Annotated in this window: 105 protein-coding genes and 2 pseudogenes (1 of these 107 running past the window's edge); 53 read left to right on the forward strand and 54 right to left on the reverse strand. The window is 72.3% G+C overall.

Annotation, left to right across the window (positions count from 1 at the left end; all coding sequences use genetic code 11):
• Window positions 1-219: 219 nt before the first annotated feature.
• The 4 genes from ACZ7GZ_RS13215 to ACZ7GZ_RS13230 all read right to left on the reverse strand — a co-directional run bounded on the left by ACZ7GZ_RS13215 (window position 220) and on the right by ACZ7GZ_RS13230 (window position 3385).
• Window positions 220-894: a response regulator gene (locus tag ACZ7GZ_RS13215; RefSeq protein WP_471023664.1), complete on the reverse strand. Its 675-nt coding sequence runs from the start codon at window positions 892-894 to the stop codon at window positions 220-222.
• Window positions 891-2111 (reverse strand): sensor histidine kinase, encoded by a 1221-nt coding sequence (locus tag ACZ7GZ_RS13220; protein WP_471023666.1) that lies wholly within the window; start codon window positions 2109-2111, stop codon window positions 891-893. Before ACZ7GZ_RS13220 ends, ACZ7GZ_RS13215 begins: the two co-directional genes overlap by 4 nt.
• A 170-nt stretch (window positions 2112-2281) precedes the next feature.
• Window positions 2282-2560: a PspA-associated protein PspAA gene (gene pspAA / locus ACZ7GZ_RS13225; protein ID WP_471023667.1), complete on the reverse strand. Its 279-nt coding sequence runs from the start codon at window positions 2558-2560 to the stop codon at window positions 2282-2284.
• Window positions 2561-2593: 33 nt separating this feature from the next.
• Window positions 2594-3385, reverse strand: coding sequence for a PspA/IM30 family protein (locus ACZ7GZ_RS13230; protein WP_471023670.1), 792 nt, complete (start codon window positions 3383-3385; stop codon window positions 2594-2596).
• 246 nt (window positions 3386-3631) lie between these two features.
• Here ACZ7GZ_RS13230 and ACZ7GZ_RS13235 point away from each other — a divergent pair, with 246 nt between their 5' ends.
• From ACZ7GZ_RS13235 to ACZ7GZ_RS13245, 3 genes are all read left to right on the forward strand, one after another.
• A complete protein-coding gene (locus ACZ7GZ_RS13235; RefSeq protein ID WP_471023672.1) occupies window positions 3632-4258 on the forward strand; it encodes a DUF3043 domain-containing protein in 627 nt (208 codons plus the stop codon).
• Window positions 4259-4341: 83 nt separating this feature from the next.
• Entirely contained in the window at window positions 4342-5043 is a 702-nt protein-coding gene (locus ACZ7GZ_RS13240; protein WP_471023675.1) for a class I SAM-dependent methyltransferase, read from the forward strand.
• A gap of 56 nt (window positions 5044-5099) precedes the next feature.
• A complete protein-coding gene (locus ACZ7GZ_RS13245; protein ID WP_471023677.1) occupies window positions 5100-6173 on the forward strand; it encodes a S1C family serine protease in 1074 nt (357 codons plus the stop codon).
• Between the two features lie 42 nt (window positions 6174-6215).
• Here ACZ7GZ_RS13245 and ACZ7GZ_RS13250 read toward each other — a convergent pair whose 3' ends face one another.
• On the reverse strand, window positions 6216-6431 hold the full coding sequence (locus ACZ7GZ_RS13250) for a hypothetical protein (RefSeq protein WP_471023679.1): 216 nt from the start codon (window positions 6429-6431) through the stop codon (window positions 6216-6218).
• A gap of 80 nt (window positions 6432-6511) precedes the next feature.
• Here ACZ7GZ_RS13250 and ACZ7GZ_RS13255 point away from each other — a divergent pair, with 80 nt between their 5' ends.
• On the forward strand, window positions 6512-7714 hold the full coding sequence (locus ACZ7GZ_RS13255; protein ID WP_471023681.1) for a bifunctional adenosylcobinamide kinase/adenosylcobinamide-phosphate guanylyltransferase: 1203 nt from the start codon (window positions 6512-6514) through the stop codon (window positions 7712-7714).
• Window positions 7715-7753: 39 nt separating this feature from the next.
• Here ACZ7GZ_RS13255 and ACZ7GZ_RS13260 read toward each other — a convergent pair whose 3' ends face one another.
• Complete coding sequence (locus ACZ7GZ_RS13260; RefSeq protein ID WP_471023683.1) at window positions 7754-8737, reverse strand: class I SAM-dependent methyltransferase; 984 nt, start codon at window positions 8735-8737, stop codon at window positions 7754-7756.
• 133 nt (window positions 8738-8870) lie between these two features.
• On the opposite strand from ACZ7GZ_RS13260, the gene cobT reads away from it, so the two are divergent.
• The 3 genes from cobT to ACZ7GZ_RS13275 all read left to right on the forward strand — a co-directional run bounded on the left by cobT (window position 8871) and on the right by ACZ7GZ_RS13275 (window position 12696).
• Window positions 8871-9959, forward strand: coding sequence for a nicotinate-nucleotide--dimethylbenzimidazole phosphoribosyltransferase (gene cobT / locus ACZ7GZ_RS13265; protein ID WP_471023685.1), 1089 nt, complete (start codon window positions 8871-8873; stop codon window positions 9957-9959).
• 162 nt (window positions 9960-10121) lie between these two features.
• Window positions 10122-11918, forward strand: a complete 1797-nt coding sequence (locus tag ACZ7GZ_RS13270) for a phosphatidylglycerol lysyltransferase domain-containing protein (protein ID WP_471023686.1) — start codon at window positions 10122-10124, stop codon at window positions 11916-11918.
• 25 nt (window positions 11919-11943) lie between these two features.
• On the forward strand, window positions 11944-12696 hold the full coding sequence (locus ACZ7GZ_RS13275) for a hypothetical protein (RefSeq protein ID WP_471023689.1): 753 nt from the start codon (window positions 11944-11946) through the stop codon (window positions 12694-12696).
• On the opposite strand, the gene ACZ7GZ_RS13280 is transcribed toward ACZ7GZ_RS13275, so the two are convergent.
• Complete coding sequence (locus ACZ7GZ_RS13280; protein ID WP_471023690.1) at window positions 12636-13400, reverse strand: hypothetical protein; 765 nt, start codon at window positions 13398-13400, stop codon at window positions 12636-12638. The two genes, ACZ7GZ_RS13275 and ACZ7GZ_RS13280, sit on opposite strands and share 61 nt — an antisense overlap.
• Before the next feature lie 60 nt (window positions 13401-13460).
• Here ACZ7GZ_RS13280 and ACZ7GZ_RS13285 point away from each other — a divergent pair, with 60 nt between their 5' ends.
• The 9 genes from ACZ7GZ_RS13285 to ACZ7GZ_RS13325 all read left to right on the forward strand — a co-directional run bounded on the left by ACZ7GZ_RS13285 (window position 13461) and on the right by ACZ7GZ_RS13325 (window position 25711).
• Window positions 13461-14246: an adenosylcobinamide-GDP ribazoletransferase gene (locus ACZ7GZ_RS13285; protein WP_471023692.1), complete on the forward strand. Its 786-nt coding sequence runs from the start codon at window positions 13461-13463 to the stop codon at window positions 14244-14246.
• A gap of 101 nt (window positions 14247-14347) precedes the next feature.
• Window positions 14348-14971 (forward strand): RDD family protein, encoded by a 624-nt coding sequence (locus ACZ7GZ_RS13290; protein ID WP_471023693.1) that lies wholly within the window; start codon window positions 14348-14350, stop codon window positions 14969-14971.
• Between the two features lie 203 nt (window positions 14972-15174).
• Window positions 15175-16731 (forward strand): leucyl aminopeptidase, encoded by a 1557-nt coding sequence (locus ACZ7GZ_RS13295; RefSeq protein WP_471023696.1) that lies wholly within the window; start codon window positions 15175-15177, stop codon window positions 16729-16731.
• A 290-nt stretch (window positions 16732-17021) separates the two neighbouring features.
• Entirely contained in the window at window positions 17022-18410 is a 1389-nt protein-coding gene (gene lpdA / locus ACZ7GZ_RS13300) for a dihydrolipoyl dehydrogenase (RefSeq protein ID WP_471023698.1), read from the forward strand.
• A 61-nt stretch (window positions 18411-18471) separates the two neighbouring features.
• Window positions 18472-20262 carry a 2-oxoglutarate dehydrogenase, E2 component, dihydrolipoamide succinyltransferase gene (gene sucB, locus ACZ7GZ_RS13305; RefSeq protein WP_471023699.1) on the forward strand — a complete coding sequence of 597 codons (1791 nt, stop codon included), beginning with the start codon at window positions 18472-18474 and terminating at the stop codon, window positions 20260-20262.
• 179 nt (window positions 20263-20441) lie between these two features.
• On the forward strand, window positions 20442-21065 hold the full coding sequence (locus tag ACZ7GZ_RS13310) for a GntR family transcriptional regulator (RefSeq protein WP_471023701.1): 624 nt from the start codon (window positions 20442-20444) through the stop codon (window positions 21063-21065).
• Window positions 21066-21322: 257 nt separating this feature from the next.
• Window positions 21323-24025 (forward strand): pyruvate dehydrogenase (acetyl-transferring), homodimeric type, encoded by a 2703-nt coding sequence (gene aceE, locus ACZ7GZ_RS13315; RefSeq protein WP_471023704.1) that lies wholly within the window; start codon window positions 21323-21325, stop codon window positions 24023-24025.
• A 90-nt stretch (window positions 24026-24115) separates the two neighbouring features.
• A complete protein-coding gene (locus tag ACZ7GZ_RS13320) occupies window positions 24116-25126 on the forward strand; it encodes a helix-turn-helix transcriptional regulator (RefSeq protein ID WP_471023705.1) in 1011 nt (336 codons plus the stop codon).
• Between the two features lie 66 nt (window positions 25127-25192).
• Window positions 25193-25711, forward strand: a complete 519-nt coding sequence (locus ACZ7GZ_RS13325; RefSeq protein ID WP_471024080.1) for a DUF4240 domain-containing protein — start codon at window positions 25193-25195, stop codon at window positions 25709-25711.
• Between the two features lie 10 nt (window positions 25712-25721).
• On the opposite strand, the gene ACZ7GZ_RS13330 is transcribed toward ACZ7GZ_RS13325, so the two are convergent.
• Complete coding sequence (locus tag ACZ7GZ_RS13330; protein WP_471023707.1) at window positions 25722-25955, reverse strand: hypothetical protein; 234 nt, start codon at window positions 25953-25955, stop codon at window positions 25722-25724.
• Between the two features lie 72 nt (window positions 25956-26027).
• Window positions 26028-26831 carry a peptidoglycan recognition protein family protein gene (locus ACZ7GZ_RS13335; RefSeq protein WP_471024081.1) on the reverse strand — a complete coding sequence of 268 codons (804 nt, stop codon included), beginning with the start codon at window positions 26829-26831 and terminating at the stop codon, window positions 26028-26030.
• Between the two features lie 698 nt (window positions 26832-27529).
• On the opposite strand from ACZ7GZ_RS13335, the gene ACZ7GZ_RS13340 reads away from it, so the two are divergent.
• Window positions 27530-28714, forward strand: a complete 1185-nt coding sequence (locus ACZ7GZ_RS13340; protein WP_471023709.1) for a MarP family serine protease — start codon at window positions 27530-27532, stop codon at window positions 28712-28714.
• Between the two features lie 12 nt (window positions 28715-28726).
• Here the strand turns inward: ACZ7GZ_RS13340 and ACZ7GZ_RS13345 are convergent, their stop codons facing one another.
• Window positions 28727-29215, reverse strand: coding sequence for a GNAT family N-acetyltransferase (locus ACZ7GZ_RS13345; protein WP_471023710.1), 489 nt, complete (start codon window positions 29213-29215; stop codon window positions 28727-28729).
• A 98-nt stretch (window positions 29216-29313) separates the two neighbouring features.
• Here ACZ7GZ_RS13345 and ACZ7GZ_RS13350 point away from each other — a divergent pair, with 98 nt between their 5' ends.
• Both ACZ7GZ_RS13350 and ACZ7GZ_RS13355 read left to right on the forward strand, forming a co-directional pair.
• Window positions 29314-30213 (forward strand): TIGR01777 family oxidoreductase, encoded by a 900-nt coding sequence (locus ACZ7GZ_RS13350; protein ID WP_471023712.1) that lies wholly within the window; start codon window positions 29314-29316, stop codon window positions 30211-30213.
• Window positions 30214-30415: 202 nt separating this feature from the next.
• Window positions 30416-31780, forward strand: coding sequence for an NAD(P)/FAD-dependent oxidoreductase (locus ACZ7GZ_RS13355; RefSeq protein ID WP_471023714.1), 1365 nt, complete (start codon window positions 30416-30418; stop codon window positions 31778-31780).
• 88 nt (window positions 31781-31868) lie between these two features.
• Here the strand turns inward: ACZ7GZ_RS13355 and ACZ7GZ_RS13360 are convergent, their stop codons facing one another.
• Window positions 31869-33338, reverse strand: a complete 1470-nt coding sequence (locus ACZ7GZ_RS13360) for a regulator (protein ID WP_471023715.1) — start codon at window positions 33336-33338, stop codon at window positions 31869-31871.
• Between the two features lie 238 nt (window positions 33339-33576).
• Here ACZ7GZ_RS13360 and lipB point away from each other — a divergent pair, with 238 nt between their 5' ends.
• The 4 genes from lipB to ACZ7GZ_RS13380 all read left to right on the forward strand — a co-directional run bounded on the left by lipB (window position 33577) and on the right by ACZ7GZ_RS13380 (window position 36594).
• Window positions 33577-34374: a lipoyl(octanoyl) transferase LipB gene (lipB, locus tag ACZ7GZ_RS13365; RefSeq protein ID WP_471023716.1), complete on the forward strand. Its 798-nt coding sequence runs from the start codon at window positions 33577-33579 to the stop codon at window positions 34372-34374.
• A gap of 89 nt (window positions 34375-34463) precedes the next feature.
• The gene (gene lipA, locus ACZ7GZ_RS13370; protein ID WP_471023719.1) at window positions 34464-35429 is read left to right on the forward strand and encodes a lipoyl synthase; all 966 of its coding nucleotides are present in this window, start codon (window positions 34464-34466) and stop codon (window positions 35427-35429) included.
• A 217-nt stretch (window positions 35430-35646) separates the two neighbouring features.
• On the forward strand, window positions 35647-35844 hold the full coding sequence (locus ACZ7GZ_RS13375; protein ID WP_471023721.1) for an SCO2195 family GlnR-regulated protein: 198 nt from the start codon (window positions 35647-35649) through the stop codon (window positions 35842-35844).
• 60 nt (window positions 35845-35904) lie between these two features.
• On the forward strand, window positions 35905-36594 hold the full coding sequence (locus ACZ7GZ_RS13380) for a DUF4191 domain-containing protein (protein ID WP_471023723.1): 690 nt from the start codon (window positions 35905-35907) through the stop codon (window positions 36592-36594).
• A gap of 103 nt (window positions 36595-36697) precedes the next feature.
• Here the strand turns inward: ACZ7GZ_RS13380 and ACZ7GZ_RS13385 are convergent, their stop codons facing one another.
• Window positions 36698-37903 (reverse strand): ferritin-like domain-containing protein, encoded by a 1206-nt coding sequence (locus ACZ7GZ_RS13385; RefSeq protein WP_471023725.1) that lies wholly within the window; start codon window positions 37901-37903, stop codon window positions 36698-36700.
• 193 nt (window positions 37904-38096) lie between these two features.
• Here ACZ7GZ_RS13385 and ACZ7GZ_RS13390 point away from each other — a divergent pair, with 193 nt between their 5' ends.
• Entirely contained in the window at window positions 38097-39176 is a 1080-nt protein-coding gene (locus ACZ7GZ_RS13390) for a right-handed parallel beta-helix repeat-containing protein (protein WP_471023726.1), read from the forward strand.
• Between the two features lie 61 nt (window positions 39177-39237).
• The gene (locus tag ACZ7GZ_RS13395) at window positions 39238-40302 is read left to right on the forward strand and encodes a methyltransferase (protein WP_471023727.1); all 1065 of its coding nucleotides are present in this window, start codon (window positions 39238-39240) and stop codon (window positions 40300-40302) included.
• Between the two features lie 75 nt (window positions 40303-40377).
• On the opposite strand, the gene ACZ7GZ_RS13400 is transcribed toward ACZ7GZ_RS13395, so the two are convergent.
• From ACZ7GZ_RS13400 to ACZ7GZ_RS13430, 7 genes are read right to left on the reverse strand one after another with little or no spacing between them, the layout of a single operon-like run.
• Entirely contained in the window at window positions 40378-40710 is a 333-nt protein-coding gene (locus ACZ7GZ_RS13400; protein WP_351244744.1) for a TcmI family type II polyketide cyclase, read from the reverse strand.
• A 19-nt stretch (window positions 40711-40729) separates the two neighbouring features.
• Entirely contained in the window at window positions 40730-41209 is a 480-nt protein-coding gene (locus ACZ7GZ_RS13405; protein WP_471023728.1) for an SRPBCC family protein, read from the reverse strand.
• Between the two features lies 1 nt (window position 41210).
• The gene (locus ACZ7GZ_RS13410; RefSeq protein WP_351244748.1) at window positions 41211-41465 is read right to left on the reverse strand and encodes an acyl carrier protein; all 255 of its coding nucleotides are present in this window, start codon (window positions 41463-41465) and stop codon (window positions 41211-41213) included.
• Between the two features lie 22 nt (window positions 41466-41487).
• Window positions 41488-42732 (reverse strand): ketosynthase chain-length factor, encoded by a 1245-nt coding sequence (locus ACZ7GZ_RS13415; RefSeq protein WP_471023730.1) that lies wholly within the window; start codon window positions 42730-42732, stop codon window positions 41488-41490.
• A 7-nt stretch (window positions 42733-42739) separates the two neighbouring features.
• Window positions 42740-43999 (reverse strand): beta-ketoacyl-[acyl-carrier-protein] synthase family protein, encoded by a 1260-nt coding sequence (locus tag ACZ7GZ_RS13420; RefSeq protein ID WP_471023732.1) that lies wholly within the window; start codon window positions 43997-43999, stop codon window positions 42740-42742.
• On the reverse strand, window positions 43996-44424 hold the full coding sequence (locus ACZ7GZ_RS13425) for a cupin domain-containing protein (RefSeq protein ID WP_471023735.1): 429 nt from the start codon (window positions 44422-44424) through the stop codon (window positions 43996-43998). The genes ACZ7GZ_RS13420 and ACZ7GZ_RS13425 overlap by 4 nt, the downstream gene beginning before the upstream one ends.
• A gap of 35 nt (window positions 44425-44459) precedes the next feature.
• Complete coding sequence (locus ACZ7GZ_RS13430) at window positions 44460-45530, reverse strand: SchA/CurD-like domain-containing protein (RefSeq protein WP_471023738.1); 1071 nt, start codon at window positions 45528-45530, stop codon at window positions 44460-44462.
• Between the two features lie 200 nt (window positions 45531-45730).
• Between ACZ7GZ_RS13430 and ACZ7GZ_RS13435 the strand changes: the two genes are divergently transcribed.
• Both ACZ7GZ_RS13435 and ACZ7GZ_RS13440 read left to right on the forward strand, forming a co-directional pair.
• Window positions 45731-47377 (forward strand): FAD-dependent oxidoreductase, encoded by a 1647-nt coding sequence (locus ACZ7GZ_RS13435; protein ID WP_471023741.1) that lies wholly within the window; start codon window positions 45731-45733, stop codon window positions 47375-47377.
• 31 nt (window positions 47378-47408) lie between these two features.
• A pseudogene (locus tag ACZ7GZ_RS13440) lies at window positions 47409-47669 on the forward strand (RNA polymerase subunit sigma-24); the annotation flags it as partial.
• A gap of 106 nt (window positions 47670-47775) precedes the next feature.
• On the opposite strand, the gene ACZ7GZ_RS13445 reads toward ACZ7GZ_RS13440, so the two are convergent.
• Complete coding sequence (locus tag ACZ7GZ_RS13445) at window positions 47776-48243, reverse strand: RDD family protein (RefSeq protein ID WP_471023742.1); 468 nt, start codon at window positions 48241-48243, stop codon at window positions 47776-47778.
• A gap of 209 nt (window positions 48244-48452) precedes the next feature.
• Between ACZ7GZ_RS13445 and glnA the strand changes: the two genes are divergently transcribed.
• Window positions 48453-49862, forward strand: a complete 1410-nt coding sequence (glnA, locus tag ACZ7GZ_RS13450) for a type I glutamate--ammonia ligase (protein ID WP_471023744.1) — start codon at window positions 48453-48455, stop codon at window positions 49860-49862.
• A gap of 114 nt (window positions 49863-49976) precedes the next feature.
• On the opposite strand, the gene ACZ7GZ_RS13455 is transcribed toward glnA, so the two are convergent.
• The 12 genes from ACZ7GZ_RS13455 to ACZ7GZ_RS13510 form a co-directional block, all read right to left on the reverse strand.
• On the reverse strand, window positions 49977-51242 hold the full coding sequence (locus ACZ7GZ_RS13455) for a tyrosine-type recombinase/integrase (RefSeq protein WP_471023746.1): 1266 nt from the start codon (window positions 51240-51242) through the stop codon (window positions 49977-49979).
• 64 nt (window positions 51243-51306) lie between these two features.
• Entirely contained in the window at window positions 51307-51516 is a 210-nt protein-coding gene (locus ACZ7GZ_RS13460; RefSeq protein WP_471023748.1) for a helix-turn-helix domain-containing protein, read from the reverse strand.
• Between the two features lie 502 nt (window positions 51517-52018).
• Entirely contained in the window at window positions 52019-53497 is a 1479-nt protein-coding gene (locus tag ACZ7GZ_RS13465; protein WP_471024083.1) for an ATP-binding protein, read from the reverse strand.
• Window positions 53498-53499: 2 nt separating this feature from the next.
• Window positions 53500-54369, reverse strand: coding sequence for a bifunctional DNA primase/polymerase (locus tag ACZ7GZ_RS13470; RefSeq protein WP_471023749.1), 870 nt, complete (start codon window positions 54367-54369; stop codon window positions 53500-53502).
• An 87-nt stretch (window positions 54370-54456) separates the two neighbouring features.
• Complete coding sequence (locus tag ACZ7GZ_RS13475) at window positions 54457-54915, reverse strand: hypothetical protein (RefSeq protein WP_471023751.1); 459 nt, start codon at window positions 54913-54915, stop codon at window positions 54457-54459.
• 19 nt (window positions 54916-54934) lie between these two features.
• On the reverse strand, window positions 54935-55399 hold the full coding sequence (locus ACZ7GZ_RS13480) for a hypothetical protein (RefSeq protein ID WP_471023754.1): 465 nt from the start codon (window positions 55397-55399) through the stop codon (window positions 54935-54937).
• A gap of 207 nt (window positions 55400-55606) precedes the next feature.
• Window positions 55607-57730 (reverse strand): FtsK/SpoIIIE domain-containing protein, encoded by a 2124-nt coding sequence (locus tag ACZ7GZ_RS13485; RefSeq protein WP_471023756.1) that lies wholly within the window; start codon window positions 57728-57730, stop codon window positions 55607-55609.
• A gap of 125 nt (window positions 57731-57855) precedes the next feature.
• The gene (locus ACZ7GZ_RS13490) at window positions 57856-58032 is read right to left on the reverse strand and encodes a pRL2-8 (protein WP_471024085.1); all 177 of its coding nucleotides are present in this window, start codon (window positions 58030-58032) and stop codon (window positions 57856-57858) included.
• Window positions 58029-58346: a hypothetical protein gene (locus ACZ7GZ_RS13495; RefSeq protein ID WP_471023759.1), complete on the reverse strand. Its 318-nt coding sequence runs from the start codon at window positions 58344-58346 to the stop codon at window positions 58029-58031. Before ACZ7GZ_RS13495 ends, ACZ7GZ_RS13490 begins: the two co-directional genes overlap by 4 nt.
• A gap of 1 nt (window position 58347) precedes the next feature.
• Complete coding sequence (locus ACZ7GZ_RS13500) at window positions 58348-58689, reverse strand: RRQRL motif-containing zinc-binding protein (RefSeq protein ID WP_471023762.1); 342 nt, start codon at window positions 58687-58689, stop codon at window positions 58348-58350.
• Window positions 58689-59816 (reverse strand): conjugal transfer protein, encoded by a 1128-nt coding sequence (locus ACZ7GZ_RS13505; RefSeq protein WP_471023764.1) that lies wholly within the window; start codon window positions 59814-59816, stop codon window positions 58689-58691. Before ACZ7GZ_RS13505 ends, ACZ7GZ_RS13500 begins: the two co-directional genes overlap by 1 nt.
• Window positions 59813-60082, reverse strand: a complete 270-nt coding sequence (locus ACZ7GZ_RS13510) for a DUF6284 family protein (protein WP_471023767.1) — start codon at window positions 60080-60082, stop codon at window positions 59813-59815. The genes ACZ7GZ_RS13505 and ACZ7GZ_RS13510 overlap by 4 nt, the downstream gene beginning before the upstream one ends.
• A 439-nt stretch (window positions 60083-60521) precedes the next feature.
• Between ACZ7GZ_RS13510 and ACZ7GZ_RS13515 the strand changes: the two genes are divergently transcribed.
• Complete coding sequence (locus ACZ7GZ_RS13515; RefSeq protein WP_471023770.1) at window positions 60522-61367, forward strand: sigma factor-like helix-turn-helix DNA-binding protein; 846 nt, start codon at window positions 60522-60524, stop codon at window positions 61365-61367.
• A 2-nt stretch (window positions 61368-61369) separates the two neighbouring features.
• The gene (locus ACZ7GZ_RS13520) at window positions 61370-62179 is read left to right on the forward strand and encodes a protein phosphatase 2C domain-containing protein (protein WP_471023772.1); all 810 of its coding nucleotides are present in this window, start codon (window positions 61370-61372) and stop codon (window positions 62177-62179) included.
• Window positions 62180-62505: 326 nt separating this feature from the next.
• On the opposite strand, the gene ACZ7GZ_RS13525 is transcribed toward ACZ7GZ_RS13520, so the two are convergent.
• Window positions 62506-62754, reverse strand: coding sequence for a hypothetical protein (locus ACZ7GZ_RS13525; protein ID WP_471023774.1), 249 nt, complete (start codon window positions 62752-62754; stop codon window positions 62506-62508).
• Window positions 62755-63027: 273 nt separating this feature from the next.
• Between ACZ7GZ_RS13525 and ACZ7GZ_RS13530 the strand changes: the two genes are divergently transcribed.
• The 3 genes from ACZ7GZ_RS13530 to pspAB all read left to right on the forward strand — a co-directional run bounded on the left by ACZ7GZ_RS13530 (window position 63028) and on the right by pspAB (window position 64906).
• Window positions 63028-63282: an SCO2583/SCO2584 N-terminal domain-containing protein gene (locus ACZ7GZ_RS13530; RefSeq protein ID WP_471023777.1), complete on the forward strand. Its 255-nt coding sequence runs from the start codon at window positions 63028-63030 to the stop codon at window positions 63280-63282.
• Window positions 63283-63397: 115 nt separating this feature from the next.
• Window positions 63398-64318: a zinc metalloprotease HtpX gene (htpX, locus tag ACZ7GZ_RS13535; RefSeq protein WP_471023780.1), complete on the forward strand. Its 921-nt coding sequence runs from the start codon at window positions 63398-63400 to the stop codon at window positions 64316-64318.
• Between the two features lie 3 nt (window positions 64319-64321).
• Window positions 64322-64906: a PspA-associated protein PspAB gene (pspAB, locus tag ACZ7GZ_RS13540; RefSeq protein WP_471023783.1), complete on the forward strand. Its 585-nt coding sequence runs from the start codon at window positions 64322-64324 to the stop codon at window positions 64904-64906.
• A gap of 25 nt (window positions 64907-64931) precedes the next feature.
• Here pspAB and ACZ7GZ_RS13545 read toward each other — a convergent pair whose 3' ends face one another.
• Window positions 64932-65213, reverse strand: a complete 282-nt coding sequence (locus ACZ7GZ_RS13545) for a hypothetical protein (protein WP_471023785.1) — start codon at window positions 65211-65213, stop codon at window positions 64932-64934.
• Between the two features lie 136 nt (window positions 65214-65349).
• On the opposite strand from ACZ7GZ_RS13545, the gene ACZ7GZ_RS13550 reads away from it, so the two are divergent.
• Together ACZ7GZ_RS13550 and ACZ7GZ_RS13555 are read left to right on the forward strand one after the other, a co-directional pair.
• Entirely contained in the window at window positions 65350-66105 is a 756-nt protein-coding gene (locus tag ACZ7GZ_RS13550; protein WP_471023788.1) for an alpha/beta hydrolase, read from the forward strand.
• Window positions 66102-66251 carry a hypothetical protein gene (locus ACZ7GZ_RS13555; RefSeq protein WP_471023790.1) on the forward strand — a complete coding sequence of 50 codons (150 nt, stop codon included), beginning with the start codon at window positions 66102-66104 and terminating at the stop codon, window positions 66249-66251. The genes ACZ7GZ_RS13550 and ACZ7GZ_RS13555 overlap by 4 nt, the downstream gene beginning before the upstream one ends.
• Window positions 66252-66369: 118 nt before the next feature.
• Here the strand turns inward: ACZ7GZ_RS13555 and ACZ7GZ_RS13560 are convergent, their stop codons facing one another.
• Together ACZ7GZ_RS13560 and ACZ7GZ_RS13565 are read right to left on the reverse strand one after the other, a co-directional pair.
• Window positions 66370-67353: a DMT family protein gene (locus tag ACZ7GZ_RS13560; RefSeq protein WP_471023793.1), complete on the reverse strand. Its 984-nt coding sequence runs from the start codon at window positions 67351-67353 to the stop codon at window positions 66370-66372.
• Entirely contained in the window at window positions 67350-68150 is an 801-nt protein-coding gene (locus ACZ7GZ_RS13565) for a phosphatase PAP2 family protein (protein ID WP_471023795.1), read from the reverse strand. The genes ACZ7GZ_RS13560 and ACZ7GZ_RS13565 overlap by 4 nt, the downstream gene beginning before the upstream one ends.
• 219 nt (window positions 68151-68369) lie before the next feature.
• Here ACZ7GZ_RS13565 and ACZ7GZ_RS13570 point away from each other — a divergent pair, with 219 nt between their 5' ends.
• On the forward strand, window positions 68370-68984 hold the full coding sequence (locus tag ACZ7GZ_RS13570) for a TetR/AcrR family transcriptional regulator (RefSeq protein ID WP_471023797.1): 615 nt from the start codon (window positions 68370-68372) through the stop codon (window positions 68982-68984).
• Window positions 68985-69131: 147 nt separating this feature from the next.
• On the opposite strand, the gene ACZ7GZ_RS13575 is transcribed toward ACZ7GZ_RS13570, so the two are convergent.
• The 3 genes from ACZ7GZ_RS13575 to ACZ7GZ_RS13585 form a co-directional block, all read right to left on the reverse strand.
• Window positions 69132-70175 (reverse strand): DUF2510 domain-containing protein, encoded by a 1044-nt coding sequence (locus ACZ7GZ_RS13575; RefSeq protein WP_471023799.1) that lies wholly within the window; start codon window positions 70173-70175, stop codon window positions 69132-69134.
• A gap of 127 nt (window positions 70176-70302) precedes the next feature.
• A complete protein-coding gene (locus ACZ7GZ_RS13580) occupies window positions 70303-71472 on the reverse strand; it encodes an anhydro-N-acetylmuramic acid kinase (RefSeq protein ID WP_471023801.1) in 1170 nt (389 codons plus the stop codon).
• Window positions 71473-71475: 3 nt separating this feature from the next.
• The gene (locus tag ACZ7GZ_RS13585) at window positions 71476-72765 is read right to left on the reverse strand and encodes an MFS transporter (RefSeq protein WP_471023803.1); all 1290 of its coding nucleotides are present in this window, start codon (window positions 72763-72765) and stop codon (window positions 71476-71478) included.
• 172 nt (window positions 72766-72937) lie between these two features.
• Here ACZ7GZ_RS13585 and ACZ7GZ_RS13590 point away from each other — a divergent pair, with 172 nt between their 5' ends.
• Window positions 72938-75634 (forward strand): ATP-binding protein, encoded by a 2697-nt coding sequence (locus ACZ7GZ_RS13590; RefSeq protein ID WP_471023806.1) that lies wholly within the window; start codon window positions 72938-72940, stop codon window positions 75632-75634.
• A gap of 24 nt (window positions 75635-75658) precedes the next feature.
• Here the strand turns inward: ACZ7GZ_RS13590 and ACZ7GZ_RS13595 are convergent.
• Window positions 75659-76122, reverse strand: a pseudogene (locus tag ACZ7GZ_RS13595) (carboxymuconolactone decarboxylase family protein); the annotation flags it as partial.
• Window positions 76110-76475: a DUF3048 domain-containing protein gene (locus ACZ7GZ_RS13600; protein ID WP_471023807.1), complete on the reverse strand. Its 366-nt coding sequence runs from the start codon at window positions 76473-76475 to the stop codon at window positions 76110-76112. The gene ACZ7GZ_RS13600 and the pseudogene ACZ7GZ_RS13595, both read right to left, overlap by 13 nt.
• A 135-nt stretch (window positions 76476-76610) precedes the next feature.
• On the opposite strand from ACZ7GZ_RS13600, the gene ACZ7GZ_RS13605 reads away from it, so the two are divergent.
• Window positions 76611-77801 (forward strand): zinc-dependent alcohol dehydrogenase, encoded by a 1191-nt coding sequence (locus ACZ7GZ_RS13605; protein WP_471023810.1) that lies wholly within the window; start codon window positions 76611-76613, stop codon window positions 77799-77801.
• Window positions 77802-77861: 60 nt separating this feature from the next.
• On the opposite strand, the gene ACZ7GZ_RS13610 is transcribed toward ACZ7GZ_RS13605, so the two are convergent.
• Window positions 77862-78938 (reverse strand): ATP-dependent DNA ligase, encoded by a 1077-nt coding sequence (locus tag ACZ7GZ_RS13610; protein WP_471023812.1) that lies wholly within the window; start codon window positions 78936-78938, stop codon window positions 77862-77864.
• A 74-nt stretch (window positions 78939-79012) separates the two neighbouring features.
• Between ACZ7GZ_RS13610 and ligD the strand changes: the two genes are divergently transcribed.
• Entirely contained in the window at window positions 79013-80032 is a 1020-nt protein-coding gene (gene ligD, locus ACZ7GZ_RS13615; RefSeq protein ID WP_471023814.1) for a non-homologous end-joining DNA ligase, read from the forward strand.
• Between the two features lie 157 nt (window positions 80033-80189).
• Window positions 80190-81296, forward strand: coding sequence for a LacI family DNA-binding transcriptional regulator (locus ACZ7GZ_RS13620; RefSeq protein ID WP_471023816.1), 1107 nt, complete (start codon window positions 80190-80192; stop codon window positions 81294-81296).
• Window positions 81297-81608: 312 nt separating this feature from the next.
• Here the strand turns inward: ACZ7GZ_RS13620 and ACZ7GZ_RS13625 are convergent, their stop codons facing one another.
• Window positions 81609-82400 carry a VOC family protein gene (locus ACZ7GZ_RS13625; RefSeq protein WP_471023818.1) on the reverse strand — a complete coding sequence of 264 codons (792 nt, stop codon included), beginning with the start codon at window positions 82398-82400 and terminating at the stop codon, window positions 81609-81611.
• A gap of 276 nt (window positions 82401-82676) precedes the next feature.
• On the opposite strand from ACZ7GZ_RS13625, the gene ACZ7GZ_RS13630 reads away from it, so the two are divergent.
• Window positions 82677-82922 (forward strand): WhiB family transcriptional regulator, encoded by a 246-nt coding sequence (locus ACZ7GZ_RS13630; protein ID WP_153536132.1) that lies wholly within the window; start codon window positions 82677-82679, stop codon window positions 82920-82922.
• Window positions 82923-83103: 181 nt separating this feature from the next.
• On the opposite strand, the gene ACZ7GZ_RS13635 is transcribed toward ACZ7GZ_RS13630, so the two are convergent.
• From ACZ7GZ_RS13635 to ssgD, 5 genes are all read right to left on the reverse strand, one after another.
• Entirely contained in the window at window positions 83104-84078 is a 975-nt protein-coding gene (locus tag ACZ7GZ_RS13635; RefSeq protein WP_471023821.1) for an acyl-ACP desaturase, read from the reverse strand.
• 245 nt (window positions 84079-84323) lie between these two features.
• Window positions 84324-85100, reverse strand: coding sequence for a dimethylargininase (gene ddaH / locus ACZ7GZ_RS13640; protein ID WP_471023822.1), 777 nt, complete (start codon window positions 85098-85100; stop codon window positions 84324-84326).
• A gap of 133 nt (window positions 85101-85233) precedes the next feature.
• The gene (locus ACZ7GZ_RS13645) at window positions 85234-87501 is read right to left on the reverse strand and encodes an ATP-binding cassette domain-containing protein (RefSeq protein WP_471023825.1); all 2268 of its coding nucleotides are present in this window, start codon (window positions 87499-87501) and stop codon (window positions 85234-85236) included.
• A 10-nt stretch (window positions 87502-87511) separates the two neighbouring features.
• Window positions 87512-89137, reverse strand: coding sequence for an ABC-F family ATP-binding cassette domain-containing protein (locus tag ACZ7GZ_RS13650; protein ID WP_471023828.1), 1626 nt, complete (start codon window positions 89135-89137; stop codon window positions 87512-87514).
• 288 nt (window positions 89138-89425) lie between these two features.
• Complete coding sequence (gene ssgD / locus ACZ7GZ_RS13655; RefSeq protein ID WP_471023831.1) at window positions 89426-89842, reverse strand: spore wall synthesis regulator SsgD; 417 nt, start codon at window positions 89840-89842, stop codon at window positions 89426-89428.
• A gap of 270 nt (window positions 89843-90112) precedes the next feature.
• Here ssgD and ACZ7GZ_RS13660 point away from each other — a divergent pair, with 270 nt between their 5' ends.
• Window positions 90113-91156 carry a WD40/YVTN/BNR-like repeat-containing protein gene (locus ACZ7GZ_RS13660; protein ID WP_471024087.1) on the forward strand — a complete coding sequence of 348 codons (1044 nt, stop codon included), beginning with the start codon at window positions 90113-90115 and terminating at the stop codon, window positions 91154-91156.
• Between the two features lie 60 nt (window positions 91157-91216).
• Complete coding sequence (locus ACZ7GZ_RS13665) at window positions 91217-91555, forward strand: plasmid stabilization protein (RefSeq protein WP_471023834.1); 339 nt, start codon at window positions 91217-91219, stop codon at window positions 91553-91555.
• Window positions 91556-91565: 10 nt separating this feature from the next.
• Here the strand turns inward: ACZ7GZ_RS13665 and ACZ7GZ_RS13670 are convergent, their stop codons facing one another.
• Window positions 91566-91862: a YciI family protein gene (locus ACZ7GZ_RS13670; protein WP_471023836.1), complete on the reverse strand. Its 297-nt coding sequence runs from the start codon at window positions 91860-91862 to the stop codon at window positions 91566-91568.
• A gap of 60 nt (window positions 91863-91922) precedes the next feature.
• On the opposite strand from ACZ7GZ_RS13670, the gene ACZ7GZ_RS13675 reads away from it, so the two are divergent.
• Window positions 91923-92663: an endonuclease V gene (locus tag ACZ7GZ_RS13675; protein WP_471023839.1), complete on the forward strand. Its 741-nt coding sequence runs from the start codon at window positions 91923-91925 to the stop codon at window positions 92661-92663.
• On the opposite strand, the gene ACZ7GZ_RS13680 is transcribed toward ACZ7GZ_RS13675, so the two are convergent.
• A complete protein-coding gene (locus tag ACZ7GZ_RS13680; protein WP_471023842.1) occupies window positions 92627-92815 on the reverse strand; it encodes a hypothetical protein in 189 nt (62 codons plus the stop codon). The genes ACZ7GZ_RS13675 and ACZ7GZ_RS13680 overlap by 37 nt on opposite strands.
• Window positions 92816-92931: 116 nt before the next feature.
• Window positions 92932-94131 carry a saccharopine dehydrogenase family protein gene (locus ACZ7GZ_RS13685; RefSeq protein ID WP_471023844.1) on the reverse strand — a complete coding sequence of 400 codons (1200 nt, stop codon included), beginning with the start codon at window positions 94129-94131 and terminating at the stop codon, window positions 92932-92934.
• Window positions 94132-94419: 288 nt separating this feature from the next.
• Between ACZ7GZ_RS13685 and ACZ7GZ_RS13690 the strand changes: the two genes are divergently transcribed.
• From ACZ7GZ_RS13690 to ACZ7GZ_RS13700, 3 genes are read left to right on the forward strand one after another with little or no spacing between them, the layout of a single operon-like run.
• The gene (locus ACZ7GZ_RS13690; RefSeq protein WP_471023847.1) at window positions 94420-95580 is read left to right on the forward strand and encodes a CaiB/BaiF CoA transferase family protein; all 1161 of its coding nucleotides are present in this window, start codon (window positions 94420-94422) and stop codon (window positions 95578-95580) included.
• 43 nt (window positions 95581-95623) lie between these two features.
• Window positions 95624-96838, forward strand: a complete 1215-nt coding sequence (locus tag ACZ7GZ_RS13695) for an acetyl-CoA C-acetyltransferase (protein WP_471023850.1) — start codon at window positions 95624-95626, stop codon at window positions 96836-96838.
• 41 nt (window positions 96839-96879) lie between these two features.
• The gene (locus ACZ7GZ_RS13700) at window positions 96880-99072 is read left to right on the forward strand and encodes a 3-hydroxyacyl-CoA dehydrogenase NAD-binding domain-containing protein (RefSeq protein WP_471023854.1); all 2193 of its coding nucleotides are present in this window, start codon (window positions 96880-96882) and stop codon (window positions 99070-99072) included.
• On the opposite strand, the gene ACZ7GZ_RS13705 is transcribed toward ACZ7GZ_RS13700, so the two are convergent.
• Window positions 99058-99765: a MerR family transcriptional regulator gene (locus tag ACZ7GZ_RS13705; RefSeq protein WP_471023856.1), complete on the reverse strand. Its 708-nt coding sequence runs from the start codon at window positions 99763-99765 to the stop codon at window positions 99058-99060. The genes ACZ7GZ_RS13700 and ACZ7GZ_RS13705 overlap by 15 nt on opposite strands.
• Window positions 99766-100002: 237 nt before the next feature.
• Between ACZ7GZ_RS13705 and ACZ7GZ_RS13710 the strand changes: the two genes are divergently transcribed.
• From ACZ7GZ_RS13710 to ACZ7GZ_RS13720, 3 genes are read left to right on the forward strand one after another with little or no spacing between them, the layout of a single operon-like run.
• On the forward strand, window positions 100003-101469 hold the full coding sequence (locus ACZ7GZ_RS13710; RefSeq protein WP_471023859.1) for an amino acid permease: 1467 nt from the start codon (window positions 100003-100005) through the stop codon (window positions 101467-101469).
• 51 nt (window positions 101470-101520) lie between these two features.
• Window positions 101521-102009: a macro domain-containing protein gene (locus ACZ7GZ_RS13715; RefSeq protein ID WP_471023862.1), complete on the forward strand. Its 489-nt coding sequence runs from the start codon at window positions 101521-101523 to the stop codon at window positions 102007-102009.
• Window positions 102006-102923 carry a PfkB family carbohydrate kinase gene (locus ACZ7GZ_RS13720; RefSeq protein WP_471023864.1) on the forward strand — a complete coding sequence of 306 codons (918 nt, stop codon included), beginning with the start codon at window positions 102006-102008 and terminating at the stop codon, window positions 102921-102923. The genes ACZ7GZ_RS13715 and ACZ7GZ_RS13720 overlap by 4 nt, the downstream gene beginning before the upstream one ends.
• Before the next feature lie 9 nt (window positions 102924-102932).
• Here the strand turns inward: ACZ7GZ_RS13720 and ACZ7GZ_RS13725 are convergent, their stop codons facing one another.
• Window positions 102933-104429: a M1 family metallopeptidase gene (locus tag ACZ7GZ_RS13725; protein WP_471023866.1), complete on the reverse strand. Its 1497-nt coding sequence runs from the start codon at window positions 104427-104429 to the stop codon at window positions 102933-102935.
• Between the two features lie 187 nt (window positions 104430-104616).
• On the opposite strand from ACZ7GZ_RS13725, the gene ACZ7GZ_RS13730 reads away from it, so the two are divergent.
• Entirely contained in the window at window positions 104617-106593 is a 1977-nt protein-coding gene (locus ACZ7GZ_RS13730) for a Xaa-Pro dipeptidyl-peptidase (RefSeq protein WP_471023869.1), read from the forward strand.
• 258 nt (window positions 106594-106851) lie between these two features.
• On the opposite strand, the gene ACZ7GZ_RS13735 is transcribed toward ACZ7GZ_RS13730, so the two are convergent.
• Window positions 106852-107766 carry an FAD-dependent oxidoreductase gene (locus ACZ7GZ_RS13735; protein WP_471024089.1) on the reverse strand — a complete coding sequence of 305 codons (915 nt, stop codon included), beginning with the start codon at window positions 107764-107766 and terminating at the stop codon, window positions 106852-106854.
• 101 nt (window positions 107767-107867) lie between these two features.
• Here ACZ7GZ_RS13735 and ACZ7GZ_RS13740 point away from each other — a divergent pair, with 101 nt between their 5' ends.
• Window positions 107868-108899, forward strand: a complete 1032-nt coding sequence (locus ACZ7GZ_RS13740; RefSeq protein ID WP_471023872.1) for an oxidoreductase — start codon at window positions 107868-107870, stop codon at window positions 108897-108899.
• A gap of 582 nt (window positions 108900-109481) precedes the next feature.
• Window positions 109482-111014, forward strand: the 5' portion of a protein-coding gene (locus ACZ7GZ_RS13745) for an ABC-F family ATP-binding cassette domain-containing protein (RefSeq protein WP_471023874.1). It continues 108 nt past the right edge of the window; only the first 1533 of its 1641 coding nucleotides appear in the window; the start codon lies at window positions 109482-109484; its stop codon lies off the right edge, out of view.

Genomic DNA, 111014 nt, shown 5'->3' on the forward strand with positions numbered 1-111014 from the left:
CCCCTCCCCCCCCCCCCCCCCCCCCCCCCCCCCCCCCCCCCCCCCCCCCCCCCCCCCCCCCCCCCCCCCCCCCCCCCCCCCCCCCCCCCCCGGCCCCGGTGTCCGCAGGAGCACTCAGACGCCGGCGGGCTCCAGGACCTTCTCCCGCCCGGCCTTATCCGGGCCTTACTCCGTCCGCAGTACGCCCGGGTGGAGATCCGCAGGAGGCCGGGGTGGAGATCACTCCATCCTCGGACGTACCAGCCCCGACTCGTACGCGATCACCACGAGCTGCGCCCGGTCGCGCGCGCCCAGCTTGGCCATGGCCCGGTTGACGTGCGTCTTCACCGTCAGCGGGCTCACCTCCAGGCGCTCGGCGATCTCGTCGTTGGAGTGGCCGCCGGCGACCTGGACGAGCACCTGCCGCTCCCGGCCGGTGAGCGCGCCGAGCCGCTCGGAGCGGGCGGGGTCGCGGTCGTCGTCGCCCTGGGCGAGGAAGCGGGCGATCAGGCCCTTGGTGGCGGTGGGAGACAGCAGGGCCTCACCGCCCGCCGCGACCCGGATGGCGTTGAGCAGTTCCTCCGGCTCGCTGCCCTTGCCGAGGAAGCCGGAGGCGCCCGCGCGCAGGGCCTGGACCACGTAGTCGTCCACCTCGAAGGTGGTCAGGATGACCACACGGACGTGCACCAGGGACGGATCGGCGCTGATCAGACGGGTCGCGGCGAGCCCGTCCGTGCCGGGCATCCGGATGTCCATGAGGACCACGTCGGCGGCCTGCTCCCTGGCCAGCCGGACGGCCTCGGCACCGTCGGAGGCCTCCCCCACCACCTCCATGTCGGGCTCGGAGTCGACCAGTACCCGGAACGCGCTGCGCAGCAGTGCCTGGTCGTCGGCGAGCAGGACACGGATCGTCATACGGGCTCCCCCGGGGCCGTCGTACGGGTCTTGAGGGGCAGGATCGCATGGACGCGGTAGCCGCCGCCGTAGCGGGGTCCGGTGGTGAGGGTGCCACCGACGGCGGTGACCCGCTCGCGCATGCCGAGCAGCCCGTGCCCGCCGCCGGCCCCCGGCTCCCCGTCCGCGCCCGCCCCGTCGTCCAGCACGGTCACCTCGATGTCCGTCCCCACCCGTACGACGCTGACCTCGGCCTCGGCCTCGGGCCCGGCGTGCTTCTGCACATTGGTCAGAGCCTCCTGGACGATCCGGTAGGCGGCCAGGTCGACGGCGGCGGGCAGTTCGGTGCCCTGGTCGGCGCGGGCCACCTGTACCGGCAGGCCCGCGTTGCGGAAGGTGGCGGCCAGCTCCTCCAGACGGCTGAGGCCGGGTGCGGGTTCGGTCGGTGCCTCCGGGTCGCCGGACTGCCGCAGCAGCCCGACGGTGGCGCGCAGTTCGTCGAGCGCGGACCGGCTGGCCTCGCGGACGTGGGCGAGGGCCTCCTTGGCCTGGTCGGGCCGCTTGTCCATGACGTGCGCGGCGACCCCGGCCTGCACGTTCACGAGGGCGATGTGGTGGGCGACGACGTCGTGCAGATCGCGGGCGATGCGCAGCCGCTCCTCGGCGACGCGGCGGCGGGCCTCCTCCTCACGGGTGCGTTCGGCCCTCTCGGCGCGCTCCCGGATGGCCTGGACGACCGCGCGCCGGCTGCGTACGGCGTCCCCCGCGGTGGCGCCGATGCCGGTCCAGGCGAGCACACCCAGGTTCTCCTGCGCGTACCAGGGCAAGGGGCCGCCGAGCATGGCGGCGGCCGTCAGCACGGTCGTGGTGAGCAGGCCGACGCGCCAGGTGGTGGTGCGGTCGGTGGTCGCGGCGACGGTGTACAGGGCGATGACGGCGGACATCGCGACCGGGGCGCGCGGGTCGCCGGTGACGCACTCGACCACGGAGAGCGCGCCGGTGGTGGCGAGGACCGTCTTGGGGGCGCGGCGGCGGAAGACGAGCGCGGCCGCGGTGAGGACCATGAGGACGAGGCTGAGGGGGTCGGGCGTACGGACGCCCCAGGTGACGCCGTGCGCTCCGTGGGGGACGACGAAGGAGCCGGCGACCATGCACACGAGTACGCTTGCCGCGATGGAGGCGTCCAGCGCGAGGGGGTGTGCCTTCACGCTGCACCGGGCGCGGTCGAGAGTGCTCACGGGTGAACAGTACGGGTGCTGCGCGGTGCCTGTACCGGTGCCGGCCCAGGGTCGGGTCGCTCGCCCGCGCCGGCCGGGCGCCTCCCCCGAAGGGGGTACCCCGAGCGGGGAACTGCGTGATCAGCCCCCACCGGCCCGCGGTCGGCGCACGGCCCGATCCGCCGGGGCTCTCACCCGGGAATCAACCCGTCGTCGCTCAGCATCTCCCGGACCTCCGCCAGCGACGCGTCCGGCGACGGAAGGATCAGCTGCGAGGGTTCCAGCGCGTCGTCCGGAAGCGGGGTGCCGAGACGGCGGACGGCGTCCAGGAGGGCGGCGAAGGTGCGGCGGAACGCCGCCTCGTCACCGCCCTCCATCTCCGCCAGCAGCTCGTCGTCCAGCTTGTTCAGCTCGACGAAGTGGGAGTCGTCCAGCTGCACCTGGCCCTCCCCCATGATCCGTACGATCACGTCGGCCTCCTCGGCTCGGGTCCCGGCGCCGGGCTACTGCTTGTCGAAGCGCGGGGTGTCCTGCGGGTGCTGCTGGGTCTGCCCCTGGCCCGTGCCGCCCTCGATCGCCTGCTGCGGGGAGCCTCCGGCCAGCTCGGCCTTCATGCGCTGCAGTTCCAGCTCTACATCACTACCACCGGAGAGCCGGTCCAGCTCGGCCGCGATGTCGTCCTTGGCCATTCCGGTCGGGTCGTCCAGGGCACCGGAGGCGAGCAGTTCGTCGATGGCGCCGGCGCGGGCCTGGAGCTGCTGCGTCTTGTCCTCGGCGCGCTGGATGGCCAGGCCGACGTCGCCCATCTCCTCGGAGATGCCGGAGAAGGCCTCGCCGATGCGGGTCTGGGCCTGGGCCGCGGTGTAGGTGGCCTTGATGGTCTCCTTCTTCGTGCGGAAGGCGTCGACCTTGGCCTGCAGGCGCTGGGCCGCGAGCGTGAGCTTCTCCTCCTCGCCCTGGAGGGTGGCGTGCTGTGTCTCGAGGTCGGTGACCTGCTGCTGGAGGGCGGCGCGCCGGGACAGCGCCTCGCGGGCCAGGTCCTCGCGGCCGAGGGCGAGCGCCTTGCGGCCCTGGTCCTCGAGCTTGCCGGACTGCTGCTGCAGCTGGTTGAGCTGGAGTTCCAGGCGCTTGCGGCTGGTGGCCACGTCGGCGACGCCGCGGCGCACCTTCTGCAGCAGCTCCAGCTGCTTCTGGTACGAGTAATCGAGGGTCTCGCGCGGGTCCTCGGCCCGGTCAAGGGCCTTGTTCGCCTTCGCGCGGAAGATCATCCCCATACGCTTCATGACACCGCTCATGGGCTTCGCGCGCCCCCTTCTGACGGACTCCAGCTCACAGATCCTGCGACAGGACCCACAGTACGGGCCCTGACTCCATTACCGCACTGTTCGGGGAGTGATGCGCTCATCCCCGAGGACGACTGCGGACGCTATCGCTCCGGCGTGAGGAGTAGGTGATCCCCCACCTGCCCGCACCGGAACGTCCCCTCTGTCCCCCTACAGACGTCCGGTGTTGCCGGATCGTTCCCCGCCCGGCTGGGGTCCATGCCGGTGCAGCCCGTACCCTTGGGTTTTGTGTTCCGTAGCCGTGCCAAGGACGAGAAGGCTCCCGCCGACAAGACGGCGGTAGACCTCTCCAAGCAGCCCCGTGACCCGCAGGCCCCGAAGGGCAGGCCCACGCCCAAGCGCAGTGAGGCCCAGTCCCAGCGGCGCAGCGTGGCCCACACGCCGACCAACCGCAAGGAGGCCGCGAAGCGCCAGCGCGAGGAGCGGCGCCAGGCCCTGACGCGGCAGCGCCAGGCGCTGGCCAGTGGCGACGAGCGCTATCTGCCCGCCCGGGACAAGGGCCCGGTGCGCAAGTTCGCCCGCGCCTGGGTGGACTCGCGGTTCAACGTGGCGGAGTTCTTCCTGCCGCTCGCCGTGGTGATCCTCGTGCTGAGCGTGGTGCGGGTGCCGGCGATCCAGTCGGTCGCGCTGCTGCTGTGGCTGGTCGTGATCGTGCTGATCGTGGTGGACGCGGCGATCAGCGGGTTCCGGCTGAAGAAGCGGCTCAAGGAGCGCTTCCCGGACGAGAACACGCGCGGCGCGGTCGCCTACGCCCTGATGCGCTCCCTGCAGATGCGCCGGCTCCGGCTGCCGAAGCCGCAGGTCAAGCGCGGAGAGCGGCCCTGAGCGCAGACGCTTTCACCGGGGGCGCGGCCGAGGCCTGGCTGAACGGGCTGGGCGGGCTGCGTGACGTCGTACGGCAGGAGCTGGTGGCCCGGCAGCTGGACGAGCAGATAGCCGGGCGGTTCCCGGTCGGGCAGCGGCTGCGGGTGCTCGACGTGGGGATGGGCCAGGGCACGCAGGCCCTGCGGCTGGCCCGGCTCGGCCATCAGGTGACCGGGGTCGAGCAGGACGCGACGATGGTCGCCGCCGCGCACGAGGTGCTGGCCGCCGAGCCGGAGGGCATCCGTGAGCGGGTCCGGCTGGTGCAGGGTGACGGGCGGGACACCGGTGTCCACTTCCTGCCGGGCAGCTTCGACGTGGTGCTGTGCCACGGGGTGCTGATGTACGTGGAGGAGCCCGACCCGCTGGTGGCGGGGCTGGCCCGGATGCTCGCGCCCGGCGGACTGCTGTCCCTGTTGGTCCGCAACGGCGACGCGCTCGCCATGCGGCCGGGCCTCGCCGGTGACTGGGCGGGGGCGCTGGCCGCCTTCGACACCACCGCCTACCGCAACCGGCTGGGCCTGGACGTCCGCGCCGACCGGCTGTCGGCGCTCACCGCGACGCTCGCCGGGATCGCGGCACCGCTGCACGCCTGGTACGGCGTCCGGGTCTTCACGGACACCGCGGCGGACGACGCGCCGATCCCGGACGACCTGCAAGCACTGCTCGCGGTCGAGGAGCGGGCCGGGCGCACGGACCCCTACCGCAGGGTGGCGGCGCTGCTGCACCTGTGCGGCGTACGCGGCTGAGACCGTTCGGGGGAACAGCGCGGGCCGGGTGATCACCGCCTGGTGAGACTCGGGGCATGGACGCTTCCCTCACCCGTGCCCTCCGGAAGGCCGTCTCCGCCGTCGCGCTGGCGTGCTGCGCGGTCCTCGCCGCCGGCTGCACCGGCTCCGCCGCTCCGGCCGGTCAGGACACCGCCGCACCCGCGCCGGCCGCCGGGCCGCCGGCCGCGAGTGATCTGCAGGCGCAGTACCAGAAGGTCATCAAGGAGGTCCTGCCGTCGGTCGTGCAGATCCGGGCGAGCCACGACCTGGGCTCCGGAGTGGTGTACGACGGCCGGGGGCACATCGTCACCAACGCGCACGTGGTCCAGTCGGAGAAGAGCTTCCAGGTGACCACGGCCAACAGCGAGGAGCCGCTCACCGCGCGCCTGGTGTACTCCTACCCCGAGCAGGACCTGGCCGTGATCAAGCTGGACAAGGTGCCGGCCGGGCTGAAGGCGGCCGAGTTCGGCGACTACGAGAAGGTGGAGGTCGGCCAGATCGTGCTGGCCATGGGCTCGCCGCTCGGGCTGTCCTCCAGCGTGACCCAGGGCATCGTCTCGGCGACCGGGCGGACCGTCAGCGAGGGCAGCGCGGGCGGCGGGACGGGCGCGACGATCGCGAACATGGTGCAGACCTCGGCCGCCATCAACCCCGGCAACAGCGGCGGCGCGCTGGTGAACCTCGCCGGGCAGGTCATCGGCATCCCCACGCTCGCCGCCGCCGACCCCGACCTCGGCGGCAGCGCGGCACCCGGCATCGGGTTCGCCATCCCGGCGTCCATGGTGAAGACGGTCGCCGGTCAGATCATCAAGAACGGCAAGGTCGTCGACTCCGGGCGGGCCGCGCTCGGCATCACCGCACGGACCGTCGTCGACGACCGCTACCAGCCCGCCGGGGTGGCGGTGGTCACCGTCAGGAGCGGCGGCGCGGCCGACAAGGCGGGCCTGCGGCCGGGTGACATCATCACGAGACTGGGTGACGAGCCCCTCACCACCATCACCTCTCTCTCGGAGGCGCTGGCGGCGGACAGTCCGGGCCAGCGGACGAGGGTGACCTTCCAGCGGGACGGCGCCGAGCGGACGGCGGAGGTGCTGCTGGGCGGGCGGTGAGAAGCGGGGGTACGGCCCCGAGCCGTACCCCCGGGCCCACTCCTACGCCTCCATGGCGGCGTGCAGGCTCATCGGCCCGTAGATCTCGGTGGTCTCCTCGAACAGCCGCACCTGGTCGGCCCCGCCCTCCAGCAGCGCCTTCCAGTGCTCCCCGACCCAGGACTCGGCATCTCCCTGGGTGGTGAACTCCTCGGGCTGCACCGCGGGCTGGACCTCCGTCCCGTCGGCCTTCTCGAACCGCCACGTCCATGCCGTCATGTGGGCCTCCTTGTGATCCAACACCTGCCGGAAGACTAGCCGGAAGCGCAAGACCTGATCAGACAGGCGAAAATCGATCCGTGGAAGTGACTCTGCTCGGTACCGGCGCCCCGGCCGGACTGCCCCGGCCCGACTGCCCCTGCGCCGCCTGCGCGACCGCGCTGGGGCCCGACGCACGGGCGGCCACGGCCGTGTTGGTGGACGGGGCGCTGCTGCTCGATCTGACACCGGGCGCGGCGTTCGCGGCGGCGCGGGCCGGGCGTTCGCTGGGCGGGGTGCGGCAGGCGCTGCTGTCCCATCCGCACAACGGGCCGGTGGTGGAGGTACCGGCCGGGCTGCCGCAGCCCGGCCGGGTGCCGGACGGGCGCGAGCTGGCGCTGCTGACGGGGCATCGGGTGCGGGCGCTGGCGATGGACGCGGGCGGCACCGGATACGACGTGACCGGCCCGGACGGCCGGCGGCTGCTCTACCTGCCGCCCGGCGGGGCCCCGGCCGGTCTGGAGGAGACGGGGACCGAGCCGTACGACATGGTCCTCGCGGACGTCGTGGACCGCCCGGACGCGCTGGCCCGGCTGCGGGCGGTCGGCTCCGTCGGTCCGACCACGGACGTGATCGCCGTCCACCTCGACCACGACGTGCCGCCCGGCCCGGAGCTGCGGCGCCGGCTGGCGGCGGCCGGGGCGCGGGCGGTCGCCGACGGTACGACGCTGGTCGTCGGCGCGTACGAGGACGTACCGGACGTGCCGCGCCGGACGCTGGTGCTGGGCGGGGCGCGCTCGGGCAAGTCGGTGGAGGCCGAGCGGCGCCTGGAGACCTTCCCGGACGTGCTGTACGTGGCGACCGGCGGGACGCGGGGCGGGGACGGCGAGTGGGCGCAGCGGGTGGCCGCGCACCGGGAGCGGCGGCCGGGGTCGTGGCGCACGACGGAGACGACGGACCTGGTGCCGTTGCTCCGCGAGGACGGGCCGCCGCTGCTCATCGACTGTCTGTCGCTGTGGCTGACGGACGTCATGGACTCGGTGGGGGCGTGGGACGACGCGGAGTGGGCGGGCGGCGGTGAGAAGTCCCTGCGGGAGCGGGTGCGGGAGCTGGCGGACGCGGTGCGCCGTACCCGGCGGACCGTTGTCGCCGTGTCCAACGAGGTGGGGTCGGGGATCGTGCCGGCGACTGCGTCGGGGCGGCGGTACCGGGATGAACTCGGGCGGCTGAACGCGGCGTTCGGGGCGGAGTGCGAGCAGGTGCTGCTGGTCGTGGCGGGGCAGGCTGTGGTGCTCCGGGGCTGAGCGGGTGCCTGGGCGCGAGCCGCCCCCACGCACCCGAAGTCAGCCACGGTCCTTGCGGGCCACGATCCTGTACGCGTTGGAGAACGGGGTGCGGCGCAGCAAGGGCGCCAGGAGGTGGTCCATGGCCGACGCCAGGTCCAGCAAGGGCGCTGCGGCGATCCTCAGCAGGGGATGCGCGGCCGAGGCCAGGGCGACGGCCCCGGCGAGGTCGTAGGGGATGTGCGGCGCGCGGCGGTCCGTGACGAGGATCGTGCAGCCCGAGGACTCCAACTCCGCGCACAGATTCGCCAACGGCATCAGGTGCAGGTGGCGGGGCTGCCCGTACGGGAGCCACCATCTGCCGAGCAGCGCGGCGAACCCGCAGCGCGGGTCGGCGACTTCCACGACGAGGTGGCCGCCGGGGCGGAGGACCGTCAGGGCGGCGCGGAGTTCGGCGCGCGGGTCGGGCGCGTGCTCCACGTGCCGGAACATGCTGACCACGTCGTAGCGGGCGCGCAGCCGGGCCGCCATCCCGGGGGTGGAGAGGTAGCCGCGGTGGGCCTCCTCGACCCGCTCCTCCAGCTGGGCCTGCTGCACCCGGACCGTCGGGTCCAGGCCGTCGAAGCTCGTGTACGGGAAGAACTCCTTCGCCGCCTCGGGGAAGCGGGCGTGTCCCGTGCCCACGTCCAGCCAGCTCTCGGCCTCGGCCAGCGCCGACAGCTTGCGGGCGGTGGCGCGGTGCCGGCGGCGGACCGCGCCGGCGGTCAGGATCCGGGCGGTGAACTCCTCCAGGTGCCGTTCGTAGAAGTCCCGGTGGAAGAAGGTGAACCCTTCCGCCGTGAGCCGGGGGTTCTGGAAGACGTGGGCACAGTCACGGCACTGGTCGACGGCGAACCGGCCCGGCCGGTGCCGTAGGGGGTCACCCGCGCGCACCCGGGTGCGCAGCTTCCCGGAGCCGCACCAGGGGCAGTTGTCGCGGCGCGGTTCGAGGAACGGGTCGGACGACCGCGGGTGGGTCGTCGGTGTGAAGGGCGAGGTCGGCATGGGCGGCTCCCTGTGCGACATTCCGCTGCAAACCGGAACGTATGGGATCCCGATCTTGGGTGCAATGACGTCGTGGGTGTGTGGTGGCGATGTGGCACCGAAGCGTTCGTTCTCTGGCGGTACTGTTCGGCGAATGAGCAGGCTTAATCTGGACGACTTCACCGATCTGATCGAGCGCCCGGACGGGGGCGTGCGCCGTGACGCCGAGACGCGGCGTGAGCGCCAGATCGTGCCGCCCGGGGCGCTGGGACGCCTCGACGAGCTGGGCGAGTGGCTGTCCGCCGCGCAGAGCGCCGTACCGGTACGCACCGTGGAGCGACCGCGGGTGATCCTCTTCGCCGGGGACCACGGAGTCGCCGGGCTGGGCGTCTCGGCGCGTCCCGCGGGCAGTGCGGAGCAGCTGGTGCGGGCGGTGCTGGAGGGCGTGAGCCCGGTGTCCGTGCTCGCGCGGCGGCAGGAGGTGCCCGTGCGGATCGTGGACATGGCCCTGGACTGCGCGCCCGGCACCTTCCCGGAGGACGTCGTACGGCACCGGGTGCGGCGCGGCAGCGGCCGTATCGACATCGAGGACGCGCTCACCCTCGACGAGGCCGAGGCGGCGCTGCGCGCGGGCGTCGCCGTCGCCGACGAGGAGGCCGACTCGGGTACGGACCTGGTGGTGCTCGGCGACATCAGCGTGGGCGGGACCACGGCCGCGGCGGTGCTGATCGCCGCCCTGTGCGGGACCGACGCGTCGGTGGTGACCGGGCGGGGCGGGCTCGCGATCGACGACCTGGCGTGGATGCGCAAGTGTGCGGCGATCCGGGACGCGCTCAGGCGGGCGCGGCCGGTGCTCGGGGACCAGCTGCAGCTGCTGGCGACGGTGGGCGGGGCGGACCTCGCGGCGATGACCGGGTTCCTGCTGCAGTGCGCGGTGCGGAAGCTGCCGGTGATCCTGGACGGCGTCGTGGCCGCCGCGTGTGCGCTGGTCGCCCAGCGGGTCGCCTTCCGGGCGCCGGACTGGTGGCTGGCCGGGCACGACAGCGGGGAGCCGGGGCAGGCGAAGGCACTGGACCGGATGGCCCTGGAACCGCTGCTGGAGCAGGGCGTGAAGGTCGGCGAGGGCGCGGGAGCGCTGCTGGCGCTGCCGTTGGTCCGGGCTGCTGCGGCGCTGGCCGCCGAGCTGCCCGAGAAGGAACCGCAAGAGCCTTCCGGGAAGGAACCGGAAGAGACGAAGGAGTAGTCGGGTTTCGGCCGGTTGGGCACCGCCGGATCTGACGGCCGCGGGCTGAGCTCCGTTGCGGCGGAATGGAGTTGCCGGCCGAGTCGGCCGTGAAACCGTACGCACGCCACAGAGACCGAAAAGGTACGGTTGGCCAGGGCGGCGCCCATATCATCCTGCCCCATGGGAGATGCCCGAATTGCCGTGCAGCAGCAGGCCGAGCCGGGGCGCCCGGGTGAGAAGGGGCGGCGGTCCACCGGGGCCTCCCGACGGGCCGCCGCCTTCGCCGTCTGGTATCTGCGGACCGTCGCCTTCATCAACTTCCTCAGCGCCGTCTGGGTCTCGCTCGGCCAGGACGTGCGCCGGCACAACCAGGACGACTTCTTCACGCCGTACCTGCTGACGGCCGGTTTCGCCTCGGGCGTCTTCACCGCGTTCCTCGCCATCACCATGCGGCGCAGAAAGCGGGCCGCCTGGATCCTCAACCTCGTGCTCAGCGGGTCCTTCCTCGCCCTGTTCGCGCTGGCCATGGCGTTCCCGGAGATCCGGCGGTACGCGCAGAACTGGATCTCGCTGGGCCTCACGGCCGCGTTCGTCGCCGCGCTGCTGGCGGGCCGCCCGGAGTTCTACGCCAAGGGCGACCGGTCCAACCCCCGGCTGGCGGCGACGGTCGCCGTCGGCGGCGGACTCGTGGCCAGTCTCCTCGCCGGACTGCTGGTGACCGCCACCAACCAGGCACCCGACGCGGCCCGTTCGACCTTCCTGGAGCGCTGGCACTACGGCGTCCTGCGCCTGGTGTCGGTGGCCGCCGACGAGTCCCGCTTCCAGGGGATCGACCCGCCGAACTGGGCCAACGTCGCCGTGAACGTGCTGAGTACGGCCCTCGTCCTCGCCGTGCTCTACGCCGCCTTCCGCTCCCGGCGCGCCGTCGACCCGCTCACCGACGACGACGAGAAACAGCTGCGGGCCCTGCTGGAGCGGCACGGCGAGCGGGACTCGCTGGGCTACTTCGCGCTGCGCCGGGAGAAGAGCGTGGTGTGGTCGCCGACCGGGAAGGCGGCCGTCGCCTACCGGGTGGTCGGCGGGGTGAGCCTGGCCTCCGGTGATCCGCTCGGGGACCCCGAGGCCTGGCCCGGCGCGATCGCGCCGTGGCTGGCCGAGGCGCGGGCGCACGGGTGGATCCCGGCGGTGATGGGCGCGAGCCAGGAGGCGGGGACCGTGTACGCCCGGCACGGGCTGGACGCGCTGGAACTCGGCGACGAGGCGATCGTGGAGGTCGCCGACTTCACGCTGGAGGGCCGGGCGATGCGGACGGTCCGGCAGGCGTACAACCGGGTCGGGCGGGCCGGGTACGAGGTGCGGATCCGGCGGCACGAGGACATCCCGGCGGACGAGATGACATATCTCGTGACCTGCGCGGACGACTGGCGGGACGGGGCGACCGAGCGCGGGTTCAGCATGGCGCTCGGCCGGCTCGGGGACCCCGGGGACGGGCGGTGCGTGCTGCTGGAGTGCACGGACGCCGAGGGCCGGCTGCGCGCGCTGCTGTCCTTCGTGCCGTGGGGGCCGCACGGGTTGTCCCTGGACCTGATGCGCCGTGACCGGCACGCCGAGAACGGGCTGATGGAGTTCATGGTCATCGAGCTGCTGCGGCGGGCCGGCGAGATCGAGATCACGCAGGTGTCACTCAACTTCGCGATGTTCCGTTCGGTCTTCGAACGTGGCGCGCGCCTCGGTGCCGGACCGGTGCTGAGGTGGTGGCGGTCGCTGCTCAGCTTCTTCTCGCGCTGGTGGCAGATCGAGTCGCTGTACCGCGCCAACGCCAAGTACCGGCCCATCTGGGAGCCGCGGTTCCTGCTCTTCGAGAAGAGCGCGGACCTGCTGCGCATCGGCCTCGCCTCGGCCCGCGCGGAAGGCTTCCTGGAAGCGCCGGGGCTGCCGAAGTGGCTGCACCGCCGGCACCTCGGCGCGCACAGATGACCGTACGGGGGATGAGGAACGCTTGATGGGAAGGCTCGCCCGCTGGGCGCGTGAGGAATGGGGCCTGCTGTACGTCACCGTACGGGAGGCCCTGCCGAAGCGGCGCCTGCGGGCGGTCCCGATGACGCTCGGGGCGGTGTGCCTGACGGCCCTGCTGCAGTACGTGCAGAACCAGTCGTGGGGCTACCAGTTGGTGCAGAACGCGGGCGGTGTACGGGCCGAGGACCCGCTGTGGCTGGCCCTGCTGCGCACCCCCCTGTCGCTGTTCGTGCCGGCGCTGGATCTGCCGGTGTGGGGCGCGCTGGCGCAGATCCTGCTGGTGTTCGGGATCGCCGAGGTGTGCATCGGCTGGTGGCGGACGCTGGCCATCGCCTCCGTCGCCACGCTCGCCGGGACGCTGTACGCACGCATCGGCATCACGCTCGGCACGCACGCCCCGTTCGGGCTGCCGTGGACGGACGCGCAGGTGGTGGACACCGGTCCGTCGGCGGCGGTGGTGGGGCTCGCCGTGTTCGTGAGCTGGCGGTACGGCGCCTACCTCACCTCGGGTGCGGTGACCCTGGCGATGGTCGTCGAGGTGCTGCTCAAGGAGAACCTGGCGGGCAAGGAGCATCTGGCCGCGCTGATGGCCGTGGGGACACTGTGCCTCGCGGTGGCGCTGCGGCACCGCCGCGGGCACGGACTGCGGCGCGCCTACGGCCATCTGCTGCGGCGCGGTCAGCGACGGCCGGTCAGCCGGGCCGGGCGCGGGTCGGGCTTGCCGCCGATCCAGTCCTGAACGGCGCGGCTCGGCCGGGCCCAGCGGCGGTCGTGGCGGTAGGCGCGCAGGGCCGCCTTGGCGCGGGCGCGGGGGCGGCGGCCGTAGAAGCGGCGGGCCCACGGGGAGCCGGGGCGGGCGAGCCGGATCGCGCCGACGAGCGCGACCAGCGGCACGATCACACCGAACACCGCGGTGCGGGCCTTGCCCTTGCTCAGGGCCACGAGGGAGAGCAGGAAGTTCCCGGCGATGTTGGAGATGACCGTGCCCCGGTCGGCCAGTTCCTGCTGGGACAGGTCGTTCACGCCGAACGGTGCGAAACCGGCCAGCAGCAGCCCGACGAGCGCGGCGGTGAGCACGACGACCTCGACGCTCTTGCGGCCCTCCTCGGTCCAGTAGACGTCGTCCAGGTGCAGGATCAGCGCGAACTCGTCCAGGACCAGACCGGTACCCGTCCCGAACAGGACGGCGGCGACGGCCCCGCCCGTACCGTGCCGGTCGCTGGCCACCGCGCCGAATCCGCCGACGACGATGAGGACGACCCCGGGGACGACGTGGTGGATGTGCAGCCCGCCGGCCTTGACGTTGCCGAACGGGCCCTTGCCGGCCCGGATCAGCCGGGTGATCACCCGGGTGATCACGAAGGTCAGCAGGAAGGCGGCGAGGGCGAGCAGCAGCGGGAGTTTGCCCGGTTCCACGACGTTCCGCACCCACCAGTGCCCCATATGCGCACCTTATCCCTGGGCGGGGACGGCGGCTCCGCGCCCGCCGGATAACCTTCGCCGGTGCTCAAGTCCAGCCCTCTCGACGGCCTCCGCTTCGCCTTCGGCACCCTCACCGTGCTCCCCGTCCGGGTGCACCGCTGGGACCGGCGGGCCGCGCGCGGCGGCATGCTCGGCGCCCCGGTCGCCGGGCTGGTCGTGGGCGCCTGCGCGGCCGGACCGGGGCTGCTCCTGCTCCTCCTGGGCGCCGGCCCGCTGCTCGCCGCGGTCGCCTCGGTCGCCGTACCCGCCGCGCTGACCCGGGGTCTGCACCTCGACGGACTCGCCGACACCGCCGACGGCCTGGGCAGCGGCAAGCCCGCGGAGGACGCGCTCAGGATCATGAAGCAGTCGGACATCGGCCCGTTCGGGGTCATCACCCTCATCTTGACGCTCCTGGCCCAGGTCGCGGTCCTGGCGCAGCTGTACGGCGACTCCTGGGCGAGGGGCGTGCTGGCCGCCGTGGTCTCGGCCGTCACGGCTCGGCTGGCGCTCACCCTTGCCGCCCGGGCAGGGGTACCGGCCGCCCGGCCGGAGGGACTGGGGGCGGCGGTGGCCGGGGTGGTGCCGGTGGCCGGGGCGGTGGCGGTTGCGGCACTGGTCACGCTCGTCTCAGCCGCGGGAGGTTGGTCCTTCGGCCCGTACGGCGCCTTGCGCGCGGCGGCAGCGGTCCCGCTGGCTCTCGCCGCCGCCGAACTCCTCCTCCGCCGCTGCGTCCGCCGCTTCGGCGGGATGACGGGCGACGTCTTCGGGGCCTTGGCGGAGACGGCGGCGACGACTGCCCTCGTGGTCCTGGCGCTGGGTGGCTGAGGCGCGCCCCGGACGCGCCAACGACACGACGCCCCTGTCCCGACCGGCGCTAAGATCTTCGCCCGTACACGGACAAGAGAGTCGTCATCGGGGGGAATGCCGTGCTGAAACTGCGCCGCACCGCGGCCTGGTTCATAGACTTCGCACTCATCGCGACCGCAGCCACGCTGCTGGCGATCCTCACCTTCCACAGAATCACCGCGCTGGTGACGGACGTGCCCGAGCTGGCGACGAAGGGCGGCCTCGACCTCGTCACCTCGCGCGGGGACGTCGTCGGCGCCTCCGAGCACCTCGGCCTGTCCCTGTGGGACAAGGTGGTGCTGGACGTCGAGGAGGCCTTCGGCGCACTCGTCGTCGTCACCTTCCTCTACCAGTGGGTCTGCCTCACCTGGCTGGGCCGCACCCTCGGCAAGGGCCTGCTCGGCCTGCGGGTCACCCCGCGGCTGTCCCGGCACGCCCTGCGCCGGGCCGCGGTCACCACCGCCGTCGACGTCGCGGTGTACGCGCTGGCCTGCGTGCTGCTGGTCGAGGGCCATTTCGCGCTGTCGGTGCTGGTGTGGGCGGTCGCGGTGGTGCTGTTCCTGGTCAACGCGCTGACCGTGTTCTTCCCCGGCCGCCGCTCCCTCGCCGACCGGCTGGCCGGCACCTCGGTCGTGGGTGCGTTGCAGCGGGCGGAGTCCGGCCCGGTGGGCGCCGGAAACGGCCACCACACCACACGCTGGTGAACACCCGAAGGAATGAGCGAACGCGCACACGCGCGTAGTCTCGTCCCGGGTGTTCGCCGACAGGGTGAAGGCCCCGGTTGCCACCTGCGCCCAGGCATGGACCTACGGTCGGCTCTCGGGCCCGGTCGACCCACCCGCTGACGGCGGTCGCCTTACAAGGGCGATCGAGGATCGCAATACATCGGAAGCGAGATTTCACCACCGTGACTGCTCTGACTCTCAGCACCGCCGCGGCGCCCGGCCTGCGGGCCGACGCGATTGTGATCGGTGTCGCCAAGGGCGCTGGATCCAGGTCTGGGGACCTCGTCGTAGCGCCGGGCGCCGAGGCCGTGGACAAGGCGTACGACGGCAAGCTGGCCGGCGTCCTGGAGACCCTCGGCGCCTCGGGTGCCGAGGGTGAGCTGACGAAGCTGCCCGCTCCGGCCGGCTTCAAGGCACCGCTCGTCGTGGCGGTCGGCCTGGGCGCGGAGCCGGACACCAAGAGCGAGGAGGAGGGTTACGACGCCGAGGCGCTGCGCAAGGCCGCCGGCGTGGCGGCCCGGGCGCTCGCGGGGTCGAAGAAGGCCGCGTTCGCGCTGCCCGTCGACGGCCCGGGCGCCGTCGGCGCGATCGCCGAGGGCGTGCTGCTCGGCTCCTACTCCTTCGACGTCTACAAGGAGAACGGCCAGGCGAAGGGCGCCGCCAAGGGCAAGAACGGCAAGGCGCCGCTGGCCGAGGCCGCGCTGCTCGGCGGCAAGCCGCGCGACACCGCCCACAAGGATGCCGTCGCCCGCGCCGTCGCGGTCACCGAGGAGCTGAACCGCGCCCGCGACCTGATCAACACCCCGCCGAACGACCTCACCCCGGCCATCTTCGCCGGCCTCGCGCAGACCGCGGCCAAGGAGCACGGCATCAAGGTGCAGGTGCTCGACGACAAGGCCCTGGCCAAGGGCGGCTACGGCGGCATCCTCGGCGTCGGCGGCGGCTCGGCGGCCACCCCGCGCCTGGTGAAGCTGTCGTACACGCACCCGAAGGCGGAAAAGCACCTCTCCTTCGTCGGCAAGGGCATCACCTACGACTCGGGCGGCATCTCGCTGAAGCCGGCCGGGCACAACGAGACGATGAAGTGCGACATGAGCGGTGCCGCCGCCGTGTTCGCCGCCGTCGTCGCCGCCGCGCGGCTGGGCCTTGAGGTCAACGTCACCGGCTGGCTGGCGCTGGCCGAGAACATGCCGTCCGGCTCCGCCGTGCGCCCGGGTGACGTCCTGCGCATGTACAGCGGCAAGACGGTGGAGGTCCTCAACACCGACGCCGAGGGCCGGCTGGTGCTCGCCGACGCGCTGTGGGCGGCCTCGCAGGAGAACCCGGACGCGATCGTGGACGTCGCGACGCTCACCGGCGCGATGATGCTGGCGCTGGGCAGCCGGACGTTCGGCGTCATGGCCAACGACGACGCCTTCCGCTCCGCGGTGTTCGAGGCGGCGGAGGAGGTGGGCGAGCCGGCCTGGCCCATGCCGCTGCCGGAGCACCTGCGCAAGGGCATGGAGTCCCAGGTCGCCGACATCGCGAACATGGGTGAACGGATGGGCGGCGGGCTCGTCGCGGGTCTCTTCCTGCGCGAGTTCGTGGGCGAGGGGATCACCTGGGCGCACCTCGACATCGCCGGACCGGCGTTCAACGAGGGCGGGCCGTTCGGGTACACGCCGAAGGGCGGCACGGGTTCCGCGGTACGGACGCTGGTCCGTCTTGCCGAGCTGACCGCCGCGGGTGACCTGGGCTGACGGTCGCCCACCAGCTCGGGTCGCACCGTCCGTGCGGCGGCTGCAGGGGCGCGGGGGGGTGCGCGCGGTTCCCCGCGCCCCTTCCCCGGCGCTGCCGCACCGTTCCTTTCAAGCGAACGTGGGACGTCTCACACTCCAGCCCGGCGTCTCGTCCGCCTCGAACAAGTGCAAAGATGGAGCCCGGCAGGACAGGGCCCCCACCGAAGGGCCGAAGCATCAAGCGGCCGGACACCAGCCGCCCGCCGGTCATCGCCGACCGGCGCAAGGCGCACATGCATGGAGGACGTGACGTGGCGAACGACGCCAGCACCGTTTTCGACCTAGTGATCCTCGGCGGTGGTAGCGGTGGTTACGCCGCGGCCCTGCGCGGGGCACAGCTGGGCCTGGACGTCGCCCTGATCGAGAAGGACAAGGTCGGCGGCACCTGCCTGCACCGGGGTTGCATCCCCACCAAGGCCCTGCTGCACGCTGGCGAGATCGCCGACCAGGCCCGCGAGAGCGAGCAGTTCGGTGTGAAGGCCACCTTCGAGGGCATCGACGTCCCGGCCGTCCACAAGTACAAGGACGGCGTCATCGCCGGCCTGTACAAGGGCCTGCAGGGTCTGATCGCGTCCCGCAAGGTGACCTACATCGAGGGTGAGGGCCGGCTGTCCTCCCCCACCTCCGTCGACGTGAACGGCCGGCGCATCCAGGGCCGCCACGTCCTGCTGGCGACCGGCTCCGTGCCGAAGTCGCTGCCGGGCCTGGAGATCGACGGCAACCGGATCATCTCCTCCGACCACGCCCTCGTCCTGGACCGCGTGCCGAAGTCCGCGATCATCCTGGGCGGCGGTGTCATCGGCGTCGAGTTCGCCTCGGCGTGGAAGTCCTTCGGCTCGGACGTCACGGTCATCGAGGGCCTGAAGCACCTCGTCCCGGTCGAGGACGAGAACTCCTCGAAGCTTCTCGAGCGCGCGTTCCGCAAGCGCGGCATCAAGTTCAGCCTCGGCACCTTCTTCCAGAAGGCCGAGTACACCCAGGACGGCGTGAAGGTCACCCTGGCGGACGGCAAGGAGTTCGAGGCCGAGGTCCTCCTCGTCGCCGTCGGCCGCGGTCCGGTCTCGCAGGGCCTGGGCTACGAGGAGGCCGGGGTCGCCATGGACCGCGGTTACGTCCTCGTCGACGAGTACATGCGCACCAACGTCCCGACCATCTCCGCGGTCGGTGACCTCGTCCCGACGCTCCAGCTCGCGCACGTCGGCTTCGCCGAGGGCATCCTGGTGGCGGAGCGTCTGGCCGGTCTGAAGGTCGTCCCGATCGACTACGACGGTGTCCCGCGGGTGACGTACTGCCACCCGGAGGTCGCCTCCGTCGGTATCACCGAGGCCAAGGCCAAGGAGATCTACGGCGCGGACAAGGTCGTCGCTCTGAAGTACAACCTGGCGGGCAACGGAAAGAGCAAGATCCTCAACACCGCGGGCGAGATCAAGCTCGTCCAGGTGAAGGACGGTGCCGTCGTCGGCGTCCACATGGTCGGCGACCGCATGGGTGAGCAGGTCGGCGAGGCCCAGCTGATCTACAACTGGGAGGCGCTGCCGGCCGAGGTCGCCCAGCTCATCCACGCCCACCCGACGCAGAACGAGGCGATGGGCGAAGCGCACCTGGCGCTGGCCGGCAAGCCGCTGCACTCCCACGACTGAGCCTTCGGTCCACGGGCGCGACGACACAGACTTCCGCAATTCGTTAGGAGCAACCGAAACCATGGCGGTTTCCGTAACCCTTCCGGCGCTCGGTGAGAGCGTCACCGAGGGCACTGTCACCCGCTGGCTGAAGGCCGAGGGCGAGCGCGTCGAGGCCGACGAGCCGCTGCTCGAGGTGTCGACCGACAAGGTCGACACCGAGATCCCCTCGCCGGCCGCCGGTGTGCTGGCCTCCATCAAGGTCGCCGAGGACGAGACGGTCGAGGTCGGCGCCGAGCTGGCCGTCATCGACGACGGCACCGGTGCGGCTGACGCCAGCCGGCCCGTGGCTGAGGCGCCCGCCGCCGAGGCTCCGGCCCCGGCCGCTCCGGTGGCTGAGGCCCCGGCCCCCGCCCCCGAGGTCCCCGCCGCTCCGGCCGCTCCGGCAGGTGGCGCCGAGGGCACGGACGTGGTCCTGCCCGCGCTCGGTGAGTCCGTCACCGAGGGCACCGTCACCCGCTGGCTGAAGTCGGTCGGTGACTCCGTCGAGGCCGACGAGCCGCTGCTCGAGGTCTCCACGGACAAGGTCGACACCGAGATCCCGGCGCCCGCCTCCGGCGTGCTGCTGGAGATCGTGGTGAACGAGGACGAGACCGCCGAGGTCGGCGCCAAGCTCGCCGTCATCGGCGCCCCGGGTGCCGCCCCGGCCGCCGCTCCGGCTCCGGCCGCCCCGGCCCCGGCCCCCGCTGCCCCGGCTCCCGCTGCCGCTGCCCCGGCTCCGGCTGCCCCGGCCGCGCCCGCCGCCCCGGCCGCGCCCGTCGCTGCCGCCCCGGCCGCGCCCGTCGCTGCCGCCCCGGCTCCGGCCGCTCCGGCCGCTCCGGCTCCGGCTCCGGTCGCCCCGGCCACCGCGCCGACCTCGCCGACCGCCACCCAGGCGACCGACGAGGGCGCGTACGTCACCCCGCTGGTGCGCAAGCTCGCCGCCGAGAACGGCGTCGACCTGGCCGCCGTCAAGGGCACCGGCGTCGGCGGCCGTATCCGCAAGCAGGACGTCATCGCCGCCGCCGAGGCCGCGAAGGCCGCCGCCGCCCCGGCTCCGGCCGCTGCCGCCGCTCCGGCCGCCAGGAAGGCGCCGGCCCTGGAGGTCTCGCCGCTCCGCGGCCAGACCGTCAAGATGCCCCGCATCCGCAAGGTCATCGGCGACAACATGGTCAAGGCGCTGCACGAGCAGGCCCAGCTGTCGTCGGTCGTCGAGGTCGACGTCACCCGCCTGATGCGCCTGCGCGCCCAGGCCAAGGACTCCTTCGCCGCGCGCGAGGGCGTCAAGCTCTCCCCGATGCCGTTCTTCGTCAAGGCCGCCGCGCAGGCGCTGAAGGCCCACCCGGTCATCAACGCCAAGATCAACGAGGCCGAGGGCACGATCACCTACTTCGACTCCGAGAACATCGGTATCGCGGTGGACTCCGAGAAGGGCCTGATGACCCCGGTCATCAAGCGCGCCGGCGACCTGAACATCGCGGGCATCGCCAAGGCCACGGCGGAGCTGGCCGGCAAGGTCCGCGCCAACAAGATCACCCCGGACGAGCTGTCCGGCGCGACCTTCACCATCTCCAACACCGGTTCGCGCGGCGCGCTGTTCGACACGATCATCGTGCCGCCGGGCCAGGTCGCGATCCTCGGCATCGGTGCCACGGTCAAGCGTCCGGCCGTCATCGAGACCGAGGAGGGCACGGTCATCGGCGTCCGCGACATGACCTACCTGACCCTCTCCTACGACCACCGCCTGGTCGACGGCGCCGACGCGGCCCGTTACCTGACGGCGGTCAAGGCGATCCTGGAGGCGGGCGAGTTCGAGGTCGAGCTGGGCCTGTGACTTCCCTGACCGGGTAGTACGGCGCCCCGTCCGGATCTTCTCCGGGCGGGGCGCTCGTGTCTGTCGGCACACGTCGCGTGTAAGGCTCGTCTCACCTGCGCGAAAGCACCCCCACACGCCCTACCCCCGGAGCGAACCCGCCGTATTGTCTAAACGTCAGCCCTCCCTAAGGAGCCTTCATGACCGCGCCCGTCGTCCACTCGCTGCGCGAGCAGATCCGCGAGCACATCGTGGAAGGGATCGTCAGCGGGCGCTGGCAGCCGGGTGAGCGCATCGTGGAGCGCCGCATCGCCACCGAGCTGGAGGTCAGCCAGACCCCGGTGCGCGAGGCTCTGCGCGAGCTGGAGTCCCTGCGCCTGATCGAGTCCGCACCGAACAAGGGCGTACGCGTCCGCAACCTGACCGCGGCCGACCTGGAGGAGAGCTATCCCGTCAGGGCCGGCCTGGAGGCCATCGCGGCGGAACTCGCGGCCGAACGCCTCGCGGAGGACTGCTCGGCCCTGGAGCCGCATGTGGCAGCGCTCTACGACGCCGACCGCAACGCCGACGGCACCGCCCAGGTCCGCCACACGGTCGGCTTCCACCGCGAACTCGTGCGCGCCGCGCAGAACTCGGTGCTGCTGCACACCTGGGAAGGCCTCGGCATCGAGGTGTTCACCGCCCTGTCCATCCGCTGGCTGGGCACCGTCCAGCAGTCGTACGCGGAGGAGCACGAGGAACTGGTGCAGGCGTTCAAGCGCCGGGATCCGCGGATCGCGGAGCTGGTGAAGGCGCACGTCCTGGGCTGCGCCCCGCGCGCCTGACGCAGCCGAGCATCCACCCGCTCACCTGCGAAAACAAGGCATTTCCGCGTCACCCGGTGCCATCGCCGAAGGCACCCCGTGCCTACTTTCTCGAAATCAAGACTTTTTCGCCCTCACCCCTTTGATCGATCATCGATCAGGGAGTTACAGTCGCCGACGGACTTCCACCGAAGTCCAGCCCTGTCCTGCCAAAGACCAAGGGCACCCCCAGACCCTTACCGATGAGGGAACCCCCTTCGACTGAGGAAGGCGGCGACATGACCGACCCCAACGCCATCCAGCCGAGCGCGCTCGACCAGCTCCCCGACCGCGACCCGGAGGAGACCGCCGAGTGGCAGGCCTCCCTCGACGCCGTCGCCAGGGAGGCCGGGCCGCACCGCGCCGCGTACCTGATGCGGCGCACGCTGGAGCGCGCCGAGGCGGGCGGCATCGCGCTGCCGAAGCTCCTCGAGACGGACTACGTCAACACCATCCCCACCTCCGCCGAGCCGGGCCTGCCCGGTGACCCGGAGATGGAGGCCCGGATCACCGCGTGGAACCGGTGGAACGCCGCCGCGATGGTGACCCGCGGCTCGAAGCACGGCGTCGGCGGCCACATCGCCACCTTCGCCTCCGCCGCCTGGCTGTACGAGACCGGCTTCAACCACTTCTTCAAGGGCAAGGAGGGCGACGGCTCCGGCGACCAGCTGTACATCCAGGGCCACGCCTCCCCCGGCATCTACGCCCGCGCCTTCCTCGACGGCCGGCTGAACGAGCACCACCTGGACAACTTCCGCCAGGAGGCCGGCGGCAACGGCCTGCCGTCGTACCCGCACCCGCGCCGCCTGCCCTGGCTGTGGGAGTTCCCGACGGTGTCGATGGGCCTCGGCCCGCTCTCCGCGATCTACCAGGCGCGCTTCAACCGCTACCTCACCAACCGCGGCATCAAGGACGTCTCCGCCTCGCACGTCTGGGCCTTCCTGGGCGACGGCGAGATGGACGAGCCGGAGTCGACGGCGGCTCTCGCGCTCGCCGCCCGTGAGGAGCTGGACAACCTCACCTTCGTCATCAACTGCAACCTGCAGCGCCTCGACGGCCCGGTCCGCGCCAACTTCAAGATCGTGCAGGAGCTGGAGGCCCAGTTCCGCGGCGCCGGCTGGAACGTCGTCAAGACGCTGTGGGGCACCGCGTGGGACGAGCTGTTCGCGCTCGACACCACCGGCGCGCTCGTACGCCGCCTGCGCCAGGTACCGGACGCGCAGATCCAGACGTACCAGACCCGTGACGCCGCCTACATCCGCCAGGACTTCTTCGGCGCCGACCCGGCGCTGGTCGAGATGGCGAAGCTGCTGAGCGACGACAAGATCCTCGAGTGCTTCCACCTCTCCCGCGGTGGTCACGAGGCCCGCAAGGTCTACGCCGCGTACAAGGCCGCCGTCGAGCACAAGGGCGCGCCGACCGTGATCCTGGCCCAGACGGTCAAGGGCCACACCCTGGGCGAGGGCTTCGCGTCGAAGAACGCCAACCACCAGATGAAGAAGCTCACGGTGGACGAGTTCAAGGCGATGCGCGACCTGCTCGGCCTGCCGATCAAGGACAGCGACTTCACCGACGGCGTGGTGCCCTACGGCCACCCGGGCGCCGACTCCCCCGAGGTCCGCTACCTGCAGGAGCGACGCGCGGCCCTCGGCGGCCCGGCCCCGGCCCGCCGCACGCACGCGCTGGCCCCGCTGCCGGCCCCCGCCGAGAAGGCCTTCGCCTCCTTCGACAAGGGTTCGGGTTCGCAGAACGTGGCGACGACCATGGCGTTCGTCCGCCTGGTCAAGGACCTGGTCCGCGACAAGGAGACGGGCAGGCGCTGGGTGCCGATCGTCCCCGACGAGGCGCGCACCTTCGGCATGGAGAGCCTCTTCCCGTCCCTGGGCATCTACTCGCCCAAGGGCCAGACGTACGAGCCGGTCGACCGCGACCAGCTGATGTACTACAAGGAAGCCAGGAACGGCCAGATCCTCAACGAGGGGATCACCGAGGCCGGTTCGATGGCCGACTTCATCGCCGCGTCCAGCGCGTACGCGACGCACGGCGAGGCGATGATCCCGTTCTACATCTTCTACTCGATGTTCGGCTGGCAGCGCACCGCCGACCAGATGTGGCAGCTCGGCGACCAGCTCGGCCGCGGCTTCCTCGTCGGCGCGACGGCCGGCCGTACGACGCTGACGGGCGAGGGCCTGCAGCACGCCGACGGCCACTCCCCGGTCATCGCCGCGACCAACCCGGCCGCGCTGACCTACGACCCCGCGTTCGCGTACGAGATCGCGGTGATCGTGCGTGAGGGCCTGCGCCGGATGTACGGCGAGGCCAAGCCGGGCGAGGACCAGAACGTCTTCTACTACCTGACGGTCTACAACGAGCCGCTGCCGCAGCCCGCCAAGCCGCAGGGTCTCGGCATCGACGAGGGCATCGTCAAGGGCCTGTACCGCTTCAACACGGCGGAGTCCGCGGGGGTGACCGCCCCGGCGAACGCCCCGCGTATCCAGCTGCTGGGCTCCGGTACGGCCATCCACTGGGCCCTCGAGGCCCAGAGGCTGCTCGCCGAGGAGTGGGGTGTCGCGGCCGACGTCTGGTCGGCGACCTCCTGGTCCGAGCTGCGCCGGGACGCGATGGAGGCCGACGCGGCGCTGCTGCGCGGCGAGGAGCGCGTGCCGTACGTCCGCCAGGCGCTGCAGGGTGCCGACGGCCCGGTCCTCGCGGTCTCGGACTACATGCGCCAGGTCCCGGACCAGATCGCGCAGTGGGTCGAGCAGGACTACTCCTCGCTGGGCGCCGACGGCTTCGGTCTGTCGGACACCCGGGAGGCCGCCCGCCGCCACTTCGGCGTCGACGCCCAGTCGATCGTCGTCGCGGCCCTGGCCCAGCTCGCCAAGCGCGGCGAGGTGAAGGCCACGGCGGTCAAGGAGGCCCGGGAGAAGTACGGGCTGTGATCACCGAGGTCCGGTGAACGAGATCCTGTGAAGGGGTACGGCTGCCGCCGTACCCCTTCCTTGTCGGTGGCCCCCGGCATCATGAAGGACATGCGTGCTGCCCGGCTCATCCACATGGTGCTCCTTCTCCAGTCCCGGCAGAGCATGACCGCCGCCGAACTCGCGCGGGAGCTGGAGGTGTCGGAGCGGACGGTCACGCGGGACGCGCAGGCGCTGTCGGAGGCGGGTGTGCCGGTGTACGCGGACCGGGGGCGGGCCGGCGGGTACCGGCTGGTCGGCGGGTACCGGACGCGGCTTACGGGGTTGGCCAGGAGCGAGGCGGAGGCCTTGTTCCTGAGCGGAGTGCCGGGGGCGCTGCGGGAGATGGGCCTGCAGGACGCCGCGTCCGCCGCCCGGCTGAAGGTGTCCGCGGCGCTGCTGCCGTCCCTGCGGGACGCCCCGGACAGCGCCGCGCAGCGGTTCCATCTGGACGCGCCGGCCTGGTTCCGGGAGCCGGAGACGCCCGCGCTGCTGCCGGTGGTCGCGGAGGCGGTGTGGGACGACCACCGCGTCACCGCACGCTACCGGCGGGGCGAGGAGGAGGTGGAGCGGCTGCTGGAGCCGTACGGGCTGGTGCTGAAGGCGGGCGTCTGGTACCTGTGCGCGCGGGTGGCCGGCGGTGGCTCCTTCCGGACGTACCGGATCGACCGGTTCAGCGCGGTGGATCCGCTGGAGGAACGCTTCGCCCGTGATCCGGACTTCGACCTGCCCGGCCACTGGGCCGAGCAGGCCGAGCGGTTCGCGCGCTCGCTGCTGCGCGCCGAGGTGGTGGTGCGGCTGTCCCCGAACGGCGTGCGCGGGCTGCGGTACGCCGTCGAGCCGATGTCGGCGCGGGAGGCGCTGCGCGAGGCGGGCGAGCCGGACGGGGCGGGCTGGGTGACGGTGACGCTTCCGGTGGAGTCCGAGGAGGTCGCACACGCGCAGCTGACGGCGCTCGGCGCGGACGTCGAGGTGCTCGCCCCCGAGAGCCTGCGGGAGCGGTTCGCGGCGAACGCGGCCCGGCTGGCGGCGCTGTACGGGGGTACGGGCGGGGGCCCGGGCGCCGGTGCGGGCGCCGGGTAACGATCCGCCGTACTCCCGCGCACTCCGCGTGCGTCCCTCCGGTGGAGGCCCGATGCTGGTGGCGTGATGGACGAGACGGAGTTCTGGGAGCTGATCGACGCCGCCCGCGAGACCGCCGAGGGCGATCCCGAGGAACAGGCCGACGTGCTCGTGGACCGGCTGCTCCGGCTGGACCCCGACCTGGTCCTGGATTTCGCCCGTCACTTCGAGGCCCGGTACAACCGCGCCTACCGCTGGGACCTGTGGGGGGCTGCCTGGGTGCTGCTGGACGGGGCCAGCGACGACGCGTTCGACTTCTTCCGGTGCTGGCTGATCGGCCAGGGCCGCGAGGTCTACGAGGGCGCCCTGCACGATCCGGACGCGCTCGCGGAGCTGCTGGCCGAGTTCGACGAGGAGATCGACGGCGACGGCGAGGAGCTGGGCTACGCGGCGGACGAGGCGTACGAGCAGCTCACCGGCACCGTGGCGCCCGATCTGGGGATCGCCCCGGCACCCGCCGAGCCGGAGGGCACACCGGTGGACTTCGAGAACGAGCGGGCGCTCGCCGAACGGTTTCCCCGGCTGTGGGACCGCTTCCGGGAGTGACCGGCCCGGCTCAGCCGGCCGTGCGCCTGCGGGTGCCGTCGGCCGGCAGGCAGGCCTGGGTCCGGTCGGCCTGCACCGCGTGGCGCGGCGGGGCGGCGTTGGCCTGGTCCAGGGCGGACGCGGTGACGGCGGACGGGCCGAGGACGACGGTCGCGACCGCGCAGACCACCCCCCAGGGGCGCCACGCGGTCCGCGGCCCGCTCGTCTGCTCGGCGGCTCCGGCACGGGTACGACCGCTGTTCATGATCTCCACCTCCGGTCGGCTGGTGATGTGCACGACCGTAGGGCGCGGGGCTGTCGGGAGGCTGCGTGGCGGCTATGGCGTTCCTGTGGACGGCGGCGCCGGGGCGGTCCGGTGCCGGAGGGAGGCGGTCCGGCCCTGGAGGCGGGCGGCCTTCTCCCTGATCTCGGGGAGGCGGGCGGCGAGGGCGGCGCCGGGGCAGCTGGTCATGAACCCGGCGTTGTGGCCGGCGAGGGCGGGCAGGGTGGCGGCGGTGCCGGCGCGGTAGCGGCTGTGGCTGCTGCTGGAGACCAGGCGGACGGTGGCGCGCGGGTCGACGTCGGCGAGGCCGAGTTTCCAGGCGGTCAGGGCGGCGATCGCGTCGGTCATGGCCCGGGGCACGGGGACGCCGGCGGTGAAGGTGCCGAGGGCGGCGATGCCGGCGGTGCGGTGGTTGAAGCCTAGGGTGTGGGCGCCGGTGACGGGCCGGTCGACGCCTCCGGCGCGGCCTTCGTAGATGGTGCCGCAGCGGTCGACGAGGAAGTTGTAACCGATGTCGTCCCAGCGGCGGTCGCCGGTCTGCCCGGCGTACAGGTGCTGGATGATGCGCGGCGCGTCGGCGCAGTCGTACGCGCTCGGCGAGTCGGTGTGGTGGACGAAGACGGCGACCACCTTGTCGTCGTAGCGCGGGGGCGGCTGGGTGCGCCGGGCGGTGCCCAGCCAGACCCAGCGGGGCACGATGTGCGGCCGGGCGGCGAGGTGGGCCTGGGCGCGGGCCGGACCGGGCCGGTCGAGACGGACCGCCTCGGGGCGCTCGGCATCACGGGCGCACAGCACGAGCGCGAGCACGGCCACCACCGCGGGCAGACAGCCGAGCAGCACCAGCAGGACCCCGGGCACCCGCCGCCGGACCCGGCTCCACGTTCGCGACCGCTCCGGCGGCTCCGGCGGTCCGGGCGGGGCCGCTGCTTCGGAGAGCCCGGGTTCCTGCGGCGTCCCGAGCGTTCCGGCGTCTGCCGACGGCCTCGGCGTCCCCGGCGTCCCGGCGTCCGAGGGCCCGGATGCCTGCGTGGTCCCCGGCGTCCCGGCGTCCGAGGGCCCGGATGCCTGCGTGGTCCCCGGCGTCCCGGCGGTTGCCGGCGGCCTCGGCATCCCGGGTGCCCCGGGGGGTTCCGACGGCCCCGCCGTCCCCGGACTCCACGCCGCCGAGATCTTCTCCGCCTCCCGGCCGTCGCCGGCCCCCGCGCGCTCCTCGGCCTGCGGACTCTCGTCCGCCTCCGCGCTCTCCTCCGCCTCCGGGTTCTCCGCGGTCTCCGCCCCCTCCGGGATGTCCGGCGTCTCAGGCATCCCGCACGGGTGCCGGGTCGCGGGCCTGTGCAGTGTTCTTCGGGCGGCGTGCATGATCCCACTCTCGGGGCGTCGGAGCGTGTCCGCGATGTGCGCTGTGCCACCCGGCGGAACCATCGTCCTGGTCCAGGACGTTTCTGGGGGTACACACATACGTGACCGGTGCGCCGCCCGGTGGCCGTGCCCGTGTGGGCGACTGATCACCGGGCCCGTCCGGTCCGTACTGAGGGGTCCGAGAGAAAGGCGGCTCCGTGGACCTGCTCGACCTGGTGCTTGTGCTGGTCATCCTCGTCTACGCGGCGTCCGGTTACCGGCGCGGGCTGGTGGCCGGCTGTGTCTCGCTGGCCGGGTTCGTCGGCGGCGCCGTCGTCGGCGTATGGCTGCTCCCCTGGGTGACCGGCCTGGTGGAGCGGGGTACGGCGCAGGCGACGGTGCTCGCGGTGGTGACGGTGCTGGTGCCGGCGGTGGTGGGGCACGAGCTGGCGGGCCGGCTGGCGCTGCGGCTGCGCGGGGAGCTGGACCGGGGTCCGCTGCGGGTGGCGGACGGGATAGGGGGCGCGGCGGCGAACTCGGTCGCGGTGCTGATCGTGGCCTGGGTGGCGGCGAGCGTCCTGGCCGCGGCCCCCTCACAGACCCTGACCACGGCGATACGGAACTCGACGCTGCTGGGCGCGGTGCAGGAGGCGATGCCGGACACCACACCCGCGTGGTTCTCGCGGGCCACGTCGGCGCTGACGGAGGCGGGTTTCCCGCAGGTCTTCAACCCGTTCGAGAACGAGTCGACGGCCCGGGTGGCCCGTCCCACGGGTGACAGCGTCACCCCGGCCGCGACGCGCGCCGCGAAGCTGAGCACGGTGAAGATCGAGGGCGTGTCGGGCAGCGAGGGCCGGGAGGGCAGCGGGTTCGTCTACTCCGCGCGGCACGTGATGACCAACGCCCATGTGGTGGCGGGCATCGACCACCCCGGCGTGCGGGTGGGCGGTGTCGGGCGGTCGTACGAGGCCCGGGTGGTGCTCTTCGACCCCGACCGGGACGTGGCGGTGCTGTACGTCCCGGATCTGCGTGCCCCGGTGCTGCGCTTCGACCCGGGCGCGGTGCGCGGCGAGCCGGCGGTGGTGGCGGGCTATCCGCAGGACGGCAGCCTGAACCTGAAGGCGGCGACGGTGGCCGGCCGGGTGCGGGCGACCGGGCAGAACATCTACAACGACGGCGTGGTCACCCGGGACATCTACTCGATCCGGTCCACGGTCCGGCCGGGCAACTCCGGCGGCCCGCTGCTGACCACGGGCGGCAGGGTGTTCGGCGTGGTCTTCGCCCGCTCCACCTCGGACGCCGAGACGGGGTACGCGCTGACGGCGGACGAGGTGGCGGGCGACGCCCGGCGCGCGGCCAGGGCGACGGTGCCGGTGGACACGGGGCAGCTGGTCAGCTCCTAGCGGTCCGGGGCGTCACAGGCGCCGGCCCATGAGGACGTCGTCGACATAGGCGCCGTCGAGGAGGAACTCCCCCGGCTGCACTCCCTCGACGGCGAACCCCTCGGACTCGTACAGCGCGCGGGCCGGCGCATTGTGCCCGAGCACCCGCAGGCTCAGCCGCCGTGCGCCGCGTCCGCGCGCCTCGTCGACGGCGGCCCGGATCAGCGCGCGCCCGACCCCCCGCCCGCGCGCCTCATCGGCGACGGCGAGGCCCTGGATCTGCAGGACGTGCGCGTTGGAGGCGAGCGGGGTCGGGCGGGCGATGCGGACATAGCCGACGAGTCGCCCCCCGGCCTCGGCGACCAGGTAGTCCTCCGGGAGGTGGCGCTCGTCGAAGAACGGCTTGTACGGCGGCTCCGGTGCCGGCGACACGGCGTGCAGGGTGGACCAGGTGGCCCGGTCGAGGACGGCCAGTTCCTCGTCGTCGTCGGCCACGGCGATGCGTATGTACGGCTCCGGCATGACGATCACCCTACGGCGGGCGGCCGGGCGCCTCACGGGGTTTTCGCGCGGGCGTACCGGAGTCGTGGGCACGCTGGGGTGGTGGGCATGCTGGGGTCATGGAGCGTATGCGAATCGCCGTGGCCGGCGCGTCCGGGCTCATCGGCAGCGCCCTGGTGCGGTCCCTGACCGCGGACGGGCACGAGGTGGTGCGACTGGTGCGCCGGGCGGCGGCGGGCCCGCACGAGGTGTGCTGGGATCCGGAGGGGCGGTCCGTCGAAGCGACCGCGGCGGGGCTGACCGGCTGTACCGCGGTGGTGAATCTGGCCGGGGCGGGGATCGGCGACCGGCGCTGGACGCCGTCGTACAAGCGGCTGCTGCGGGACAGCAGGGTGCTGGGTACGGCCACGCTGGCGGAGGCGGTGGCTTCGCTGCCCGAGCCGCCGCGGGTGTTCGTCAGCGGCAGCGCGATCGGCATCTACGGCGACACCGGCGACCGGGTGCTGGACGAGGACGCGCCGCCGGGCGACGGTTTTCTGCCGTCGCTGTGCGTGGAGTGGGAGGAGGCGGCGGCCCCCGCGCACGAGGCGGGCGTGCGGACGGTGTTCGCGCGTACGGGGCTGGTGGTGGCGCGGGGCGGTGGTGCGTGGGGACGACTGTTCCCGCTGTTCCGGGCGGGGCTCGGGGGGCGGCTGGGGGACGGGCGGCAGTACTGGTCGTACATCGCGCTGCACGACGAGGTCGCCGCGCTCCGGCATCTCATCGACCACGGGACACTGAGCGGGCCGTTCAACCTGACGGCGCCGCAGCCGCTGACGAACCGTGAGATCACGGCGGCGATGGCGCGCGTGCTGCGCCGCCCGGCGCCGTTCGCGGTGCCCGCGCCGGTACTGCGGATGGCCCTGGGCGAACTGGCCGGGGATGTGCTGGGCAGCCAACGGGTGCTCCCCGAGCGGCTGTTGGCGTCGGGGTTCCGGTTCGCGTTCCCGGGGATCGACGAGGCCATCCGGGCGGCGTGACGCACACAGGAGACCTCCGGCGAGCCTCTGCGACCCCCTGAGATGTCATGTGACCGTATGCGACCTCCATGCGACCGTGCCCTGTTTATGCGCGACTGTTTGTGACCGATTGTGGCCCTAACCTCGACCCGAACTCGGGAATCCCCGGAGCCAGTTGGGGGCATGACGTCTCCACCGGCCGCGTAACCACAGGAGGGGCCTCGTGCTTGAGCCCGCGTACCAGGTGGACGTCGTCATCGTGGGAGCCGGAATCGCCGGACTCTCGGCGGCTCATCGGCTGACCAGCGCAGGAATCTCAACCGCAGTCCTTGAGGCCGCCCCGTACGTCGGCGGCCGCATGTCGACGGAGAAGGTCGACGGCTTCCGGCTCGACCGCATCGGACAGCTGCTGTCCACGTCCTACCCCGAACTCCGCACGACCCCGGGCCTGGACTCCCTGGTCCTGCGCACCTTCGCGCCCGGCGTCCTGCTGCACCGTGACGGACGCGCGCAGCGCGTCGGCGCACCGGCGGCCGGAGGTAGCGCAAGGGGCGCACTCCATGTGGTGCGCGCCCTCGCAAGCGCCCCCAGGGGGCCGGCGGCCACCCCCGGCCGGGTCGGCGCGCCGGTGGGCGGCGCGGTCGACCAGGCCCGGCTCGGCACCGCCCTGGGCCGGATCGCCACCACCCCGGTCGAACGCATCCTGGCCCGCCCCGAGATGCCCGCAGGACAGGCCCTCGCCCAGCGCGGGATGCCGGGGCGCACGGTCGACGGCTTCCTGCGCCCGCTGCTCGCCACGCTGCTGTGCGACCAGGAGCTGAGCACCTCCAGCCGGTGTGCCGACCTCGCACTGCGCGCCTTCGCCGGCGGCCGGCTGTGTGTGCCGGAGGGCGGCGCGGAGATGCTGCCGGAGCTGCTGGCGCGGACACTGCCGTGCGGCACCGTGCACACCGGGGTGCGGGTCACCTCGGTCTCCACGACCGCGGTGACGACCGCCGAACACGGCGAGATCCGCTGCCGGGCGGTGCTGCTGGCGACGGACGCGCGAGCCGCGGCGGAGCTGTTGCCGGGCCTGAGGGTGCCGGACTTCCACCCGGTGACCGTGGTCCACCACACCACCGACGATCCGGCGCCGGTGTTCTCGGCGGGTACCTCGCTGCTGCTGGACGCCGACCGCGGCGGGCCGGTGGCGCACACGGCGGTGCTCAGCAACGTGGACCCGGGCCGGGCGCCGGTCGGCCGGGCGCTGATCTCCTCGACGGTGCTCGGCACCCCGCCCGAGGGCATCGACACCGCGGTCCGCATCCACCTCGCCCGGCTCTACGGCACCTCGACGCGCCGCTGGGAGACGCTGGCGGTCCACCACACCCCGGAGGCCGTCCCGGCCATGCACCCCCCACACGACCTGCGCCGCCCCGTACGCCTCCTGGCCGGTCTGTACGTCTGCGGCGACCACCGCGACACCAGCACGGTCCAGGGCGCCCTGCACTCCGCCCACCGGGCCGCGGCCGCCGTCCTGGCCGACCTGGGCGCGGCGGGGTCGATGCACCGCGCGGATCCCGCGCCGACGCTGCCGAGGGCGGCGTGAGCGGGGCGCGGGGAACCGCGCGTTCAGCCACGGCGGCGGGCCACCGGGCGGACACCCGGCACCCGCGACCATGAGGAGCGACAGTGGGCTAGCTCAACGCCGCCACCTTCTCCCGGTACCCCCTCACCGGTGCCGCGTCCCGGTACGGCTCCAGTCGGCGTTCGAAGTCCCGCACGTACTCGATCGCCCGAGCGGACCGCATCTCCGCGGCCTGGCCGGCGGCCTCCGCGGCCAGCAGGCACGCCTGGTCGAGCTCGCCGAGGCCGAGCCGGGCCGTGGCGAGGACGACTCGGCAGAAGAGGCGGCTGCGGGCGTAGGAGGGGGCCCGGAGCTGCAGTGAGCGCTCGGCGTGCTGGGCGGCCGCCCGGAACTGCTGCAGATCCCGGTGGCAGTGCCCGAACTCGTCGGCGAGCTGTGCCTCGTCGAAGAACCTGGCCCAGTACGGCACCTCGTCCCCGGGCCGGGCCGCCTCCAGGGCGCGCTCGGCCCGCACGAGCGCCGCCGTGCACGCCCGGACCTCGCCGAGCACGCCGTGCGCCCTCGCTTCGGAGGCGTGCAGCAGCGCCTGCACGACCGGCGGGCCACCGGTGCCCGCGCCCTGCTGGGCGACCCGGGCCAGCTGCACGGCCTCCCTGCCGTGGCCGAGATAGACGGCCTGGCGGCTCATGGTGACCAGGACGTACGAGCCGTACGCGCGGTCGCCGGCCGCCTGGGCGAGCCGCAGGGCCTGTACGAAGTAGCGCTGGGCGAGGCCGTGCGCGGCGATGTCGTACGAGGTCCAGCCCGCGAGGCGGGTGAGGTCGGCGGCGGCGCCGAAGAGGCGGCGGCCGGTCTGCTCGTCGTAGGCGCCGCGGAGCATCGGCTCGCACTCGTGCTCCAGGTAGCGGACCAGGGCCTGGCGGGCGTGGCCGCCGCCGAACCGGTCGTCGAGGGTGCGGAACAGCTCGCCGACCGAGCGCAGGGCGTTGATGTCGCCGCCCGTGACCTTGTGGCCGGGGGCGCGCTCGGCCTGCCCGCGCGTGCGGGGCGGGACCGGAAGCACCGGCCGGGCCTGGAGTCTGGCCGGGGCCGGGCGGCCCTGCGCGGGCACCCGGGGTGTCTGTTCGCGGGCCACCTTGTCGTCGGGCTTGCCGATCAGCCAGTCCCGGCTGGGCACCACGAGCCCCGCCGGGGTGAAGGCGATCTTGCGCAGCTCGGCATGGCTGCCGGAGTCCTTGCGCCACAGCCCGCTGACGATGTCGACGGCCTCCTCCGGAGTGGCCGCGAACTCCAGCCCGGCGTACACCGGCGCACACGCGTCCAGGCCGAGATCCTGGGCGGTGAGCCGGCGCCCGAGCCGGCGCGTGAACACCTCGGCGATGAGGGCGGGGGTCGTACCGCGCGGCTGCTGTCCGCGCAGCCAGCGGGTGACCGAGGTCTTGTCGTATCTGAGGTCCAGGCCGTGCTCCAGCCCGAGCTGGTCGACGCGACGAGCCAGACCCGCGTTGGAGAACCCCGCCTCTGCGATGAGCGCGGCGAGCTGGCGGTTGGGGGTGCGCTGCGCGGGTCGGTCCGTCATCTGCGGTGCGGTCTCCTGCCTTCCGTGCCTCTGAAGTGCCGGATTGCCTTTGAGCAGCCCTTATGGCCGCACGAACGGCGTGAATGTAGCGGAGAGTGAACGGTCGATCACAACCTTTCCGGCGCATTCATCCGATCGTGTGAGGAACGCCCGCAGGGCTGACGTACGCCGGTCGGTCGTACAGTGGCGTGGGCGCGTTACGCGCCTGACACACCGGTCGCTGAGGGAGGCGCTTGCCGTGAGTGAGTTGCGGTTCGTCCGCATGGGGTTCGGTGCGGATGCCGTCGATTACCAGAAGGCGTGGGACGAGCAGCGCCGGGTGCACGCGGCCCGGTTCGCCGACGAGGTCCCGGACACCGTGATCCTCCTGGAGCACCCCCCGGTCTACACCGCCGGCCGGCGCACCGAGGACAGCGAGCGCCCGCTGGACGGCACCCCGGTCATCGACGTGGACCGCGGCGGCAAGATCACCTGGCACGGCCCGGGCCAGCTGGTGGGCTACCCGATCCAGAAGCTCCCCCGCCCGGTGGACGTGGTCGCGCACCTGCGCCGCCTCGAGGAGGCGATGATCCGGGTGTGCGCCGAGTTCGGCATCGAGACCTCCCGGGTGGAGGGCCGCGCCGGGGTCTGGGTCCTCGGCGACCCGATCGAGCAGCGCCCCGCGCTCGGAGGGCTCACGCTCGACTTCGACCCGCGCGGCGACGACGAGGAGTTCGACCACCGCCTCGTCGGCCCCGAGTACGCGCCCTCGCGGGCGGGCCGCCGGCACGAGGACCGCAAGATCTGCTCCATGGGCATCCGCGTCGCCAAGGGCGTCACGATGCACGGCTTCGCGCTGAACGTGAACCCGGACACGGCGAGCTTCGACAAGATCATCCCGTGCGGCATCCGCGACGCGGGCGTCACCTCCCTCTCGCACGAACTCGGCCGCGAGGTCACCATCGACGAGGTACTGCCGATCGTCGAGAAGCACCTCCAGGACGTCCTCGGGAACGCGGATCTGAAGCCTCGGGTGATCGACACCGCGTCCGCCTGAGCCAGCCCAGGCCAGAACCAACTCCGGGCCACCAAATCCACGGGCGTACCCTTGGGAACGCCGAAGAATCAATCGCTAGGGAGCCGGTCGTGTCCGCAGTCGCACCCGACGGACGCAAGATGCTGCGCCTGGAGGTCCGCAACAGCCAGACCCCCATCGAGCGCAAGCCCGAGTGGATCAAGACCCGGGCGAAAATGGGTCCCGAGTACACGAAGATGCAGAACCTCGTGAAGAGCGAGGGCCTGCACACGGTCTGCCAGGAAGCCGGCTGCCCGAACATCTACGAGTGCTGGGAGGACCGCGAGGCGACCTTCCTCATCGGCGGCGACCAGTGCACCCGGCGCTGCGACTTCTGCCAGATCGACACCGGCAAGCCCGAGGCCCTGGACCGCGACGAGCCGCGCCGCGTCGGTGAGTCCGTGGTCACGATGGACCTGAACTACGCCACCATCACCGGCGTCGCCCGCGACGACCTGGAGGACGGCGGCGCCTGGCTGTACGCGGAGACGGTCCGCCAGATCCACCGGCAGACGGCTGACCGGGAAGCCGGCCGTACGAAGGTGGAGCTGCTGGCTCCCGACTTCAACGCGGTCCCCGAGCAGCTCGCCGAGGTCTTCTCCGCCCGCCCCGAGGTCTTCGCGCACAACGTCGAGACGGTCCCGCGGATCTTCAAGCGGATCCGCCCCGGCTTCCGCTACGAGCGCTCCCTGAAGGTCATCACCGAGGCCCGCGACTACGGCCTGGTGACCAAGTCGAACCTGATCCTCGGCATGGGCGAGACCCGCGAGGAGGTCAGCGAGGCGCTCAAGCAGCTGCACGAGGCGGGCTGCGAACTGGTCACCATCACCCAGTACCTGCGCCCCTCCGTCCGGCACCACCCGGTCGAGCGCTGGGTCAAGCCGCACGAGTTCGTCGAGCTGAAGGAGGAGGCCGAGCAGATCGGCTTCTCCGGCGTGATGTCCGGTCCGCTGGTGCGGTCGTCGTACCGCGCCGGGCGCCTGTACCAGATGGCCGTCGAGAAGCGTGGCACCTACATCGCCACGCAGGCTGTGTGAATTCACGCACAAGCAATTACTGGCCAGTAATGGCCGAGTCGACGCGGTCCTGACCGTCCTCGCTGATGAGGGCGGACGTCAGGGCCGCGTCAGTGTTTCAGCGCTCTGTATCAAGGCTTCATTGGCGTTTGACCGCTCGGACATGCCCTGGTAACACCAATCAGTGACTCTGGTATCACGCCCCGTACGCCACCCGCTCCGAGGGGGGACCTCGATCATGCAGGCCGCGCCCGTACGCGCCACCGCCATCCCGTCCTTCACCGACGCCCTCCGCGCCGTCGAGCACCTGCTCATGAGCGGCGGCCAGCGCACCGCCCGCCGCAACGCGTGGACCTCCGTGCTGGAGGACCGCCGGCGCGCCAAGGACCGGGTCGAGGCGCAGCGCGTCCTGGAGCAGGCCGCCGACCGCCCTTGACCCCGTCGCCCCGGGCACTGCCGTCGTCCGCACTCCCGGGGGACACGTAGACTTCGTGGCATGGCGAGGAAGGAAACCGCGGCGGACGCCGCGAACGCAGGGCGACTGAAGCAGATCGCTCTCACGTACAAGATGACCCGCAAGGCCGACAAGAAGATCGGTCTTGTACTCGCGGCCGTCGGCATCGGCACCCTCGGTGTCTTCCTCGCGATCGGCTTCTTGCTCGGCCACCCGATCTACCTGGGCATCTTCGGCCTGCTGATCGCTCTGCTGGCGACGGCCATCGTGTTCGGCCGCCGGGCCGAGCGGGCCGCGTTCGGCCAGATGGAGGGCCAGCCGGGCGCCGCGGCCGCCGTGCTGGACAACATCGGCCGGGGCTGGACGACCACTCCGGCGGTGGCGATGAACCGCAGCCAGGACGTGGTGCACCGGGCGGTCGGTAAGGCCGGCATCGTGCTGGTCGCCGAGGGCAACCCGAACCGGGTGAAGAGCCTGCTGGCCGCCGAGAAGAAGAAGATGAACCGCATCGTCGCGGACGTACCGGTGCACGACGTGATCGTCGGCACCGGCGAGGGCCAGGTCGAGCTGAAGAAGCTGCGCACGACGCTGCTGAAGTTCCCGCGCGTGCTCACCGGTCCCCAGGTGACGGCCACCACTGACCGGCTGCGGGCCATGGGGGACCTGATGAGCAACATGCCGGTACCCAAGGGGCCCATGCCCAAAGGCATGCGCATGCCCAAGGGTCGTTGAGAGTTCCGCCGTAGGGGGCGCGGCGGGCTGGTTGTCTGCCGCGCCGTTGGGGCTGGTCGCGCAGTTCCCCGCGCCCCCGGGGCGCCGAACCCACACCGTCTGATCAGCCGGGCAGGAACTGGGGGCCGTAAGTGCCCGGCCCGTTCGGGACCGGTGTCTCCATCAGTTCCACCGCCGGCTCCTCCATCGCGCGCATGGCGCGGATCGCCGCGCCCAGGCTGCGGCCCCCGCCGCCGTCCCACGCCTCGTCCAGCGCGTCCAGCACTGCGGAGTAGGTGCTGTCGAACTGGTCCAGCAGTCGCCGGACCTGTGCCGGCGGGCTGGGCCAGCCGCCGGGCGGGACCGGGGCCATGGGACGGACGTCGGGGAAGGGTACGGGCGCACCGGTGAACTGCCAGCCCTGGGCCGTCCTGCGCAGTTGCCGCCCGTGGTAGATCTCCGCGAAGGCGTAGTAGTGCGCCGGGTGGTCGTTCTGGAAGGCGTCGGCCGGGGAGCTCGTGGTGCCCTCGCCCTGTTCCCTGACGATCTCGAGGGACCGCTCGACGTCGTCCAGGCCGGTGACCGGCTCCAGCACGTCGGAGCCGATGCGGTCGGAGAGCTGACCCTCGGCCGACAGATACGGCGCCGTGCGCCGGAACGCCGCCTGCAGGTCGCCGTAGAAGCCGCCGATGGTGGGCGAGTCCGCCTCCGTACGGGCGAGCGGGGCCTCGGGTGCCTCGATCTCCATCATCACGTCGCGCACCAAGGCCCTGGTGAGGCCTGAGAGGTACACGTTCACTCCGGCGCGCACACCGCCGGGCAGCGGGCAGGGGTAGCGGGGCGCCGCGTCCTTGAGCCTGGGTCGCCCGCCCACGGCCACGAGCAGGTTGCACACGACGCCCAGGTGGTACATCTCGTCGCTGATGATGCGCCGGATCAGCCGGGCGGCCTCACCGCGGCGGTCCCTGACCGACCACCAGCCGCACAGGTACGGCGGGATGGTGGCGAGTTCGAGCTGCACAGCCAGTTGCAGGGCCGCCCGGAGCCAGTCGATCCCGCGGTCGCCCTCGGGCACCGAGAGCAGGCGGGACATGGAGCCGTGCCCGGGCGCGGCGACCGGAACGGGCGGGGCGGCCGGACCGGCGGCCGGCCCCGCGGCGGCCGGTGCCGGAGCGGCGCCCGGGGCCGGTGGTGCGGCCGGCCCCGCGGCCGAAGCGGGAGCGGCGGCCGGGATCGGTGACGTGGCGGCCAGGGCGGCCGATGCCAGGAAGCCCCTGCGCCCGACCGGGGCGACCGCCGGCCCGTCCGGATGTTCACTCGTGCCCGTCACGTTGCCTCCGCTCCGTCACGCCCCCGACTCCGCACACGGCGGCCGGGACCTTCCGACAGCTCGCGAAGCTAGCAACCCGGCGCGGCCGTTCCCGGGACGTCCGGGCACCGGTGTGGCGCGGATGGGCCCCTGACACGCCGCCGAACGGAGCATCCTGCCGGTAATCGGCTCATGCGCTCCTAGCCTTCCGAATGTGACAAAACGCCATATTCCGTACGTTGCCTGCAGCACCGCAGTCCTCGGCGCGCTCCTCGGCGCCGCCCCGGCGTCGGCCGCCCACCAGGTGCACGTCGTGCATCCGGGTGAGTCGATCCAGAAGGCGGTGGACGCCGCGCGGTCCGGCGACACGGTGCTCGTGCAGGCCGGCACGTACCACGAGAGCGTCGAGGTGACCACGTCCGGTATCACGCTGCGCGGCGTGGGCCCGGACACCGTGCTCGAACCGGCCGCCACCAAGGCCGGAAGCACCGCGAAGGACAAGAAGAGCTGCGCGGGGCAGGGCAACGGCATCTGTGTGGTCGGAGCCAAGAACCAGCCCGTCCGGAACGTCACCGTCGCCGACCTGACCGTGACCGGTTTCGCCAAGATCGGTGTCATCGCCGTGGGCGCGGACGGCCTGACCGTGCGCGCGGTGACGGCCGACAAGAACGGCCAGTGGGGCATCGCGGAGGAGCGCTCCACCCGCAGCGTCTACCGGCACGACGTCGCCCGCTCCAACGGGGACGCGGGCCTGTTCCTCGCCAACACCATCACCGCTGAGCAGGGCGCCGCTGACACCGGGGGCACCGTCCTCGACCAGAACCAGCTGGAGGACAACCGGATCGGCATCACCGTCCGCCGGCTGCGCAACCTCACCGTCAAGCACAACCACCTCACCGGCAACTGCGCAGGTGTCTTCGTCGTCGGCGACGAGAACAAGCCGAAGGCGGGCGCGCTGACGGTCAGCCACAACCTCATCGAGCAGAACAACAAGTACTGCGCGGCGACCGCGCGGCTGCCCTTCCTGCAGGGCTCCGGCATCATCCTGACCGGCGCCGACGACACCGTGGTGAAGCACAACCTGGTCAGCGACAACTCCGGTGCGTCCCCGCTGTCGGGCGGGATCGTCCTGTTCAAGAGCTTCGTGGGCGCCACGAGCGAGCGGAACCGGATCTCGGGCAACTGGCTGGCCGGCAACGGCCCGGCGGACCTCGTCAACCAGGAAGCCACCAAGAGCAGCAACGTCTTCCAGGGCAACCTCTGCGGGGCCTCGAAGCCCGCGGGGCTGTGCTGACCGGACGGCCGTACCCCACCCAGGCGCCGTATCCCACCCAGGCAAGGAAGGAAGGCGGCACATGACCGCACCATCCCCCGAGCTCTCGGCTCCCCCCGCGCACGGGGCACCCCCGTCCCCGCCGCCGTCGATGCGGCTGAGAGAGCTCGTTTTCGGGGCGGCGTGTGCCGCCGCCGTCCGCGCGGCCGCCCGGCTCGGGGTCGCCGACGCCCTCGGGGACACCCCCCTGGCCGTGGAGGACCTCGCGGCCGCGGTGAAGACCGAGCCGAAGCCGCTGCGCCGGCTGCTGCGCGCCCTGTCCTGCTACGGCGTCTTCGCCGAGCACCCGGACGGGACGTTCGGCCACACGGAGATGTCCCGGCTGCTGCGCGAGGACGATCCGCACAGCCTGCGCGACATCTCCCTGTGGTGCACCGAGCCCTGGACGTGGGACGCCTGGCCGAAGCTGGACGAGGCCGTGCGCACCGGGAAGAACGTCGTCGAGGGCCTGTACGGCAAGGAGTTCTTCGTCTACCTGAACGAGGACGCGCCGGAGTCGGCCGATGTCTTCAACCGTGCGATGACCACGTCCAGCGAGCAGTCGGCGCGCGATGTCGCCGCGCTGCTGGACCTGTCCGCCAGCAGGTCGGTGGCGGACCTCGGCGGCGGGCAGGGGCACGTGGTGGCCTGCCTGCTGGACAAGTACCCGGCGATGCGGGGCTGGCTGCTGGACCTGCCGCGGGTGGTGGAGAACGCCCTGCCCCGGCTGCGCCCGGGCGGGGATCTCGCGGAGCGGGCGCGGATCGTGCCGGGTGACATCCGCGAGTCGGTCCCGGTCGAGGCCGACGTCTACATCATCAAGAACATCCTGGAGTGGGACGACGAGTCCACGGCCAGGCTGCTGGGCAACGTCGTCGAGGCGGGTGGCCCCGGTGCGCGGATCGTGGTCATCGAGAACCTCGTCGACGACACCCCGTCGATGCGCTTCAGCACCGCGATGGACCTGCTGCTGCTCCTGAACGTCGGCGGCGCCAAGCACACCACCAGGAGCATGGTCGGGCGGCTGGAGGCGGCGGGCCTGACCGTCGGTGACATCCGGCCGGTCAACCCCTATCTGCACGCGTTCGACTGCACGGTCCCCGTGTGAGCCGTGCTTTCCCGCAGGACACCGGTGCCGGGCCCGCGTCGGACGCGGGCCCGGCACCGGTGTCCGGGAGGGGGGTCAGGCGCCGGCGTCGCGCTCCCAGAGGTAGAAGCGCTGCGCCATCGCGTCCTTCGGAGAGCGCCAGGTCTCCGGGTCGTACGCGCTGACATACGCCGAGAGCCGCTCGCTGACCTCCTTGAACTCGGGGTGCGAGGTGACCTTGGCGATGGCCGGTCCCGGCTCGCGCTCGGACTCGATGAGGTGCATGTACACATCGCCGAACTGGAAGAGGCTGCGCCGGACGACTCCGACGAGGTGCGGCAGCTCTCCGCGGTCGGACTCCGCGAACACCTTGGCGATGTCGGGGGCGGAACCCGGGGCCATGCGGGCGACGATCAGGGCCTGGTGCACGGTCTTGTCCTCCGTCCGGCTAGTCGGCCAGGGCCGGGGCGGGCCGGTGACCGGTGGCCGCCTTCTCGATCTTGTCGCGGATCAGGGCCATCTGGACCTTGGAGTTCTTGTTGATGTTGTCGGTCATCCAGGCGTCGTCGACGGGCGCGTCCGGCTTCATCGCGAAGTCCTGGGTCCACACCATCCGGGTGCCGGCCGGTACCTCCTCGTACCGCCAGTGGATGTTCATGTGGGCGAAGGGGCCGGTCTCGACGCGGCGGGCCGTGACGGTGAGGCTGTCGCGGTCCGGTTCGCGCTCGGAGACCCAGCTCCAGACGGTGCCGTTGTCGTCCGGGTGCATGGTCAGCCGGAACGTCGTCTTCTCGCCCTCTTTCTTGAGGACCTCCACCGACGCGTACTCGCTGAACAGCTGGGGCCAGCGCTCCAGGTCGTTGGTCATGTCCCAGACCAGGTCCAGCGGGGCGGCGATGGTGATCTCGTTCTGGGTGTGTCCTGCCATCTCAGGCTCCTGCCATCAGGGTGCTGTTGACGAGGTTGAGGAACTGCTGGGGCGTCTTGCAGCGCTCCGCGTCGACCGGCATCGGGGTGCCGTGCGCGTTCTCCAGCTCGCCGACGATGCCGAGCAGGCCCAGCGAGTCGACGCCGAGGACGTCGAAGCCGGTGTCGGGCTTCTCCTGGAGCTGCTGTGGGCTGACGGTGACTCCGGCGGCCTTCTTCATCAGCGCGGCGAGTTCTTCCACGGTGATCTGGGACATGTGCTTTCCTCCTTTGCTGTGCTCACTGCGCGGCGCCGTGCCGCAGCACCAGCGCAGAGTTCGACCCCATGAGTCCGCGGCTGAGCACCAGTGCCGTACGCAGCTCGGCGGGCCGGGCGCGGCCGGTCACGAGGTCGAGGTCGTGGCAGACGTCGAAGACGTTCGGCGTCGGCGGGATCAGGCCGTGCTCCAGGGCGAGCACGGCCGCCGCGGTGTCGAGCACGGGGGCGGCGCAGTACCCGCGGCCGATTCCGGTCTTCGGTGCCGTGACGGGCACCCGGGTGCGGTGCTCGCCGAGTGCGTCGGCGATGGCCAGGGCCTCGGCCCGGTCCGCCTCCGGCACGCCGAGGGCGTCGGCGAAGACGACGTCGACCTCCTCGGGGGCGCAGCCGGCCTCCCGCAGGGCCTGCCGGATCGCGTGGGCGAGGCCCTCGCGGGACTCCGTCCAGCGCGAGGCGCCGGTGAAGGTGGCTCCGTGGCCGGCGACGACGGCCCGGACGTCGGCGCCTCGGTCGCGCGCCGTGCCCGCCGCCTCGATCACGAGCATCGCGCCGCCCTCGGCCGGCACGAACCCGCAGGCTCCCTCCGTGAACGGCCGGTAGGCGCGGGCCGGGTCGGTCTCGCGGCTGAGTTCCTCGTAGCCGAGCTGGCAGACCATCGAGTACGGCGCGAGCGGTGCCTCGGTGGAGCCGGCCACGATCGCGTCGGTGCCGCGCCGCACCGCCCGGGCCGCGTGGGCGAGGGCGTCGAGACCGCCGGCCTCGTCGGAGGCGACGACCGAGCAGGGGCCCTTGAAGCCGCGGCGGATGGAGACCTGGCCGGTGCTGGCGGCGTAGAACCAGGCGATGGACTGGTACGGCCCGACGAACCGGCTGCCCTTGCCCCACAGTTGCTGGAGTTCGCGCTGGCCGAACTCGCCGCCGCCGGACCCGGCGGCGGTGACCACGCCGATGGAGTAGGGCGCGTCGGGGGTGTCGGCCTGGCCGAGCCGGGCGTCACCGAGCGCGAAGTCGGCGGCGGCCATGGCGTAGTGCGTGAACCGGTCGGTCTGGACGAGGAAGCGCTCCTCGATCGTGGCCGCCGGGTCGAAGTCGCGGACCTCGCCGGCCACCTTGAGGGGAAGGTGCTCGCAGCCCTCGCGGGTGACCCGGTCGAGGACGCTGAGGCCCTCCTGGGTGGCCTTCCAGAAAGTGTCGGTGCTGGTGCCGTTGGGCGCGACCACCCCGATACCGGTGACGGCCGCCTGCCGGTCCTGCGGTTCGCTCATCGTGTCCTCACTCCCTCGGCCGGGTCAGGATCACCGCGGACTGGAAGCCACCGAACCCGCTGCCCACGGACAGCACGCTGGTCAGCTGGCGTTCGCGGGCGACCCGGGGGACGTAGTCCAGGTCGCACTCGGGGTCGGGGATCTCGTAGTTGGCGGTCGGGGGGACGACCTGCTTGGCGAGGGCCAGCACGCAGGCGACCAGTTCTATGGCGCCGATCGCCCCGAGGGAGTGCCCCACCATGGACTTGATGGAGCTCATCGGGGTGTCGTAGGCGTGGTGGCCGAGCGCCCGCTTCACGGCCGCCGTCTCGTGGCGGTCGTTCTGCCGGGTGCCGGAGCCGTGGGCGTTGACGTAGTCGATCGCGGTGGGGTCGAGCCGGGCCTGGTCGAGGGCGGTCTTGATGGCCCGCGCCATCTCCAGGCCCTCCTTGGTCAGGCCGGTCATGTGGTAGGCGTTGCCGAAGGTGGCGTAGCCGCCGAACTCGCAGTAGACATGGGCGCCGCGGGCCCGGGCGTGTTCCAGTTCCTCCAGGACGAGCACCGCGCCGCCCTCGCCCATGACGAAGCCGTCACGGTTGTTGTCGAAGGGCCGGGAGGCGTGCGCGGGGTCGTCGTTGTTCGGGGAGGTGGCCTTGATCGCGTCGAAGCAGGCCATGGTGATCGGGGAGATGGGCGAGTCCGCGGCCCCCGCGATGCATATGTCGGCCCGGCCTTCCTGGACGGTGTGGAAGGCGTATCCGACGGCGTCGAGTCCGGAGGTGCAGCCGGTGGACACGGTCTGCACCGGACCCTGGGCGCCGAAACGTTCCGCCACCGCGGAGGCCGCGGTGCTCGGCGAGAACGCCCGGTGCAGCTGCGGCTCCGCCTGGTTCGGGTCCACGTCCCAGCGCTGCCCGCGGCTGCTCACCAGGACGTAGTCGTGCTCCAGGCGGGTGGTGCCGCCGACGGCGGTTCCGAGGGAGACCCCGATCCGCCACGGGTCCTCCCCGGCGACGTCGAGACCGGAGTCCCGTACCGCCTCCTCGCCGGCGACCAGGGCGAACTGTATGTACCGGTCCGCCCGTTCCACCTGCTCGGTGTCCAGACCGTGCGCCGCCGGGTCGAAGTCGCACTCCGCGGCTATCCGCGACCGCAGTCCGGCGGGGTCGAAGAACGTGATGCCGCGCGTCGCGGTACGGCCTTCGGCGAGCAGATCCCAGAACGCCGGCACGCCGATCCCGCCCGGGGCCACGATGCCTATACCGGTCACCGCCACGCGCCGGGTCATGATCGGGCCTGCCCCGCCTCGGCGGCGACGGCCACCGGCTGTGTCTCCTCCGTGTCGACGTGGCCCAGACTCGGACGCGGGGCCAGCGGGCCCAGGTGGAAGACGATCCGCGCCTCCACGTTGCCGACGTTGCGGAAGCGGTGCCGCATGTTGATGGGGATCATCAGCCCCTGCTCGGGCCGCAGCGGGTGCGGCTCGCCGTCCAGGTCCACCTCCAGCTCGCCACAGACGACGTACACGAACTCCTCGGAGTACGGGTGGTAGTGCTCACCGATGCGGTCGCCTGGCTGCACGAGGGCCACGCCCATGAAACCGCTGGTCGAGCCCACCGTGGCCGGGGTGAGCATGGCGCGCAGATCGCCCCCGCGCCGGGTGTTGGGCTCGACCTCGCTGAGGTCCACGATCTTCGGAAGGGGTTTGATCACGACAGTCCTCCGTGGGTGTGGTGCGGCTGTGGGTCTCAGGCGTCCGGCGAGCGCCGGTCGGTGACGAGCTGCATCCGGACGACCTCGCCGTCCAGCAGCGCGGTCAGCGGGGCCGCCGGGGCGACGTCCACGGCCACGCCGGCACGGTGGTCGACCAGCCGTACGACGACGTCGTCCCGCTGGAAGATCGTGCTGCGCAGCACCGGGCTGCGCGGGTCCTCGGCCGCCGCCTCGTCCCCCCGCGCGAGCAGTTGGGCCAGCTCCATCCCGCGGCCCGGCCGGGCCGGGTAGTACAGCGCGAGCCGCTCGCCCTCGACCAGCTCGTCCGCGGTGACGTGGTGCACGGCCGGCAGCGCCGCCCGGGTGAAGAACACCCGCGCCGACTCCTGGTCGTTGAGATCCCGCTCCTGCTCCAGGTAGGGGTTGATGGCCTCCTCGACCGCCCGGACCTCGGGCTGCCGGGCGACGTGGCGCAGCGCCGCCAGCAGGTCGCCGCGCACCTCGATGGCCCGTACGACCCGGTTGCCGTGCATGAACAGGGAGGTGCGGCACAGCCGTGTGTTCTCGTCGACCCGCGCCTCGGGCGAGGAGTAGTCCGCGAGGATCTTCGCGACCTCGGCCTCGCTGCCCGGCTTCACCGTGAAGGTGAGCGCGTGCCGGATCACGCCATCGCCGATCCGCGGGGAGGCCTGGAGCCGGCGCTTGGCCGCGGGGGCGGCCGCCGCCTCGCCACCCGTCTCGCGCACGATGTGGAAGCGCAGCGACCGGGTGTCCCGGACGCAGCTGTGCAGCGGCTCCACCATCTGGACGTGCTCCTCGCTGTTCACCCAGGCGAGGAACGGCGGGGCACTCTCCCACTCACTGGTGATGAGCCATTGGGACGGGTTCTCGATCGACTGGCACAACTGGTCGCTGACATGGCCGGGCACCGACGCGACCTGGTTGCACAGTTGCTCGTAGGCCTCCAGGAACTGCTGCTGGGCACCGTCGTATACGTCCACCAGCAGGACGACCCGGAGGCGGGAGCCGTCGAAGACGGATTGCGAGACCCGTTTCGACACCTGCCGCGCCAGCTGTTCCGAAACCTTTTCCGACGTGGTGGTCATACTGCGCACATCTCCTTCAGGGAAGCAGAGGGTGAACGCCGCCCGTGACGGGGGACGTCAGCGTTCCTTGATCCTGTTCCTGTCCTCCGGAGTGCGCGACTCGTGTGAACCAGGAGGGTGATTGAGCACGCGAAGCGCTTCCGAGAGGGCATGGAAACTCCGAGGTCCCCCACTCCCCCGCCCTGCCTCTGGAGTCGTCGATGCAGCACAAAGCCGATCACCACGTGCCCGTCCTAGTCGTGGGCGGCTCACTGGTGGGCCTGTCCCTGTCCCTGTTCCTGGGCCGTCTCGGCGTACGGCACATGCTCGTCGAGCGGCACTCCGGGACCTCGATCCACCCGCGCGGCCGTGGCAACAACGTGCGGACGATGGAGCTGTTCCGGGTGGCCGGCATCGAGCCGGACATCAAGACGGCGGCGTCCCTCCTCGCCGACAACCACGGCATCCTGCAGACCCCGACGCTGGCCCAGGACGCGGGCGAGTGGCTGTTCCGGGAGATCGACCCCGGCGGCGGGCTGGCCCGGTTCAGCCCCACGAGCTGGTGTCTGTGCAGCCAGAACGACCTGGAACCGGTGCTCCTGGACGGGGCCCGCGCCCTCGGCGGCGACCTCAGGTACTTCCACGAGCTGGAGTCCTTCGCTCAGGACCCCGAAGGAGTGACCGCCTACGTCCGCGACCGCGACCGCGACGACCTCTACACCGTCCGCGCGGACTACCTGGTCGCGGCCGACGGCCCGCGCAGCCCCGTCCGGAACCGGCTCGGCATCGGGCAGAGCGGCCCCGGCGACCTCTTCGCGAACGTCAGCGTCACCTTCCGGTCCAAGCTGCTCGCCGACGCCGTCGGCGACCGGCGCTTCATCTGCTGCTACCTCACCGACCCCGAGGCCGACGGCGCCCTGCTGCCCGTCGACAACAAGGAACGCTGGGTCTTCCACGCCCCCTGGCACCCCGAACACGGCGAAACCCTGGAGGAGTTCACCGAGGAGCGGCTCACCCGGCACATCCGCCGGGCGGTCGGCGTCCCCGACCTCGACGTGGAGATCACCGGCAAGGCGTCCTGGCGCGCCGCCGAACGCGTCGCCGAACGCTACCGGGACGACCGGGTCCTGCTCGCCGGCGACTCCGCCCACGAGATGTCCCCGACCGGTGCGTTCGGCTCCAACACCGGGATCCAGGACGCGCACAACCTCGCCTGGAAGCTGGCCGCCGTCCTCGACGGCTGGGCCGGTCCCGGGCTGCTGGACACCTACGACGCCGAGCGCCGGCCCGTCGCCCTCGCCACCAGCGCCCGGGCCTCGGCCCGCTCGGTGGAACACAGCCACCCCGGCTTCGCCCCGGCGCCCGGCATCGGCGGCGGCAAGCGCGGCGGCATCCTCAACGTGGTCCTCGGCTACCGCTACCCCGCGGGCGCCGTCGTGGGCGCCGACCCGGACCAGCCGGTCGTACCGGACGGGCTGCGCCTGACCGGGGAACCGGGCAGCAGGGCCCCGCACCTGTGGCTGCGGCGGGCGGGCGAACGGTGCTCGACTGTCGATCTGTACGAGCGGTCACTGGTCCTGCTGAGTGACGCCGGCTCGGCCGCGGGGGCCGCCTGGCAGGCCGCCGGGCGCCGGATCGCCGACACGGAGGGTGTCCGGCTGGCCGCGTACCGGATCGGTGCGGGGCCGGGTGCCGACCTGGCGTACGACGCTCCGGACGGCGACTGGGCCGGGGCCCACGGGACGACGGCCGACGGGGCGGTGCTGGTGCGGCCGGACGGGTTCGTGGCGTGGCGGGCGGCCGGCGCGGCGGCGGATCCGGAGGCCGAGCTGCGGGAGGTACTGCGCGCGGTACTGCGGCGGCGGTGAGTCGCTCCGGTGCCCGGGGCCGGGGCTGGGCGGGGGCGGGCCGCGCGGCTCGGCGTTCACGAGGTCCCCTATGGGGGACCTCCAGCGCTCCCAGTACATGGTCGCCAGCGCCGACAAGGCTCCGGGGCTCGAACTCCCGGAGCGTTCGGTCAACGGTGTCCCGGGCCGGGTGACCCAGCGTGCCGGCGTCGTCGTGACCGTAGCCTCGTCCGACGTCTCCGACGGGCGCGTCACCCGTGTCCGGGCGGTCCGCAACCCGGAGAAGCCACGGCCGTGGGCGCGGCGGGGCTAGCCGGACCTCGCTCCGCGAAGCGGACAGTCGCGTCGGCGGACGAGCGCGCGTCGAGGGCGACGGAGCCACAAGGACAAGCGACGGCCCGCGGCTCGGCGGCGCTGTCTCAGATCCGTACCTCGACGGTCTTCGCCAGCCGGTCGTGCAGCCCCCTGCCGTCCCGGTCCCAGATCAGCGCCGGAATCGCGAGGCACAGCAGGATCGTGCGCAGCACGGCCCGCAGGGGATTGACCGTGCCGGTCTCCAGGGCCACCACCCGGATGCCGAAGAGCCGCTTACCGGGTGTGAAGCCGATCGTGCCGACGGTCAGCACGCTCATGACGCAGAAAACACCCAGCGCCCAGTTGCTGGTAGCCGGGCTGTAGCCGTCCGTGATCAGGCCGTATGCGATCAGGACGCTCAGTGCCCAGTCCACGGCGAGCGCGCCGACGCGCCGTCCGGGCCGGGCGATCGAGTTCGGCCCCTCCTCGGGCAGACCGAGCTGCTCGCCGCGGTAGCCGAAGTCGGCACCGGCCTCTTCCATGGCCGCGCGGGGCCCGGAGAGCCACGATCCGAGTGCTTGCCTGTTGTCCACCCGACCACGGTACTGTGCCCGAAATGACCGGGGTACGGCGGGGTGTCCCGGGGCTAGGGTGGAACGGTGGCCGGTTAACTTCTGCGAAACAAACGGGTCACGCCCGAGAAATCACCCGTCCCTAGGGTCGAGACCAGCGTGTGCCACCGCACTGGCCGCACGAACGATCTACCACCCCGGCGAGGACGGTCGGGAGTAGGAGGAGCTGGATGTTCCAGAACGCCGACGAGGCCAAGAAGTTCATCGCGGACGAGGACGTCAAGTTCATCGACGTCCGCTTCTGCGACCTGCCGGGCGTCATGCAGCACTTCACGGTGCCCGTTGAGGCGTTCGACCCGGACGAGGAGCTGGCCTTCGACGGATCGTCGATCCGTGGTTTCCAGGCCATTCACGAGTCCGACATGGCTCTGCGTGCCGACCTGTCCACCGCCCGTGTCGACTCGTTCCGCCGGGACAAGACCCTCAACATCAACTTCTTCATCCACGACCCGATCACGGGCGAGCAGTACTCCCGTGACCCGCGCAACGTGGCGAAGAAGGCCGAGGCCTACCTCGCCTCCACCGGTATCGCGGACACCGCGTACTTCGGTCCCGAGGCCGAGTTCTACGTCTTCGACTCGGTACGCTTCGCGACCAGCGCGAACGAGTCCTTCTACCACATCGACTCCGAGGCGGGTGCCTGGAACACCGGTGCGGTGGAGAACAACCGCGGTTACAAGGTCCGCTACAAGGGCGGCTACTTCCCGGTGGCGCCGGTCGACCACTTCGCCGACCTGCGCGCCGAGATCTCCCTGGAGCTGGAGAAGTCCGGCCTGAAGGTCGAGCGCCAGCACCACGAGGTGGGCACCGCCGGCCAGGCCGAGATCAACTACAAGTTCAACACCCTGCTGGCCGCCGCCGACGACCTGCAGCTGTTCAAGTACATCGTGAAGAACGTGGCCTGGCGCAACGGCAAGACCGCGACCTTCATGCCGAAGCCGATCTTCGGTGACAACGGCTCGGGCATGCACGTGCACCAGTCGCTGTGGAGCAACGGCGACCCGCTGTTCTACGACGAGGCCGGTTACGCGGGCCTGTCGGACACCGCCCGCTACTACATCGGCGGCATCCTCAAGCACGCCCCGTCGCTGCTGGCCTTCACCAACCCGACGGTGAACTCGTACCACCGTCTGGTGCCGGGCTTCGAGGCGCCGATCAACCTGGTGTACTCGCAGCGCAACCGCTCCGCCGCGATGCGTATCCCGATCACGGGGTCGAACCCGAAGGCCAAGCGCGTCGAGTTCCGCGCCCCGGACTCCTCCGGCAACCCGTACCTGGCCTTCTCGGCCCTGCTGCTGGCGGGCCTGGACGGCATCAAGAACAAGATCGAGCCGGCCGAGCCGATCGACAAGGACCTGTACGAGCTGGCTCCCGAGGAGCACGCGAACGTCGCCCAGGTCCCGACCTCGCTGAACGCCGTGCTCGACGCGCTGGAGGCCGACCACGAGTTCCTCCTCCAGGGCGACGTGTTCACGTCGGACCTGATCGAGACGTGGATCGACTTCAAGCGCACCAACGAGATCGCGCCGCTGCAGCTGCGTCCGCACCCGCACGAGTTCGAGCTCTACTTCGACGTGTGATATCGCCCCAGGTCAGAGCGGGTAACCGCTCCCCTGGGCCGTCTGTGGGCCGTCGGCCGTGTTCTTCCTACGTGGAAGGGCACGGCCGACGGCCTGTTTCGGCCCCGGCGCCGCTTACGACAGCGCGTCGTCCTCACGAGGGCCGTCATCCGCGTCGGGTGCGCCGAATGCGGCGTCGATGGCTCGGCGAGCCCGATCCTGGCTGTTCGGCATGAGGTGCGTGTACGTCCGGAGCGTGAATCCCGGGTCAGAGTGACCGAGGTACTCGGCCAGCGCCTTGATGTTCTCCCCCGAGTCCAGCAGCACCGACGCGTAGTAGTGCCGCAAGGCATGCATGCCGTGCTCACGCGACGGCTTGAACCGCTCCCCCGGCGCCCGTTCCGGAATGACGCCGGCAGCGATCAGAGCGGGCTTCCACAGGTACATGTTGAAGTAGTTCCTGTTCAGCGCCTTGCGCTCCCGGGAGTAGAACAGCAATTTCGCGGTGACGGGCGGCCCGTCCGGGGTTTTCCACGGCAGAGTGACGTCGATGGGGGGCCGGCGGGTGATGTGAGCGGCAAGCGCATCGGACACCACATTGGGCAGCGGCACGTCTCGTAGCTTGCCGCCCTTGGGCGGGGCGAACACCATCTGCGGGCCGACCAGCTTGACTTGCCGCACGACGTGCACGACTCCGTCCACGAAGTCGACTTCATCGACGGCAAGCCCGAAGATCTCCCCCTGCCGTAGACCGCACCCGGCACCGACGTCGACGGTTGTCGCGTACTGGCTCGGGATGTCATCCCGGACGGCGATCACCCGGTCACGTGTCCACGGCTTGATCTTCCGCCGATCCAGCTTGGGCGCCCGCACGGACCCTGCCCGGCAGGGGTTCCGGGCCAGAATGCCGTCGTCCACGGCGGCGCGGAACACAGCGGAGACATTCGCGAAGACCGTCCGCTGATAGGACGCTGCCATTCCGGAGTCTGCGAGGGCCCGCGCCCACGTACGGATATGGGCGGGCTGGAACGCGCTCAGCGAGCGAGACCCGATATAGGGAAAGGCGTGCAGCCGAAACCTCAGCTCCATGTTCACGATGGTGGAGGGGTCCGTGGTCTGGGAGGCCAGCCACTGGGTGGCGAACTCCTTGAACGTCACCTTGCCGGCCGACGGATCGACGTACTGGCCACGGGTCATGTCCGCCGCGATCTGCGTCAGCCACGCTTCTGCAAGTCGCTTCTGCTTGTCCGGGAAGGACTTACTGCGTTCGCTCCCGTCCGGGGCGACGTAGCGGGCCCGGTAGCGCAAGCCGGTCCCGTATCGGTCGGTCTTTACCCTGGTCGTCTTGCCATTGGGTGCTGTCTCGGTCTTGTACCAACGGTCCTGGATGTGACCGGCCATTCGGCGATGTCCTCTCGACATGAGAGCCGCCCGCGGCGGCTCTCCCTGCTCTGAGTTGGTTTGGCTACGCGGCGCCCTGGCCAGCGCTCTTGCGCTGCATGACGTAGGCGCGCACGTCAGCCGGGTCGTAGCGGAGGTACTTGCCGATACGGAAGCCAGGCGGTCCCGTGCGCTTCCTGCGCCACTGGTAGACGGTTTCGAGCGGCACGCCGAACATGTCGGCGACGTCCTCGGGGGTGAGGTACCGGTCTGGGAGACCGCCGCGGAGGGTCACGCGGGGGTCGCTTGAGACAACGGACGGCACGTAGAGACCTCCAGGGAAGGCGGTGCCTGCGAATGGACTCGGTTGGGGGCGACAGCCCATGGCTGTCCGAGGTCCGGATTTCTGCGTCACCTGCGTCATCTGCGTCATTCGCCGCTCTGACCTGCGCATTCGCGGTGACGCAGCACGATGGAGATGCGTCACCGGTGACACAGACCTGCGTCATCGGGTGACGCAGGTGACGCGGGGTGACGCAGGGATCGGCTGTCTGCGTCACCCGTCTCTCGGCAGGTCACCGGCCGTTTTCGGGGTGCGGGTGACGCAGGTGACGCAGCGTCTCTCTACTTCGGACAAAGAGGGGGTTGGTGTCTGTTGTGGTGCGCGACTCAAGGCGTGAAGAAGGAGCCGCTTCGCGGCGCGACCCTCGCAGGGCGGCACCGCCGCCGAAGAGCAAGAGGAGCACGCGGCGCCGGGTGCTCCTCTTGCTTGTGCGAGCGGTCGTTGTGCCGCGCGGTCAGAAGGCCGCTTCCTGCTCCGGCGAGGGCGGCGCGGCGGCCGGCCGCGCGATCTCGATATAGCGGGCACTGTTGGTGCGTCCCCAGTCGATGAGGACGCCCCGGGCGGCGAGGGTTGGCTGTAGACGCTTGAGGCGGTCTGAGAGCACTTTGCCGGTGGTCGGCCACCCTTTAGGCAGGGGACGGAAGTCCTCGCCCGTGTAGAGGCCCGTGAGGCAGTGCAGCCACTCAGCCGACGTCATCCGCTGCTCGGTGCCCGGCTCGATGCCGGCGGCGTGCTTGAGCACCGTCTGCGCCAACAGGTCGCCCTCGATGACGTCGTCGTTGAGGTCGTCCAGGCTGGCCCGGTAGGCGGCGAGCGCTCCCAGACCGGTGGCCGCGTCGAGCTGCGCGCAAACGTGCGCGAAGTCGGCCATGCGCAGGTCGGTCGGGATGTCCGCCTGCGCCGCCCGCACCTGCACGGTGAGGTCCAGGAGAGAGCCGAGGATGACGGGCAGCACTTCTGCGAAGTCGGACCACAGTTCGGCCTCCGTGCGGCGGACGCGGGGGCGCTCCAGCCGCAAGGGAAGGAGTCGTTCGGCGAGGTCGGGCTTGATCACCCCGACGTCGATGCCGGTCAGGAGCAAGGGGCGGCGGTAGCCGACGCGGAAGACGTCCCCGTCGGTGAACAGTGCCCGTTTGACGTCCTCGGCTCCGGTGACGATGCGGCACATCGCGTCGGACATGTCCGGGGTCATGTGGGAGAGGTTGTCCAGGGCGGTGACCCAGCCGGCGGCCACGGCCGTGGTCAGGTTCTCCTCATCCTTCGGGGCCCTGCGCAGGTCCCCGCTCATCCCCTCCACGACCCTGACGAGCATCCGCCCGCCGGTGGACTTGCCGGCGCCCTGCGGCCCGGTGAGGAACGGGGCCGGGACCGGGACGGACGGAGCGAGACAGCCGACCAGCCACGCAATGGCCAGGCACTCCGTCTCCGCGGTGGCGAAGTTGCACAGTCTGAGCAGCGCATCGATGCCCTTGCCGTCGGTGTTCTTGACCGGCACGGGGAGTTCCCCGGTGAGCTGGGTGCGCCGCCAGCAGACCTCGCGCGGGTCGGGGACGGTGAGGTCCCAGCCGGTGGGGTGGATGCGGACGGACAGGCCGTCGCTGCGTCCCAAGTCCAGCCAGGTCGCTCCGTTGTGGCCGGGGGCGACGCGGATGTGCACGGGCTGCACGTCCTCGGTCAGCGCGAGTGCTTCGATCAGGTCCAACGCCTCCTTCAGGGCGGTGCCGTTGAACACCCCGACGCCGTCGCGGAACATGCCGACCATCAGTTCCTGCCGGTGGCTGCCCGTGGTGCCCTGGGAGCGGATCGGGCGGGCCACCGGGTGGCCGTTGCGCTGCGCGTACACGGTCCCGTCGGCGGTGCGGAAGTACCGGAAGTGCGCCTGCGCGTAGTCGGTGATGACCTCGCGGGCGGGGGTCTTCTCGTCGTCGGACATCGTCACAGTCCCAACGTGGTGCGGGCGTTGGTCCACGCGTCCGTACAGTGCCGGGTCGTCTCGCCCTTGGCCTGCGCGGCGGTGAACAGACGGGCGACGTGGGTGTCGGTGAGGCAGCCGCACCGGCCGTGCCTGGACAGCACGGCCAGGAACGTCCGGTACACGGTTGCGTGAACCGCGCTGGACGCTGCTGTGATGCGCTGCTCGGCCATGGCGATCCCACGGTCCAGGTAGGCGGGCGTGCGGTGCGGGCACTCCCCGCCCCCGGCACCGGTGGGCACGACCACAAGCGGCGCCGGGCGGGCCGGGAAAGGCTCCTTCACGGCCAGCGCGCGCACGGCGTCCGGCAGGTCGGCCATCATGCCGGTGCCGGGACCGAGGTAGCGGGTGTAGGACATGGTCGACTTGATGTCGACGCCGGGCCTAACCGCGTTGCGGGAGGTCATGGCGCCCCGGTAGATCCAGTGCTCACCGCGCGTCGTCGCAACGGTCCGGGTGGCAGGCAGGGCGGTACGGGCCCAGGCGATGGCGTCCGCGTCGTCCAGGTCCACGACGGTCAGCCCGGCGCCGCCGGGGTGGTAGCCGACGCACACCGCCTGCCGCCACGCCGCCCGCCACAGGGGGGAGACGATGACGGCCCGGTCGGTGGTGGCGGCGGCCCACGCGTGGCAGACACCGGGGCACCGGCACGGGCCCGGAGTCTTCATGTTCGGCCGGCCGCCGCACGCGTTGTCCGCGCACGCGGGGCAGTTCCCGAACGGCACCTTGCCCCGACGCAGGGGAAGCACCGGCACCCCGGACGCCGCGAGGCTCAGCGCGGTCTGCAGTAACGTCCGGACGCCGTCTCGCCGGATGTCAGTCGGTTGCGTCATGCTGGAAGACCTCCACAGGTCAGTTGAGTGGCAGGTGGACAAGGGCGGCCCCGGTTCTTTGGCGAGAGGGGGCCGCCCTTGGCGTAGCTAGTGGTGCTGGGCCCAGTGGGCGTACTGCTGGCGGACGTAGGCGCGCGGGTCGCAGATCACGGCCGCGTCGTCGACCTCCATGAGGCGGGAGGCGGCCTCCTTGGCGTCCTGGTCGACGTCGTGGAAGCCATCCGGGCTCTCGGTCAGGGCGATGCGGTCCAGCAGGGCGGCCTTGCGCAGCCAGAACTCCCGGCCCAACGGGACGTGGCAGGGCGTGCGGGAAATGGCCTGCACGGCCCACTCGATCTCGTCGCGGATGCTCGGGGCGGTCGCGTAGGCCTGCTCGGGCGTCGGCCACGCCTGTGCGGCGGGGTGGTGCTCGGCGGTGGCGTAGAGGCGGTGGCGGCCGTCGCGGGCCGGGTAGTGGCGCACCGGCCCGGTGGCGAACGCGCTCTGGAGGGCGGCGGTGATGTGACCGGCATCGGCCGGTTCGCAGATGACGCGGATCTCGAACACGTAGGGGCGTCCCTTCTGGTCAGACGTGGAAGTGATTGCGCTTGAAGATCGCCTTGCGGATGTTGACCGTGCTCCCGGCACCGCTCGGGCGGTGGCCGAAGACCTGCACGGCGATGAACCCGCCGAAGATGACGGCGGCGAGGATGATGAGCTGCTGGATGAGCGCGGTGAGCGCGGCGATGAACGTGGTGAGCAGCAGCAGGCCGCCGCACACGGCGAGGAACCCGACGCCTCCGAGCGCGACGTTCACCGCGGCGCGGGAGACGGCCGGCTTGGCGGTCACCGGCTCGGGTTGGACGGGGGTGATGGCGTAGCCGGTGACGACCTGCCCGTCGGGCAGGACCACGCTCGCCACGGTGGGCAGGCTGTGCGGCTGTACCGGCACCAGCGGCGCCGCCAGGGGCACGGGCGGGGTGATGGGGGTGGGGTGGTGGACGTCCAGGGCCCGTTCGGCGGGCGCGTGGGCGGGGTGTTCCGGGTGCATGCGGAATCCCTTCGGAGGGTGCAGCAGGGAGGCTGAGACACCCCCTGCCGAGTGGCGTGCACAGGGGGTTTGAGGGGTGCTGACCTGCGGGCCTCCCTGACTCCCTGATGGATCATTTGTGCTGGTCAGGGCCAGGGAGGTGGGTCAGGGAGGGGTTTAGGGAGTTCTCCCTGCCTCCCTGACACGGGCGGGGTCGCCTCCCTGCCGTCAGGAGGCGGAAGCGGAATCCTCGGCGTTGCGTTCGGCGAGGGCGCGGGCGACGCGGTCGCGCCCGACGACCATGCGGCCGTCGGACTTGTACGGCTCCGCGCCGGCGTCGTCCAGAACGCGGGTGAGGTCGACCGGTGACCAGTCACCGTAGGCATCCGGGTTCAGCGCGGAGAGCCGCTTGATGACGTCCTGGGTGCGAAGCCGGGGCGCGTCCCCGATGACCGCGGCGATGTCCGCGAGCGGGTCGTGCTCCACCGTGCGGTCGATGGCGTGCAGGGTGGTGACGCCGTCGCGCAGCGCCTTGGCCCGCTCGGCGATCTCGGCGGCGGGGTCGTCATCGATGAAGTGCGTGCGCACCGTGATGGACGCCTGCCCGGCGGGAATGGCGATACCGCCCGAGGCGACGACCAGGGCGCCCTTGTCCAGGTCCTGACGCAGCAGATGCGGGGCGGCGCCGCCGTTGACGGCCTTGTCACCCAGCGCCATCCGGGCCTGCGATTCGGTGCCCAGCACCAGGGAGGCGCGGGTGTGGGCACCCTCGCGGACCAGCTTGGGCAGGTTCTGGTCGGTGGGATCCTGGGTGCCCTGCCACATCAGCACGTCCACTGCACGGCCCTGGTTGTGAATCTTGCGGACGGCCATGAAGTACCGGGAAGTGGCCCTCTGCCCGCCGTAGGGGCGGCCGTCGTCGTCCTTGGCCGGGCACATGAACGCCACCTGCGCCTCGTCGACCAGGACGATCAGCGGCGGGAACTTCGCGTTCGGGTCAGTGCGGCGGACCTCGATGCGCCGGTTCATCTCCTCCACGGCATCCTCGACCATCTCGGTCGCCTGGATGACGTGGTCATCGGTCGGGCCCTGGATGAGCACCTGGGCGATGCCGTCGAACATGGCCCAGTCGCCGACACCCTTGAGGTCGGCGAGCCAGAACTGCACCGACTTGTCGAGCGCCAGCCACAGGGCCAGCGCCCGCAGCGAGGCGGTCTTGCCCTGGTTGGACAGACCGGTGATGAGCAGGTGCCGCTGATACAGGCTCAGGGCGGCGGCGTCGCCGCGCAGGTCCTGCCCCCACGGGGCGCGGCCCTTGGCGTAGTCGGCGGTCAGCGACTCGTTCGTGACCAGCGGGGACGGGCCGATCGGCTCGTCCAGCGCCCCGGAGTCGGCGATCCACAGCCGCACCGTGCGGGCCGCCTCGGGGATCGTGATAAACACCTCGTGCTCGTGCCGGGACAGGTTCTCCGCAAGCTTCTTGCGCCTGTTCTGCACCTCGTCGGTCGACACCCCGGAGGGAAGCGTCACGTCGACCTCGACGCCGCACCCGGCGATGACGATCGGGGACAGCATCGAGGCGCCGGCGTCGCCCATCTCCTGGACGGCCTTGCGCAGCGTCGGGATACCGAGGTCGCGCAGGGCCTTGACCACGATGGACGGGGTGATCGGCTCACCCTCGCCGTTGCGGATGTTGGCGGGCAGGGCCCAGTTCGGGGCGGCCTGCTGGTGGCGGCCGACCGACCACAGCGCCAGCAGCGCCAGGAACGGGCCGATCGAGACCAGCGGGCCCCACACGATCTGGACGATGCGGATCAGCAGGGCGATGAACTCGATGACCGCCTGCAGCGGGGTGATGACGTCTGCCGCGTCCTTGTTAGCGATGGCCAGCACGACCCCGAGGGCGACCAGGCCGCCGATGCCCATTCCGGTCGTCACGGCCGCACCCTTGGCGGCGTCGACCGGGGAGTGCAGCAGGTCCATGCGGCGCCGGTGCCGGGCTTCGCGGAAGCGCTGCAGCCGCTCCTCCCACTCCGCGGCCACCTCATGGTTGCCGGCCGCCTCGGCGGCCCGCAGCATCCGCTCATAACGCGAGCCGGTACGGCCGTCCCACGTGCGGCGGGCCACGATCTTCGCCCCGCCGACCACATACGCGTTGTGCCGCACGATCGCGCGGGCGGCGGTCTTGGTCCGCTCATCGGTGACGGCGCGGCGGATGGCGCGCCCGGAGCGCACCCACAGCGGCACCGGAGGCGCGGGCGGTGCGTCAGGGACCACGGTCAGCGTCGTGACCGGGGCCGGTTCGGCGGGCGGGTCGGTGTCCTTGTGCAGGCGTACGACGTTCGTGGACATGCTGGCGAATCTCCTGACTGCCCCGATCGGGGCGGGAGTTGAGGAGAGCTCCGGGGTGGCCGGGCCGGTGGCGCGGCGGCCACCCCCGAGCGGTGCAGGTGCGGGTCAGGCGCCGGCGGGGGCGGTCACCACCAGCGGGATTCCTTCTTGGGCACGAGGTAGGGGTGGCCATGGCGCATGTGGTCCACGCACTGCGGGCAGTCCTCGCGCGGGCCGAGGTGGCGGTGTGCGCGCTGGTCGTGGGCGTGCTGCCAGCACTGCGGGCACTCTCCCGGCGGCGTCTGCTCGGCGGGCACGGTCACCACCAGCCGGAGGACTTCTTGGCGGCCTTGGCCTGCGCGGCCTCGGTGACGATGCGCTGCCGCTCGGTCTTCAACGCGGTGATCTCCGCGATGAGCCGGGTCTCGGCGCTCTGCCAGGCGGTGTCCATCTGCCGGTCCGCGCGGGCGGTGCCGTTGCCCCGGTGCAGGCTGCGCGTGCCGGTCACGACCGCACCGAGCACGGCGCGGCGCTCCCGGCTGTCCAGCGGCCACATCTCGCGGTTCTTGACCGCCTCCAGCTTGCGTTCGTTCTGCTGGATCGCCTTGTCCAGGCGGCGGGTGTCGGGCTTGCCCATGTCAGGCACTCCTCGGCGACGTAGAAGGGGAAGCGCACGGCATGCAGGTGCCGAGCGATGCGGGGATGACGTAGCCCGCGTCCCGCCCGCACTGCGGGCAGATGCGGCGGGCCTGGTTGGCCTTGGCCAGCGCCGCCCACCGTGCCGGCGTCATCGGACTAACCGGCTTGGCGAGGTCGACGCGGTACAGGTAGGCGACCAGCGGGCCCCGACGGCGGCGCGGCCGCTCCAGCTGCGCCGCCACCTCCTGACCACCCTGCCGCAGGCCGCGAGCACGGAGCTGACGGCGGGTGGCGTAGCCGTCCGGGGCGAGCCGCCACCGGTAGACGGGCAGTGCTCCCATCACGCGGCCCGCTCGGCCAGCAGCGCGTCACGCAGCATGCGCGCGTTGACCGGAGAGACCCGCAGGGCACGGCGGATACCCTCGGCCGTCACCCTGGCGTCGGGCCAGTCGGCTACGACCGTCCGTGCCTCGGTGAGGAGCTGCTCGGCGGTGCGCCGGACCCGGGGCGTCTTCGCCGCGTCGGGCACCGTGTAGGTCACCCGGGGCGGGCGGGTCGCCTCAGCCGCCGCCGACCGGCGCTCGATGATCGGGGCCGGGGTCGAGTCGACCGGGATCGGAAGCGCGGGGATCGGCTTCAGTGGCAGGGTCGACTTGCCCGCGTCCGCCGGTACCGGATCGGGAACCGCAAGACGGGTCAAGGTGATCGTGACCGGGGTCGATTCCAGCTGGTCAGCCGTCGACCGAATCATCTCGGTTGTGGTGGATTCCTCCGCATTCGCGGTGGATGCCGGGTCGGTCGGGTCTGCCGGCTGCAGCGTCAGCGTGTCGGTGGGGGTGGTGAACATGCCCGCCAGGGCGGCGTCCGCGCCGGCCGTGACCCGCTCGCGCTGGACATCGAGCAGCCGGGTTCCGAGGATGTGGTCGCCGGTGCCGACCCTGCGGGCCAGCCGCCACGACTTACGCTCCGACCACTTCCGGATGCGGCTGCTGGGGTGGCTGGCGGCCACGGCCCGGTGATAGGCCAACTGCCGCACCACCGTCGCCGCGCGGGCCTCGGCCTCGGCGTCGCGGCCGTCGGTGTGGACGACGATCCGCCGGGCCAGGAACGCCATGCCCTCCGCCGACACACACATGCCCATCGGGGTCACGGCGTAGATCACGGTACGGCCGGCATCCGGGCCCGCCATCGCGGCCATGACCGAGGCGGCGGCGGGCAGCGCCCACAGGCCCAGCCGGACGACACGGGGGGAGGACTGGCCCAGCATGGTCAGCCCGAGCAGGACCAGGCCGAGAACGGCGGTGGCGCCTTCGCCGGCGGCGACCGCACCGAGCGCGGTGCCGGTGCCGTAGGCGTGGCCGATGTTGCTGAACGTGCCGTATCCGCCGATGCCGCCGACGGCGGCCATGATGACGAAGGCGGCCCCCAGTACGACGCGCTGCGGCTTGGTCAGTTCCTTGTGGGTCATGCCGCACCGCCCGGCATGCTCTGGCCTGCCGCGCGGTTGACCAGTGCGACCCGCGCGGCCAGCGCCCGGCGACGGGCCCGGCGGATGCGGCGGGCGTCCAGCTCGGTCGGGACGCGGTCAAGGATGATGATCTGTGCGTCGAGCAGGTCGACGTCCGCCAGGATCGCGGGCATCTCCAGCTCGATCGCGTCCAGCTCCGCGTCCGTCGGCTCCATGAAGTCGGCGAACGCGGTAACAGCGTCCTGAACAGTGACGATGTGGCTCATTGGGTCTGGTTCCTCTCGCATAGGAACGGCCCGAACAGCGGCCCCGGTGTTCCCGCACCGGGGCCGCGCGCCGTTGAAGTTGGAACATCCGGCTCCCCTCGGCACTGCTCGTACGAGACGAGCAGCGGAGGCAACCGGCGCGGCGAGCGCCGCGAGGGTCGAGGTGTGATCCAGTCGCGCGGTCCGCCTTTTCGACTCGGGGAGGCGGGGCCCACCTATGCAGTTCTCAAGCAACGACTGCTTCCTTCGTACTCACCCCTGCGGGCTTTCCTCCGGGCGTTGTTTGTGCAGGTCAAGCAAGCGCAAGGGGGTCACCCCTGGGTTTGCTTAGGGGGGGTTGCGGCCTTGCTTGTTAGGTACCGTAGGCAAAGCCAGGGCTGCGCGCAACCCCCTCTCGCGATAGAGTCTGATAGCCCCCCTAGGCGATGAATGGAGAGCTGTGCACGACGACATGAAGCGAGTCGCTGAGATCGCGGTCCCGGTCGAGCGAGCCAAGGCCGCAATTGACCTGATGGCGACCTATCAGGGGTGGGTGCTGGAGCTGTCCCGCATGCGCCGTGAGGCCATCGAAGAGGCACAGGCGTCAGGCATGACCCAGGCCGAGATTGCCTCGCACCTCGGAGTGAGTCGCGGGCGTGTCGGGCAACTGGCCTCCGCCGGGCCGCCTCCGGAGCGAGCGTTCTTCGGCACGGACCTTGTGACGGTGTCGCTGGGTGGCAAGCCCGAGGCGGGCAAAGGGCCAGACCAGAACCCGAGTGCGGTCGTGGTGCAGGAAGACCTCGACAACTTCGAGCATCTGCGCAAGCTGCTCGGCGGTATGAAGCTTGAGTCCAAGTACGAGGTGATCCCACCCACCGGCATCATCAACCTGAACCGCGAAAACCACGTGGTCATCTGCGGGCCGCGGCTGTCTCCCATCGTCGCCCAGGTGTTGGAGGGGGATCACAACCTCCGGTTTGAGAAAGATCGTGCTTGGCACCTGGTGGACCAGAAGACGGGCGAGACCTACAGGTCCCCGATGGATGAGGACGGCGCAGCAGGCGACTTCGGTTACCTCGGACGGCTCCCGCGTCTGGACGGTCGCGGGACGTTTCTGTACATCGCCGGTATCCACGCCATCGGGGCGAACGGAGTCGTGCACTACTTGGAGCACCACTTGGCAGACCTGTACCGAGAGGTGCGTACGCGGCGCTTCTCCACGCTGATTTCGTGCCGCTTCGACCCCGAGACGCGGGAAGTACTGGAAAGTCGCCGCGTCACCCCGCTGTATCGACACGAGGGCTGATCATGCGCGTGTGCTTTGAAACACAAGGTGGCGGGACAGCGAACCCCAACGAAGATTGGGTAGCCGGCAGTCCGACGCTCGCCATCGTCCTGGACGGGCTCAGTACAGCCGGGCTTTCCACGGGATGCCGCCATGGCGTCCCGTGGTACGTCGCCAACCTCGGGGGGCATCTCCTGGCCGCACTGGCGGATCTCGACCGGCCTCTGACCGAGGGCTTGGCCGATGCACTCGAACGAGTAGCGGCCATCCACCCCGAATGCGACCTCAGTGATCCTGGGACGCCATCGGCCACGGTCGCGATCCTGCGCCACAAATACGGGGTCCTTGAGCACCTGGTGCTCGCCGACTCGCCCATCGTCCTCGACGGCCCCGAGGGCTACACGGTGATCAGCGACCTTCGTGTTGACGACGTACTCCCCGAGCTGCGAGCTGAGGTTGAGAGTCACCAGACCCACACCCCAGGGCACAGGGAGGCACTACAGCGACTCGTACTTGCTCAGCGGCAGGTACGCAACACCCCAGAGGGCTATTGGGTGGCCGGGTCCCGTCCGGAAGCGGCACAGCACGCACTGACCGGCACCACACCGCTCAGGGGCATCCGTTCGGCCGCCGTCATGTCGGACGGCGTGTCGAGGCTGGTCACGGAATACGAGATGGCGACCTGGGCCGACGTCTTCGCCACCCTTCAGACAGGCGGGCCGCGCGAGCTGATTGAGACGGTGAGGAAGACCGAGGCCACGGACCCCACAGGTATCCGGTGGCCGCGATACAAGTCCGGGGATGATGCGACGGTGGCTTATTGCCAGTGGTGACCGCGGGGGCGCGTGGCCCGTGAGAAGCGGGTGCTCGATGGCTCTCCGAGCCCCCGCCTAGGTCAGGTCATGCACCCATCGCCGGGCCGTCGGTGGGCCGTCCGGGGGTGGCCAACGACTACCAACAACGACCAACAACGACAGCGTTTTCGCTGGTCATGACGGTCCCCTGAACAGGGCTCCGAGGTAGCGGCGCTGCATCATCACTTCTTCGACGTGTGATCCTCGACGTGTGACCGGACCGCCCCGCGCGGTCCGGAAACGAGGGCCGCCACCCGGAATCGCTCCGGGTGGCGGCCCTCGGCCGTTTCTCCGTCCCGCCGTCGTCAGCTCACGACGACCACGACCACGGGCACGCTGCCGAACCCGTTGTTGAAGCCGAAGAAGCCGTTGTTGAAGCCGAAACGGTTGTTGAAACCGCAGTCCCAGCCACCGTGGAAGCAGCCACGGTTGGTGGAGACCTGGGTCGGGGTGGCTGCCGACGCGGTGCCTGCCGTGCCGATCGCGGCTCCCCCGGCCATCAGAACGCCGATGGCGGACACTGCGGCGAGACGGCGCGCGCGATGTGCCTTCATGGATCCACCTTCCTTCCACCCCTCGTGCGGCCTTCCGGGCACGAGACGATGGGCCGCGACCTCGGAGTGAAGAGTCCGGCGCGGTCGTAGGGGATGCCGCACGAGTTGGGAAAGCAGGGCAGACGTGGTGGGCACCCCGCGGTGCGGCTCTCCCGTACATGCTAGCCGTCCGGCGACCACCCGGCATCCTGGGCAACCTTTGCCGCTTCCCATGCTTCCTACTCTCGGGGGATCATCCCCCTGGCTCTGTCCGACGAGAGAGGTTGAACGGGGATGACGGAAAACGACGACTGGGAGCGAGAGTTCGATCACCGCTGGGCGAATTCCGCCGAGCACAAGGAGCCCTCGGCCCGGGCGCGGATGCTCGCCGCGCGCTGGCGGGAGAACCCGCCGGACCCGGCGCCCTTCCGCGCCGACCCCGACCCGGTGCCGCGCCGCACGTCGTGGGCGTCGACGGCCATGGTGCTCGGCTGCGTGATCGCGGTCATGGTGCTCATAGGACTCATGCAGTTCGGCTCGTCGTACTAGCCGCGGTAGCGGTCACGCGTTTTGCCGCACCTAGGGCCGTTCGGAACCACTTCATGGGAATCGGCAGGTGCACACTGGACAGCGGGACGAGTGCCTGACTGCGGGGTGATGCAAGATGCAGAGCCGCTTCCGGAGCGATCGACGGCTGACCGTGCGCATGGGGCTCACGCTGTTCCTGCTCGGGCTGCTGTACGTGGGGTTCGTCGCCGCGCTGATCGCGCTGCTGAAGTCCTGGGTGCTGGTCGTCGTGCTGGTCGGGGCGATGTTCGTGGCGCAGTTCTGGTTCTCCGACCGGATCGCCATGTTCGCGATGCACGGGCGGGTCGTGGAACGCGAGGAGTATCCCGAGCTGCACGCGGTGGTGGACCGGCTGTGCGCGATCGCGGACATGCCCAAGCCGGTGGTCGCGGTATCCAACATGGACATGCCGAACGCGTTCGCGACCGGCCGGAACCCGGACCACGCGGTGGTCTGCGTGACCACGGGGCTGCTACGACGGCTGGAGCCGGCCGAGCTGGAGGGCGTGCTGGCGCACGAGCTGTCGCACGTGGCGCACAAGGACGTCGCCGTGATCACGGTCGCGTCCTTCCTCGGTGTGCTGGCGGGCCTGATCGTGCGGTTCGCGTTCTACTCGCAGGTCTTCGGCGGGGGCCGCAGGGACCAGAACACCGCCGCCGTGTTCGCCGCGATCATGGGCGTCTCCGCGGCGGTGTACGCGATCAGCTTCCTGCTGATCCGTGCCCTGTCCCGGTACCGCGAACTGGCGGCCGACCGCGCGGCGGCGCATCTCACCGGCCGCCCTTCGGCCCTCGCCTCGGCGCTCACCAAGGTCTCCGGGGACATCGCCCGGATCCCGACCGAGGACCTGCGCACCGCCCAGGCCTTCAACGCCTTCTACTTCACCCCGGCGACCGGCAGGGAGCCCGGCATCGAGCGGTTCTTCTCCACGCACCCCAGCCTGGAGCAGCGGCTCGAGCAGCTGGGCCGGATCTCGGCGGAGCTGGGCGAGGCCGCCACGCCGGGGAAGGCGGGCTGAGCGTTGGGGCTGCTGGACATCCTGCTGGGCCGTACGAAACCGGTCGTGCCCGATCTCGACCAGCTTTTCGCGCTGCCCTCGGCGGCCGTGACCCTGCAGGCCGCGGCCGGTTTCACCCCGACCGGGACCGGGGCGGTGTGTTTCGCCACGGTGGAGGGCGCGGCCTTCGAGCAGACTCACCGGGAGGTGCAGGCGCTGCTCGACGCGGACATCGACCGCACCGGTCCGCCCGTGCAGCTGCGGCGGGACGGCTACGGCTACTCCTGGCTGGTCTCGCAGCGATCGGCCGGGCAGCTGCCGGAGCTGGTCAACGATCTGCACGCGGTGAACAGCGCGATGGAGGTCAACGGCTTCGGCCCGCAGCTGCTGTGCTCGCTGGCCGCCTTCACGGACGGCACCGGCCGCAGGCTGGCGCTGGTCTACCTCTACAAACGGGGCACCTTCTACCCGTTCGCCCCGCTGCCCGGTGCCGCGCAGCGGCGGGACAGCGCGCTCGAACTCCAGGTGAAGGCGGCACTCACGAACGATCTGCGGATCGAGCAGGACCTGAGCCGCTGGTTCCCGGTGTGGGGCGCCCCCGGTCTGTGACCGGGGACGCCCTGGCTCACTGCTCTCACCGGCTCTTCTCGCGCTCCTGCCGACGGGTCTCGAAGGGGCGCTCACGACGGTAGCGGCGCTCCCACTTCGCCTGCCGGTCCCGGCGCTCGCGGTAGGCCCGGTAGCTGTCGGGCAGCGGTGGGCTGCCCGCTCCGGCGGGCGGTGACGGGGTGCCGGGCGACCCGCGGCCGTGCGTCGCGTACAGATACAGCAGCGCGACGGCGGCGAGCCACCACAGGTGGTTTCCGATTCCGAGGATCACCAGGACGACGGTCCCGGACGCGACGATGCCACGCATGACGGACCTCCGTGGGGTGAGTGTGGCGGGGGTGGAGTCTGTCGGCTTCGTGCCGTTTGTTCAGCGTAGGGAGGCCGTGGCGGCGGTCGCATCCCGTTTTCCGCCCGCGGAGGGACCCCTGTGAGTGAATGAACCCATGAGTGAACTCTCCGTATTCACCCACGACTTCGACGGCGAACGACTCAGCGGTCTGACCGCGGGCCCACCTGGCCGGGCCACGGCGGTGCTGCTGCACGGCGCGGGCAACGGCAGCAAGCAGCGCCTCCTGCCGCTGCTCACGGAGTTCACCGAACGCGGCTGCCGCGCCCTGGCGTTCGACTTCTCGGGCCACGGCGAGAGCACGGGATCCCTCGCGGAGCTGAGCCTGCGCCGACGGTTCGAGCAGGCGGTTGCGGTACTCGACGCCCACGCTCCGGCGGACGATCCGCTGGTCCTGGTCGGCTTCAGCATGAGCGGCCAGACGGTCGCCGACCTCGTACGGCACTACGGCCCGCGGGTGGCGGCCGTCGGTCTGTGCTCGCCCGCCGTCTACGCGTCCGAGGCCTGGGAGGTGCCGTTCGACAGCCGCCGGGGCAGGTTCGGCGAGATCATCCGTACGCCGGACAGCTGGCGGAGCTCGCGGGCGCTGGCGGCGCTCCGGGCGTACGAGGGCCGGGCGGTGCTGGCGGTCCCGGGCACCGACGCGGTGATCCCGCCGGCCGTGACCGAGGCCGTGCAGGACGCGCTGACGGCACGGGCCCGGTACACCCGCTTCGAACTCCCGGAGGCGGAGCACCGGTTGGGCCTCTGGTTCCACGAGCACGCCGAGGACCGGCGGGAGTTCGTGACGGCGCTGGTGAGCGGACTTGACGGCCGGCAGAGCCGGGCGGCGACGCGGGCCCGGGCTTCGTGAACCCCTTCTTCCGCAGGAACGCGCCCGGGCCGCTGTCCTGGGAGGCGGCGGTCCTCGGGTCGCTCGCCGCCGAGGAGGGCGTCCCGGCCCCGGCCCTGGTCGCCGTGGACGGCGAGGACAGGGCTGACCCGGAACGCTACGGCTGAGCGGCCCCGCACCCCCCGGGGGGGGGGGGGGGGGGGGGGGGGGGGGGGGAGAGGGGGGGGGGGGGGGGGGCCCCCCCCCCCCCCCCCCCGCCGACGTGTGTCCTCGCAGCCGGGGCGGTCAGAGCGAGGTGAGGTGGCCCGGCTGTTCCGGCTGCCGCGGCACCAGCGCCGGTTCGGCGGTCGCCGTGCCCGGCTCCAGGGCGAGAACCGCGGCCACGGGGTGGTCATCGTCTTCGAGCACCGGCGGCACGGGCGGTACCGGCTGCACGGGCTGCACCGGATCCGGCGTGACCCGGGTGAGCAGGGCCACGCCCCAGGACGCCAGGCCCGCGCCCGCGAGGGCCAGCAGGACGCCGGCCGGTCCGCCCTTGAGGCCCTGGCCGAGCAGGGTGAGCCCGATGACCGCGGCGGACACCGGGTTGACGAGGGTGACCACCGCCAGCGGAGCGCCGAGGCCGCCGCGGTAGGCGGCCTGGGACAGCAGCAGCCCGCCGACGGCGAACGCGGCGACGAGCACGGCGACGACGATCACCTCGGTGCTCAGCCCCGGCCCGGTGCGGCCGGTGGCCGCCACGGTCACCGTCTGGGTGAGCGCCGAGGCGACACCGGAGGCGAAGCCGGACGCCGTCGCGTGCCTGAGGCCCGGCCGGGTGCCGGGCCAGGAGAGCACGCCGATGGCGGCAGCGGCCGTACCGGCGACCGCCAGCGCCTCGGTCAGGGACAGCACCCGTGCCGGCGCCGGACCGGAGGCGGTGACGAGCAGCGCGGCGAGCCCGAGCAGCGTCAGCGCCGTACCCCGCCACTCCGCCGTGCTGACCCGGCGCCCGGCCGCCCGCGCCCCGAGCGGCACGGCCGCGACCAGGGTGAGCGCGCCCAGCGGCTGGACCAGGGTGAGCGGGCCGTACTTGAGGGCGACGACGTGCAGCAGGGCGGCGGCCGCGTTCAGGCCGACCGCCGACCACCAGGCGCCGGTGCCGAGCAGTCGCAGCAGGCCGGTGCCGGTGGTGCGGGAGGCCAGGCGCTCCTGGGCGACGGCGGCCAGCGCGTAGGCGACGGCCGAGACGAGGCAGAGGGCTACGGCGACCAGGGCGGCGGCGCTCATCGGCCCGCTCCCGCGAGGACGTGCTCGCGCGGCGTGAGCCGGCCGGTGCCGTGTCCCGCCGCGGTGGCCGTCCGGCGCGGCGGACGGATCACGGCCAGGGTGAGGCCGAGCATGGCCGTGGCGACGAGGGCGTCGAGCCAGTAGTGGTTCGCCGTGCCCACGATCACCAGGAGGGTGATCAGCGGGTGCAGCAGCCACAGCCGGCGCCACCGGGACCGGGTGGCCGCGATCAGGCCGATCGCCACCATCAGCGCCCAGCCGAAGTGCAGCGACGGCATCGCCGCGAACTGGTTGGACAGGTGGTCGCTGGACGGCGGGCCGTACACGGACGGGCCGTACAGGCGGGCGGTGTCCACCAGGCCGGCGCCGGTCAGCATCCGCGGCGGGGCGAGCGGGAAGGTGAACGGCAGCACCAGGGCGGCCGTGGTGACGACCGCGAGGACCCGGCGGGCCCACAGGTAGTGAGCGGGCCGCCTGAGGTAGAGCCAGACCAGGAAGGCGAGCGTCGCCGGGAAGTGGACGGTGGCGTAGTAGGTGTTCGCGAGGCGGACGAGGGTGTCGCCGTGCAGCAGTGCGGACTGCACGGCGGTCTCGTGCGGCAGCCGCAGGGTCCGTTCCAGGTCCCACACGCGGTGCGCGTTGTGGAAGGCGCTCCCGGTGTGCCCGATGGCCAGTTGCCGGCCGAGCTTGTAGACGAGGAAGAGCCCCGCGACCAGCAGAAGCTCACGTATCAGTGCCGGCCGCGCGGTCGCGTCCGGCCCCGCTCCTGCCTCTGCAGGCTCGGTTCGGGCATTCATCCCCCGGCCCCTTCGCTGACGGTGGTGCAGATGTACTCATCATCGATACGCCGTCGTACCGATACGCCAGTGTACCGATACGGCTCGGTACCGGTACACTGGCGTATCGATTGATGTGCGACACACTGGGGACAGGGTCGGCGGTACCGCTCGAGCGCTGCTTCAGCGAGCCGCACAGGGATGATCGATCCGCAGGACACGAGTGAGGGGAAGAACCGCATGACGTCGCAGGCCGCGGACGGACCGGAGACGGTCGTCGCCTCGCGCCGCTCCAAGATCACGCCGGAGCGTGAGCGGGAGTTCTTCGACGCCGTCCTGGATCAGATCCGCGAGTGCGGCTACGAGTCGCTCACCATGGAGGGCGTCGCCGCCAGCACCCGCTGCAGCAAGTCCACGCTCTACCGGCAGTGGAAGACCAAGCCACAGTTCGTCGCGGCCGCGCTGCGCGCCAACCGCCGGGTGTGGTTCGCCGGCATCGACACCGGATCGCTCGCCGAGGACCTGCGCCAGGCCGCGCGGGCCGCGGGTGACTGGTCCGGCAAGGACACCAAGCTGCTGCAGGCGCTCGGGCACGCCGTGACGGCGGACCACGAACTGGCGCAGGCGCTGCGCGAGGCGCTGGTGTATCCGGAGGTCGCCGCGTTGCAGGAGATGCTCGCGCGGGGCGTGGCCCGGGGCGAGGTGCGAGCGGACCATCCGGCCCTGGAGTACATCCCCGCGATGATGTTCGGCGTGCTGCGCGTGCGGCCCGTGCTCAGCGGCCAGTACGCCGACGCCGACTACCTCACCCGGTTCGTGGAGGCCACCGTGCTGCCCGCGCTCGGGCTGACGTAGGACTCAGGTCGCCGTTCACGGGATGACTCGACGGCGACCTGTCCGCGCCGCACCGTGGGGACGGGGGCGGCGCGCACCCGGGCCGGGTGGGGCTCCTCTTGAGCGGAGGGGAGCCTCACCCGGCCACATCTTTCCGGCGTGGAGGGATCAGACGTCCTGGCCGTTCCCGCCGCCGGACGAGACCTTGATCCCCTTGAGGATCTCGTCGACGACCGACGTCTTCTGCCCGACGTCGATGCCGAAGCGCACCACCACGATCTGCCGGGCGTCGTCGGGCGAGGGGAAGGCGACCGACTCGACGTATCCGTCGGCACCCTTGCTGGTGACCGCCTTCCAGCGCACCAGGTAGCCCTTCTGCCCGGCCACCGTCACCGCCTCGGAGGCCAGCACCCGGTGGGAGGTGATGCTGCCGTAGGTGCTCCCGCCGTAGGACTGCCTGGCGTTGGCCGCGATGTCCGTCTTGGCGACCTTCTCCGCCGTGTCGCCCTTGATGTGCAGCGCCTGGGCCGGAGCCGTGTAGGCACCGCCCGAGGTGCAGGTCTGGCTGGGGTCGCCCGGGCACTTGTAGGAGTCGTCGGAGGTCACCTCCGCGCCGACGCCGATCGTCTGCCCGGTCCAGCCCCGGGGCACCGGCAGGCTGATCCCGTTGACCAGGTCCGGCACCGTGCCGCCGCCCTCGACCTTGGGCGCCTCGGACTGGCCCGGCGACGGTGAGGCCCCACCGGACCCGCCGGACCCACCGGACCCGCCCGAACCCCCGGACCCGCCCGAGCCGCCGGGCCCGCCGCCCTGGCCGCCGTCCTGCCCGCCCGCGGCTCCCTGCCGGGTCCCGGCCCGGTCGGCGCGGGTGTCGGGGCTCTTGGAGAGGGCCCACACGCCGACGGCGATGCTCGCCAGGACCGCCACCGCCACCGTGACGGCTATGCCGGTGCGCAGGCGCCGGGACCCGCTGCCGGGCGGAGCGGGGTAGGCCGGATACGCCGGGTATCCGGGCTGTGCGCCGTAGACGGGGGGAGCGGAGGGCGCCGCCGGGTGCGCCGGCTGCGGTGTCGGGGGACCCCACGTGGCGGCCGTTCCGGCGGGGCGGGTCTGGTCCGTCCAGGCCTTGCCGTCCCACCAGCGCTCGGTGGGCGGACCGTCGTTCGTCTGCCCGGGGTCGGGGTACCACCCGGGGGGAGTCACCTGCGTCATGCCCATACCGTATGAGGTGACGGTGAAAGTGCGATGAGAGGATCCTCGCCCCCGTCCCCGAACGGGACGTTTCGCCCCGTCTTCTCTTCCTGCGGCTCATCCTCCCTGCGCCCGTCGCCCGGCCTCCTCACGGCCCCCCGTCCGCCCCCTCCAGCACCAGCCGCACCGGCCCGCGCGCCGCGGCCGGCGGCAGCCGGAACCCGTCCCTGCCCGGAGTCAGCGATCCCAGCACGCTCGCACGGCGGGCGCCCGTGCTGCGCGGATCGGTCCCCGGCAGGCCGTGGGCGGTCAGGAAGCCGAGGACCGCGAAGGCGTACGCCTCCTTCGCGGCGCCGGGCAGCCCCAGCTCGTCCGAGGCACGCACCGCAACGGGCGCGAGCAGCTCCCGGAGCATCCCCGTCAGCACCGGGTTGCGGATACCGCCGCCGGACGCGATCACCTCGGTGGCGCCGACGGACCGCACCGCGTCCGCGACCGTCCGGGCCGTCAGCAGGGCGAGCGTCGCCAGCGCGTCCTCGGGGCGGACGCCGTCGAACAGTCCGGCCGACCGCAGGTACCCGGCGTGGAACACCTCCTTGCCGGTCGTCTTCGGCGGCGGCAGCGCGTAGTACGGCTCCGCGAGCAGCCGGTCCAGCAGCCGACGGTCCGGCCGTCCGCGCCCGGCCAGCGCGCCGTCCGCGTCGTACGCCGCGCGCCCTCCGCTGAACTCCCTGACCGCCGCGTCCAGCAGCGCACAGCCCGGGCCGGTGTCGAACGCCGTCCCGTCCGGCGCGGTCAGATTGGCGATGCCGCCGATGTTCACAGCCACCGCCCGGCCCGGCCTGCCGCGCAGCCACAGCAGGTCGACCAGGCTGACCAGCGGCGCGCCCTGGCCGCCGGCCGCGACGTCCCGGGCCCGGAAGTCGGCCACCACCGGCAGCCCGGTCGCCTCCGCGATCCATGCCGGCCGGCCCAGCTGGAGCGTGCCGTGCACCCGGCCGCCCTCCGCCCAGTGATACACGGTCTGCCCGTGCGAGGCCACCAACTCCGCCCGCCCGCCGCACAGTTCACGGTCGGCCCGGACGGCCGCCGCCGCGAACGCCCGCCCGATGCCGGTGTCCAGCCGGCACACCTCGGCGAGCGGTACGGCGGCCGGCGGCAGCGCTTGTGTGAGCGCGGCGCGCAGACCGGCGTCGTACGGGGCGCTCACCATCCCCAGGGGCCGCAGCAGCAGTGTGTCACCGTCGAGCCGGAGCCCGGCCGCCGCCGCGTCGACCGCGTCGTACGACGTCCCCGACATCAGCCCGATCACCAGCATCGGTCAGCTTCCTTCCGTGGAGGGCCGTCTCAGGAGGGCAAGGGCACTGACCGCGCAGGCCGTCGCCGCGTAGTACGCGGGCACGTCCGGGTTGCCGGTGCGGCGCACCGCCTCCGTGATGACCAGGCCCGCACAGCCGGAGAACACCGCGTTCGCCAGGGCGTAGGCGAGGCCGAGGCCCGTCCAGCGCACCCGGGTCGGGAACGTCTCGGCCAGCAGTGCGGGGCCCGGACCGGCCATCAGGCCCACCATCGCGCCCGCGGCAGCGAGCGCCCCTGCTTTCACGGGCCCCGGAACGGCCGGATCCTGAAGAAGGTTGAGCAAAGGAAGCGCCGTCACCGTCACCAGCACGGCCCCCGTGAGCAGCACCGGGCGCCGCCCGACCCGGTCGCTGAGCAGTCCCGCCGGCAGGATCGCCGCCGCGAACCCGGCATTGGCCACGGCCGCGGACAGCAGCGCCTGGCGGACGTGCGCATGCAGCGAGACCTGGAGGTACGAGGGCAGCACCACCAGGAACGTGTAGCCGGCCGCCGCCCAGCCCGTCACCCGCGCCGCCGCGAGCAGCAGCGCCCCGAACCCGAGCCGCACCGTCCGCGCGCCCTCCTGCTCCGCGTGCGCCAGGAACGACGGCGTCTCCGCCAGCCCCGCCCGCAGCCACAGCGCCACCAGGCCGAGCGGCAACGCCAGCAGGAACGGCAGACGCCATCCCCAGGAAGCCAGTTGGGGGCCGGAGAGCACGGCCACCGTCAGTGCCGCCACGCCCGCCCCGCAGAGCAGCCCCAGCGCCACCGTGAACGACTGCCACGCCCCGTACAGACCCCGCCGCCCCGGCGGCGCGAACTCCGTCAGCACCGTCACCGCGCCCCCGAACTCCCCGCCCGCCGAGAGCCCCTGAACCACCCTCAGGAATGTCAGCAGCCATGGCGCGAGCGCCCCCGCCGTGGCGTACGTCGGCAGCACACCGATCAGCGTCGTCGTCCCCGACATCAGCGCGACCACCGCGATCAGCACCGGCCGCCGCCCCCACCGGTCGCCCAGCCGGCCGAACAGCACCGCGCCGAGCGGCCGGAAGAAGAAGGCCAGCGCGAACGAGGCGTACGTCCGCACCAGAGCCTCGGCCGTGCCGCCGCCCGCGGGGGCGAAGAACCGCTCGGCCAGTACGGTGGCCAGAAAGCCGTAGACCCCGAACTCGTACCACTCGACGAGATTGCCCACCGACCCCGCCGCCACCGCGCGCACCGTCGGCCCGCGCGAGGGCGCACGGGCGCCGGAAACAGGTTTCGTACCAGCCATGGTTGACGCTCCGTCCGCTGCCGACCGGCTGCTCGGGCCGGGTGCGCGTCGCCCGGCCGCACCCGTTTTCACCCACCGGGGCAACAGCTGCCCCGACCGGCCACCACACATCCCACCGGACGGCTAGGCTCGTGGTCTGTACGTCATTCGGGCGACCTGGGGAGGTAACGGAATGACGGAGGGACGGCCGCCGTCGGCCGCCTCGGCTCCCCTGTGGGAGCGGGACGGGGAGATCGCCACCGTCGCACGGGCACTCGACCTGCTCTGCGCCGACCAGTCGTCCGCGGGCAGCCTGCTGGTCATCCGCGGCGAGGCGGGCCTCGGCAAGACCGCGCTGCTCGCCGAGACCCGCCGCATCGCCGAACGCCGCGGCTGCGCCGTATGGTCCGCACGGGGTGCGGAGACCCTGAAGTCCGTCCCGTTCAACGTGGTACGGCAGCTGCTCCAGCCCGCGCTGCTGTCCCTGCTGCCGGAGGAGGCCCGTGAGTACCTCGGCGACTGGTACGACATCGCCGGTCCCGCCCTCGGCGTAGCCGACCCGCAGGAGGGCAGCGCCGACCCGCAGTACGTGTGTGACGGCCTCGTCGCGGCCGTACGCCGGCTCGCCCGCCGCGAGTGGCCGCTCGTGCTGCTGATCGACGACGCGCACTGGGCCGACCAGGAGACCCTGCGCTGGCTCGCCGCGTTCGCCGAACGCCTGGACGACCTCTCCGTCCTCGTCGTGGTCGCCCGCCGGCCCGGTGAGGTCAGCGGCGACAGCGCCCGCCATCTCGACGCGGTGGCCGCCGCCGCGGGCCGCGCCGTCACCAGCCTCAGTGCCCTCACCCCGGACGCCGCCGCCGGACTCACCCGCGCCACCCTCGGCCGGCACGCCGACGACGCGTTCTGCCGCGAGGTCTGGGCCGTCACCGCGGGCAACCCCTACGAGACCGTCGAACTCCTCGCCAAGGTGCAGGACAGCGAACTCCAGCCGGTCGAGGGCCGGGCCGGGGAACTGCGCGCCCTCAACCGGGCCGCACGCGGCGGCGGGCTGGTCGACCGGCTCAAGGGACTCGGCCTGGAAGCCACCCAGTTCGCCCGGGCCGCCGCCATCCTCGGCACCGGCATCACCGTCGACATGGTCGCCCGCCTCGCCACCATGGACGAGGCCGTCGCCCGGCACTGCGCCGACCTGCTCTGCGCCGCCCGCATCCTCACCGAACCCGAGCCCGCGGGAACGCGGGGCGCCGGCACCGAACGCGAGGAAGGCGAGCTGGAGTTCGTCCATCCGCTCATCGCCACCGCCGTCTACAACTCCATCCCGTCCGGCGTGTGCACCGCCATGCACGGCGTCGCCGCCCAGATCATCACCGAGCTGGCCCGCGGCGCCGCCCAGGCCGCCCGGCACCTGCTGAAGGTGCACCCGGACGGCGACGAGGAACTCGTCGAGCAACTGCGCGAGGCCGCCCGCGAACACCTCGCCGTCGGCGCCCCCGACGCGGCCCGCACCTGCCTCGAACGCGCCCTGCAGGAGCCGCCGCTCCCCGAGGTCCACGCACACGTCCTGTACGAACTGGGCTGCGCCACCCTGCTCACCGCACCCGCCGTCACCATCGAACACCTCCGGCACGCCCTCGGCATGCCCGGCCTCGACGGCGAGCAGCGCGTCGACGCGGTGGTCCGGCTCTCCCAGGCGCTGCTCCACAACGACCAGCTGGAGGAGGCCGTCCGCACGGTCGAGGCCGAGGCCGCACGGCACCGACCCGGACCGGTCAAGCTGCGGCTGCAGGCCGTGCAGTTCATGTGGGAGGGCATCCACGGCGAGAGCGTCTCCCCGGCCCGCTCCCGGAGACTGGCCGACCTCGCGCGCACCTGCACCGGCCGCGACAACGCCGAACGCGCCCTGCTCATCCTGCGCGGCTTCGACGCCATGACCCACGGCGAGAGCGCCGACGAGGTCATCGAAGTGTGCGACCGCGCCCTCGTCAACGGCCGCCTCGCACCCGGTCTCGGCTGGACCGACCAGGAGTGGGGCATGGAGCTGCTGATGATGCTCGGCAGCGCGTACGCCTACGCCGACCGGCTCGACCGCGCCGAGAGCCTCTTCGCCGAGGCCCTGCGCGCCTACACCACCGCCGGCTGGCGCGGCGGCCACCTCTCCCTCGCCAACGCCTTCCTCGGGCTCGCCTACCGCAGACAGGGCCGGCTGCGCGACGCCGAGTCCACCCTGCGCGAGGCCCTCGTCCTCGCCGAGCGCGTCGGTCGCCGTCTGCCGCTGTACTGGTCGGCGACCTGCGGGCTCGTCGACACCCTGCTGGCCCGCGGCCGTGTCGAGGAGGCCTGGTCGATCGCCGAGCAGTACGGCTTCGCGCCGCCCTACCCGTCCACCATCGTGCTGCCCGACATCCGCTGCGTCCGCGGCCGGCTGCTGCTCGCCGTCGGCCGCACCGAGGACGGCATCCACGAACTGGAGGCCGCCGAGAAGACGGCCGCCTCGCGTGGCGGCCACAACCCCGTCCTCTCCCCCTGGTCCATCGACCTCGCCAAGGCCCTCGCCGGCCAGGACCCGGCCCGTGCCGCCCAGCTCGCCTCCGACGCCCGCCGGCAGGCCGAGCGCTTCGGCACGGACACCGCCATCGGCGAGGCCCTGCGCTGTGCCGCCGCCCTGGAGACAGGCGGTCGCGCGGTCCAGCTCGCCGCCCAGGCCGTCACCTACCTGGAAGCCTCACCCTGCCAGTACGAACACGCGGCGGCCCGGGTCGAGTACGGCATCGCCGCCCGCTCCGTCGCGGAACTCAACCGGGGCCTGGACCTTGCCCGGGCATGCGGGGCGGAGGGGCTGGTGGCCCAGGCGAGGGAGGTACTGGAGACGGGACGGGGGCTGCGGTAGGCGGTCGACTGGCTACGGTCGACTGTATACAACCGGCTGTATGCGGGCGACGGAATCCGGTGTGAGCCCGTTGCGCCGCGCCGCCCGGACGTGCATGGCCAGTTCGTCGTAGGGCCGTGCGCGACCAGCGCGGTGAGCGTGATCATGCTGCGCTCGCGGCGGGACAGCGTCGGATCGGTCCAGATCTCGCCCCAGGCGTAGCGGGAGACGAAGTCCTGGAAGCGGGCCGTGAACGGGGTCTGCCGGGCCTGCGCCCGGTCCACGTGCGCATCGCCCAGCACCTCCCGGCGTACCGCCGTCCCGCTCGCCGGCGGCCCGTCCAGCTGGGTGCGCAGCGCGGTCAGCACGGCCCGCGGGCACTGGGCGGGTGCCAGATGGGAGGCGCCGGGCAGCTCCACCAGCGTCGAGCCGGGCACGGTGTCGGCGATCTGCCGCAGATGCGCGGGCGGCGTCGCGGGATCCTGCCTGCCCGCCATCAGCCGGTCAGGCCTCCCTCCACCTGCTCGGCGTACACCAGGTCCGCCGCGTCGGGCCCGGTCTTCGCACGGGCCGCGGGCACGTTGTCGATCTTCACGGCCGACGGCGAACCGGTCGCCGTGACCGAGGGGGGCGGATGCGGTGCCGCCGTGCGTGTGCGGGTGGGGTGCGGGGCCCGGTGGTCGTCCCGGCCGTGGTGGGAGCAGCCGGCGGTGAGCGAGACGGCGGGCGTGGCGCCCAGCACGGCCGCCGTCGGTGCCGCGCGTCGCGTGCGTGCCCCGGGTCTCATACCCACCGTGGCCACCCCGTTCGTGTTGTCTGATTGTGTGCTCATCAGGTCATCGCTGGCCATATCCGAACGCATACGGTCAGGTGCGTTCCGTGGGCCGTTCGGGCCCGCGACATGCCCCCGCGGGCGGGGCCGGGCGAGAGGTTCGGCGCAGGTGGGCACGGGTACCCGGGCGCCACCGCACGCAGGACACCGAGGGAGCGCGATCCCATGAAGGCAGTCACCTGGCAGGGCAAGCGGGACGTCCGGGTCGAGGACGTGCCCGACCCGCGGATCGAGGAGCCCACGGACGCCGTCATCCGTGTCACATCCACCGGACTCTGCGGCTCCGACCTGCACCTGTACGAGGTGCTCACCCCGTTCATGACCCCGGGCGACATCCTCGGCCACGAACCCATGGGCATCGTCGAGGAGGTCGGCCCGGGAGTGCCCGACCTCGCGGCGGGGGACCGGGTCGTCGTGCCGTTCCAGATCGCCTGCGGCAACTGCTGGATGTGCCTGACCGGACTTCCCACGCAGTGCGAGACCACCCAGGTCACCGGCGAGGGCATGGGTGCCGCCCTGTTCGGCTACACCCGCCTGTACGGCGCCGTCCCCGGCGGCCAGGCCGAGTATCTGCGCGTCCCGCAGGCACAGTTCGGCCCGATCAAGGTGCCCGAGGGCCCGCCGGACGACCGTTTCGTCTACCTCTCCGACGTCCTGCCCACCGCCTGGCAGGCCGTCGAGTACGCCTCCGTCCCGCCCGGCGGGACCCTCGCCGTCCTCGGCCTCGGCCCCATCGGCGACATGTCCTGCCGGATCGCGAAGGAGCGCGGCGCGGAGCGGGTGTTCGGCGTCGACCTGGTACCGGAGCGGCTCGCGCGAGCCTCCCGGGACGGCGTGGAGACGTACGACCTCAGGGCCTTCGACGACGAGAAGGCACTGGTCCACGCCATCCGTGACGAGACCGGCGGACGGGGCCCGGACGCCGTGATCGACGCCGTCGGCACCGAGGCCCACGGCAGCGCCGCCGCCAAGCTCGCCCAGACCGCCACGGGCCTCCTGCCCCGTAAGATCAGCGCGCCGCTCGCGGAACGCTTCGCCGTCGACCGGCTCAGCGCCCTGCACATGGCGATCGACCTGGTCCGGCGCGGCGGCACCATCTCGCTCAGCGGCGTCTACGGCGGGATGGCCGACCCGATGCCGATGCTCACCCTGTTCGACAAGCAGATCCAGCTGCGCATGGGCCAGGCCAACGTCCGCCGGTGGACCGACCTGATCATGCCGTACCTGACCGACGAGGACCCCCTGGGTGTCGAGGACTTCGCCACCCACCGGCTGCCGCTCGCCGAGGCGCCGCACGCCTACGAGATGTTCCAGCGCAAGCAGGACGGCGCCATCAAGATCCTCATGCAGCCCTGAACACCGCAGCCACCGCAGCCCTGAGCACCGCCGCCCCGACGCACCGGACGCCGCCCTGCCTCAGCCCCGGTCCTTCTCGCCGAGGATCTCCGCGAGGTCGTAGCGGACCGGCTCCTCCAGCTGGGCGTAGGTGCAGCTCTCCGGCGTGCGGTCCGGGCGCCAGCGGCGGAAGCGGGCGGTGTGCCGGAAGCGCTGCCCGTTCTCCATGTGGTCGTAGGCCACCTCGGCGACCCGTTCCGGCCGCAGCGGCACCCACGACAGGTCCTTCTTGCCGGACCAGCGGCTCGGCGCGCCCGGCAGCCGGGCCGTTTCGTGGGCGGCCTCGTCCGACCAGGCCGCCCACGGATGCCCGGTCACGTCGTCCATGCGCAGCGACTCCAGCTCGTCGACCAGTTCGGCCCGCTTCTTCATGGCGAAGGCGGCCGACACGCCCACGTGCTGCAGCCTGCCGTGGTCGTCATACAACCCCAGCAGCAGCGAGCCGACCACCGGTCCGCTCTTGTGGAAGCGGTACCCGGCCACGACCACGTCCGCCGTCCGCTCGTGCTTGATCTTGAACATGGCCCGCTCGTCCTGCAGATAGCGCAGGGTGAGCGGCTTGGCGACGACCCCGTCGAGTCCCGCGCCCTCGAACCGCTCGAACCACTGCTGCGCCACCTCGAGGTCCGTCGTCGCGGGCGCCACATGCACCGGCGGTGTGGCCCCGGCGAGCGCCCGGTCCAGCAGCGCCCGGCGGTCGGTCAGCTCCACGTCGAGCAGCGACTCGTCGTCCAGCGCGAGCAGGTCGAAGGCGACGAACGACGCCGGGGTCTTCTCCGCCAGCATCCGCACCCGGGAGTCCGCCGGGTGGATCCGCTCGGTCAGCGCGTCGAAGTCCAGCCGCCCGTTCCGGGCGATCACGATCTCCCCGTCGAGCACGCACCGCTGCGGCACCCGCTCCCTCAGCGCCCCCGCCAGCTCGGGAAAGTACCTGGTCAGCGGCTTCCCGGTACGGCTGCCCAACTCGACCTCCGTCCCGTCCCGGAACACGATGGAACGGAACCCGTCCCACTTCGCCTCGTAGTGCATACCCGGCGGGATCCTCGCCACCGACTTGGCGAGCATGGGCTTCACAGGCGGCATCACCGGCAGATCCATGCCCTTGATTCTGCTCGCATACGTCCCTTGCCGCCCGGTGTGCGAGCTGTGCGGGGTGCGCCTACCGTGGCCGCATGGGTGATGCGGTGGAACTGCAGGTCGGCGGCCGGACGGTACGGCTGTCCAGCCCGGACAAGGTCTTCTTCCCGGAGCGTGGTTTCACCAAGCTGGACCTGGCGCGGTACTACGTCGCCGTCGGCCCGGGCATCCTGCGCGCGCTGCGCAACCGCCCCACCACCCTGGAGCGCTACCCGGACGGCGTCGGCGGCGAGTGGTTCTTCCAGAAGAGGGCCCCGAAGGGCATGCCCGGCTGGATCCCGACCGCGCACATCACCTTCCCCAGCGGCCGCAGCGCCGACGAGATGTGCCCCACCGAGGAGGGCGCCGTCGTCTGGGCCGCCCAGTACGGCACGCTCACCTTCCACCCCTGGCCGGTGCGTGCCACGGACGTCGACCGCCCCGACGAACTCCGCATCGACCTCGACCCGCAGCCCGGCACCGACTACGCGGACGCCGCCCGCGCCGCGCACGAACTGCGCGCCGTCCTCGACGAGTTCGGTGGCCTGCGCGGCTGGCCGAAGACCTCCGGCGGCCGTGGCCTGCACGTGTTCGTCCCGATCGAACCGCGCTGGACCTTCACCCAGGTGCGCCGGGCCGCGATCGCCGTCGGCCGCGAGATGGAACGCCGGATGCCGGACCAGGTGACGATCAAGTGGTGGAAGGAGGAGCGGGGCCGCCGTATCTTCCTCGACTACAACCAGACGGCCCGCGACCGCACCATCGCCTCCGCCTACTCCGTGCGTCCCCGCCCGAACGCCCCCGTCTCGGCACCCCTGCGCTGGGAGGAGGTCGGCGTGGCCCAGCCCGCCGACTTCGACCTCGCCACCATGCCGGGCCGCTTCGCCGAACTCGGCGACGTGCACGCCGACATGGACGACCACGCCTACTCCCTGGACGCCCTGCTGGAACTGGCCCGCCGCGACGAACACGACCACGGCCTGGGCGACCTGCCCTACCCACCGGAGTACCCCAAGATGCCCGGCGAACCGAAGCGGGTCCAACCGAGCCGGGCCCGGCGCGAGGAGACGACCTGACGACGCCTGGCTGCCGTCGGCCCTCCCGCTGCCGGACGGGCTCTTCCCCCGCCCCGGCGCCCTGTCCACCCGGCCCGTCCCCAGCCGCCGTTGCTGCTCGGCGGCGCCTCCCCGCGCGGATATCCTGACCGGCAGCCCCCGAGGAGGAGATGCCGAAGTGACCGAGGCAGCGTCGCGTCCCACGCTGGAGGCCGTGGCCGCGCGGGCCGGTGTGTCCCGGGCCACCGTGTCCCGGGTGGTCAACGGCGGCGACGGAGTACGCGAACCCCTGGCCGAGCGGGTCCGGGAGGCCGTGGCGGAGCTGGGGTACGTCCCCAACCAGGCGGCGCGCAGCCTCGTCACCAAGCGGCACGACGCCGTCGCGGTCGTCATCGCCGAGCCCGAGACCCGGGTCTTCGCCGACCCCTTCTTCGCCCTTCAACTGCGCGGCATCAGCAAGGAGCTGACCGCCCACGACAACCAGCTGGTGCTGCTGCTCACCGAGGGCCGTGACGACCACGCGCGCGTGGCCCGGTATCTCGCCGGAGGCCACGTCGACGGCGCGCTCGTCTTCTCCCTGCACCTCGACGACCCGCTGCCCGGCCTCATCCACGACGCCGCCGTGCCCACCGTGTTCGGCGGACGACCCGGCTGGGGCGACGACAACCGGTCAGGCGGGCCCAGGCGCGCCACGCATGCGGGGCGGCGCCCCGGGCCCGGCGTGGTGTACGTCGACTGCGACAACCGGGGCGGGGCACGCGCGGCCGTACGGCATCTCGTGGACCTCGGCCGCAGACGCGTCGCGCACCTCACCGGCCTCCTGGACCAGACGTCCGCCGTGGACCGGCTGGACGGCTACCGGGACGTCATGGGCGAGGTGCCGGGCGGGGACGATCCCCGGCTGGTCGTGGAGAGCGACTTCACCCCGGCCGGCGGCGAACGCGCCATGCGGGAACTCCTCGGCCGGTGCCCGGACGTGGACGCCGTGTTCGCCGCCAACGACCTCACCGCGCTCGGTGCCCTGCGTGTGCTGCGCGCGAGCGGCCGACGGGTGCCCGAGGACGTGGCCGTGATCGGCTTCGACGACATGCTGCCCGTCGCCGAAGAGGCCGACCCGCCGCTGACGACGGTCCGTCAGGACATCGAGGGGATGGGGGGACTGATGGCCCGTCTGCTGCTGCGTGGCCTCGCCGACGGCCGCGACCGCACCGGAGCTTCGGCCGACCCGCCGCCCCCCGGCGGCGTGATCCTCCCGACCACGCTGATACGACGGGCCTCCGCCTAGCCGGGGCGCGGTGCAGGGTTTTCGTCCGCCGGGCCGCTACGCCGGGCTTCCGCCCGGCCGGGGCGTTTGTGCTGAGCTGTCCGGCTGGTCCGGCTGAAGCGCCCGGTCCCCGCCTGGCCGCAGGGGCCGCACGGGCCCCCGCCTGGCCGTAGGGGCCGCACGGGCCCCCGCCTGGCCGTAGGGGCCGCACGGGCCCCCGCCTGGCCGTAGGGGCCGCACGGGGCCGCCGTCCAGCCGCCCACGAGCGGTCCGATCCGGTTCATTCCGGTTCATTCCGGTTCGTTCCGGTCCGTACCGGGTGGCCGGCCCGGCTCAGCCCTGCTGCGACTCGCTTCTGATCACCGCGAAGCGGGCGCCGTACGGATCGCTGAGCTTGGCCATGCGGCCCACGCCCTCCATGGTCGTCGCCGGCATGCGCACCGCTCCACCGAGCTGCTGCGCCTTCTCCACCACCGCGTCGGTGTCCGTGACCTCGAAGTACGGCAGCCAGTACGGGCCGCCCCCGGCCTCGGCTGGGGCGTCGGCCAGCGGCACGAACCCGCCGAACATCGCGTCCTGTCCGCCGTCGGCCGGGTTGACGCAGGTGTACGTCCCGCCCGGGAAGGGCACGCCGGAGGTCTCCAGGCCGAGCACCTGGTGGTAGAAGGCGGCGGCCGCCGCGATGTCCGGGGTGTACAGCTCGACCCAGCACAGCGCGCCCGGCTCGTTCGCCACGTCGACGCCCTTGGTCCGGGCCGGCTGCCAGATCCCGAACGGCACGCCCGCCCGGTCGGCGAGCACCGCCATATGGCCCTGCCCCATCACGTCCATCGGCTGGAACAGGACCCTGCCGTGGGCCAGTTCGGCGGCCTTGGCGGTGGCCTGGGCGTCCTCGCTCCGGAAGTACACCGTCCAGGCCGGCGGGCCCTGCTCGGGGCCGGACTGCATACCGCCCGCGACGGTCCTGCCGTCCAGCTGGAAGAAGCCGTAGCCTCCGGCGTCCGGCCCCGCCGACTGGAACTGCCAGCCGAAGAGGCCGCCGTAGAAGGAGAGGGCACCGTCGATGTCCGGGGTGGCGATGTCGATCCAGTTCGGCGCGCCGTTGACGAAACGGGTGGTGAGCATCTTCGCCCTCCTCGAAAAGGGTCCCGTCCTGTGCACTGCCGAGTCTGGCACCCCCCACTGACCATCGCCGCCGGAGCGCCGCGACCTGGCGGACCGGTCCCGCTCTCGCACCGGTCACCGGGCGCGTTCCGCGGGTTTTCGGATTTCGGCCGGCCTCCGCGCGCCGCCGTGCGCCGGTGCGGTCCGGGGGAGCATCATCGGGGCGGCGCAGGCCCTGGCGGCGGCGTTGAGCCCACGTTGATCGAACGTTTTTCGCCGCGCGGCACGATCCTGGTCATGCACTTCGAAACGATCACTCCGGCCGACGACACCTGGCAGGCGCAGGCCCTGTGCGCGCAGACCGGGCCGGACTTCTTCTTCCCCGAGCCCGGCAGTTCGGTGCGCGAGGCGAAGCGCATCTGCGCGATGTGCGAGCTGCGCCCGGCCTGCCTGGACTACGCGCTGGCCAACGACGAGCGCTTCGGCGTCTGGGGCGGCCTCTCGGAGAAGGAACGCCTCGCCCTGCGCCGCACGTCCCACTGACCCCGGCCCGTCGCCTTTCCGGCACCTGGGCACAGCGGCCCGGCGCCCGCCCGCGCAAACGCCCGCCCCCACGGCCCCGTACCGACGGACACCGGCCCCGCCGGCCGGCGAGCGCCAGGTCCCCTCGGGGCCGGGCCTCAGCGAGCGCCGGGCCCCGGCGAGGCGCAGACCCCTTCGAGGCTCAGGCCCCCGCGCGTGCCGCCATGCGGGCCTTGCGGGCGGCCAGCTTCTCGTCGAACTTGGTGGCCTCCGAGTTCAGGCCGCCCAGGAACAGGCCCAGTTCCTCCTGTGCCTGGCGCCCCTCGGGACCGAGGCCGTCGATCTCCATGACCTTCAGGAAGCGCAGGACCGGCTGGAGGACGTCGTCGTGGTGGATGCGCAGGTTGTACACCTCGCCGATGGCCATCTGCGCGGCGGCCCGCTCGAAGCCGGGAAGGCCGTGGCCGGGCATGCGGAAGTTCACCACGACGTCCCGGACCGCCTGCATCGTCAGGTCGGGGGCCAGCTCGAAGGCCGCCTTCAGCAGGTTGCGGTAGAAGACCATGTGCAGGTTCTCGTCGGTCGCGATGCGGGACAGCATGCGGTCGCAGACCGGGTCGCCGGACTGGTGACCGGTGTTGCGGTGCGAGATGCGGGTGGCCAGCTCCTGGAAGGCGACGTAGGCGATCGAGTGCAGCATCGAGTGCCGGTTGTCGGACTCGAAGCCCTCGCTCATGTGCGCCATGCGGAACTGCTCGAGCTTGTCCGGGTCCACCGCGCGCGAGGCGAGCAGGTAGTCGCGCATCACGATGCCGTGCCGGCCCTCCTCGGCCGTCCAGCGGTGCACCCAGGTGCCCCAGGCGCCGTCGCGGCCGAAGAGCGAGGCGATCTCGTGGTGGTAGCTCGGCAGGTTGTCCTCGGTGAGCAGGTTGACCACGAGGGCGATGCGGCCGATCTCCGTCACGCCGGACTGGCCCTTGTCCCACGCCTCGCCGTCCTCGAACAGGCCCGGGAAGTTGCGGGCGTCGCTCCACGGCACGTACTCGTGCGGCATCCAGTCCTTGGCGACCGCCAGATGCCGGTTCAGTTCCGTCTCGACCACTTCCTCCAGCGCGAACAGCAGCCGCGCGTCGGTCCATGCGGACGGGCTGCCGAGGTGAGGGGAGGTGATCGTCACGGGAACTCCAGGGGGACGCCGAACAGGGGGACGGTCCGGCGAGCGGTGCCGGAAACCTACGAGATCGTAGGCTACGAATCCGTAGGTTACGAAGCCGTAGGTTAAGGCCGTCGTAAAGACCGCTGATCAGCACGGCAAAGGCGGTCTCCCCGGCGTGTTCCGCCCGCTTTCGCCGCCCGTTCCCGGACCCGCCGACGGCCCCGGAGCCCATGGTTCAGGAGCCGTCGGCGTGACGGGGCACCCGGTCAGGTGTACAGCTCCCGCAGCCGTACCGAGAGGCAGGTCACACAGCCCTCCAGCTTCTCGAACGCGCTGATGTCCACCGTGACCACCTCGTAGCCGAGATCGGTCAGCAGCTCCGCCGTCTTCGGGGCGCTCGCCGCCATCAGCAGCTTGTGCCCGCCGAGCAGCACCACATGCGCGCCGGACTCCTCCGGCACCGACAGGAAACCGGGGAACAGCGACGGCCGGTCGACCTTCGGGATGTGCCCGATCACCGTGCCGTCGGGCAGCGCGGTCACCGCCGACTTCAGGTGCAGCACCTTGCTCACGGGCACCGGGACCACCCGTGCGCCCAGCGGCTCGAAGGCGGCCCGCAGCTGCTGCACACCGGCCGCGTTGGTACGTCCGCCGCGGCCGACGAACACCGTCTCGCCGACCTTCAGCACGTCACCCCCGTCCAGCGTGCCCGGCTCCCATATCCAGTTCACCGAGCAGCCGAGGCGGGCCACCGCCTCCTCCACACCGACGGTCTCCGCGCGCCGGGACTCCGCTCCGGGCCGGGTGATCAACGCCACGTTCCTGTACATGACGACGGTGTCCTCGACGAACACCGAGTCCGGGCAGTCGTCCTCCGGGTCGACCTCGATCGTCTCCCAGCCGTGCGTGCGCAGGGCCTCGACGTAGGCCTCCCACTGCTCGACGGCGAGCCCCACATCGACCTTCTCCCGCTCGATGTGCGTCACCAGGCCTTCGGCGAGGCGGGGGCTGGGGCGGCGGACGAGGGCCTTCTTGCTGGGCACGAGGGGCCTTTCGAATCGGTGCGAGTCGGTGCTGCGGTGGCGGCGCCGCTGGTTGCGGCACCGGTCCGCCATCATGCAGTCCGCTCCGGCCAGGACAAAACCCTCGTTGTCAGGCTGTGCCCCTCCTGAGACGTCACCCCGTCGCCTTGCGCAGATGCTCCGCGGTCGCCGAGCCCCCGGCCGTGAGCAACTGCCGCGGAGTTCCCTCGAAGACCACCTCGCCGCCGTCCCGGCCGCCGTCTGGCCCGAGGTCGATGATCCAGTCGGCGTGGCGGACGACGTCCAGGTGGTGTTCGACCACCACGACCGTGTTGCCCTGCTCGACCAGCCGGTCGAGCAGGGCCAGCAACGCGCCGACATCCGCCAGGTGCAGACCCCTGGTCGGCTCGTCCAGGACGTACACCGCGCCGGTGCGGTGCAGCCGGGTGGCGAGCTTGATCCGCTGCCGCTCGCCGCCGGAGAGCGTGGACAGGGGCCGGCCGAGGGCCACATGGGTCAGGCCGACGTCCCGCAGGGCCCGCAGGGGGCGCAGCACGGCGTCCTCGGGGACGTCCAGGTCGCCGAAGAAGTCCAGTGCCTGTTCCGGCCCCATGTCGAGGACGTCGGCGATCGAGGCTCCGCGGACGGTGAGCCGCAGCACCTCCTCCTGGAAGCGGCGCCCCGCGCAGCCGGGGCAGACGGTCGTCACCGGGTCCATGAAGGCGAGGTCGGTGACGATGACACCGCGCCCCTCGCAGCCGCCGCACGCCCCGGCCGAGTTGAAGCTGAACAGCGCCGGTGACGTCCCCGTCGAGCGGGCGAAGAGCCTGCGTACGGTGTCCATGATCCCCAGGTAGGTCGCCGGTGTGGACCGTCCGGAGACCGCGATGGCCGACTGGTCCACGACCACGGCGCCGGGGTGCGCGGCGGTCAGTTCGCCCGTCAGTGTGCTCTTCCCGGAACCGGCCACCCCGGTCACCACGGTCAGCACGCCCGTCGGGAACTCCACCGTGACCTCGCGCAGGTTGTGCCGGCTGGCGCCCTTCACCCACAGCCCGCCCGTGGCCCGCCGCACCCGGCGTTTCACCGCGGCACGGCGGCGCAGGCAGCGGCCGGTGAGGGTGCCGGACGCGGCCAGCGCGCCGGGCGTGCCCTGGAAGACGACCCGTCCGCCGTCGGCGCCGGCCCCCGGCCCCATGTCGACGACGTGGTCGGCCAGGCCGATGACATCGGGGTCGTGCTCCACGACCAGCACCGTGTTGCCCCGGTCGCGCAGTCGCAGCAGCAGCTCACCGAGGCGGCCCACGTCACGCGGGTGCAGCCCGGCGCTGGGTTCGTCGAAGACGTACGTCAGTCCGCTCAGGCTGGAGCCGAGGTGCCGTACGGTCTTCAGCCGCTGGCCCTCGCCGCCGGAGAGCGTCGCGGTCTCCCGGTCCAGGCTGAGATAGCCCAGGCCGATCGCCTCGATGCGCTCCAGACCGTCCACGGCGGCCCGGGCGACGGGTGCCGCCACCGGGTCGTCGATCCGCTGCAGTACGGCGATGAGGTCGGTGACCTGCATCCGCGCGCAGTCGGCGAGGGACAGCCCGCACACGCGCGTGGCGAGCGCCGCCGCGTTCAACCGGGCCCCTCGGCAGACCGGGCAGACGTCCTCGGCCAGGAACTCCCGGACGAGATCGCGGGTGCGCCGGCTGAGCGCGGACAGGTCGCGTTTGAGGTAGAGCCGTTCGAACCGGTCGGCGAGCCCCTCGTAGTCGACGACCCGCGAGCCGCCCGTGTTGTCGACGCGTACGCGCGCGCCCCGCCCGCGCAGCAGGAACGCCCGCTCGCCGGCGGTGAACTCGCCGAGCGGTTTGTGCACGTCGAGGCGGGTGGTGCGGGTGTATGTCTGCCCGTGCCAGGTGCCCGCGGCGAACGGCGGGAACCGGACCGCCCCGCCGGCCAGCGACCTGGCCGGGTCGAGGATGCGGTCCCAGTCGGGCCGTACGGTACGGCCCAGCCCGTCGCACGCGGGGCACATCCCCGACGGGTCGTTGAACGAGTAGGCCGTGGCCGGTCCGGCGCTCGGGGTGCCGTACCGGGAGAACAGCACCCGGAGCGCCGCCTGGATGTCCGTCATCGTGCCGACCGTCGACCGCGCATGGCCGCCGACCGGCCGCTGGTCGACCACGACCGCCGGCGAGAGGTCCGTCAGCGACTCCAGATGCGGGCGCTCGAACCGGGGCAGCCGGTTGCGCACGAACGAGGGGTACGTCTCGTTCAGCTGGCGCTGCGACTCGACGGCGATCGTGTCGAAGACGAGCGAGGACTTGCCCGAACCCGAAACGCCGGTGAACACGGTCAGCCGGCCCTTCGGGATGCGGAGATCGACGCTCTTGAGGTTGTTCTCCCTGGCTCCGGTGAGGGTGATGAAATCGGGCATGCCGCCGACGCTAGGCGGGATACCCGACATCCTCCGGCGTGATTTCCTTCAGTTCCCCCTCCTCCATCAGCAGCCAGCGGGTGATGCCGATCGACTGCAGGAACGGCAGGTCGTGGCTGGCCACGAGCAGCGCGCCCTCGTACGACTCCAGGGCCGAGGTCAGCTGCCGCACGCTCGCCATGTCGAGGTTGTTGGTCGGCTCGTCGAGCAGCAGCAGCTGGGGCGCCGGCTCGGCGAGCATCAGGGCGGCCAGGGCCGCCCGGAACCGCTCGCCGCCCGACAGGGTGCCCGCCTGCTGGTCGGCCCGCGCGCCCCGGAACAGGAAGCGGGCCAGCCGCGCCCGGATCCGGTTGTGGGTGGCGCCCGGCGCGAACCGGGCCACGTTCTCGGCGACCGTCAGCGCGTCGTCCAGCACGTCCAGCCGCTGGGGCAGGAAGCGCGACGGGACGTGCGCCCGTGCCTCACCGGACACCGGCGCCAGCTCCCCGGCGACCGTCCGCAGCAGCGTCGTCTTGCCGGCGCCGTTGCGGCCGACCAGCGCGATCCGCTCCGCACCGCGCAGGTCGAGGATCCCCTCGACCCGCGCCCCGTAGGCCATCGCCAGGTTCTCCAGGGTGAGCACCTGCCGGCCGGGCGGCACGGCGGTGTACGGCAGGTCGACGCGGATCTCGTCGTCGTCCCGTACCGCCTCCACCGCCTCGTCCAGGCGATCCCTGGCCTCGGCGAGCCGCTCCTCGTGCATGATGCGGTGCTTGCCCGCCGACTCCTGGGCCGCGCGCTTGCGGGCACCCATGACGATCTTCGGCTCGCGTTTCTGGTCCCACATCTTCTGCCCGTACCGCTTGCGGCGGGCCAGCTTGACCTGGGCGTCGGCCAGTTCACGCTTCTGCTTGCGCACGTCGGCCTCGGCGACGCGCACCATCCGTTCGGCCGCCTCCTGCTCGACGGCCAGCGCCTCCTCGTAGGCCGAGAAGTTGCCGCCGTACCAGGCGACCTCCCCGGAGCGCAGCTCCGCGATCTGGTCGACCAGGTCGAGCAGTTCCCGGTCGTGGCTGACCACGACCAGCACGCCCGGCCACGCGGCGACGGCCTGGTACAGCCGGCGGCGCGCGTACAGGTCGAGGTTGTTGGTGGGCTCGTCCAGCAGCAGCACGTCCGGGCGGCGCAGCAGCAGTGCGGCCAGCCGCAGCAGCACCGACTCGCCGCCGGAGACCTCGCCGACGGTGCGGTCCAGGCCGATGCGGCCGAGACCCAGTTCGCCGAGGGTGACCAGGGCGCGTTCCTCGACGTCCCAGTCGTCACCGAGCGTCTCGAAGTGCTCCTCGGCGACGTCACCCGCCTCGATGGCGTGCAGCGCGGCCCGCCGTTCGGCGATGCCGAGGGCCTCGTCGACGCGGAGTGCGGTGTCGAGGGCGATGTTCTGCGGGAGGTAGCCGATCTCGCCGGCCGCCTTGACGGTGCCGTCGGCCGGGCTGAGTTCACCGGCGAGCAGCTTCAACAGGGTCGACTTCCCTGATCCGTTGACGCCGACGAGCCCGGTGCGGCCGGGTCCGAAGGCGATGTCCAGGCCGTCGAAGACGGCGGTGCCGTCGGCCCAGGTGAAGGACAGGGACGTGCAGGTGAGGGAAGATGACATGAGGGCCTCGCGAGGGTGTCGTGCGGTCGGTGAGCGCATGTCGAGACACCGCGAGGCGGGAACCGAAAGGTCGGGGGCACGAAGAGGCCGGAAAAAAGGGGCCTGTGCCGGAGGACGGCTCGGACGCCGAGGTCGTACGCCGCGCACACCTCACCGGTGCGACGCGGTGCCTCAGGACCTCAGACGAGCAACGTCCTTCTCCAATCGACGGCAACAGGACCGATGTACACCGTACGAGGGAGCCTGGGGGCTGTCAACGGGATTAAGGGCTGCACGCGCGCGTGGCGCTCAGCAGGCGTCCCGCATCAGTTCGGCCAGGCCGTGGTCCAGGTCGAGCTGGAGGTGTTCGAGGCCGACGGGTACGAGTGCGTCGGCCGCCTCCAGGAAGCGCCGGATCTCACCCGAGCGCACATGCACGATCGCGGTGCCCTCGGGGGCGTGGAACTCCAGCACGGTGCGGTCGTAGCCGTACGGCCGCACCCGGACGTCCCCGTGGCCCTCGGGCCCCCGCAGCCCGGCCGTGAGCAGCTCGCGGGAGAAGGTCCAGCACACGTCGACCCCTTCCAGGGTGGCCGGGGCCGGGAAGGTCATGACGACGGCGAACGGATCACGCCGGTCGTAGCGCAGCGTCGCGGGAATGCTCGGCATGCGTGGTGCGGCGGCGACGAGACGGGCCTCTACGGGCTGCTCGATGACGGTGGACAACGCCTTGCTCCCTCGTGACGGCTGGACTACCCCCGGGTGTGCGCTACCCGGCACTGGAAGAGACGACGGATCCGGCCGATCCGTGCACACGAAGACCGAGTGACCTCGGTCACCGCGTTCATGCACGGCGCAGGGCCGCGTGTTTTCGCGTACAGGGGCGGGCAGTTGGCCTCTGGACGGCGCCGGGCCGGTGGGCTAGCTTCGCCCGCCATGAGGCGCTTGGGCAGCACGCGACGCAGAGGACGCACGAGCAGGCTGGTGGCGGCGGGGATGGCGTGCGGGGCGGCGCTGGCCGCGCTGACCGTCCCGGCGGCCGAGGCCGGGCCGCTGGGCCGGGGCGGCCCGCACTGGGCGCCGAAGGACCCGGGCACCCCGCAGGTCCGCTTCCGGGGCCTGGCGGCCGTGGACCGGCGCACCGCCTGGCTGGCCGGCACCGGCGGCACGGTGCTGCGCACCACGGACGGCGGGGCGAGCTGGCGGAACGTCTCTCCGCCGGGTGCGGGGGACCTGCAGTTCCGGGACGTCGAGGCGTTCGGCGCGCGGCGCGCGGTGGTGCTGGCCATCGGCGAGGGCGAGGCGTCCCGCGTGTACCGCACCGACGACGGCGGAGCGACCTGGACGGAGTCCTTCCGCAACACCGACCCGAAGGCGTTCTACGACTGCCTGGCCTTCTTCGACCGGCGGCACGGCCTCGCGATGAGCGACCCCGTGGACGGAAGGTTCCGCATCCTGTCCACGAGCGACGGCGGTCGCTCCTGGCGGGTGCTGCCCGCGGGCGGCATGCCGCCCGCCCTGGACGGCGAGGCGGGCTTCGCCGCGAGCGGCCAGTGCCTGGTCACCTCGGGCCCGAAGGACGTCTGGCTGGCCACCGGCGGCGGCGCCCACGCGCGCGTGCTGCACTCCGCCGACCGCGGACGGACCTGGACGGCCGCCGGCACACCGGTCCCGGCCGGCGATCCCGCCAAGGGCGTCTTCGCGCTCGCCTTCCGCGACCGGGCCCACGGCCTCGCCGTCGGCGGCGACTACCGCCCCGGCCAGCCCTCGCCGCAGGCCGCCGCCGTCACCGCCGACGGCGGCCGCACCTGGACGCCGGCCGCCACACCGCCGCCCGCCTACCGCTCCGGGGCCGCCTGGCTGCCGCACAGCCGCAGCGCCGCTCTCGCCGTCGGCCCGGCCGGCACCGACCTCACCACGGACGCCGGCCGCACCTGGCGGACGATCGGCACCGGCTCGTACGACACCGTGGACTGCACGCCCGACCTGAGCTGCTGGGCGGCCGGTGAGCAGGGGAGGGTGGCACGGCTGGAACGCTGAGGTGAGCCGTGCGGAACCCGGGTACTCGTCGTGCACGGAAGCGAGAGGAAGGGAGCGATCATGCCCGCCGGTTCCAGCTCCAAGCGCGAGCGCCAGTACGAGCACATCAAGAAGAGTGCGCAGGACCGGGGCGAGAGCACCGGGCGCGCCAAGGAGATCGCCGCGCGGACGGTCAACAAGGAACGCGCCCGCGCCGGCGAGTCGAAGACCGCGAGCCGCAGTTCGACGCAGGACATGTCGTCCGGCAAGCGCGGCGGTCAGCGGTCGGGCAACCGGGTGGGCTCCCAAGGCCCTACCCGCGACCAGCTGTACAACGAGGCGAAGCAGCGCGGCATCGAAGGCCGTTCGCACATGAACAAGGACGAGCTGCAGCGCGCGCTGAACGCCAAGAAGGGATGAGTGGCGGCAGTCAGTCCAGCGACTGCCGGTGGCGGGCCAGCTCCGGAGCCGTCTTCGTGGCGGTGAACTCCGTGACGCGGTACGTGCACACTCCGCCGACGGTGAACGGGTCGCCCGCGACGATCTCCTCGATCCGGGCGCGGTCCTGCGCGACGGCGATGATCACCCCGCCGTCGCGGGGGTTCTTGCGCCCGGAGGCCAGGAAGAAGCCCTTCTCGTAGTGCTCCTCCAGCCAGGCCACGTGGTCGGCGAGCAGCGCGTCGACGGCGTCGAGAGGTGCGGTGTAGGTCAGCTCCAGTACGAACATGATCGTGAGCCTACCCCCGGGCTCCGACACCCGCCGTGGGCCCGTAGAGTCGGCGTCACCATGACGACCGTAGGCGTACCCGCGGGCTGGCCCGCGACCGAGGAGGAGGCCCGCGCGGTCCAGGACGGGCTGCGCGGCCGGGTGGTGCTCGACGAGAGCGGACCGGAGCCCGGGACCGGCCGTGTCACCGGGGTCGACGTCGCCTACGACGACACCCTCGACCTCGTCGCCGCGGCGGCCGTCGTGCTGGACGCCGCGACCCTGGAGGTGGTGGCCGAGGCGACGGCCGTCGGCCGGGTCTCCTTCCCGTATGTGCCCGGCCTCCTGGCCTTCCGCGAGATTCCGGCCGTCCGGGCCGCCCTGGACCGGCTGCCGTGCCCGCCCGGCCTGGTCGTCTGCGACGGCTACGGCCTGGCTCATCCGTGCCGCTTCGGCCTGGCGAGCCACCTCGGCGTGCTCACCGGCCTCCCGGTCATCGGGGTCGCGAAGAACCCGTTCACCTTCACGTACGACGATCCCGGTCCGCGGCGGGGCGCCTCGGCTCCGCTGCTCGCGGGGAGCGAGGAGGTCGGGCGTGCGCTGCGCACCCGGGACGGCGTCAAACCGGTCTTCGTCTCCGTCGGCCACCGGATGAGCCTGGACAACGCCCTGGCGCACACCCTGGCCCTGACCCCGCGCTACCGGCTGCCGGAGACCACCCGCCGGGCGGACGCCCTGTGCCGCGATGCGCTTCGCCGGGCGGCACAGAGCGCCGGGGGCGACGCTCAGGAGGCCACGATCCGCCAGGCGCCGACCTCCTGATACGACGCGTCGTAGACGGCCGAGCCGTCTCCGGGTTCGAGGGCGTAGTGGCGGAGGTTCCCGCCCCAGTAGCGCAGGATGCGCCCCAGTTCGCCGGCCCGGTCCTGCGCCGGCGCGTCCTCGTCCACGGTCACCTCGAGCACGAACTTCATGCCTGTCCCGCCTCCTTCGGCTCTTCGGCCTGGGCCTCCATCGTTTCATTGAAGAACCTGGTGAGACTTTCGCGGCAGTGACCGCGGGGAACCGGGATGTCCGGGTGCGCAAAGTCTCAAACGGCGGGGGAGGCGGCGGGGCCGGTGGCCGCCACCCGGAAGGTGATCCCCGCGGCGCGCAGCCGCTCGGTCAGGGCGTCGCCCATCGCCTGCGCCGTGGTGACCTGCCCGGCCGTCGGCGGCAGGTCGTCGAAGGCCAGGCTGAGGGCCGCCTCGGCGAACATCTTCGCCGTCTCGTCGTAACCGGGGTCGCCGCCCGCGACCTCCGTGAACACCCGCCGTCCGCCGCCCTCGCCGACGAAGCGCACCGCGAACCGGCTCCTCGCCCGCCGCTCCGCGCTCGGTCCGTCCCCCGGCTTCAGCCGGCCCGACAGCCAGCGCCTCGCGGGCGGCAGCTGGGCGGCCGTCAGCACCGCGCCGACGGCGGCGACCCCGCCGAGGGCGACCGGCAGATGCCGCACCGCCGCGTAGTGCCGGTAGCGGAAGTCGGGTCCGTACCGGTCGAGCGCCTTCGCCGAGCGGCGCACGATCTGCGGGTCGATGGTCGGCAGCGGCAGCGCCCACGCGCCGACCTCCCTGGCGAACCGGGGCGCGCCGGTCGGCGCCGTGACCCGGCGTCCCATCAGCCGCGGCTCGTGCCGGCCCCGTTCGCGCGCGGCGGCCAGCAGCTGCCGGCCGCGGGCGAACTGGTTCAGCGCCGAGGCCAGGGTGCCCCCGGAGAAGGCGGCGTCGGCGGTCACATAGCCGTCCACGGTCAGCGGCACACCCTCGGGCAGCTGCCGTACCGTGAAGTACACGCCCAGGTCGTGGGGTACGGAGTCGAAGCCGCAGGCATGCACCAGACGGGCGCCCGTCTCCCGCGCGCGTGTGTCGTACCGGACGTACATCAGGTCCACGAACTCGGGCTCGCCGGTCAGGTCCAGGTAGTCGGTCCCGGTGTCCGCGCAGGCGGCGACCAGCTCCTCGCCGTGGAGCACGTACGGCCCGACGGTCGTGGCCACCACGCGCGCGTGCTCGGCGAGGGCGCGCAGGCCGTCCGGTTCGGTCACGTCGGCGTGCAGGACGCCGACCTCCGCCCCGCCGGGCAGCCGCTCGCGCAGTCGCTCCAGCTTTCCCGCGTCGCGCCCGGCCACCGCCCAGCGCAGGTCCTTCGGCGCGTGCGCGGCGAGATACTCCGCCGTGAGAGTGCCGACGAATCCGGTGGCTCCGAAGAGCACGAGGTCGTAGGGACGGTCCGCCCTGTTCATCCTGCTCATGACACCCCTTGGTCGCGCAGCCCGCGCCGCTGTCGGTGGCTGAGGCTAGCGTGAGGGTTGCCGGCGACGACGACCAGCCCGGAGGCAGTGGTGGCCGCAGCGCGCACGCGCCGACAGCGCACGGGGGGCGAGTCGCGGTGCACCCGTCTCTCACCCTCCCGGGTGATACGCGTACAGCCGGGCACTTGGCTAAGCGCTTGCTCGTTGGGGCTTGTGTCCGGTGCACCGCGTTTCTAGCATCACCGGTGTTACATCAGTTGTGTCACACGTGCTGAGGGGGCTGGACGCATGACGACGGCAAGGACGCCGGCGACGCCGGGCAGCGGTCCGCTCTGCGGTGTGCGCGTGGTCGAGCTGGCCGGTATCGGGCCGGGCCCGTTCGCCGCCATGCTCCTCGCGGACCTGGGCGCCGACGTGGTCCGGGTGGACCGGCCGGGCGGCCCCGGACTCGCGATCGATCCCGCCCACGACGTCACCAACCGCAACAAGCGCTCGATCGTCGTCGACCTGAAGGCCGCGGACGGCCCCGCGCGCGTGCTGGACCTCGCCGAGCGGGCCGACATCCTCATCGAGGGCTACCGCCCGGGTGTCGCCGAGCGCCTCGGCGTCGGCCCGCAGCAGTGCCACGCCCGCAACGCCCGCCTGGTCTACGGCCGCATGACCGGCTGGGGCCAGAACGGCCCCCTCGCCGACCGCGCGGGCCACGACGTGGCCTACATCGCGCTCACCGGCACCCTCGGCATGATCGGCCGCCCGGACGAGCCCCCGGCCGTCCCGGCCAACCTGCTGGGCGACTACGCGGGCGGCTCCCTCTACCTGGTCGTCGGCGTCCTCGCCGCGCTGCACCACGCGCGCGTGACCGGCACCGGACAGGTCGTCGACGCCGCCATCGTCGACGGCACGGCCCACCTGTCCGCGATGATCCACGGCATGCTCGCGGCCGGCGGCTGGCAGGACCGGCGCGCCGCCAACCTCCTCGACGGCGGCTGCCCCTACTACGGCACCTATGAGACCGCCGACGGCGGATACATGGCGGTCGGCGCCCTGGAGGAGCAGTTCTACGCGGAGTTCCTGCGCCTTGTGGGCCTGGACGACCTGGCCGGCGCCCGCAGGGACCGGACCCGCTGGGGCGAACTGCGCGAGCGGATCGCCGCCCGCTTCAAGTCCCGCACCCGGGACGAGTGGACGGCCGTCTTCGAGGGCACGGACGCCTGCGTGGCCCCCGTGCTGTCCCTGCGCGAGGCCCCGCACCACCCGCACCTCGCCGCCCGCGGCACCTTCACCGACCACGCCGGCATCACCCAGCCCGCCCCCGCCCCCCGCTTCTCGGCGACCCCCACCGCCATCCGCACCGGTCCGGCCCGGCCGGGCGCGGACACCGAGACGGTCGCCCGCGACTGGGGAATACCCACGCCCGTGAACGAGGACCCGGTCACCGACGCCGACTGACCCCGCCCACCCCGCTCGGCCCACCCTTTCGAAAGGCACACCAGTGAGCACCGAAGCGTACGTGTACGACGCGATCCGCACCCCGCGCGGCCGCGGCAAGGCGAACGGCGCCCTGCACGGCACGAAGCCCATCGACCTGGTCGTCGGCCTCATCCACGAGATTCGCGACCGCTTCCCCGGCCTCGACCCGGCCGCCGTCGACGACATCGTGCTCGGTGTCGTCGGACCCGTCGGCGACCAGGGCTCCGACATCGCCCGGATCGCCGCGATCGCCGCCGGACTGCCCGACACGGTCGCGGGCGTGCAGGAGAACCGCTTCTGTGCCTCGGGCCTGGAGGCCGTCAACCTGGCCGCGGCCAAGGTCCGTTCCGGCTGGGAGGACCTGGTCCTCGCGGGCGGTGTCGAGTCCATGTCCCGCGTCCCGATGGCCTCGGACGGCGGCGCCTGGTTCAACGACCCGATGACCAACCTCGCCGTCAACTTCGTCCCGCAGGGCATCGGCGCCGACCTGATCGCCACCATCGAGGGCTTCTCCCGCCGGGACGTGGACGAGTACGCGGCCCTGTCCCAGGAGCGCGCCGCCACCGCCTGGAAGGACGGCCGCTTCGACCGCTCCGTCGTCCCCGTCAAGGACCGCAGCGGCCTGGTCGTCCTCGACCACGACGAGCACCTGCGCCCCGGCACCACCGCCGACTCCCTCGCGAAGCTCAAGCCGTCGTTCGCGGACATCGGCGAGCTGGGCGGATTCGACGCCGTCGCGCTGCAGAAGTACCACTGGGTGGAGAAGATCGACCACGTCCACCACGCGGGCAACTCCTCCGGCATCGTGGACGGCGCCTCGCTGGTCGCGATCGGCTCCAGGGAGGTCGGCGAGCGCTACGGCCTCACCCCGCGCGCGCGGATCGTCTCCGCCGCCGTCTCCGGCTCCGAGCCGACCATCATGCTCACCGGGCCCGCCCCCGCCACCCGCAAGGCCCTGGCGAAGGCCGGCCTCACCATCGACGACATCGACCTGGTCGAGATCAACGAGGCGTTCGCCGCGGTCGTGCTGCGTTTCGTCAAGGACATGGGCCTGACCCTGGACAAGGTCAACGTCAACGGCGGCGCCATCGCACTCGGCCACCCGCTCGGCGCCACGGGCGCGATGATCCTCGGCTCGCTCATCGACGAACTGGAGCGCCAGGACAAGCGCTACGGCCTCGCCACCCTGTGCGTCGGCGGTGGCATGGGCATCGCCACCATCGTCGAGCGCATCTGAACTCCCCGCGGAACCAACGGACTTCAACGGAGACGACTGTCATGACCGAGAGCACCACCATCCGCTGGGAGCAGGACGACACCGGTGTCGTCACCCTCGTCCTGGACGACCCCCACCAGTCCGCGAACACCATGAACCAGGCGTTCCGCGCCTCCGTCACGGCGATCGCCGCGCGCGCGGAGGCCGAGAAGGACTCCATCCGCGGCATCATCTACACCTCCGCCAAGAAGACCTTCTTCGCGGGCGGCGACCTCAAGGACATGATCAAGGCCGGTCCCGAGGACGCCCAGCAGGTATTCGACACCGCCACCGAGATCAAGAACGCGCTGCGCCGCATCGAGACCCTCGGCAAGCCGGTCGTCGCCGCCATCAACGGCGCGGCCCTCGGCGGCGGTTACGAGATCGCGCTCGCCTCCCACCACCGCATCGCCCTGGACGCCCCCGGCTCCAAGATCGGCCTGCCCGAGGTCACCCTCGGCCTGCTGCCCGCCGGCGGCGGAGTCACCCGCACCGTACGGCTGATGGGCATCACGGACGCGCTGCTGAAGGTGCTGCTGCAGGGCACCCAGTACAACCCCCGCCGCGCCCTGGAGAACGGCCTGGTCCACGAGGTGGCCGCCACGCCGGAGGAGATGCTCGCCAAGGCCCGCGCCTTCATCGACGCGCACCCCGAGTCGCACCAGCCCTGGGACGTCCCCGGCTACAAGATCCCGGGCGGCACCCCCGCGCATCCCAAGTTCGCCGCCAACCTGCCCGCCTTCCCGGCCAGTCTGCGCAAGCAGACGGGCGGTGCCCCCTACCCGGCCCCGCGGAACATCATGGCCGCGGCCGTCGAGGGGTCCCAGGTCGACTTCGAGACCGCGATCACCATCGAGACCCGCTACTTCACCGAGCTGGTCACCGGGCAGACCGCGAAGAACATGATCCAGGCGTTCTTCTTCGACCTCCAGGCCGTCAACTCCGGCGCGAACCGGCCCCAGGGCGTCGAACCGCGCCAGGTCCGCAAGGCCGCCGTCCTCGGCGCCGGCATGATGGGCGCCGGCATCGCCTACTCCTGCGCCCGCGCGGGCATCGACGTCGTCCTGAAGGACGTCTCCCTGGAGGCGGCCGTCAAGGGCAAGGGCTACTCCGAGAAGCTGTGCGCCAAGGCCGTCGCCAGGGGCCGTACCAGCCAGGAGAAGGCCGACGCGCTGCTCGCCCGGATCACGCCCACCGCCGACGCGTCCGACCTCGCGGGATGCGACGCGGTGATCGAGGCCGTCTTCGAGGACACCACGCTCAAGCACAAGGTGTTCCAGGAGATCGAGTCCGTCGTCGCCCCGGACGCCCTGCTGTGCTCCAACACCTCCACCCTGCCCATCACCACGCTCGCCGAGGGCGTGCAGCGCCAGACCGACTTCATCGGACTGCACTTCTTCTCGCCGGTCGACAAGATGCCGCTGGTGGAGATCATCAAGGGCGAGCGCACCGGTGAGGAGGCCCTGGCACGGGCCTTCGACCTGGTCCGGCAGATCAACAAGACGCCGATCGTCGTGAACGACTCGCGCGGGTTCTTCACCTCCCGGGTGATCGGCCACTTCATCAACGAGGGCGTCGCCATGGTCGGCGAGGGCATCGAGCCCGCCTCCGTGGAGCAGGCCGCCGCCCAGGCCGGCTACCCGGCGAAGGTCCTCTCCCTGATGGACGAGCTGACCCTCACGCTCCCGCGCAAGATCCGCAAGGAGACCAAGCGGGCCGTGGAGGAGGCGGGCGGCACCTGGACCGCGCACCCGGCGGAGGCGGTCATCGACCGCATGGTCGACGAGTTCGGCCGCCCCGGCCGCAGTGGCGGCGCCGGCTTCTACGACTACACCGAGGACGGCAAGCGGGCCGGACTCTGGCCGGGCCTGCGCGAACACTTCACGAAGCCCGGGTACGAGATCCCCTTCCGGGACATGCAGGAGCGGATGCTCTTCTCCGAGGCGCTCGACACCGTGCGGCTCCTCGAAGAGGGCGTCCTGACCTCGGTCGCCGACGCCAACATCGGCTCGATCCTCGGCATCGGCTTCCCGGGCTGGACCGGCGGTGTGCTCCAGTACATCAACGGCTACGAAGGGGGCCTGCCCGGATTCGTGGCACGCGCGCGTGAACTGGCCGAGCGCTACGGCGAGCGGTTCACCCCGCCCGCGCTCCTCGTCGAGAAGGCGCAGAGGGACGGGACGGGGGAGCCGTTCGGCGACTCAGTCCGTTCCTGACCCGCTGACCCACTCGCCGAGCTCTTCCCGCAGCGAGCGCTGGAACGTGGTCAGCAGCGCCTGCACCACCAAGGGGTGCATGTGCGCCGACAGGGACTTCACGTCCTGGGCGTCACGCTCCGCCACCTCGCCACGGAAGAGCTGGGAGAGCTCGTGAGCCGCGGCGCGCGAGTGCTCGATGAGCACCTTGCGCGCCGCGAGGATCGCCTCGTGCGACAGCGGTACGTCGAGGAGCTGCACGCCGAGCCGGAGCAGCCCCGAGTCCACCCGGAAGGTGTCACCCTCCGCCTCCGTGACGACGTTCATCGCCGCCAGCCGCTCCACGTCCTCGGCGGTCAGCGGCCGGCCCGCCCGCCGTTCCAGTTCCCGCCGCGACACCGTGTCCATCGCGTCCGGCGCCCAGGACGCCACCACCGCGCGGTGAATGGCCAGGTCGTGCGGGGTGAGGTCATGTGGCAGCTGCTTCAGGTACCGCTCGATCGCGGACAGGGTCATGCCCTGCCGCTGCAGCTCCTCGATGAGGGCCAGCCGCGCCACGTGGTCCGGCCCGTAGTGCCCCACCCGGCGCGGGCCGATCACCGGCGGCGGCAGCAGACCCTTGCTGCCGTAGAAGCGCACGGTGCGGACCGTGACGCCCGCCCGGGCGGCCAGCTCGTCGATGGTGAGGGGCGTCTGCCCGGCATCGGTCGTCATGTGCAGCAGTATCGCTGTCTCACCAGGGGTGTGAAACCGCGGGTGAACATCGGGTGGACCCCGGGTTGACCGTGTGAGAAGTAACGCTCTGTGATGTAGGCCACCGCGTGCCGGTGGATTCTTCTGGGAAGGTGCTGCCTTGGTTTGTGCCACGACTCATCAGGTCGGCGCGGGCCAAGCCCTGCACGTCCCCCGTGGCCCACGAGGTCCGGGCGCACCAGGAAAGTGGAACCACCCGTGAGCAAGGACGCCGTGGATTCGGCACAGGCCGTAGCCCCTGCCCAGACGGCCGCGACGCCCGCGGACGCGGGCGACGCCGGTTACAGCAAGGACCTCAAGGCCCGCCACGTCAACATGATCGCCATCGGTGGAGCCATCGGCACCGGACTCCTCCTGGGCGCCGGCGGCCGACTGCACAACGCCGGCCCGGCCCTCGCCCTGGCCTACCTGGTCTGCGGCGTCTTCGCCTTCTTCGTCGTGCGGGCCCTGGGCGAGCTGGTCCTGTACCGGCCGTCCTCCGGGTCCTTCGTGTCGTACGCGCGTGAGTTCCTCGGCGAGAAGGGTGCCTACGTCGCCGGCTGGATGTACTTCCTGAACTGGTCGACGACCGGCATCGCCGACATCACCGCGATCGCGCTCTACACGCACTACTGGAGCATGTTCACCAGCATCCCCCAGTGGGTGCTCGCCCTGATCGCCCTCGCGGTGGTCCTGGCCGTGAACCTGATCTCGGTGAAGATCTTCGGCGAGATGGAGTTCTGGTTCGCGATCATCAAGGTCGCCACCATCGTCGGGTTCATGCTGGTCAGCATTTTCCTGCTCGCCACCCAGCACAAGGTCGGCGGCCACACCCCCGGCCTGAGCGTGATCACCGACAACGGCGGTGTCTTCCCGCACGGCGCGATGCCGGTCGTCCTGGTCATGCAGGGCGTGATCTTCGCGTACGCCGCCCTGGAGCTGGTCGGCGTCGCGGCCGGCGAGACCGCCGAGCCGGAGAAGGTCGTCCCGCGCGCGGTCAACTCGATCATGTGGCGGGTGGGCCTGTTCTACGTCGGCTCGGTCGTGCTGCTCGCCCTGCTGCTGCCCGGCTCGGTCTACTCCGCCGACCAGAGCCCGTTCGTGACCGTGCTCTCCAAGATCGGCGTTCCGGCCGCCGGTGACGTGATGAACCTGGTCGTGCTGACCGCGGCCATGTCCTCGCTGAACTCCGGCCTCTACTCCACCGGCCGCATCCTGCGCTCCATGGCCATGGCGGGCTCCGCCCCGAAGTTCACCGCGCGCATGAACCGCAGCCAGGTCCCCTACGGCGGCATCCTGCTGACCTGCGCGGTCTGTGTGCTCGGCGTCGGTCTGAACTACCTGGTGCCCAGCCAGGCCTTCGAGATCGTGCTGAACGTCGCCTCCCTCGGCATCATCAGCACCTGGGTGATCATCATGGTCTGCCACATGGTCTTCGTCCGCCGTGCCCGCGCGGGGCTGGTGACCCGGCCCCGGTTCCAGCTGAAGTTCAGCCCCGTCACCGAGATCGCCACGATCGTGTTCCTGCTGGTCTGCCTCGGCATGATGTGGAACGACCCCGACGTGGGCCGCAAGACCATCCTGCTGATCCCGGTGATCGCCCTCATGCTGGTCGCCGGCTGGTTCGGTGTGCGCCGCCGGGTGTCGCAGAACACCGACCGGGAGCTGTCCGAGCTGACGCGGTAGCAGCCGGGAAAGCCCGGGGCCACTGTCAGTGGCATCGCCTACGGTGGCGTCATGTCGGAGATCACGTATGTCCGGGGTGACGCCACCGTGCCGTCGGTCAAGGGCGTCAAGGTGATCGCCCATGTCTGCAACGACATCGGCGGCTGGGGAAAGGGCTTCGTGCTCGCGCTCTCGCGCCGCTGGCCGCAGCCGGAGGCCGCGTACCGCGCCTGGCACCGCGACCGCGCGCACAACGACTTCGGACTGGGCGCCGTCCGACTGGTCCGGGTCGAGCCGTATGTGTGGGTGGCCAACATGATCGGCCAGCGCGGTGTCAGAAGGGGCAGCAACGGCGTCCCCGTCCGCTACGAGGCGATCGACACCGCCCTCGCCCGCCTCGCCGGCGAAGTGATCGAACTCGGTGCGTCCGTGCACATGCCCCGCATAGGCTGCGGCCTGGCGGGCGGCACATGGTCCCGCGTGGCGCCGCTCATCGACGAGCGGCTGGTGAAACAGGGGATCGAAGTGACGGTGTACGACCACGGGGAGGGCGGCCGGTGATCTCCGAGACCGGGGCGACGGACGTCCTGGTGCTGGGCGGGGCCGGCGTGGACACGATCATCCGCGTCCCCGAACTGCCCCTCCCGTACGCCGACAGCTACATGATCGACACCGGGATCCGCACCCGCGCCGGACAGACCGGCGACTTCGTCGCCCTGGGCCTCGCCGCACTCGGCCTGCGCACCCACCACCTCGACCTGCTCGGCGACGACCCCGAGGGCGACCTCGTGCGCGCCCTGCACCGCGAGCACGGCATCGCACTGACCGCCCTCCCGCAGCCCGCCGGCACCAAGCGCGCGGTGAACCTCGTCGGCCCGGACGGCCGCCGCCTGTCCCTCTACGACACCAGCCGCGCCCGCCCCGGCGACCGCTTCCCGCCCCAGACGCTGCGCACGCTGGCCGGCGCGAGCCGGCACGTCCACGTCACGATCACCCAGCCCTGCGCCGACGCCCTGCCGGAGCTGACCGAGACGGGCGTGCCCCTGTCCACGGACCTGCACGACTGGGACGGGGAGAACCCGTACCACGAGCCGTTCGCCCACGCCGCGGACGTCGTCTTCCTGTCGGCCGCCGCGCTGGGCGACCCCGAGCGGACCATACGGCGCATCGCCGAGCGGGGCCGGGCCGAGGTGGTCGTCGCCACCGCCGGCGCCGAGGGCGCCTATCTGCTGGCCGACGGCGAGCTGACCCGCGTGCCCGCGGCGTCGCCCCCCGCGCCGGTGGTGGACTCCAACGGCGCGGGCGACGCCTTCGCCGCCGCGTTCCTCTACGGCCGCCTCGTCGGTGAGCCGCCCGAGACCTGTGCCCGCTACGGCGCGGTCGCGGGCGCCCATGCCTGCACGGTCCCGGCCTCCCGAGCGGAGTCGATCGGCCGGGACGAGCTGCTGAAGCGGGCGGCGGCGCCCAGACCCTAGACCGCCGGATCAGCGCCCGGGCGTGGCGTGCACGTCGTGCGCCGCCTCGATCCTCTTCCACGACTTCGGCTGCGCCACCGCCCTGTCCGCCTTCGCCAGGGACCGAGCGGCGGGCGCGGCCGGCTTCGACGGCTGGAACAGCCAGGTGCCGAACAGCGCCGCGAGGGGCTTGCCGGACACCTGCTCGGCGTACTTCTGGAAGTCGGCCACCGAGGCGTTGCCGTACGCGTGCTCCCGCGGCCAGCCCTTCAGGATGCGGAAGAACGCGTCGTCGCCGACCTCGCCCCGCAGGGCCTGGAGGGCGGCGGCACCCCGGTCGTAGACGGCGGCGTCGAACTGGTTGTCCGGGCCCGGGTCACCGGGCTTGACCGTCCAGAAGGCGTCGTCGGCCGGGTGGGAGGCGTACACATAGTCGGCGAGCTGCTGCGCGGTGCCCTCGCCCTCGTGCTCGGACCACAGCCACTGCGCGTACGTCGCGAAGCCCTCGTTGAGCCAGATGTCCTTCCAGTCCTTCAGCGACACGTCGTCGCCGTACCACTGGTGGGCCAGCTCGTGCACGACCACCGAGGCGTTGGAGCCCTTCGCGAACTGCTTGGGGCTGTAGTAGACGCGGGTCTGGGTCTCCAGCGCGTACCCGGTGGTGGTGTTCGGCACGTACCCGCCGGCCGAACCGAACGGATAGGGCCCGAAATAGCCGCTCAGCCAGTCGACGATCTCGCCGGTGCGCTCCACGCTCGCCCGCGCGGCCCCGTCGTTGTCGCCGAGATCCTTGCTGTAGGCGTTGACGACCGGCACCCCGCCCTCGGAGGTACTGGTGGTGATGTCGAACCTGCCGATGCCGAGCGTGGCCAGATAGGTCGCCTGCGGCTTGTTCTCCCGCCAGCTGTAGCGGGTCCAGCCCAGCTTCGAACTCGTGGACTGCAGCGTGCCGTTGGAGACGGCCTGGGTGCCGTCCGGCACGGCCACCGACACGTCGTAGGTGGCCTTGTCGCCGGGGTGGTCGTTGCTCGGGAACCACCACCAGGCGGCCTCGGGTTCGTCGGCGGCGACCGCGCCGTCCGGCGTGCGGTGCCAGGCGTTGAAGCCGTAGGCGGTCTTCGTGGACGGCACCCCGCTGTAGCGGACGACGACCGTGACCGGAGTGTCCTTGGCCAGCGGCGTCTTCGGCGTGACGACCAGCTCGTGCTGCTGGGAGTGCGTGAACGCGGCCTTGGCGCCGTTGACCCGCACCTCGCTCACGTCCAGCAGGAAGTCCAGGTCGAAGCTGGACAGGTCCTGTGTGGTCTGCGCCAGGATCGTCGCCGTGCCCTGCAGCTCGTCCGTCTTCGGCTGGTACTGCAGCCTGAGGTCGTAGTGCGAGACGTCGTAGCCGCCGTTGCCGTAGTACGGGTAGTAGGGGTCGCCGATGCCCGGCGCGCCGGGGGAGTAGCTCGCGGCCGATGCCGGGATCGCCAGCAGGAGGGAGGCCGCCGCGAGTGCGCCCGGCGCGATGATTCTGCGGTGCACGTCAGCTCCAAGTCGTCAGGACCGAGGGTCCGTTCGGAGATCTCTGTTCGCAGCCTATTCAGTCCCTGTGGCCCCCGGCCTGTCCATGGCCCCCGCTGTCACACGATCGCCATTCAGCCGTCACGCGACACGCGAGGCGCCGTAAATCCCCCTTCTGCCCGGGAGTTGACCGGAGTACCGTCCGCGCATGCCACTTCGCACGCCGATGAGAACGCGCTTCACGATCTGGAGAACGCTCGCCACCGCGGTCGCCGCCATCCTGACGGCCGCCTTCCTCACCCCGCTCGCCGCGCAGGCAGCCAGCGGCGCGAGCCCGGCCGGCCGCGAGAGCCGGCCCGTCTACTCCTACGCCCACGCCGTCCGCGAGTCCGTGTGGGTGGACACCGGCCTCGACGAGGACCGCGACGGGAAGACCGACCGCGTCGCCGCCGACGTCGTCCGGCCCGCCGAACCCGCCCGCCAGGGCCGCAAGGTCCCCGTCATCATGGACGCCAGCCCCTACTACTCCTGCTGCGGACGCGGCAACGAGAGCCAGAAGAAGACGTACGACTCCCAGGGCCACGTCGTCCAGATGCCCCTCTTCTACGACAACTACTTCGTGCCCCGCGGCTACGCCTTCGTCGGTGTCGACCTCGCCGGCACCAACCGCTCCGACGGCTGCGTCGACACCGGCGGCCGCTCCGACATCCAGTCCGCGAAGGCCGTCGTCGACTGGCTGAACGGCCGCGCCACGGCGTACACCACCCGGACCGGGGACAAGACCGTCAACGCCACCTGGACCAACGGCCGCACCGGCATGATCGGCAAGAGCTGGGACGCCACCATCGCCAACGGCGTGGCCGCCACCGGCGTCAAGGGCCTGAAGACGATCGTCCCGATCAGCGGCATCTCCTCCTGGTACGACTACTACTTCGCGCAGGGCGCCCCGCTGTACGACGGCGGCCCCGACGAACTGGCCGGCTACGTCGAGAGCGACGCGGCGCACGCCCACTGCGCGGCCGTTCAGAAGAAACTCGCCGACGGCAGCCCGCGCAGCGGCGACTGGACCGGGCTGTGGACCAAACGGGACTACGTCAAGGACGCGGCCAAGGTACGCGCCAGCGTGTTCCTGGTGCACGGCATGCAGGACCTCAACGTCCGCACCAAGCACTTCGGCCAGTGGTGGGACGCCCTCGCGCAGCACGGCGTGCAGCGCAAGATCTGGCTGTCCCAGACCGGGCACGTCGACCCCTTCGACTACCGCCGCGGCGCCTGGGTCGACACCCTGCACCGCTGGTTCGACCACGCGCTCCTCGGCTACGACAACGGCATCGACCGCGAGCCGATGGCCGACATCGAACGCCACCCCGACCAGTGGGTCACCTCCCGCGTCTGGCCCCCGCGGACCACCCGCGCCACCGTCCTGCACCCGGCCGCCGGCACCCGGGCCGGCGTCGGCACGCTCGGCCTGCGCCCGGCCTCCGGCACGGAGAGCTTCACCGACGACCCGAAGCTGAGCGAGACCGACTGGGCCGCACACCTGACCACGCCCACGGCCGAGAAGACCGGTTTCCTCACCGCGCCGCTCAGCCACGACCTGCGCCTGTCCGGTTCGTCCACGGTGACGGTGACCGCGACGCCGACCACCACCTCGGCCCACCTGTCCGCCGTCCTGGTCGACCTCGGTCCGGACACGATCCGCGACTACGCGGACGCGGCCGAGGGCATCACCACCCTCACCGACCGCACCTGCTGGGGCGCCGGCACCGCCGGGGACAGCGCCTGCTTCAAGGAGACGGCGGCCAAGACGGCCAAGGTCGACTACACCGTGGTCAGCCGCGGCTGGGCCGACCTCGGCCACCACGCCTCCCTCGCCAAGGGCGTCCCGCTCACCCCGGGCAAGGCGTACACGATGACCCTGCGGCTGGCGGCGACCGACCATGTCGTCCCCGAGGGACACCGGCTGGCCCTGATCGTCGCCGGCACGGACAAGGACCTCATCGACCCGCCTTCGACGAAGCCGACCCTGACGATCGATCTGTCCGGCACGAGGGCGAGTCTCCCGCTGGTCGGAGGCGCACCGGCGTTCGCCCGGGCCACGTCCGGCACGGCCACGGCTCCCGCGCCGCGGGCCTTGAACGGGGTCCGCGCACCGGGTGCGACTCGGCACATCCCGTCGAGCTGACGGGGGCGCGCCGTGGCGCCGGCTGACCGATGCGTGACGGCGGGCCGGAGGCGTCCGGTACGGGTCACGCCCGGCTCGACTCGCGCCCCGGGTGCGGGTCCGTCGTGGCTGGTCGCGCGGTTCCCCGTGCCCCCGGGAACCGCAGTCGGCGCCGGCTTCGTAGTGCCGCCGCCGCTGCGGGCGGTCTGCCGCCGGGGGCGGCACGGGTGGGTGCCGGGGGTGCCCCCACCCCGGCGCCCGCCGCCGCGCCGGTCGATTTCAGGCGGCCGGGAACGCCAACCCGGCCGCCTCCCGCGCGCACCCCCACGCCACCGTCACCCCGGCCCCGCCGTGCCCGTAGTTGTGCACCAGCAGGCGTCCGCCGGGCAGCGGCTGCCTCTCCAGCCGTACCGCGTCCCGGGCCGGCCGCAGCCCCACCCGGTGGTCCAGCACCCGCGCCTGGGCGATCTCCGGCCGGACCCCCGCACACCGGGCGACGATCGCCGTGGCGGTGTCCGGGTCCGGCTCCAGGGACCAGTCGTCCTCCTCCGCCGTACCGCCCAGCAGCAGCCCGCCCGGCTGCGGGAAGAAGTACGTGGAGGTGTCGGCGTCGTGGCCGGCCGACGTGAACCAGGTCGTGATCCCCGGGTTCTCCACCACCACCAGCTGCCCCCGCACCGGACGCACCGCCGGGTCCGGCACCAGCGAACGCGCGCCCAGGCCCGTGCAGTTGACCACGACCGGCGCGGGCACTGCGGCGAGGTCGGTCACCTCACGCGTCTCCACCACCCCTTCGGCCTTCGCGAGCCGCTCCCGCAGCCACGCCAGATGCACCGGCATGTCGATCACCGGCAGCCGCGCCGCGAGACCGTCGGGCACGGCCCACAGTCCCGGCACCCGGCCCGCCCACGCACCGAGTTCGTCCAGCCGCAGCCCCCGGTGTACGCCGTCGACCAGGCGTACGCCCGTCGCCTCCGGCCGCCCCGCCAGCTCCTCGTAGACGGTGAGGGACTCCAGCGCCCAGGCACCGGCCAACGGTGCGGGCCGGATGCGGTACGGCCACCACAGGCCGCCGGCGACCGCCGAGGTCGTACGCTCGGCGGGCTCCCGCGCCCACACCCGTACCCGCCGCCCGGACTCGGCCAGCACCACGGCCGTCGTCAGCCCGACGACCCCGCTCCCGACCACGATCACTTCGTCACTCGGCTCGCTGTCCACGCCAGGACGATAGGCCTGGCCCGGCCGACTCTGTCATGCTGCGCTCACATGCGTGTCGATGTGGGAATACTCACAGCATGTCTGCCGCATACGCGACCTTCGGCCTGGCACCGGCGATCCGCGCCGGCGGTGTGCTCGCCGACGGCGGCTACCAGGTGCACCGCGACTTCGTGGACTTCGTCGTGGACGGCCGTCCGCTGCTGTTCCGGCTGTCCGACCTCGACGCCGTCTCCCCGCTCGCCTCGGACGTCCCGCCCGCCATCTTCACCGAGCAGGTGCGCGCGCTGCTCCTGGAGGCCGAACCCCCGCTCCCGGACGGCCGGTTCGTCATCTACGGCTGCCCCGAGTGCGCGGATCTGGGTTGCGGAGCGGTCACCGCCGTCATCGAGCGCGAGGGCGAGGACTACATCTGGCGGGACTTCGCCTGGCAGACGGACGAACATGCCGACCTGGAGCTCAACGGCTACCACGGCATAGGGCCGTTCCGTTTCCACGGCGCCGAGTACCGCGCGGCACTCGGCGCCCTGATGGACGGCTCCGCCACGCCCCGCCGGCGGGTACTGCTGATCGGCGCCCGGGTCGCGGTGCTGGCCAGGCTGGCCGCGGCGCTGCGCACCATCGGCATCGGCGCCGACATCACTCAGGACGCCCGGGCCGTGCCCGCCGAGGAACTGCGCGGCTACGGCGCGGTCGCCTTCGGCCGCGCGGTCGGCGAGGCCGAGCGGGCCGCCGTGCTGGAGGCCTTCGAACGGGCCGGGGTCGACATCGCCCGCGTGGACGGTCTGGCCCCGATCGTGCCGCTGCTCGTCGCCCAGATCGAGCACGCCCTGGACCGCAGCCCGCTGCCGCAGCGCCGGCTCACCGGGCTCACGGCCGCCGCAGGCACCGCGGACGTCGAGGTGGCCTCCGCGTGCCGGGTGCGGATCACCGCCTACCGCCTCGACCGGCTCTACCGCACCCACGTCCGCGAGGTGTTCGACGGCGTCCTGGAGCCCGGCCGGCACCGCGTCCCCCTCGACCCGAAGGCGGTCAAGGGGGAGGCGTTCGTCGTCGCCCGCACGACGGGAGGCGTGCTCACGGCACCGGTCGCGAGCGGGACTCGCAGCTGAGGCGCGGGGCCGGGGGCGCGGGCGCGATTCGGGATTGAGCGCCGGGGCCGGGGGTGCGGGCGGGAAGCGGGGGTGACGTGCGGGGTCGGAGCCGCGGGGGAGTCGGGGTTGACCTGCGGGGGCGGGGGGGGGTGTGCGTGGGAGTCGGGGTTGATGTGCGGGGGCTGGGTGACAGGGGAGTCCGTGTATGTGCGGGGGTGGGGGTGATCTGCGGGGTCGGAGCCGCCGGGGAGTCGGGGTTGCCGTGCGGGTCAGGGGGGTGTGGGTGGGAGTCGGGGTTGCCGTGCGGGTCAGGGGGGTGTGGGCGGGAGTCGGGGTTGGTGTGCGGGGGCTGGGTGACCGGGGAGTCGGTGTATGTGCGGGGGCGGGGGTGACGTGCGGGGTCGGAGCCGCGGGGAGTCGGGGTTGACGTGCGGGTCAGGGGGGTGTGGGCAGGAGTCGGGTTTGATGTGCCGGGTATGGGTGACCGGGGGACCGGGGCCGACGTGCGGGGTCAGGGCCGCCGGCGGGACGGTGCGGCGTCGGGCCCGGCGGACATCGCGGCCGAGACGCCCATGCCCGCCCATTAGGATCGGCCTCCTGATGACTGCCACCCTCGTCGCCAAGAACCTCGCCGCCGGCCACGGCGACCGCTCGCTCTTCTCCGGCCTGGACCTCGTCGTCGCGCCCGGTGACGTGATCGGTCTCGTCGGCGCCAACGGCGCGGGCAAGTCCACCCTGCTGAAGCTCCTCGCCGGACTCACCGCACCCGAACAGGGCGAACTCAGGCTGTCCCCGCCGACCGCCGCCGTCGGCCATCTGCCGCAGGAGCCGGAGCGCAGGCCGGGCGAGACCGTCGGGGAGTTCCTGGCCCGCCGCACGGGTGTCGCCGAGGCCCAGCGTGTCATGGACGAAGCCACCCAGGCACTCGTGGACGGCGCGCCCGGCGCCGACGACGCCTACGCGACCGCCCTGGAGCGCTGGCTCGGCCTCGGCGGTGCCGACCTGGAGGAGCGGGCGGAGGAGGTCGCCGGCTCCCTCGGTCTCGCCGTCGGCCTGGACCAGCCGATGACCTCCCTCTCCGGCGGCCAGGCGGCCCGCGCCGGACTCGCCTCGCTGCTGCTGTCCCGCTACGACGTCTTCCTGCTCGACGAGCCCACCAACGACCTCGATCTCGACGGCCTGGAGCGCCTGGAACGCTTCGTCACCGGCCTGCGCGCCGGCACGGTCGTCGTCAGCCACGACCGCGAGTTCCTCACCCGCACCGTCACCAAGGTCGTGGAACTGGACCTCGCCCAGCGGCAGATCAGCCTCTACGGCGGCGGATACGCGGCCTACCTGGAAGAACGCGAGGTCGCCCGCCGGCACGCCCGCGACGAGTACGAGGAGTACGCCGACAAGAAGGCCGCCCTCCAGGACCGCGCCCAGATGCAGCGGACCTGGATGGACAAGGGCGTGAAGAACGCCCGGCGCAAGGCGGGCAACGACAACGACAAGATCGGCCGCAAGTTCCGCAGCGAGGCCAGCGAGAAGCAGGCCGCCAAGGCACGGCAGACCCAGCGCATGATCGAGCGCCTGGAGGTGGTCGAGGAGCCGCGCAAGGAGTGGGAGCTGCGCATGGAGATCGCGGCCGCCCCGCGCTCCGGCGCGGTGGTGGCGACCCTGCGGGACGCCGAGGTGCGGCGCGGCGACTTCACCTTCGGGCCGGTGTCCCTGCAGATCGACTGGGCGGACCGGGTCGCGGTCACCGGGGCCAACGGCGCCGGCAAGTCCACCCTGCTCGGTGCGCTGCTGGGCCGCGTCCCGCTCGACTCCGGGCACGCCGCGCTCGGCTCGGGCGTCCTGGTCGGCGAGGTCGACCAGGCCCGCAAGCTGTTCCACGGCCCCGAGACGCTGCTCGACGCCTTCTGCACGGCCGTCCCCGACACGGAGCCGGTCGAGGTCCGCACCCTGCTCGCCAAGTTCGGCCTGAAATCCCACCACGTGCCGCGCCCGGCCGCGAGCCTCTCCCCGGGCGAACGCACCCGCGCCGCCCTGGCCCTCCTCCAGGGCCGGGGCGTCAACCTCCTGGTCCTGGACGAGCCGACGAACCACCTCGACCTGCCCGCCATCGAGCAACTGGAACAGGCCCTCGAC

It is taken from the genome of Streptomyces sp. NPDC037288 (assembly GCF_055603265.1).

What these genes read in the sequence shown, in the direction of transcription:
- ACZ7GZ_RS13215 (WP_471023664.1), bottom strand. Translation starts at nt 894, where the DNA reads ATGACGATCCGTGTCCTGCTCGCCGACGACCAGGCACTGCTGCGCAGC.
- ACZ7GZ_RS13230 (WP_471023670.1), bottom strand. Translation starts at nt 3,385, where the DNA reads ATGAGCGGTGTCATGAAGCGTATGGGGATGATCTTCCGCGCGAAGGCG.
- ACZ7GZ_RS13235 (WP_471023672.1), top strand. Translation starts at nt 3,632, where the DNA reads ATGCCGGTGCAGCCCGTACCCTTGGGTTTTGTGTTCCGTAGCCGTGCC.
- ACZ7GZ_RS13245 (WP_471023677.1), top strand. Translation starts at nt 5,100, where the DNA reads ATGGACGCTTCCCTCACCCGTGCCCTCCGGAAGGCCGTCTCCGCCGTC.
- ACZ7GZ_RS13250 (WP_471023679.1), bottom strand. Translation starts at nt 6,431, where the DNA reads ATGACGGCATGGACGTGGCGGTTCGAGAAGGCCGACGGGACGGAGGTC.
- ACZ7GZ_RS13260 (WP_471023683.1), bottom strand. Translation starts at nt 8,737, where the DNA reads ATGCCGACCTCGCCCTTCACACCGACGACCCACCCGCGGTCGTCCGAC.
- cobT (WP_471023685.1), top strand. Translation starts at nt 8,871, where the DNA reads ATGAGCAGGCTTAATCTGGACGACTTCACCGATCTGATCGAGCGCCCG.
- ACZ7GZ_RS13270 (WP_471023686.1), top strand. Translation starts at nt 10,122, where the DNA reads ATGGGAGATGCCCGAATTGCCGTGCAGCAGCAGGCCGAGCCGGGGCGC.
- ACZ7GZ_RS13275 (WP_471023689.1), top strand. Translation starts at nt 11,944, where the DNA reads ATGGGAAGGCTCGCCCGCTGGGCGCGTGAGGAATGGGGCCTGCTGTAC.
- ACZ7GZ_RS13280 (WP_471023690.1), bottom strand. Translation starts at nt 13,400, where the DNA reads ATGGGGCACTGGTGGGTGCGGAACGTCGTGGAACCGGGCAAACTCCCG.
- sucB (WP_471023699.1), top strand. Translation starts at nt 18,472, where the DNA reads ATGGCGGTTTCCGTAACCCTTCCGGCGCTCGGTGAGAGCGTCACCGAG.
- ACZ7GZ_RS13310 (WP_471023701.1), top strand. Translation starts at nt 20,442, where the DNA reads ATGACCGCGCCCGTCGTCCACTCGCTGCGCGAGCAGATCCGCGAGCAC.
- aceE (WP_471023704.1), top strand. Translation starts at nt 21,323, where the DNA reads ATGACCGACCCCAACGCCATCCAGCCGAGCGCGCTCGACCAGCTCCCC.
- ACZ7GZ_RS13320 (WP_471023705.1), top strand. Translation starts at nt 24,116, where the DNA reads ATGCGTGCTGCCCGGCTCATCCACATGGTGCTCCTTCTCCAGTCCCGG.
- ACZ7GZ_RS13325 (WP_471024080.1), top strand. Translation starts at nt 25,193, where the DNA reads ATGGACGAGACGGAGTTCTGGGAGCTGATCGACGCCGCCCGCGAGACC.
- ACZ7GZ_RS13330 (WP_471023707.1), bottom strand. Translation starts at nt 25,955, where the DNA reads ATGAACAGCGGTCGTACCCGTGCCGGAGCCGCCGAGCAGACGAGCGGG.
- ACZ7GZ_RS13345 (WP_471023710.1), bottom strand. Translation starts at nt 29,215, where the DNA reads ATGCCGGAGCCGTACATACGCATCGCCGTGGCCGACGACGACGAGGAA.
- ACZ7GZ_RS13350 (WP_471023712.1), top strand. Translation starts at nt 29,314, where the DNA reads ATGGAGCGTATGCGAATCGCCGTGGCCGGCGCGTCCGGGCTCATCGGC.
- ACZ7GZ_RS13360 (WP_471023715.1), bottom strand. Translation starts at nt 33,338, where the DNA reads ATGACGGACCGACCCGCGCAGCGCACCCCCAACCGCCAGCTCGCCGCG.
- ACZ7GZ_RS13375 (WP_471023721.1), top strand. Translation starts at nt 35,647, where the DNA reads ATGCAGGCCGCGCCCGTACGCGCCACCGCCATCCCGTCCTTCACCGAC.
- ACZ7GZ_RS13380 (WP_471023723.1), top strand. Translation starts at nt 35,905, where the DNA reads ATGGCGAGGAAGGAAACCGCGGCGGACGCCGCGAACGCAGGGCGACTG.
- ACZ7GZ_RS13395 (WP_471023727.1), top strand. Translation starts at nt 39,238, where the DNA reads ATGACCGCACCATCCCCCGAGCTCTCGGCTCCCCCCGCGCACGGGGCA.
- ACZ7GZ_RS13405 (WP_471023728.1), bottom strand. Translation starts at nt 41,209, where the DNA reads ATGGCAGGACACACCCAGAACGAGATCACCATCGCCGCCCCGCTGGAC.
- ACZ7GZ_RS13410 (WP_351244748.1), bottom strand. Translation starts at nt 41,465, where the DNA reads ATGTCCCAGATCACCGTGGAAGAACTCGCCGCGCTGATGAAGAAGGCC.
- ACZ7GZ_RS13415 (WP_471023730.1), bottom strand. Translation starts at nt 42,732, where the DNA reads ATGAGCGAACCGCAGGACCGGCAGGCGGCCGTCACCGGTATCGGGGTG.
- ACZ7GZ_RS13420 (WP_471023732.1), bottom strand. Translation starts at nt 43,999, where the DNA reads ATGACCCGGCGCGTGGCGGTGACCGGTATAGGCATCGTGGCCCCGGGC.
- ACZ7GZ_RS13430 (WP_471023738.1), bottom strand. Translation starts at nt 45,530, where the DNA reads ATGACCACCACGTCGGAAAAGGTTTCGGAACAGCTGGCGCGGCAGGTG.
- ACZ7GZ_RS13435 (WP_471023741.1), top strand. Translation starts at nt 45,731, where the DNA reads ATGCAGCACAAAGCCGATCACCACGTGCCCGTCCTAGTCGTGGGCGGC.
- glnA (WP_471023744.1), top strand. Translation starts at nt 48,453, where the DNA reads ATGTTCCAGAACGCCGACGAGGCCAAGAAGTTCATCGCGGACGAGGAC.
- ACZ7GZ_RS13455 (WP_471023746.1), bottom strand. Translation starts at nt 51,242, where the DNA reads ATGGCCGGTCACATCCAGGACCGTTGGTACAAGACCGAGACAGCACCC.
- ACZ7GZ_RS13465 (WP_471024083.1), bottom strand. Translation starts at nt 53,497, where the DNA reads ATGTCCGACGACGAGAAGACCCCCGCCCGCGAGGTCATCACCGACTAC.
- ACZ7GZ_RS13470 (WP_471023749.1), bottom strand. Translation starts at nt 54,369, where the DNA reads ATGACGCAACCGACTGACATCCGGCGAGACGGCGTCCGGACGTTACTG.
- ACZ7GZ_RS13480 (WP_471023754.1), bottom strand. Translation starts at nt 55,399, where the DNA reads ATGCACCCGGAACACCCCGCCCACGCGCCCGCCGAACGGGCCCTGGAC.
- ACZ7GZ_RS13485 (WP_471023756.1), bottom strand. Translation starts at nt 57,730, where the DNA reads ATGTCCACGAACGTCGTACGCCTGCACAAGGACACCGACCCGCCCGCC.
- ACZ7GZ_RS13495 (WP_471023759.1), bottom strand. Translation starts at nt 58,346, where the DNA reads ATGGGCAAGCCCGACACCCGCCGCCTGGACAAGGCGATCCAGCAGAAC.
- ACZ7GZ_RS13500 (WP_471023762.1), bottom strand. Translation starts at nt 58,689, where the DNA reads ATGGGAGCACTGCCCGTCTACCGGTGGCGGCTCGCCCCGGACGGCTAC.
- ACZ7GZ_RS13505 (WP_471023764.1), bottom strand. Translation starts at nt 59,816, where the DNA reads ATGACCCACAAGGAACTGACCAAGCCGCAGCGCGTCGTACTGGGGGCC.
- ACZ7GZ_RS13510 (WP_471023767.1), bottom strand. Translation starts at nt 60,082, where the DNA reads ATGAGCCACATCGTCACTGTTCAGGACGCTGTTACCGCGTTCGCCGAC.
- ACZ7GZ_RS13520 (WP_471023772.1), top strand. Translation starts at nt 61,370, where the DNA reads ATGCGCGTGTGCTTTGAAACACAAGGTGGCGGGACAGCGAACCCCAAC.
- ACZ7GZ_RS13525 (WP_471023774.1), bottom strand. Translation starts at nt 62,754, where the DNA reads ATGAAGGCACATCGCGCGCGCCGTCTCGCCGCAGTGTCCGCCATCGGC.
- ACZ7GZ_RS13530 (WP_471023777.1), top strand. Translation starts at nt 63,028, where the DNA reads ATGACGGAAAACGACGACTGGGAGCGAGAGTTCGATCACCGCTGGGCG.
- htpX (WP_471023780.1), top strand. Translation starts at nt 63,398, where the DNA reads ATGCAGAGCCGCTTCCGGAGCGATCGACGGCTGACCGTGCGCATGGGG.
- ACZ7GZ_RS13545 (WP_471023785.1), bottom strand. Translation starts at nt 65,213, where the DNA reads ATGCGTGGCATCGTCGCGTCCGGGACCGTCGTCCTGGTGATCCTCGGA.
- ACZ7GZ_RS13550 (WP_471023788.1), top strand. Translation starts at nt 65,350, where the DNA reads ATGAGTGAACTCTCCGTATTCACCCACGACTTCGACGGCGAACGACTC.
- ACZ7GZ_RS13560 (WP_471023793.1), bottom strand. Translation starts at nt 67,353, where the DNA reads ATGAGCGCCGCCGCCCTGGTCGCCGTAGCCCTCTGCCTCGTCTCGGCC.
- ACZ7GZ_RS13565 (WP_471023795.1), bottom strand. Translation starts at nt 68,150, where the DNA reads ATGAATGCCCGAACCGAGCCTGCAGAGGCAGGAGCGGGGCCGGACGCG.
- ACZ7GZ_RS13570 (WP_471023797.1), top strand. Translation starts at nt 68,370, where the DNA reads ATGACGTCGCAGGCCGCGGACGGACCGGAGACGGTCGTCGCCTCGCGC.
- ACZ7GZ_RS13575 (WP_471023799.1), bottom strand. Translation starts at nt 70,175, where the DNA reads ATGACGCAGGTGACTCCCCCCGGGTGGTACCCCGACCCCGGGCAGACG.
- ACZ7GZ_RS13580 (WP_471023801.1), bottom strand. Translation starts at nt 71,472, where the DNA reads ATGCTGGTGATCGGGCTGATGTCGGGGACGTCGTACGACGCGGTCGAC.
- ACZ7GZ_RS13585 (WP_471023803.1), bottom strand. Translation starts at nt 72,765, where the DNA reads ATGGCTGGTACGAAACCTGTTTCCGGCGCCCGTGCGCCCTCGCGCGGG.
- ACZ7GZ_RS13590 (WP_471023806.1), top strand. Translation starts at nt 72,938, where the DNA reads ATGACGGAGGGACGGCCGCCGTCGGCCGCCTCGGCTCCCCTGTGGGAG.
- ACZ7GZ_RS13600 (WP_471023807.1), bottom strand. Translation starts at nt 76,475, where the DNA reads ATGCGTTCGGATATGGCCAGCGATGACCTGATGAGCACACAATCAGAC.
- ACZ7GZ_RS13605 (WP_471023810.1), top strand. Translation starts at nt 76,611, where the DNA reads ATGAAGGCAGTCACCTGGCAGGGCAAGCGGGACGTCCGGGTCGAGGAC.
- ACZ7GZ_RS13610 (WP_471023812.1), bottom strand. Translation starts at nt 78,938, where the DNA reads ATGGATCTGCCGGTGATGCCGCCTGTGAAGCCCATGCTCGCCAAGTCG.
- ligD (WP_471023814.1), top strand. Translation starts at nt 79,013, where the DNA reads ATGGGTGATGCGGTGGAACTGCAGGTCGGCGGCCGGACGGTACGGCTG.
- ACZ7GZ_RS13625 (WP_471023818.1), bottom strand. Translation starts at nt 82,400, where the DNA reads ATGCTCACCACCCGTTTCGTCAACGGCGCGCCGAACTGGATCGACATC.
- ACZ7GZ_RS13630 (WP_153536132.1), top strand. Translation starts at nt 82,677, where the DNA reads ATGCACTTCGAAACGATCACTCCGGCCGACGACACCTGGCAGGCGCAG.
- ACZ7GZ_RS13645 (WP_471023825.1), bottom strand. Translation starts at nt 87,501, where the DNA reads ATGCCCGATTTCATCACCCTCACCGGAGCCAGGGAGAACAACCTCAAG.
- ACZ7GZ_RS13650 (WP_471023828.1), bottom strand. Translation starts at nt 89,137, where the DNA reads ATGTCATCTTCCCTCACCTGCACGTCCCTGTCCTTCACCTGGGCCGAC.
- ACZ7GZ_RS13660 (WP_471024087.1), top strand. Translation starts at nt 90,113, where the DNA reads ATGGCGTGCGGGGCGGCGCTGGCCGCGCTGACCGTCCCGGCGGCCGAG.
- ACZ7GZ_RS13665 (WP_471023834.1), top strand. Translation starts at nt 91,217, where the DNA reads ATGCCCGCCGGTTCCAGCTCCAAGCGCGAGCGCCAGTACGAGCACATC.
- ACZ7GZ_RS13670 (WP_471023836.1), bottom strand. Translation starts at nt 91,862, where the DNA reads ATGTTCGTACTGGAGCTGACCTACACCGCACCTCTCGACGCCGTCGAC.
- ACZ7GZ_RS13675 (WP_471023839.1), top strand. Translation starts at nt 91,923, where the DNA reads ATGACGACCGTAGGCGTACCCGCGGGCTGGCCCGCGACCGAGGAGGAG.
- ACZ7GZ_RS13680 (WP_471023842.1), bottom strand. Translation starts at nt 92,815, where the DNA reads ATGAAGTTCGTGCTCGAGGTGACCGTGGACGAGGACGCGCCGGCGCAG.
- ACZ7GZ_RS13685 (WP_471023844.1), bottom strand. Translation starts at nt 94,131, where the DNA reads ATGAGCAGGATGAACAGGGCGGACCGTCCCTACGACCTCGTGCTCTTC.
- ACZ7GZ_RS13690 (WP_471023847.1), top strand. Translation starts at nt 94,420, where the DNA reads ATGACGACGGCAAGGACGCCGGCGACGCCGGGCAGCGGTCCGCTCTGC.
- ACZ7GZ_RS13700 (WP_471023854.1), top strand. Translation starts at nt 96,880, where the DNA reads ATGACCGAGAGCACCACCATCCGCTGGGAGCAGGACGACACCGGTGTC.
- ACZ7GZ_RS13705 (WP_471023856.1), bottom strand. Translation starts at nt 99,765, where the DNA reads ATGACGACCGATGCCGGGCAGACGCCCCTCACCATCGACGAGCTGGCC.
- ACZ7GZ_RS13715 (WP_471023862.1), top strand. Translation starts at nt 101,521, where the DNA reads ATGTCGGAGATCACGTATGTCCGGGGTGACGCCACCGTGCCGTCGGTC.
- ACZ7GZ_RS13730 (WP_471023869.1), top strand. Translation starts at nt 104,617, where the DNA reads ATGCCACTTCGCACGCCGATGAGAACGCGCTTCACGATCTGGAGAACG.
- ACZ7GZ_RS13740 (WP_471023872.1), top strand. Translation starts at nt 107,868, where the DNA reads ATGTCTGCCGCATACGCGACCTTCGGCCTGGCACCGGCGATCCGCGCC.